Source organism: Streptomyces sp. NPDC027672, assembly GCF_055566335.1.
In genome coordinates, this window is sequence record NZ_JBVHSO010000004.1 from 170,811 (window position 1) to 286,153 (window position 115,343).

Sequence of the window (115,343 nt, forward strand, 5' to 3'; positions counted from 1 at the left end):
CATCACCGGCAAGCCGTTCATCTTCGCGGTCGGCGCCGACCTCAAGGGCGTCGAGCTGCTGAAGGAGCACGAGCACGCGCTCGCCATCGGCAAGGGCGGCCACGAGGTCTTCAAGCGCCTGTCGAAGCTGGCCGTGCCGACCTTCGCGTACTACAACGGCGCGGCCATGGGCGGCGGCGTCGAGGTCGGCCTGCACTGCTCCTACCGGACCGTCTCCAAGGCGATCCCGGCGTTCTCGCTGCCCGAGGTCTTCCTCGGCCTGGTGCCCGGCTGGGGCGGCTGCACCCTGCTGCCGAACCTGATCGGCGCCGACAAGGCCGTCTCGGTCATCATCGAGAACTCGCTGAACCAGAACAAGCAGCTCAAGGGCCAGCAGGTCTTCGACCTGGGCATCGCCGACGCCATCTTCGAGGGCGCCGACTTCCTGGAGCAGTCGCTGCTGTGGACGGCCCGGGTCCTCAACGGCGACATCACGGTCGAGCGCCCGGTGATCGACCGCGGCGCTGCCTGGGACCAGGCCGTCGAGCGCGGCCGGTTCCTCGCCGACGGCAAGGTGCACGGCGCGGCCCCGGCCGCCTACCGCGCCCTGGACATCATCGCCGCCGCGAAGAACGAGGACCACCAGCAGGGCTTCGACGCCGAGGACCAGGCCCTCGCCGACCTGATCATGGGCGGCGAGCTGCGCGCCGGCATCTACGCCTTCAACCTCGTCCAGAAGCGCGGCAAGCGGCCCGCCGGCGCCCCGGACAAGAGCCTGGCGCGTCCCGTCACCAAGGTGGGCGTGGTCGGCGCGGGCCTGATGGCCTCGCAGCTCGCCCTGCTCTTCCTGCGGCGCCTGGAGGTGCCGGTCGTGCTGACCGACATCGACCAGGAGCGCGTCGACAAGGGTGTGGGCTACGTCCACGCCGAGATCGACAAGCTGCTCGGCAAGGGCCGGATCAACCAGGACAAGGCCAACCGCCTCAAGGCGCTGGTGACCGGTGTCCTGGACAAGGCGGAGGGCTTCTCCGACGCGGACTTCGTCATCGAGGCCGTGTTCGAGGAGATCGGTGTCAAGCAGCAGGTGTTCGCGGAGGTCGAGGCGGTCGCCCCGGCGCACGCGATCCTCGCCACCAACACCTCCTCGCTGTCCGTGTCGGAGATGGCCTCGAAGCTGAAGCACCCCGAGCGGGTCGTCGGCTTCCACTTCTTCAACCCGGTCGCGGTGCTGCCGCTGCTGGAGATCGTGCGCGGCGAGCAGACGGACGACGCCTCGCTCGCGACCGCGTTCGCCGTCGCCAAGAAGCTGAAGAAGACCGCGGTGCTGGTCAAGGACGCCCCGGCGTTCGTCGTGAACCGCATCCTGACCCGCTTCATGGGCGAGATCCAGAACGTCATCGACGAGGGCACCCCGGTCGAGGTCGCCGAGAAGGCCGTCGAGCCGCTCGGTCTGCCGATGTCCCCGCTGGTGCTGCTGGAGCTGGTCGGCCCGGCGATCGGCCTGCACGTCTCCGAGACGCTGCACGGCGCGTTCCCGGACCGCTTCACGGTCTCCCCGAACCTCAAGGCGGTCGTGGAGGCGGGCAAGCGCGGCTTCTACGTCTACGACAGCGGCAAGCCGGAGCTGGACCCGGAGGTCGCCGCGCTGCTGAAGCAGGGCGACAGCGTGCTGACCCAGGAGCAGGTCCGCGCCCGGGTCCTGGACGCGGTGGCGCAGGAGATCGGGCTCATGCTCGACGAGGGCGTCGTCGCCGAGGCCCAGGACATCGACCTGTGCCTGATCACGGGCGCCGGCTGGCCCTTCCACCTGGGCGGCATCACGCCGTACCTGGACCGCGAGGGCGTCTCGGAGCGCGTGAACGGCAAGAAGTTCCTCGCCCCGGGCGTGGCGAGCATCCCGGTGTGACACCGGTGACCGTGTGAGGTGTGGGGCCCCCGCCGCGGCGGGGGCCCTTCGCGTTCCTCACACCGGCCGCCACGCCTCCAGGGCCAGTCCTGGTTCGTCCTTGCGCCGGGTGACCAGCAGGTGCCCGGTCGACGGGGACAGCGTCGCCGCCACCACGCGGTCCGTCTCGTCCTTCGTCAGCGACACCAGGGCGTCCAGCGGGAGTTCGGGGCCGGACTCGGTCCACCAGGCGCCCGCCGACTCCTGCTCGGTCGGGTAGGCGGCGAAGGCGACCCGGCGGCTCGCCGTCCGCTGGGCGAGCAGCGTGCAGTCGTAGCCGTCCAGGTCGCAGCGGACCGCCGCGACCGGGCCGGGGCCCGCCGCGGGCAGCAGCGTGACCGGCTTGCCGCCCGGCCGCCAGGCGCACAGGCCGTCGTCGGTGCCGGTGTAGAAGACGGTCGTGCTGTCCGGGGAGGTGGCCAGGGCGTGCAGGGTGCCGGGGCGCACCGCGGTCTCCAGGGTGTCCTGGAGCACGGGCACGGCGCCCGGTGCCTCCTGGCGCCAGTACAGCAGGCCCTGGGGCACCGCCGCGTACAGCTCCACCGTGCCGGACTCGGCGGTGACGGCGGCCAGTCCGTCCTGGACCTCACGGCCCTTCAGGTCCCGCCAGGGGCCCCAGCCGCCCTTCTCCTTCTGCCCGGCCATGCTCACGCCGCCGCCCCTGTTGCGGACGAACACATGGGCGCGGCCCTGCGCGTCGACGGCGACCGCGGGCGTCCCGGTGCGTTCGCCGCTCTTGTTGGGGTGGCCGATCGGGTGCCAGTCCAGGGCCGCGAGGTGCGCGCGGAAGTGCGTGGAGTGCACCAGCCCGGCTTCGCCCTTGACGGTAGGCCGCCAGGAGACCAGGTGGGCATAGCCGTCGGCGCCCTGGCCGACCGCCAGGACGGGGTGCAGCCGCTGCTCGCCGCCCACCCGGCGGGCGGCGGCGAAGGGGCCGCCCGGGCCGCGCTCCGCCCGGCACAGGACGGCTTCGCCCGAGAGCTGGTAGACACTGAGCCGGCCGTCGCGGCCGCGGAGGAGCCAGTCGCCGTTCACCGGTTCACTTTAAGCCGCCCGGCATCCTCCCCGGGGCCCGGGCCCCGGCCGTGGGACCCTTGGCCCATGACCTCTCCCCGGCCCGCTGTGCCCTCCCCCGCCGCGCCGCTCGTCATCGTGGACGGCGCGAACGTCGTCGGGTCGCGGCCCGACGGCTGGTGGCGGGACCGCAGGGGCGCGGCCGAGCGGCTGCGGGACCGGCTGGCGAGCGACGGCCTGCCCGGGCGTCCGGGGCCGGTGGAGATCGTGCTCGTGGTGGAGGGCGCGGCCCGGGGCGTGGCGTCGGTGCCGGGCGTGCGGGTGGAGCCGGCGCCGGGCAGCGGCGACGACCGGATCGTGGAGCTGGCCGCCGAGAGCGCCGGCCGGCCCCGCCTGGTGGTGACCGCCGACCGGGAGCTGCGGCGCCGGGTGACGGAGCTGGGCGCGGACGTCGCCGGCCCCCGCACCGTCCTCGGCTGAACCAGGCCCGCTACGGCCGCGGCAGCCGGGCGTACAGCACCGCGCCGTCCACCCGGCCCGCCTCCGTGTAGCCCGCCGCGAGCAGGCGGCGCAGGGTGGGCAGGCGGCCGGGCGCGTACGGCAGGCCCCGGGAGTCGTCGACGACCAGGGCGGGGGCGTGCGCGGTCATCTCCCGGCGGAAGACGGGCCAGGCGCCGGCGACGGCGTACTTCTCGCCGACCCGGGGGCCGTCCCGGCCGCCGCTGTAGTTGGTGAGCAGGCCCGCGGTCAGGTAGCGGGTGGCGGGGGTGCGGCCGGCCAGCCAGTACGTCTCCGGGTGTATGCCCCACACGAGGACCCGGTCGCCGGGTGCCGTGCGGTGTGCGAGGGCCGCCGCCAGCCGCTCGGCGTGGGCGAGTTCGGGCCGCGGGGCGAGGAGGCCCCAGCCGATGAAGAAGGCGCAGGCGCAGCCGGAGGTGAGGACGGCGGCCCGGCGCCGCTCGTCCGGCAGGACGTGCAGCGCGGCGGTGGCCAGCAGGGCGAGCGGCGGGATGAGCTGGAGGTAGTAGTGGCCGAAGAAGTGGCAGCCGAGGACCACGGCGACGGCCGAGGAGGCCAGCCACAGCCACGGCCACAGCCCGGCCGCCACGGCGCGGGCGTCGTCGCGCAGGGCCCGTGCGAGGGGCGCGAGCAGTCCCGCCGAGGCCGCCGCGAGGATCGCGGTGTTGGCCAGGGCGCGGCCCGCGGCGTGGAGTCCGGAGCCGGTGACGGAGGCGTAGGCGGCGGAGCCGGTGACCGTCCAGAACAGGAAGCCGGCCGGGTCCGTCAGCAGGGCCGCGCCGAGCACGGGCGCGGCCAGCCCGGCCGCGAGCCGGGGCAGGCCCGCGCGGGTGCCGCCGCGCTGGTGCAGCAGCCAGAGCACGGGCGGCAGCACCGCGCCGCCGGTCTGCTTGGTGAGGAACGCGGCGGCGACGGCGGCTCCGGCCGCGCCCCAGCGCCCGCGGTCCGCGCACCACACGGCGGCGGCCGTCCAGGGCAGCATGAACACCTCGAAGGTGGCGGCCTGCGCGTCCTCCGGGTTGAGCCCGACCGACACCAGCAGGTACAGCACCCCGGCGGTGCGTCCGGCCCGGTCGCCCCAGCGGCGGCGGGCCAGCGAGGCCAGCAGGACGGCGGTGAGGAGCTGGGCGAGGACGGCGAGGACGCGCAGCGGGGTCAGCGAGCCGGAGCCGCACAGCGCGAACGCGGCCTGGTACAGCCAGGGCAGCAGCGGCGGCTTGCGGTCCACCACCGTGTCGTAGAGCTGTCCGCCGTGGGCCAGGAGCCCGGCCTGTACGGCGAGGTAGCCCTCGTCCGGGTTCCACAGCGGCCGGACGAAGGAGGGCAGCCGGGTGACGCAGGCCAGGACCGCCAGGAGGGGCACGAGCCGCGTCCAGTACGCCGTACGGGTGACCGCGGTCCGGGCGGGGGCGAGCGGGACGGCGAGCATGGTCAGCACGCTATCCGGCCCCGCGCCGCTTCCCGGGAAGGGACATACGGGGCGGGGAGTGTCGGGCGCGCAGGATGCGGGCGCGGGTTACCGGGCCGTTCCGGCGGGCGGTCGCGGGTTCTCGCCGGCCGCGGCCCGCTCGCGCTCGGCGAGACGGCTGTGTGTGCGGCCGTAGAAGAAGTACACGACGAAACCGATCACCATCCAGATCGCGAACCGCAGCCAGGTCTCCGCGGGCAGGTTCAGCATCAGCCACAGCGAGGCGAGCACCGACAGGATGGGGACCAGCGGCACCAGCGGGGTGCGGAAGGCGCGGGGCAGGTCGGGGCGGCTGCGGCGCAGGATGATCACGCTGATCGCGACGACGATGAAGGCGAAGAGGGTGCCGATGTTGACCAGCTCGGCCAGTTCGCTGAGGCTGGTGAAGCCCGCCACGACCGCGATGACCAGGCCGAGCAGGATGGTCGACCGGTAGGGGGTGCGGAACCGCGGGTGGGTGTGGGAGAAGAACCGGGGCAGCAGCCCGTCGCGGCTCATGGCGAAGAAGACCCGGGACTGGCCGAGCAGCAGGATCATGCACACGGTGGTCAGGCCGATCGCGGCGCCGAAGCTGATCAGGCCCGCGTACCACGGGTGCCCGGTGGACTTGAAGGCGTCGGCGAGCGGTGCGTTCACGGACAGCGCGCTGTACTTCTGCATGCCGGTCACGACGATCGACACCGCCACGTACAGGGCGGTGCAGATGATGAGGGAGCCGAGGATGCCGCGCGGGACGTCGCGCTGCGGGTTGCGGGTCTCCTCGGCGGCGGTGGCGACGACGTCGAAGCCGATGAAGGCGAAGAACACCACGGAGGCCGCGGTGAAGACGCCCATGACGCCGAAGTGCGAGGGCGCCCAGCCGAACATGAGCTGGATCAGCGGCGCCTTGAGGTTCCCGCCGGCCGCGGCGGACTGCGCCTTCGGGATGAACGGGTGGTAGTTGGCGCCGCGGACGAAGAAGGCACCCGCGATGATGACGACGAGCACCACGGCCACCTTGACGGCGACGACCACCGAGGTGACCCGCGCGGAGAGCTTCATGCCGACGACGAGGATGGCGGTGAGCACCAGCACGAGGGCCGCGGCGAGGATGTCGAAGCCGAAGCCGCTGGCACCGTCCCGGCCGGCGAGCGCCTGGGGAAGCTGCCAGCCGGCGTTGTCCAGCAGCGAGTGGATGTAGCCGGACCAGCCGACGGCGACCACCGCCGTGCCCAGCGCCAGTTCCAGGACGAGGTCCCAGCCGATGATCCAGGCGGGGAGTTCGCCCAGCGAGGCGTAGGAGAAGGTGTACGCGGAGCCGGCCACGGGGACCGTGGAGGCGAACTCGGCGTAGCACAGGGCCGCCAGCGCGCAGACCACGCCGGCCACGACGAAGGACAGGGAGACGGCGGGACCGGCGGTGTTCTTCGCCGCCGTGCCGGTGAGGACGAAGATGCCGGTGCCGATGATGACGCCGACGCCGAAGACGGTCAGGTCCAGGGCCGTCAGGGACTTCCGGAGCGCGTGCTCGGGTTCCTCGGTGTCCTGGATGGACTGCTCGACGTTCTTCGTCCGGAAGAGCGCGTTGCCCACGTGCCCACCTCCCACGCTTGTCGTCCTCGACGTGATCGAGAGGACCGGGAGCGGTATGGCCCGGCACAGGCAGGTTCACGCACACGGGCCGGTTCCGCCACCCGGGAAGGCGGCGGGACCGGCCCGTGGGGCGCGCGGGTCAGTCGCGGGCGGACTCCACCGGGTCCACCGCGTCGGCGCTGCCGTCGAGCCGGGCGACCAGCCCGGTGACCTGGCGGGCGATGTCGGGCGCGGTCAGCCCGATCTCGGTGAGCACCTCGGCGCGGGAGGCGTGGTCGAGGAAGCGCGGCGGGATGCCGAAGTCGCGCAGCGGCACGTCCACGCCCGCGTCCCTGAGGGCCTGGGCGATCGCGGAGCCGACACCGCCGACGCGGCCGTTGTCCTCGACCGTGACGACGACCCGGTGCCGCTCGGCCAACGGGGCGAGGGCCTCGTCGACGGGCTTGACCCAGCGCGGGTCGACCACGGTGGTGGAGATGCCCTGCTTCTCCAGCAGCCCGGCGATCTCCAGGCACATCGGGGCGAGCGCGCCGACGGAGACCAGCAGCACGTCCGGACGGGCGGTGCCGGGCTCGCGCAGGACGTCCATGCCGCCGACCCGGCCCACGGCGGGTACGGCGGGACCGACGGCGCCCTTGGAGAAGCGGACCACGGTCGGCGCGTCGTCCACGGCGACGGCCTCGCGCAACTGGGCCCGCACCTGGTCGGCGTCGCGCGGCGCGGCGAGCCGCAGGCCGGGCACCACCTGGAGGATCGACATGTCCCACATGCCGTTGTGCGAGGCGCCGTCGGTGCCGGTGACACCGGCCCGGTCCAGTACGAAGGTCACCCCGCACCGGTGCAGGGCCACGTCCATGAGGACCTGGTCGAAGGCGCGGTTGAGGAAGGTGGCGTACACGGCGAAGACCGGGTGCAGGCCGCCGTAGGCGAGGCCCGCCGCCGAGACGGCGCCGTGCTGCTCGGCGATCCCGACGTCGTAGACCCGTTCGGGGAAGCGCTTGGCGAACTTGTCCAGACCGACCGGCTGGAGCATGGCGGCGGTGATCGCGACGATGTCCTCGCGCTCCTCGCCGAGCCGGACCATCTCCTCGCCGAAGACCGAGGTCCAGTCGGCGCCGGAGGAGGCGATCGGCAGTCCGGTGTCCGGGTGGATCTTGCCGACGGCGTGGAACCGGTCGGCCTCGTCCTGGAGGGCGGGCTGGTAGCCGCGGCCCTTCTCGGTCAGGCAGTGCACGATGACCGGGCCGCCGAACCGCTTGGCCCGGGTCAGCGCCGACTCCAGCGCCTCGATGTCGTGGCCGTCGATCGGGCCGACGTACTTCAGGCCCAGGTCCTCGAACATGCCCTGCGGGGCGATGAAGTCCTTCAGGCCCTTCTTGGCGCCGTGCAGCGTCTCGTACAGCGGCTTGCCGACGACCGGGGTGCGGTCGAGGATGTCCTTGGTGCGGGCCAGGAAGCGTTCGTAGCCGTCGGTGGTGCGCAGGGTCGCCAGATGGTTGGCGAGACCGCCGATGGTCGGGGCGTAGGAACGCTCGTTGTCGTTGACGACGATGACGAGCGGGCGGTCCTTGGCCTCGGCGATGTTGTTCAGCGCCTCCCAGGCCATGCCGCCGGTCAGCGCGCCGTCGCCGATCACGGCGACGACGTGGCTGTCCCGCCGGCGCAGCTCGTTGGCCTTGGCGATGCCGTCGGCCCAGCCGAGCACGGTCGAGGCGTGGCTGTTCTCGATGACGTCGTGCTCGGACTCGGCGCGCGCCGGGTAGCCCGACAGGCCGCCCTTCATCTTCAGCCGGGAGAAGTCCTGCCGGCCGGTGAGCAGCTTGTGCACGTAGGACTGGTGGCCGGTGTCCCACAGCACTTTGTCCTTCGGCGATTCGAAGACGCGGTGCAGGGCGATGGTCAGCTCCACCACACCGAGGTTCGGGCCGAGGTGGCCGCCGGTCTTGGAGACAGCGTCGACGAGGAAGGTCCGGATCTCCCCGGCCAGCTGGTCCAGCTCCTCCAGGCTGAGCCGGTCCAGATCGCGCGGTCCCCTGATGCGGGTCAGCAGCGGCACCCGTGCCTCCTTGCAGTAGAGCTGATCGAGCTGTTGCCGGGCTCGCCCGAGTCTAATGTTCCGGTCCGCGGGCGCATGACAGTGCCCGGAGCCGCCGGGCCCCGGGCACTGTGAGATACCACGCCCCCGCGGGGGCGGGAGGGTTACGCGCGGCCCGCCGTCTTCTGCGTCTTGCGCGTGATGGAGTCGATCACGACCGTGGTCAGCAGCACCGCCGCGGTGATCATGTACTTCACCGGCTCGGCGATGGACTGGAGCTGGAGGCCGTACTGGATGGAGACGATCACCAGCACACCGAGCAGCGCGTTCCAGGTCCGGCCCCGGCCGCCGAAGAGCGAGGTGCCGCCGATCACGGCCGCGGCGATCGCGTTCATCAGCAGGTCGCCGGTGCCCGCGCTCTGGTTCGCCGAGGCGATCTTGGAGGCCAGGAACAGGCCGCCGATCGCCGCGAACCCGCCGGAGACCGCGAAGACGGAGATCCGCACCGCGGTCACGTTGATGCCGGCGCGCCGGGAGGCCTCGACGCTGCCGCCGAGCGCGAAGACCTTGCGCCCGTAGGTGGTGCGCCGCAGCAGGAAGTCCGACCCGACCAGGAACACCAGGAAGACCACGGTGGCCAGCGGCAGGCCCTTGTACTGGTTGTACATGTAGGCCGCGGCGAAGGCGACCACGGCCAGCAGGGCCGTCCGCAGCGCGGTGTCGCCGAGCGGCCGGGCCGGGATGCCCGCGGCCTCCCGGCGCCGGTTGCCGAGGAAGGAGGTGAGGAAGAACACCGCGACCACGACCACGGCGAGGCCGTAGGCGGCCGCGACGTCGGAGAAGTAGTACGTGGTCAGCTTGGCGACCAGTCCGTCGCCGTCGAGGTTGATCGTGCCGTCCTCGCCGAGCACCTTCAGCATGAAGCCGAGCCAGAACAGCAGGCCGGCCAGCGTGACGGCGAAGGCGGGCGCGCCGAGGACCGCGAAGAAGAAGCCGTGCAGCGCGCCGATGGCGACACCGGCGACCACGGCGAGCAGGACGGCCGCCCACTCGGGCCAGCCCTGGTTGACCGCGAGGACGGCCATGAGGGCGCTGGCCGCGCCGCTGACCGAGCCGACCGACAGGTCGATCTCGCCGAGCAGCAGCACGAAGACGATGCCGACCGAGATCATGCCCGTGCCGACCATCGTGATCGTCACGTCGTTGATGTTCTGCGCGGACAGGAAGTTCGAGTTCAGCACCTGGAAGATCACGCAGATGATCGCCAGGCCCACGATGACGGGCAGCGAGCCCAGCTCGCCGGCCTTCATCTTGCGCTTGAACTCGTGCCAGTAGCCGAGCAGTCCCTCTTCCTGCACCAGCAGGCGCGGGTCGACGGCGGTCACCGCGGCGGCCGCGGCCTCGGGGTTCTCGACCGCGTCCCCGTCCTGCGGGGCCGTCTTGCCGGGGTTCTCTGAGGTCTTGTCGATGCTCACTGGGAAGCCTCCCCGTTCGCGCTGGACGTGCGCGCGGCACGGCGGGTCACGGCGTTGTCGGTGGCGCCGGTGATGGCGGAGATGATCTCCTCCTGGGAGGTCGTCTTGACCTCGAAGACGCCGTTGTTGCGGCCGAGGCGCAGGACGGCGACCTTGTCGGCCACCGCCTTGACGTCGGCCATGTTGTGGCTGATGAGGATGACGGCGTGGCCGCGCTCGCGCAGCCGCTCGACGAGGTCGAGCACCTGGGCGGTCTGCTCCACGCCGAGGGCGGCGGTGGGCTCGTCCAGGATGACCAGCTTGGGCTCGCCGAGCATGGAGCGGGCGATGGCCACGGTCTGGCGCTGGCCGCCGGAGAGCGAGGCGATCGGGATGCGGACGCTCGGGATGCGGATCGACAGCGTGGTGAGCAGCTCGCGGGCGCGGCGCTCCATCTCGACCTCGTCCAGGACGCCCCACTTCCTCAGCTCACGGCCGAGGAAGAGGTTGCCGACGACGTCGATGTTGTCGCACAGCGCGAGGTCCTGGTAGACCGTCGCGATGCCCAGCGCCTGGGCGTCGTGCGGCTTGCTGATCGAGACGGGCTTGCCGTCCCATTCGATGGCGCCCTCGTCGATGGGGTGGACGCCGGCGATCGTCTTGACCAGCGTGGACTTTCCGGCGCCGTTGTCGCCGACCAGGGCGACCACCTCACCGGCGTGGATCTCGAGCTCTACGTCGGTGAGCGCCTGGACGGCACCGAATCGCTTGGAGACCCCGCGCAACGCCAGCACGGGCGTAGCGGACACGTGAACCATCTCCTTCGCCGCCTGACCCGGCGGGAGGTTGTGCGATGAGTTGGGGGGGTTCCGTCCGGCGCCCCGGGCCGAGCTTGCGGGGCTGTCCGATGCGCCGGGGCGCCGGAGGGAGTAAGGGTGCGGCCGGCCGTCGGCGCGGCGGGCGTTCACGGGGTGGACGCCCGCGGCCGGAAGGGGCCGGGTACCGCTGGCCCGCGCGGGCCTGGCCCGGTGACGGGCGGCCCTGGCGCGGTCGTTCGTCCGGGCCGGCGGCCGGCCCGGGGTGCCGCTACTTGTTCAGGCCCAGCTTGTCGCAGGCGGCCTTGTACTTGCCGGCGCAGATCTCGTCGAGGGTGTAGATGCCGTCCTTGACGACGGTGTCCTTGATGTTGTCCTGGGTGAGGGACACGACCGGGACCAGCACGCTCGGGACGTCCTTGGCGCTGGTGCTGGAGACCTTGTCCTTGGCGATGGAGTCCAGGCTCTCGCCCTTGGCCAGCGCGACGGCCATCTGCGCGGCGGTCTCCGCCTCCTGCGGGTACGACTTGTACACGCTCATGTACTGGTCGCCGGTGACGATGCGCTGCACACCGGCGAGTTCGGCGTCCTGGCCGGTGACCGGGATGTCCAGGCCCGCGGCCTTGAGGGCGGTGATGATGGCGCCGGCCATGGTGTCGTTGGCGGAGTAGACGCCCACGATGTTCTTCTTGCCGACGGCGGAGATCGCCGCCTCCATCTCGGAGTTGGCGTTGTCCGGCGCCCACTCCTTGGTGTCGTACTCCTTGGCGACGGTGACCTTGCCGTCGAGGACGGAGTGCGCGCCGTCCTTGAACTGCTTGGCGTTGGGGTCGGTCACCGAGCCGTTGATCATGACGATCTTGGAGGACTTGGTGGCCTTGCCGCCCAGCGCCTTCAGCAGCGCCTGGCCCTGGGTCTTGCCGACCTCGACGTTGTCGAAGGAGGTGTAGGCGCTGATCGGTCCCTCGGCCAGCCGGTCGTAGGCGACGACCTTGATGCCCTGGTCCACGGCCTTCTTGACCGAGTTCTGGATGGCCTTGGCGTCCACCGGGTCGATGATCAGCACATCCACCTTGTTGGTGATCATGGTGTCGACCTGCTGGGCCTGGAGGTTCGCGTCCTGGCGGGCGTTGTTGTACTCGACCTTGGCCTTGCCGTTGGTCAGCTCGCCGACCTTCTTCTCGATCATCGGCCGGTCGAACTTCTCGTACCGCGCGGTCTTGTTCTCCGGCAGGAGCAGACCGACCTTGATGTCGTCGCCCTTCTTGGCCGACGTGGAGGAAGAGTCGTCGTTGCCCTTCGACTCCTTGGCGCTGCCACAGGCCGCGAGCGAGACGGCCATCGCACCGGCGGCAACGGCAACGGCGGCACGACGCATACGTGCGTTCACTTGAGAAACCTCCCTGACGAGGCCGCGACGTTGCGGCCGAGGTGGCTGGAAGTCAACTCGGCCACACGTGCGACGTCAAGAAGTAAATCCTTAACGAGATGGCAACGGTGCCATCCGTTCTCTAAGTGAAGGCAGGGGCCGCCGCGGGCATCGCGCCCTCCAGCAGGGTGGAATCGCCCATCTCGTTCAGGGCCAGGGCGAGCGCGCCCAGCACCTCCGCGCGTCCGCCAAGTGCCCCGGGGAGTACGGACAGTTGGCGCGCGGCGCTGGGGATGGCGTAACGGCCGACGGACTCCCTGATCGGTCCGAGCACCAGCTCGCCGGCCTCGGCGAGATCGCCGCCGAGGACCACCCGGCTCGGGTTCAGCAGATTGCAGAGATTGGCCACCCCGCTGCCGATGTGCCGGCCGACGTCGGCGATCACCCGTCGGCAGCCCGGGTCGCCGTCCCGGGCCAGCCGGACGACGCCCTCCATGGTCAGACCGGGGCCGTGGCTGGGCTGGAGCAGCGGGAGCACGTAGCGCGCCGCCGCGAAGGTCTCCAGGCAGCCGCGGTTGCCGCAGCGGCAGACCGGGCCGGACTCGTCCAGCGTGATGTGCCCGATCTCCCCGGCCGTGCCGCCCGGGCCGCGGTAGATCGTGCCGTCGATCACCAGACCGGCGCCGACACCGCTGGCGACCTTGATGTACGCCAGGTCGCGCACGCCCTTGCCGCTGCCCCAGACCAGCTCGCCCAGGGCGCCGAGGTTGGCGTCGTTGTCCACGTGCACGGGCACACCGAGCCGCTCGCGCAGTTCCTCGGCGGGCTTGGTGCCGCCCCAGCCGGGCAGGATCGCGGTGGATCCGAGGGTCCCGGACTCCACGTCGATCGGGCCCGGCACGCCGAGTCCCACGCCGGCCACCTTGCCCCGGTCCACGCCCGTGGCCGCGATCAGCCGGCTGACCAGCCGCTCGGCCCGGTCGAAGCCCTGGTCGGCGGAGGCGTCGACGTCCAGCGGCTCGGCCTCCTCGGCCAGCACCTGATGGGCGAGGTTGCCGACCGCGACGCGCAGATGCGTGTGCCCGAAGTCCACCCCGATCACGATGCCGGCGTCACCGCTGAGGCTGACGCTGCGGGCCCGCCGCCCGCCCGCCGAGGTGGGCGTGACCTCGACGGTTCCCCCGTCCTTCAGCTCCCGCACGATATTGGAGACGGTCGCGGCGGACAGACCGGTCGTCCGCGCGATCTCCGCCTGCGTGAGGGAACCGGCCAGGCGCACGGCCCGGACGACCCGCTCCAGGTTGGCCCGGTGCAGTGACGACTGCGACCCTGGAGTCTCCACGACGACCTCCTGAGCGCGGGGCCGCTTCGGCGAGGCCCCGTGTATGTCCAACTAGTGAACTCTAAGCTGAGCCGTTCGGGGCGACTCCCGTCAAGAGGTTGAACCGTTTCCGGGTACACGCTCCGGACATGCGCACGCCGCCTCCGTGACCGGAAGCGGCGTGCGCGCGGGCGGTCGCGCAGCGTGTCACTTCAGCGTGGCAGAGGTCAGACCCGCCTGCACCTGGCGCTGGAAGGACAGGTAGACCACGAGCATCGGCAGCATGGCGATCGTCACACCGGCGAACAGAACGGGCAGGTCGGTGGCGTATCCCTGCTGCTGTTGGAGCTGGATCAGGCCCTGGGTGAGGACGTACCGCTCGGGGTCGGAGCCGCTCTGCGGCTGCATCAGGACGGTGGGCAGGATGAACTGGTTCCACTGACCCAGTGTGTTGAAGATCCCCACGCTGACGAGTCCGGGTTTCGCCATCGGCAGCATCACCTGGAAGAAGGTCCGGGTGTGCGAGGCGCCGTCCAGGACGGCCGCCTCGAAGACCGCCGTGGGCAGGGTCCGGAAGAAGGCGTGCATGAAGAAGACCGTGAACGGCATCGAGTAGGCGATGTAGACCAGGACCAGACCCTGGTAGGTGTTCAGCAGGTCCAGCCGCTTGACCATGAAGAACAGCGGCACCAGGGCCAGGAACACCGGGAACATCGCGCCGGCCACGAAGAAGTAGTACAGCAGCCGGTTGCCCGCGAAGCGGTACCGGGCCAGCACATACGCGGCCATCGACCCGAACAGCATGGTCAGCGGCACGGAGAAGACCAGGACGATCACGGTGTTCAGGAAGTAGCCGCCGATGCCCTTGTCCCAGGCGCGTCCGAAGACGCCGAGGGACCAGTGTTCCGGCCAGCCGAAGGCCGAGCCGCCGATCTGGGCGTCGGTCTTGAAGGAGCTGAGCACCAGCCACAGCAGCGGCAGCACGATCAGCAGGGCCCACAGGGCGAGGAAGCCGTGCGAGAAGACGTTCAGGACCAGGCCCTCGCCGCGGCGGTCGCCGGGGCGGACGGGAACCCCGGCCGCGGGCCGCCCGGCGGGGGCGGGGGCGGTCTCCTTGATGGGTGCGCTCATCGTCGGCACTCCGCTCAGAACTCGATGCGCTCGCGGCGGGTGGCGCGGAGCGTGACCACGGACAGGACCAGGGTGAGCAGCAGCATGATCACGCCCATGGCGCAGGCGTAACCGCTCTTGCCGTAGTAGAGGAAGTTCCGCATCATCACCGTCGACATCACGTCGCTGTCGTGGTCGGGGCCGCCGCCGTAGGCGCCCATGTTCTGGGTCATCGAGGAGACCAGGACGAACATGTCCATGGCGACGATGCCGAGGTAGACCCAGGCCGTCTGCACGGTGTCCCACAGCAGCGGCAGGGTGATGCGGAAGAAGGACTGGTGGCGGCCGGCCCCGTCGATCAGGGCCGCCTCGTAGATGTCCCGCGGGATGGACTGCATGGCGGCCGAGAACAGCACCAGGTAGAAGCCGACGCCGTGCCAGACCACGACCAGCATCAGCGCCCACAGCACCATGTTCGGCTCGTTGAGCCACTCCACCGGGTCGTCGGCGCCGACCAGGCCCAGCTTGATCAGGAAGCCGTTGAGCAGACCGCCGCCGTCACTGCGGTAGACCGCGTTGAACAGCACGGCGAGGATCGCCAGCGACAGCACCTGCGGGAAGAAGTAGACGATCTTGTAGAACGTCGACCCGGCGACTCCGCGCACCCCGCCGGCCCGGCCGCGTCCGCCCGCGTTCAGCATGAAGGCGAAGAACAGGGCGAGCAGGATGGTGATCACCGGGATGAAGACCAGGAACAGGATGTTGTGCCAGATCGCCTTCAGGAAGACATCGTCCTGGAGGAGTGTCCGGTAATTGTCCAGACCGACGAAGCGGAAGGTCTGCGACTGCCCCTTCCAGTCCGTCAGGGAATAGCCGAACGTCTGGATGTACGGCCAGATCACGAAGATCACATAAAGCGCCACGGGAACGAGGAGGAACCCCGCGACGAACCGGTACTGCCCTTTGCGCATGACGTATTTCCCGACCTGTCATCCAGTGCCCCGCGGGGGTACGCGGCGGTGCACCCCGTACCCCCGCGGCGGCGGGCGGACCTAATCCCGGTGGTTCTTCTTGGACGCGGGGTCCTTGGCCTGCTTGTCGACCGCCGCCTGACAGCGCTTCAGCCACTCCTTGGGCTGGATGCGCCGGGACATCAGCTCGTTGGACGCGGCCTCGAGGGCGGTGCCCATCTCGCCGTACCACTCGGTGTACAGGTAGCGGAAGGTGTCGCCGCCGGCGGCCTTGGACGCCTCCACCGTGGACTGGGTGCCCGGGCGCAGCCGGACGCCCGGGTCGACGCCGTCCTTGAGGATGGTGAGCGAGTTGGCCTGCTTGGCGAAGAGCGTCGACCACTCCTTGGACAGCATGCGCCGCATGAACTCCTTGGCCGCGGGCAGGTTGCCGGCCTTCGCCGGGATGATGAAGGGCTCGCCCGAGCCGGCCCGGATCGCCTGGAACGGCAGCTTGCTGCCGGGCAGCACCGGCATGGGCAGGAACTTCATGTCGAAGTCCGCGGGCGTCTGCTTCAGCTGCTCGTTCTCCAGCCAGGAGCCGGAGGTGATGAAGGCGGCCTTGTACTGGTTCCAGCGGGTCTGCGACTCGGTGTGGGTCAGGCCGTTCGTGCCGGGCATCAGATAGCCCCGCTCGACCACCTCGTAGATCGCCTCGATGGCCGCCTCGGCCGCCTCGGAGCCGACGAACGCCTTGGGATCGAGGTTGTCGATGGCCTTCATGGCGTCCAGACCGCCCTTCTTGGCGATCAGGTCCATGATGGCGACGTTGATGTAGTACGGGTACTTGCCCTGGTGGGCCAGCCCGCCGATGCCCTGGGACTTGGCGTCCTTGCAGACGGCGAGGAAGTCGTCCCAGGTCTTGGGCTCCTCCCAGCCCTTCTCCCGGAACAGCTTGCCCGAGTACCACAGGCCCCAGACGGTGTAGACGTAGTTCAGCGCGACGACCTTGCCCTCCTGGAGGCCCGGGTCGAGCGTGCCGGGGATCAGGGTGTCGCGGACCTTCTTGGCGGGGTCGTCCACGGAGGGCGCGTCCAGCACCTCGGCCAGGTCCAGCAACTGGCCGTTCTTGTACAGGACGTCGACCTTGATCTGCTGGGCGCCGGAGTCGTCCACGATGTCCGGCGGGTTGCCCGCGTTGAAGCGCGGCTGCAGCTTGCCGGTGATCTCCTGGGTGCCGGTGTGGGTGGCGGTGATGCCCAGCTTGGTGCCGAAGTCGGCCTCCCATGCCTTGGCGTAGTCGTCGCCGTAGCCGCCCTTGAAGACGACGACGTCCAGCTTGCCGCCCTTCTTGGCACCGAAGGGGTTGTCCTTGGACGTCTTGCCCTTGGTGTCGCCCTCGCCGGCGTCACCGTCCCCGCCACCGCTGGCACACGCGGACAGGAAGCTCATCGCCGGCACGGCGGCCAGGCCGAGCGCGGCGGACCGCTTGATCAGCGCGCGGCGGCCGACACCCGTCGCCTCCGGGTGGCCGGCACGGTGGTTCCCGTCGGAAGTGGATCCCATGCTCAAGTCCTCGCCTTCTCCAGGACTCAGGCGGTGAACCGGATCCTCCCGGCACCGCGGTCGGGTCGTGCAGGGTCGTACGGGAAATGCCGACAGGTATAGTCCACTTGACGTCGGCGGACAAGATCGAATGCAAGGTTCCCGATCGGTCTTTTCCGAGTTGAGACCTCCCGGAAATATGCGCCCGCACCACGCGCCGTGCCGGAGAAATCCCCGTCACGACTCCCTGAATGCCACAGGCAACGCCCTTGACACCACCGGTTACTTGACCACCTACTGGTGACTGCGCCCGTAACTGACAACGTTGTCCGACAGGGTGCGGGAGGGGAAATCCGTAGATGCAGCGGAGAACTCGGCACAGGTGGGGTCCGGCGGCCGTCCTCACGGCCGCCTTCGTCATGGCCGTCGGCGCGCAGGGCGCGGCGGTCGCCCTGCCGGCCAAGGCCGCGGTGGCCGACCGGGAGTTCGCGTCCTCGTTCGAGGCGGGCGAGCCGGCGCCGGACTGGCTGAACACCGTCGACACCGGCCCGGACGGCGCCAAGCGGGCCGCGGGGGTCGACGGCGGCTACAGCACCGGCATCCCGGGCAACGTCACCGACCACGTCACCGACGTCCGCACGAGCGGCGAGAACACGGGCGCCGGTGAGGTCGGGGAGAACCTGGCCGACGGCGAGCCCGGCACCAAGTGGCTCACCTTCGCGCCCACCGGCTGGGCGGAGTTCGACCTCGACCAGCCCGTCCGGGTGGCGACGTACGCGCTTACCTCGGCCAACGACTACGCCGAACGCGACCCCGCGGCCTGGACCCTGAAGGGCTCCGCCGACGGCACGGACTGGAAGACGCTCGACACCCGCTCCGGCGAGAACTTCCCCGAGCGGTTCCGGACCCGGTCCTACGACCTGGCCGAACCGGCCGAGTACCGGCACTTCCGGCTGGAGGTGACGCGCAACAACGGCGCCCCGGACCTCCTCCAGCTCGCCGACGTGCAGTTCGCCACCGCCGGCGACGGCGGGCCGGTGCCGCGGGACATGCTGACCCTGGTCGACAAGGGCCCGAACGGCTCCCCGACCGCCAAGGCGCGGGCCGGGTTCACCGGACGGCGCGCGCTGCGCTACGCCGGCCGGCACACCGCGGACGGCCGCGCCTACTCGTCCAACAAGGTGTTCGACGTCAACGTGCGGGTCGGCCGCGACACCGCGCTGTCGTACCGGATCTTCCCGTCGATGGCCGACGGCGACCGCGACTACGACGCCACCTACGCCTCCGTCGACCTGGCCTTCACGGACGGCACCTACCTGAGCGGCCTGGGCGCGCTCGACCAGCACGGCTTCCCGCTGTCACCCCGCGGACAGGGCGACTCCAAGGCGCTGTACGTCAACCAGTGGAACAACGTGTCCGCGCGGATCGGCGCGGTGGCGGCCGGCAAGACCGTCGACCGGATCCTGGTGGCCTACGACTCGCCGGACGGCCCGGCGAAGTTCCGCGGCTGGCTCGACGACGTGTCCCTGCGGCCCGAGCCGCCCGAGAAGCCGAAGGCGCATCTCGCGGACTACGCGCTGACCACCCGCGGCACCCACTCCAGCGGCAGCTTCTCGCGCGGCAACACCTTCCCGGCCACGGCCCTGCCGCACGGCTTCAACTTCTGGACGCCGGTGACCAACGCCTCCTCGCTGAGCTGGCTGTACGAATACGCACGTGCGAACGACGCCGGCAACCGGCCGACGATCCAGGCCTTCAGCGCGAGCCACGAGCCGAGCCCCTGGATGGGCGACCGGCAGACCTTCCAGGTGATGCCGTCGGCCGCGTCCGGCACCCCGGACACCGGCCGCGAGGCGCGCGCGCTGGCCTTCCGGCACGAGAACGAGACCGCCCGGCCGTACTACTACGGCGTACGGTTCGACAACGGCCTCCGGGCCGAGATGGCCCCGACCGACCACGCGGCCGTCCTGCGCTTCACCTATCCCGGCGACGACGCGAGCGTGCTGTTCGACAACGTCACCGAGCAGGCCGGCCTGACCCTCGACCGGGAGCACGGGACCGTCACCGGCTACTCGGACGTGAAGTCGGGCCTGTCCACGGGCGCCACCCGGCTGTTCGTGTACGGCGAGTTCGACAAGCCGGTGACGGACGCCGGGTCCAACGGGGTGAAGGGCTATCTGCGCTTCGCCGCCGGCGCCGACCGCACCGTCACGCTGCGCCTGGCCACCTCGCTGATCGGTGTCGGACAGGCGGCGGAGAACCTGCGCCGGGAGATCCCGGACGGCACGTCCTTCGGCACGGTCAGGGACCGCGCCCGGCAAACCTGGGACGCGCTGCTGGGCAAGGTCGAGGTGGAGGGCGCGACCCCGGACCAACTGACCACCCTCTACTCGGGCCTGTACCGGCTGTACCTGTACCCCAACTCCGGCTTCGAGCGGGTCGACGACGAGGACCGGTACGCCTCCCCGTTCTCCCCGATGCCGGGCCCGGACACCCCGACGCACACCGGCGCGAAGATCGTCGACGGCAAGGTGTACGTCAACAACGGGTTCTGGGACACCTACCGGACCACCTGGCCGGCGTACTCGTTCCTGACGCCGTCCCGGGCGGGCGAGCTGGTCGACGGGTTCGTGCAGCAGTACAAGGACGGCGGCTGGACCTCCCGCTGGTCCTCGCCCGGCTACGCCGACCTGATGACCGGCACCTCCTCGGACGTGGCGTTCGCGGACGCCTACGTCAAGGGCGTGCGCTTCGACGCGGAGGCGGCGTACGAGGCGGCCGTGAAGAACGCGACCGTCGTGCCGCCGGCCCCGGGCGTGGGCCGCAAGGGCATGGCCACCTCGCCCTTCCTCGGCTACACCGCCACCGACACCCACGAGGGCCTGTCCTGGGCGATGGAGGGCTACGTCAACGACTACGGCATCGCCAGGATGGGCGAGGCGCTGTACGCGAAGACGGGCGAGAAGCGCTACCGGGAGGAGTCGGCGTACTTCCGCAACCGGGCCCGGGACTACGTGAAGCTGTTCGACACCAGGGCGGGCTTCTTCCAGGGCCGGGACGCGGACGGCGCGTGGCGCGTGGACTCCGCCGCGTACGACCCGCGGGTGTGGGGCTACGACTACACCGAGACCAACGGCTGGGGCTACGCCTTCTCCGTCCCGCAGGACAGCCGGGGCCTGGCCAACCTGTACGGCGGCCGGGAGGGCCTCGCGGACAAGCTGGACGCGTACTTCGCCACCCCCGAGACGGCCTCCCCCGACTACGTGGGTTCCTACGGCGGTGTCATCCACGAGATGACCGAGGCACGGGACGTCCGGATGGGCATGTACGGCCACTCCAACCAGGTCGCGCACCACGTCCTGTACATGTACGACGCGGCCGGCCAGCCCTGGAAGACGCAGGCGTACGTGCGTCAGGCGCTGGCCAGGCTCTACACCGGCAGCGAGATCGGGCAGGGCTACCACGGCGACGAGGACAACGGCGAGCAGTCGGCCTGGTACCTGTTCTCCGCGCTCGGCTTCTACCCGCTGGTGATGGGCGGCGGCGAGTACGCCATCGGCTCGCCGCTGTTCAAGAAGGCGACCGTGCACCTGGAGAACGGCCGGGACCTGGTGGTGCGGGCGCCGGGCAACAGCGCGCGGAACGTCTACGTGCAGGGCGTGCGGTTCGACGGCCGGCCCTGGACGTCGACCGCGCTCCCCCACGCGCTGCTGGCCCGGGGCGGGGTGCTGGACTTCGCCATGGGCCCGGAGCCGTCGGCCTGGGGCTCGGGCGAGGACGCGGCACCGGTCTCCCTCACCCGGGACGACAAGGTGCCGGCCCCGCGCGAGGACGTGGTGCGGGGAGCCGGCGCGCTGTCCGACGACACCTCGGCCACGAGCGCCACGCTCACCTCGGCCGACCTGCCGGTCGGGGGTGCCGTACGGCCGCTGCAGTACACGCTGACCTCGGGCGCCGACCACGCGAGGGCGCCGGCCGGCTGGACCCTCCAGGGCTCGGCCGACGGCACGGTCTGGCGGACCCTGGACCACCGCTCGGGCGAGACGTTCGCCTGGGACCGGCAGACCCGTGCCTTCGGTATCGCCGCGCCGGGCACGTACACCCGGTTCCGCCTGGTCCTGGACGGCGAGTCGACGCTGGCGGAGGTGGAGCTGCTGGCCTGACGCCGCGGACGCGCCGTGTCCGCCGTATGGCCGAGCGGGGCCGACCGGGGTTTGCGGCGGCGGGGTGACGAGGACAGCGTGGGAGCACGGCCGCGCGCAGCGGCCCCGCGGGACGGCCGGTCCGGCCGGCCGGTCCGGCGGGCCGCCGCCGCACCGCGCACGCTTCGTCCGCGCGCCCCACGGCGCGGCCGACCGACAGGAGGTACCCCCGGTGCTGACCGTATCGCCTCCAGGGCCCGCCCGGCCGGACGCCCTCACGGCCCCCGCGCCCGCCGAACCGGACAGTCCCGCGCTCCAGGGTCCCGAGGTGCGGGACGTGACGCTCGACGGCGGGAACGGGGTGCGGCTGTCGGGGCTGCTCGCCGAGCCCCCCGGCGGGCGGGCGCCCCGGGCCGTGGTGGTCGCGCTGCACGGCAGCGGCATCCGCGCCGGCTACTTCGACAACCGGGCGCGGCCCGGGCTGTCGCTGCTGGACCTGGGCGCCCGGCTCGGCTACACCGTGCTCGCGCCCGACCGTCCCGGCTACGGCGCTTCGGCCGCCGTGCTCCCCGACGGGCAGGACCTGGCCGGGCAGACCGCCACGCTGGGCGCGGCGCTGGCCGACTTCGCCGGGCGGCGGCCGGTGGGCGCCGGGTTCTTCCTGCTCGCCCACTCCGCCGGCGGCAGGCTCGCGCTGTCCACCGCCGCGACCGGATCGCCGCCGGCCCCGCTGATCGGGCTGGACATCTCCGGTCTGGGCAGCGTCTTCGCGGTGGAGGAGGACGAGCTGCCCGGCGCCGGTGCGCCCGGGGCGTGGCGCCGGCACTGGGGGGCGCTGCGGCTGTATCCGCCGGTGGCCTTCCGGCTGGGCCGGCGGCTGGTGGCCCCGGTGCCCGTCGTGGAGGCCGGCGAGACCCTGCTGTGGCCCGGGACGTACCCGGTGCTGGCGGCCCGGGTGCGGGTGCCGGTGCGGTTCACCTTCGCCGAGCAGGAGGAGTGGTGGCGCAGCGACGAGGAGGCGGTGCGCGCGCTGCTGGCACCGCTCGCCGCACCGCGCGCGGTGGTGGACCGGCTCCCCGACGCCGGCCACAACATCAGCCTCGGCTGGGCCGCCCGCACCTACCACCTGCGAGCCCTGGCCTTCCTGGAGGAATGCCTGCTGACCCGAGAAGCGGCACCACCCGGCCGCCCGGCGGGTGCCTGACCACCGCCCGGGCCGCACCTCACTGACCCGGCGGGCCGGGCGGGGTCCGTCGGACGCGTGGTGGTCCGGGGGCCGGTGGGCTCAGTCGGGGAGCAGGACTATCTTTCCGCGGCCGTGGCCGGTGTCCAGTTCTCGGTGTGCTTCGGCGGCCCGGGCCAGTGGGAGGGCCTTGCGGATGTGGACGGTGAGCGTGCCGTCGGCGACCAGCGCGGCCAGCTCCGCGAGCCGCCGCGCCGAGCGCCGGCTGCGGAGCCACCGCACGCCCAGTTCCGCGCAGGCGTCGTAGGCGAAGACCGTGCCCACCCGGTTCCTGTCCCCGACGAGTCCGGCCGCCACCCGCAGGCCCTCCGCGCTCGCCGTGTCCAGGGCCGCGGCCACGCCCTCGGGCGCCGCCGCGCGGACCCGGCCGGCCAGACCCGCGCCGTAGGCGACCGGGACGGCGCCCAGTTCCCGCAGGTAGGCGTGGTTCTCCTCGCGGGCGGTGCCGATCACCTTGGCGCCCCGGGCCGCCGCGAGCTGGACGGCGAGGGTGCCGACACCGCCCGCGGCGCCGTTGACCAGCACGGTCTCGCCCGCGGTGACGCCGAGGTCCTCCAGCGCGGTGTGGGCGGTCTGGCCGGAGGCGGACAGGCAGCCGGCCACCTCCCACGACAGCGCGGGAGGCTTGGGGACGATCTGGTCGGCGGGGGCGACGACGTACTCGGCGTAGGTGAGCTGCGTGCGGTAGCCCAGGACCTCGTCACCGGGCGAGAAGCCGGTCACGCCGGCGCCGAGCGCGTCCACCACACCGGCGAAGTCGCCGCCGGTGACGTGCGGGAAGGCGAGGGTGAAACCGGGCGGGCTCCAGCCCTGGCGCACCGCGCAGTCGGTGGGCTGGGCACCGGCCGCCTTCACCCGCACCCGCACCTCTCCCGGGCCCGGTTCGGGCGTGGGCAGCTCCATCAGCTCCAGGACCTCGGGACCGCCGAACGCGCGGAACGCGACAGCCTTCATCACTCGACCTCTCCTGTCGGTACGACCACGGAGCGAACGTAGAAGCTCAAGTCCGCTTGAGGTCAAGCGCCGTCCGCGGGCGGGGACGCGCGGCGCGCGCGGGAGATCACCCGGTCCGGGGCGGCCCGTCCGCCCCGAAGGACGGCGGCGGGTTGTCCACGCCCCAGTCCCGGAGCGGGGTGGCGGACAGGGTGTAGTCGAGCCGGCCGCCGTCGCGGACGAAGGACGCGGGCAGCCAGGGGCGGTCGCCGGGACGGCCGTCCACCCGCAGGGACCGGACGTACGGCGCCCCGGCCGCCGCTCCGGCGGCGTGCACCACGATGTCGTTGCCCCGCGGCCGGCTGATCTCGGTCCGCTCGAACAGCGGTGAGGCGAGGACCAGTTCGGCCCGGGACGGCACCTGCGGGTACATGCCGAGCGCGGCGAAGACGTACCAGGCGGACAGCGCGCCCAGGTCGTCGTTGCCCGGGATGCCCTCGGGCCGGGCGGACCACAGCCGCCGTACCGCCGCGCGGACCGTCTCCTGCGTCCGGTACGGCGCGCCCGCGTACGCGTACAGGTACGGGACGTTGATCGACGGCTCGTTGGCCAGCTCGGCCTTGGTGCCGCCGCTGCCGGTGAGGGCCCAGCCGCCGTCGGCGTCGTGGAAGAAGTCGTCCAGCCGGGCGAGCGCCCGGTCCCGGCCGCCCATCGCCGCGAACAGGCCCGCGGGATCGTGCGGGACCATCCAGGTGTACTGCGCGGCCGTGCCCTCGACGAACCCGTCCCCGGTGTCCGGGGTGAAGCCCGGGACCCAGCCGCCGTCGGCCCGGCGGTCGGCGATGTAACCGCCGTCCGGGCCGGCCGCGGGGTTGAAGTTGTTCCGCCACCACTGGGCGCGGCGGGCGAACACGGCCGCCGTCCGCCGCTCCCCGGCCGCGTCGGCGAGCCGGGAGAGCGCGAAGTCCGCGGTGGACATCTCCAGGGTCTCGGCGGCGCCGGCCCAGGCGTGGGAGACGGACGGCATGTAGTGCAGCCCGAGGTACCGGTCCAGGGAGGGCCGCTGACCCACCGACAGCACCGGCCGGCCCGCCGCGGACAGGTCGCCCGGGGTGGGGACGGTGGCCGCGCGCACCAGGGAGCGCAGCGCCCCCGCCAGGTCGAAGCGGGTGCCGCCGAAGGCGTGGATGCCGGCGAGCGCGGCCGGCGAGGGGTCGCCGTTCATGACGTGGGTGCCGCTCGCGCCGTGCAGCCAGCGGTCCCAGACGCCGCCGTTCTGCCGGGCGAGTTCGTACAGCGACTGCGCGATGTCCGAGCCCGTGTCCGGGTCCAGCAGCGTCAGCAACTGCACCTGGTCGCGGTAGACGTCCCAGCCGGAGAAGGTGCCGTACTGGGCCCGGTGGCCGGTGCCCACGGTGTGCACCCGGCCGTCGGCGCCCCGGTAGCGGCGGTCGGCGTCGCTGATGACGTTCGGGTGCAGCAGCGCGTGGTAGAGCGCGGTGTAGAAGACGGTGCGCTCGGCCTCGGTGCCGCCGCCGACCCTGACGGCCGCGAGGCGCTCCCGCCAGGCCCGGCGGGCCGCGTCCCGGACCGCGCCGAAGGACCGGTCCGGCGGGTTCTCGGCGGCCAGGTTGGCCGCGGCGGCCTCGCGGCTGACATAGGAGATGCCCACCTTCACGTGCACCGGTCCGGCGCCGGGCGCGAACCGCACGTAGCCGCCCGCGCCCTTTCCGGCGACCGGCCACCCGCCGTGCGCGAAGCCGCCGGTGCCGCCGGAGGCTGTCCGCGAGCCGGGCTCCAGCCTGCCGTCGTGCCAGGTGCCGACGGCGGCGAAGGCGCGGTCGAAGCGGGCGGTGAAGTGCAGGGTGTAGTAGGCGCGCCGGCCCTCGGGGTCGAGGTGGCCGCAGAAGTTCCCGGAGGTGACCGAGCCGGAGACCGTCCGGGCGGCCGGGTCGATCGTGACCGTCGAATCCGCCGAGCCGGTCTCGGAGTTGGCGGTGCGCACCAGCAGGGACGCGGGTTTGCCGGGCGGGAAGCCGAAGCGCGCCGAGCCGGTGCGCGCGGTGGCGGTGAGGTCGGCGGTGACACCGGAGGCGAGGCGCACCCGGTAGCGGCCGGGCTCGGCCCGCTCGTCGGCGTGGCGGAAGCCGGACGCGTAGACGGCGTCCCGGGTGTCGCTCGCCGGGGAGGAGGTGACCTCGCCGGCGTACGGGAAGAACGGGATGTCACCGCTGCCGCCCGCGCAGCCGGTGCCGGACAGGTGGGTGAGGCTGAAGCCGCGGACGCGGGTGGCGTCATACTGGTAGCCGCCCGGGGCGGCGGTCCTCGTCGCGTCGCCGCGGGTGTTCTCCGGGCTCCAGGAGAGCATGCCGGACGGCACGACGGCGCCCGGGAAGACGTCGCCGCCGCCGCGGGTGCCGATGAGCGGGTCGACGTACGGCGTCGGGTCCTCGACAAGACCGGGGAGGGCGGCCGCGGGCGCGGGGACGGAGCCGCCGGCGGCCGCGAGGAGCACGGCCAGCAGCAGGGACAGGGGGCGCAGACGCATGGCGCGGTCCTTCTCGGGACGGACGGGTCGCGCACCAGGGGTCGCACCAGCCGCGGGGACGATAGCGTGCGCCACCAGTAGCACACGGGACCGTCCGCACTCCGGGAGGCGCACGCCGGGTTCACCCGGTCGGCCCAGCCAACCGGGTTGACTGCGCTCGCGGTTGAGGCGGTAAAGTCACGTAACGAACGTTATGACAACGATGTCGCCATCGGCGGGCGCACCAGCGGCGCCACCCGAGGCCATCCCCTCCGGGCAGGCTTCCCACCCCCTCACCTGCCCGGCTCGCGGACCCGGTGCCCTCGGCCACCGGGTCCGCCCTGAGCTATGGGAAGGGGAGTCGTCCACCGCGCGGCCCGGCGGTCCGCCTCAATCCATGAACGAGCCGTTGTCGGTGCGTTGGCCGATGGGCCTGCAGACCGCGGCGATGCGTGCGCTCGGCACATGGGGGCTCCCCGGGACGGGCGGTCGGCGGTGTCGGACCGGGCGGACGTCCGGAACAGGCAAAGGAGGGTGTCCCGTACGGGACAGACAGGACAAGCGTCGCGGGATTGACTTCCAGCCAACCACCCGATGAACGAGCCAGGGAGTCCGTTCCATGCCTGAGCAGCCGAAGAACGAGTTCTGGAAGAACCTCAAGCCGATCGAGAACTCGTTCAAGCCGGACGCGCTGCCGGAGGTCTACCTCTCCGACGTCGCCACCGACGACGACCGCTACTACGCGCCCTTCACCGACACCGTCAGCTCCCGTCCGCTGTGGATCAACGTGAAGGACAACACGTGGTCCGACATCCTGCGGGCCAAGGAGGCGGGTCTGGTCAACCGCCACTACCACCCGCACGAGGTGTTCGCGTACACCATCTCCGGCAAGTGGGGCTACCTGGAGCGGCCCTGGACGGCCTGCGCCGGTGACTTCGTGTACGAGGCTCCGGGCGAGGGCCACACCCTGGTCGCGTACGAGAGCGAGCAGCCGATGAAGGCGCTCTTCATCGTCAAGGGCCCGCTCATCTGGCTGGACGAGAACGGCGAGCCCACCGGGTTCTTCGACGTGCACGACTACATCGAGATGTGCCGCCGTCACTACGACGAGGTCGGCATCGGTGCCGCCTACGTCGACTCCCTGTTCCGCTGACCGGCAGCGTCCGGAACCCGACACGAGGTCGCCATGACCAGAACCCCTTCCCGGTCCGGCGCCGCGGCGCCGGACCCGGTGGCGGCACCCGGGGACGCCGAGGCCCGCCGCTACGAACACCGCCTGCTGCTCGTCCTCTTCGCGGCCTTCGGCTTCGTCTTCTTCGACCGCCAGGCGCTGACCTTCCTCGCCCCGTTCATCTCCGACGACTTCCACCTCTCGCACACGGCCCTGGGCGTCCTGTCCGGTGTGCTGGCGCTCACGTGGGCACTGTCGGGGCTGGTCTGCGGCAGGCTGGCGGACCGGTACGGCCGCCGCCCGGTCCTGATCGCCGCCGTCGTGCTGTTCTCCTGCTTCTCCGCGGTGGGCGGTCTGATGACCGGCTTCGCCGGTCTGCTGATCGCCAGGGCCCTGATGGGCCTGGCGGAGGGCGCGGTCCTGCCGCTGGCGCAGTCGCTGATGGTGGAGGCCTCGCGGGAGCACCGGCGGGGCCTGAACATGGGCCTGCTCCAGGGGTCGTCGGCGGGGCTGCTGGGCGGCATCGTCGCCCCGCTGGTCGTGGTCTGGATCGCCGAGCACCACACCTGGCGGACGGCGTTCCTGGTGACCATCGTCCCCGGGCTGCTGATCGCCGTGTGGATCGCGCGGTCGGTGCGCGAGCGCCCGCCCGTACGGGTGTTCCCCGACGTTTCGGACGCCACCGCTCGGGAGGACGCGGCGCCCCCGCTGCGCGAGGTGCTGCGGGAAGTGCTGGCGCACCGCAACATCGTGCTGTGCGCCCTGGCGGCCTGCTTCTACCTGACCTGGTTCACCGTCATCATCACCTTCACGCCCACCTACCTGGAGGACGAGAAGGGCTTCTCCCCCAGCACGATGAGCCACGTCATGACCTGCTTCGGCGTGGCCTGGATGCTGTGGGGCTTCCTGACCCCGGCGGTGTCCGACCGGATCGGCCGGCGGGGCGCGCTCATCGCCTTCACCGTCGTGGCAGCGCTGTGCCCGCTGGCCGTGGTGTACGTCGACGACCCGGTGCTGCTCGGCGGCGTCGTGGTGCTCTCGTACACCGGTCTGGGCTGCTTCACGCTGATCATGGCGACCATTCCCGCCGAGTCCGTGCCGCGACGGACGCTGACCGTCGCCCTCGGCCTGGTCATGGGCGTCGGTGAGCTGGCCGGCGGGTTCATCGGCCCCCTGGTCGCCGGGCTGGCCTCGGACGTCTGGGGCCTGGACGCGGCGATGTTCATCTCCTGCGGCGGCGCCGTCGCCGTGGTCCTGCTCGCGCTGGGGCTGCGGGAGACCGCCCCCGCGGTGCTGCGCCGCAGGGGCGCCGACGCCGGGCCCGCACACGACGCCACACCGGTTGCCGCCTCGGAGGGTGCGCTATGAAGGCCGCGGTCTGGTACGGAGCGCGCGATGTACGCGTCACCGAGCGGGAGGTGACCCCGCCGGGCCCGGACGAGGTGCTGCTGTCGGTGGCGTACTGCGGGATCTGCGGCAGCGACCTGCACGAGTACACCGACGGCCCGCACTCGGTGCCGGTCGACCAGGCCCACCCGGCCTCGGGCGTCCGCGCCCCACTCGTCCTCGGGCACGAGTTCTGCGGCACGGTCACCGCCGTGGGCTCGGCCGTGCACGGGCTGGCGGCGGGTGACCGCGTCGCGGTCGAACCGCACTACCGCTGCGGCGCCTGTCCGCGCTGTCTGGCGGGCGAGTACAACATCTGCCGCCACTTCGGCTTCGCCGGGCTGATGGGCCACGGCGGGCTGGCCGAGTACGCCACGGTGCCCTCGTACATGGCGCACCGGCTGCCCGACGAGGTGCCGCTGGAGCAGGCGGCCCTCTTCGAACCGGCCTCGGTCGCGCTGCACGCGCTGCGGCGCGGCGGGGACGCCGGCAGCGTGGCCGTCGTGGGTCTGGGCCCGGTCGGACTGCTGACCGTGCTGCTCGCCGCCTGGCGGGGAGTCCGGCGGATCGTCGCCTCCGACGTCGACCCGGCCCGGCTCGGCCTCGCGGCGCGCCTCGGCGCGACCGAGGTGGTGGACGCCCGGGAGGCGGACGCGGGGCTCCGGGTGCGTGCCGCCTGCGGCGGTGAGGGCGCCGACGTGGCCTTCGAGGTGGCCGGCTCCCAGGCGGCCCTGGACACCTGCCTGGCGGCGACCCGCCGCGGCGGGCGGACGGTGCTGGTGGGGCTGGGGCGCCGCGTCAGCTTCGACTCCTCCGCGCTGGTGGACAACGAGCACTCGATCACGGCGAGTGTCGGCTACCGGGACACCTACCCGGAGCTGATCCGGATGGTCGGGACGGAGGGCCTGGACCTCCGCCCCGTGGTGACGTCCGTCATCGCCCTCGACGACGTGGTGCGCGAGGGGTTCTCGTCGCTGCTGGACGGCGGCGACCAGATCAAGATCCTGGTGTCGCCCTCGGCCCCGCCCTCGGCCCGACCCCCGGTCTCGTCCTCGGCTTCGGCCTCCGAGGAGCACGCCCCGGCGGCCCCGGCGCACGCCGGACGGGAAGGAGGCAGCCGATGACCACCGGCGCACCGACCGGCCCCGGTACCGGGCCCGTACCGCCCGCCACGGGCGCCGCCCCCGCCGCCACCACCGCCGCGCCGTCCGGCCCCGTACCGCCGGGGACCGGGCCGTCCGGCAGCACGCCCTTCCCCGGGCCCGTGCCCGGCAGCGCCCCGCCGTTCCCCGGCCCCGGTGCCTTCGCGGGCCGCACCGCGCTGGTCACCGGCGGCACCTCGGGCATCGGGGCCGCCACCGCCGAGCTGCTGGCGGAGCTGGGCGCGCAGGTGTACGCCCTGGGCCTGCCGCCCGCGCCCGGCGGCGAACCGCCCCGGCACGAGCGGGTGCGCGTCATCGAACAGGACGTGACCGACCGGGAGGGGCTGGCCCTCCGTATCGCGGAGACCGGCACCCTGGACCACTTGGTGGTCTGCGCGGGCATGAGCGCGGACCGCGCCGAGTACGACCCCGCGACCTGGGACCGCGTGCTGGCGGTCAACCTGGGCGCGGCGATGACGGCGTGCGAGGCGGCCCGGCCGCTGCTGGCCCGCCGGGGCGGCTCCGTCGTCACCGTCTCGTCCATGTTCGCGCTGTTCGGCAGCCGGGACCGGCCCGCCTACAGCGCCAGCAAGGGCGGCGTCTCCCAGCTCACCCGGTCCCTGGCGGCCGAGTACGCGTCCGACGGCATCCGGGTGAACGCGGTGGCGCCGGGCTTCGTCGTCACCCCGCTGGCGCGCGGCGTGCTCGACGACCCGGCGGCGGCCGGTGCCGTGCTCGCCCGGGTCCCGATGGGGCGCCTCGGGCTGCCCCGGGAGGTCGCCTCGGTCATCGCGTTCCTGTGCGGCCCGGCGGCTGCCTATGTCAACGGAGCGGTGATCCCCGTCGACGGCGGCTACTCGGCGGTCTGAGACCCGCCCCCTGGCCGGTCCGGCCCCGCGCCCGCACCCGCCCCGCACGCACCCACACCTGCACCTGCACCTGCACCTGCACCCGCCCAACGGCCCACGCGGCTCTCCCCCGCCCGCCCGCGCAGCTCCCCCACCTGCCCCGCCCTGTCACTCCCCCGTCCGACGGCCCGCCCCGGTTCTCCGGAGCGGGCCATCGGACAGGGGGTCCGCCTTCGGGTCGTGACCGGAGCCGCGTCACCCAGTAACCTTCGCTGACGGCAGCGCGCGGGCACCCCGGCCGGGTCCGGTCCCGGCGGAACCGCTCCGGCGGGGCCGGCTCCGAAGGCGCACCGCGACGCGCAGGACACTGGCTCACCTCAGCAAGGAGGCCGAGTTGACCGGACACCCCGCCACCGTGTTCTCCCGAGTGTCGACACGGTCGGTCGACCAGGCGGACCGCGTCGGTCTCTGGGAGGACTACAACCGGCAGGCCCTGGTCGGCCTGACCTGTTCCCCGTACTCCGACGACGGGCTGCTGGCCACCCAGACCAACGCCAGCCTCGGCAGCCTGCGCCTGGCCGACATCGCCGGGAACGAGCACGTCATCGAGCGCAACGCGCGGCTGTGCCGGGAGACGCCCAAGGACTCCGTCTTCGCGACCCTGCTGGTCTCGGGGCAGGCGGTGTTCTTCCACAGCGGCGGCTGCCTCAGCATCGGCGCGGGCGACCTGGTGCTGTACGACACCCGCCGCTCCTACCTGCTCGGTTTCCCCACCACCATGCGCCAGCTCCTGGTGGACATCCCCCGGGAGGTCTTCGCCGAGCGCTGCCTGTCCGCCGGACTTCCGGCACCGCTGGTCTTCGGGCGGCGCTCGCCGGCCGACGCCCCGGCGGTGCGGGCCCTGGAGTCCGTGCTGTCCGGCTGGTTCGCCCAGCGGGAGCCCGGCGACGTGGCGGGCACCGAGGGCACCGTGCTGGGCCTGGTGCGTTCGCTCGCGGCGTCCCGGGTGGGAGGCGGACGGCCCGGGGACGACCAGGGCGCCCGGCTGCTGCTCGCCAAGGAGTACATCGACCAGCACCTGTCCGACCCCCGGCTGTGCGCGGAGCACGTCGCCGACGCGGTGGGCGTCTCCACCCGGCAGTTGAGCCGCGTCTTCCGGCAGGCCGGGCTCAGCCCCTCCCGCCACATCCTCGAAAGCCGTCTGACGCGGGCCCACGAGCAGCTCACCGACCCCGGCTCGACGCAGCTCACGGTGGCCGACATCGCCCATGTGTGGGGCTTCGCCAGCCAGTCGCACTTCACCCGCGTCTTCCGCGAACGGTACGGACGCACCCCGGGCGAGCTGCGTCCGGCCGCCCCCGGCCGCCCGGACTGACCACCGCGCCGGCGAGCGGGCGGCCGGTGCGGGCCGGCGGCCGCCATAGGTTCCGGCCCGGCGCGACGGAGCTGTGGAACCCTCGCCCGCTCCTGCGGCCGAGGCGCCCCTCGCGGAGCAGTCGGACGAGGCCGCCCGCGCGCAGACCGCCCGCGCCCCCGCCGTCGTACCTCGCGGGCGTCCACATACGCCCCTGTGGTGTCCATCTCGTGGACGGGCCATAGCCACCCGGAAAACACCGGTGCTACAAATGGCGCATGTCGGACGCATATGCGCGATTCAGGCGCCTCGCCTGGCGGACCGTGAGCGGCAAGAGCCCGCGCAGCGTCGCCGGGCAGGTCTTCCTGCTCCAGGTGGCGCTGGTGGTGCTCCTCGTGCTCTGCGCCGTGATCGCCCTCGTCCTGCAGTCCCGGCGGGACACCACCGCCGAGGCCAGGCGCCGCTCCATAGCCGTGGCCCAGACCTTCGCCCACGGGCCGGGCCTGGTCGAGGCGCTGCGGACACCCGACCCGACCCAGGTCCTCCAGCCGCTGACCGAGGCGGGACGCAAGGCCGCGGGCGTCGACTTCATCGTGGTCATGAACACCCACGGCATCCGCTACACGCATCCGCTGCCCGGCAAGATCGGCCAGCGGTTCGTGGGCACCATAGAGCCGTCGCTGGCCGGCCAGGTGTACACCGAGAGCGTGCACGGTCCGCTGGGCCACGAGGTGCAGGCGATCGTGCCCGTCGACGACGGCCACGGCAAGGTCGTCGCGCTCGTCTCGGCCGGCATGAAGGTCAAGAACGTCACCAGCGCCCTGGACCGCCAGCTCCCGATCATCCTCGTCGCCGGCGGCGGCGCGCTCGTGGTGTCGACCGGCGGTACGGCCCTGGTGGGCCGCCGGCTGCGGCGGCAGACCCACAGCCTGGCCCCGGACGAGATGTCGCGGATGTACGAGCACCACGACACCGTCCTGCACTCGGTGCGGGAGGGCGTGCTCATCATCGGCGCCGACGGCCGGCTGCTGCTCGTCAACGACGAGGCGCGGCGGCTGCTGGACCTGCCCGCCGACGCCGAGGGCCGCACGGTGCGGGAGCTGCCGGACCTGGAACCGGCCACGGCGGAGCTGCTCGGCTCCGGCCGCCCGGCCAGTGACGAGGTGCATCTCGCCAAGGGCCGGCTGCTCGCGGTCAACCAGCGCTCCACCGACCGCGCGGGACACCCCGGAGGGACCGTCGTCACCCTGCGGGACTCCACCGAACTCCAGGCGGTGTCCGGCCGGGCGGAGGCCGCGCGGGAGCGGCTGGAGCTGCTGTACGACGCGGGCCTGCGCATCGGCGGCACCCTGGACGTGGTCCGCACGGCCGACGAGCTGGCGCGGATCGCCGTCCCGCGGTTCGCCGACTTCGTCACCGTCGACCTGGCCGACGCCGTGCTGGACGGCGAGGAACCGGGGCGGGCGGCGACGGGGATGCGGCGGGTCGCGGTGAGCGGCGTCGAGGACGACTCCCCGCTCTACGAGCAGGGCCGGCTGATCGACTTCCTGCCCTCCACCCCGCAGGCCCGCGGTTACGGCGCCGGGCGCGCGGAGCTGGTGACCGACCTGGCGGCGGCCGAGGGCTGGCTCGCGCAGGACCCCGAGCGCACCCGGCGCATCCTGGACTACGGCATCCACTCCCTGATCGCCGCGCCGATCCGGGCCCGTGGCACGGTGCTGGGCCTGGCGAACTTCTGGCGGGCGCGGCGGGAGCCGTTCGACGCGGAGGAGCTGACCCTCGCCGAGGAGCTGGTGGCCCGGGCCGCCGTCAGCATCGACAACGCCCGCCGCTACACCCGCGAGCACACCGTCGCGGTCACCCTCCAGCGCAGCCTGCTGCCGCGGGCGCTGCCCGCGCAGAGCGCCCTCGACGTCGCCTACCGCTATCTGCCGGCGCGGTCCGGGGTGAGCGGGGACTGGTTCGACGTGATCCCGCTGCCGGGCAGCCGGGTGGCGCTGGTCGTCGGGGACGTGGTGGGGCACGGACTGCACGCGGCGGCGACGATGGGCCGGCTGCGGACCGCGGTGCACAACTTCTCCACGCTCGACCTGCCGCCGGACGAACTGCTCCAGCACCTGGACGACCTGGTGGGACGGATCGACCAGGACGAGGCGAGCCTGGGGACGGCCGGGCAGATCGTGGGCGCCAGTTGTCTGTACGCGGTCTACGACCCGGTGACGCGGCGCTGTGTCATGGCCCGGGCCGGGCATCCGGCGCCCGCGCTGGTCGGCCCGGACGGCACGGTGACCTTCCCCGAGCTGCCCGCCGGGCCTCCGCTGGGCCTGGGCGGCATGCCGTTCCGGACGGCGGAGCTGGAGCTGGCCGAGGGCAGCCAGGTGGTGCTGTACACCGACGGGCTGATCGAGGACCGCAGGCGGGACCTGGACGAGGGCATGGAGCTGCTGCGCCGGGCGCTTGCGGACCGGCCCGGCCGGTCGCCGGAGGAGAGCTGCCGGGCGGTGCTGGAGCAGCTCCTGCCCGAGCGGCCCGGCGACGACGTGGCCCTGCTCGTCGCGCGCACCCGGGCGCTGCCGGCCGACCGGGTCGCCGACTGGGACGTCCCGCGCGATCCGGCCGCCGTGTCCGGGATGCGCGAGGCCGTCGGCGCCCGGCTGGCGCAGTGGGGCCTGGCCGAGCTGGGCTTCGGCATGGAACTCGTGCTCAGCGAGCTGATCACCAACGCCATCCGCTACGGTTCCGACCCGGTCCGGGTGCGGCTGATCTACGACCGCACGCTGGTCTGCGAGGTCGCCGACGGCAGCAGCACCTCCCCGCACCTGCGGTACGCGGCGACGACCGACGAGGGCGGCCGGGGCCTGTTCCTGGTCTCCCGGCTGGCCGAGCGCTGGGGCACCCGGTACACCCCGGACGGCAAGGTGATCTGGGCCGAGCTGGCGCTGCCGGACGGGGAGACGCCCGCCGGCTGACCGCGCCGGCCCGGCACGGCGGGGGCGCGCCCCGCGCCGTAGCGGCCGGATACGGCGACGGGCCGCCGGCCGGGTACGGCGACGGGCCGCGCCCCCTCCTCGGGGACGCGGCCCGCCGGCCGTGGGATCGCGCCGTCTACGCGCGGATCACTACTTGCGGATCAGGCTGCGCAGCACGTACTGCATGATGCCGCCGTTGCGGTAGTAGTCGGCCTCACCGGGGGTGTCGATGCGGACGACCGCGTCGAACTCGACACCGGTGTCGGTGGTGACCTTGACCGTGCGCGGGGTACGGCCCTCGTTCAGCTCGGTGACGCCGGAGACGGAGAAGGTCTCCTCGCCGGTCAGACCGAGGGACTCGGCGGTGTCACCCTCCGGGAACTGCAGCGGCAGGACGCCCATGCCGATGAGGTTCGAGCGGTGGATGCGCTCGTAGGACTCGGCGATGACGGCCTTGACGCCGAGCAGCGCGGTGCCCTTGGCCGCCCAGTCACGGGACGAACCGGAGCCGTACTCCTTGCCGGCCAGGACGACCAGCGGGATGCCGGCGGCCTGGTAGTTCTGCGAGGCGTCGTAGATGAAGGAGACCGGGCCGCCATCCTGCGTGAAGTCGCGGGTGTAGCCGCCCTCCGTGCCCGGCGCGATCTGGTTGCGCAGGCGGATGTTGGCGAACGTGCCGCGGATCATGACCTCGTGGTTGCCACGGCGGGAGCCGTAGGAGTTGAAGTCACGACGCTCCACACCGTGCTCGGTGAGGTACTTGCCGGCCGGGGTGTCGGCCTTGATGGCGCCGGCCGGGGAGATGTGGTCGGTGGTGACCGAGTCGCCCAGCTTGGCCAGGACGCGGGCGCCGGAGATGTCCGAGACCGGGGTGGTCTCCATCGTCATGCCCTCGAAGTACGGGGGCTTGCGCACGTAGGTGGACTGCGGGTCCCACTCGAAGGTGTTGCCGGTCGGGACCGGCAGGGACTGCCACTGGGCGTCGCCGGCGAAGACGTCGCTGTAGGACTTGGCGAACATGTCCTCGCCGATGGCGCTGGCGACGACCTCGTTGACCTCGGCCTCGGAGGGCCAGATGTCCTTGAGGAAGACCGGGTTGCCGTCCTGGTCGGTGCCCAGGGCGTCCCGGGTGATGTCGACCTTCATGGAGCCCGCGAGGGCGTACGCGACGACCAGCGGCGGGGACGCCAGGTAGTTCATCTTGACGTCGGGGTTGATACGGCCCTCGAAGTTCCGGTTGCCGGAGAGGACCGAGGTGACCGCGAGGTCGTGGTCGTTGACGGCCTTGGAGACCTCCTCCGGCAGCGGGCCGGAGTTGCCGATGCAGGTGGTGCAGCCGTAGCCGACGAGGTTGAAGCCGACCTTGTCCAGGTACGGCGTCAGGCCCGCCTTCTCGAAGTAGTCGGTGACGACCTTCGAACCCGGGGCGAGGGTGGTCTTGACCCACGGCTTGCGGGTCAGGCCCTTCTCGACCGCCTTCTTGGCGACCAGGGCGGCGGCGACCATGACGTACGGGTTGGAGGTGTTGGTGCAGGAGGTGATGGCCGCGACCGTCACCGCGCCGTGGTCCAGCTCGTAGGTGGTGCCGTCGGGGGCGGTCACCTGCACCGGGTGGGACGGGACGGCGCCGGTGCCCTGGCCGTGCTGCGGGGCGCCGGCCCCGTTGTCCTGGTGACCGTAGGCCGGGGCGTCGGAGGCCGGGAAGGACTCGTCGCTCGCCTCGTCCACCGGGGAGGCGGCCGTGCCCTGCTGCGTGACGGGCACCTCGACGTAGTTGAGGACGTCCTTGGCGAACTGCTGGGCGGCCTCGGCGAGGACGATGCGGTCCTGCGGGCGCTTCGGGCCGGCGATGGAGGGGACGACCGTGGAGAGGTCCAGCTCCAGCTTCTCGGAGAAGTCGGGCTCGGCCTGCGGGTCCAGCCAGAGGCCCTGCTCCTTGGCGTACGCCTCGACCAGCGCGACCTGCTGCTCGCTGCGGCCGGTCAGGCGCAGGTAGTTCAGGGTCTCGCCGTCGATCGGGAAGATCGCGGCGGTGGAGCCGAACTCCGGCGACATGTTGCCGATGGTGGCGCGGTTGGCCAGGGAGGTGGCGGACACGCCCTCGCCGTAGAACTCGACGAACTTTCCGACCACACCGTGCTTGCGGAGCATCTCGGTGATGGTGAGCACCAGGTCGGTGGCGGTGGTGCCGGGCCGCAGCTCACCGGTGAGCTTGAAGCCGACGACGCGCGGGATGAGCATGGAGACCGGCTGGCCGAGCATGGCGGCCTCGGCCTCGATGCCGCCGACGCCCCAGCCGAGGACGCCGAGGCCGTTGACCATGGTGGTGTGCGAGTCGGTGCCGACCAGGGTGTCGGGGTAGGCCTTGCCGTCGCGGACCATGACGACCCGGGCCAGGTGCTCGATGTTCACCTGGTGGACGATGCCGGTGCCCGGCGGGACGACCTTGAACTCGTCGAAGGCGGTCTGGCCCCAGCGCAGGAACTGGTAGCGCTCCCTGTTGCGGCCGTACTCCAGCTCGACGTTCTGCTGGAAGGCGTCGTTCGTGCCGAACTTGTCGGCGATGACGGAGTGGTCGATGACCAGCTCGGCCGGGGCCAGCGGATTGATCTTCGCCGGGTCGCCGCCCAGCTCCTTCACGGCCTCGCGCATGGTGGCGAGGTCCACGACGCAGGGGACGCCGGTGAAGTCCTGCATGATCACGCGGGCCGGCGTGAACTGGATCTCCTGGGCCGGCTGGGCCTGGGAGTCCCAGCCGCCGAGGGCGCGGATGTGGTCGGCGGTGATGTTCGCGCCGTCCTCCGTGCGGAGCAGGTTCTCCAGCAGGACCTTGAGGCTGTACGGCAGCCGGGCCGAGCCCTCCACCTTGTCCAGCCGGAAGATCTCGTACGACTCGTCGCCCACCTGCAGCGTGCTGCGGGCGTCGAAGCTGTTCGCCGACACGACAGTCTCCTTCATTGATGTGCGCGTACCACCGTCAATCGTGCCGCCACCCCGGCTCGGACGAACCAGTAAGGTCAGGCTAAGTCAGGCGTGCCTTACCAGTGTGGCGACCACGGTGCGCCTCGGCAGATATCTCGATGTCGAGATAACAGTAGTACATGGGCGCGGCGAGGTCATGTCCGCACGCGCGGACACCGGACGGCCGGGCCGGACATTCTCCCGCTTGGTGGCATATGCCCGATCTTCCGGCCGCGCGGACAGGCTCCACGCCCGGCGGGGTTGACGGCCCGTCACCGCACTAGCCCGAACGGACCCCCCGAGAGGGCGCCATCTCATATCTGAGATAGCCTCACCCTCATGTCAGACGACTACCTCGTACGCATCGGCAAGCTCATCCGTGACGCCCGGCAACACCGGGGCTGGACGCAGGCGCAGCTCGCGGAGGCGCTCGGCACCAGCCAGAGCGCGGTCAACCGCATCGAGCGCGGCAACCAGAACATCAGCCTTGAGATGATCGCCCGAATCGGTGAAGCGCTGGACAGCGAGATCGTGTCGCTGGGCTACGCGGGTCCGATGCATCTGCGCGTGGTCGGCGGCCGCCGTCTGTCCGGCGCCATCGACGTCAAGACCAGCAAGAACGCCTGCGTGGCCCTGCTGTGCGCCTCGCTGCTGAACAAGGGCCGCACGGTGCTGCGCCGGGTGGCACGCATCGAGGAGGTGTACCGCCTGCTGGAGGTGCTCAACTCCATCGGCGTGCGCACCCGCTGGATCAACGACGGCGTCGACCTGGAACTCGTCCCGCCGGCCGAGCTGGAGATGGCGGCGATCGACGCGGAGGCCGCCGTGCGCACCCGCTCGATCATCATGTTCTTCGGCCCGCTGCTGCACCGCATGGACCACTTCAAGCTGCCGTACGCCGGCGGCTGCGACCTCGGCACCCGGACCATCGAACCGCACATGATCGCCCTGCGCCGGTTCGGGCTCGACATCGCGGCCACCGAGGGCCAGTACCACGCCCAGGTGGACCGCTCGGTCCGCCCCGACCGCCCGATCGTGCTGACCGAGCGCGGCGACACCGTGACCGAGAACGCGCTGCTGGCCGCCGCCCGCCACGACGGCGTCACGGTCATCCGCAACGCCTCCTCCAACTACATGGTCCAGGACCTGTGCTTCTTCCTGGAGGCGCTGGGCGTCAAGGTGGAGGGCATCGGCACCACCACGCTCACCGTGCACGGCGTGCCGAACATCGACGTCGACGTCGACTACTCCCCCTCCGAGGACCCGGTCGAGGCGATGAGCCTGCTGGCCGCCGCCGTGGTCACCGAGTCGGAGCTGACGGTGCGCCGGGTGCCGATCGAGTTCCTGGAGATCGAGCTGGCGGTCCTGGAGGAGATGGGCCTCGACCACGACCGCTCGCCCGAGTACTGCGCCGACAACGGCCGCACCCGCCTGGTCGACCTCACGGTCCGCCCCTCCAAGCTGGAGGCGCCGATCGACAAGATCCACCCGATGCCGTTCCCCGGCCTGAACATCGACAACGTCCCGTTCTTCGCGGCGATCGCGGCCACCGCGCAGGGCAAGACCCTCATCCACGACTGGGTCTACGACAACCGCGCGATCTACCTGACCGACCTCAACCGCCTCGGCGGCCGGCTCCAGCTCCTGGACCCGCACCGGGTGCTGGTCGAGGGCCCGACCCGCTGGCGCGCGGCCGAGATGATGTGCCCGCCGGCCCTGCGCCCCGCGGTGGTCGTCCTCCTGGCGATGATGGCGGCCGAGGGCACGTCCGTGCTCCGCAACGTCTACGTCATCAACCGCGGCTACGAGGACCTGGCCGAACGCCTGAACTCGATCGGCGCGCAGATCGAGATCTTCCGGGACATCTGAGATACGGCGGCCGCCGCAGCCCCTCTGACCTGTGCCGACGCGGGCTGAGAGGGGGTGCGGCGGCACTGCCCGCGCGGGGCAGAACATGTGAGCCCTGGGCCGTCTCAGCAGCGGTCACTGAAACAGCGGCCCGCGGCCCGGGCGGTGTTGCCCGTGCCAGACGCGTGCCGGATCGTGCGGGAACAAAGGAACGCACGGCCTGATTCAGGCGGAACCCAGCAAGGAAGTGATCGCCGACAGCGCCCAGAGCAGTGCCAGGGCTCCCAGGACCAGAGAGATCGCACCGTAAACCCAGATGTTCATATGTCTGTCGTGGGCGACCAGGATGATCCGTTCCGGATCCTCCGGCCGATACAGAAGCTCCACCCTGTCGCCCTCTGACAGTGGACTGCGCAACGCGTGCGCTCCGCCATCGCCGACGACCTCCCGGCCGCCAGGGAGCGCGTAACGGACCTGGGGGTACAACTGGGCGTCCCCGTCCCCATCCGTCGATTCCCAGATGCCGACGACAATGCCCGTAGTCCGGATGCCGCGCCGACGAACTCCGTGAACTCGCCGGGCTTCGCGCCCCATCGCCACGCTGGCGACGGCGAACACCACAGCGAGCAGCGTCCACACCGTGAAGTCCCCCACACAAGAACCCTAGCCTCGATCTCGGTGGGCCCTCTTGCTTTCCGGAGCTGATGCCGGGTAGGCCGGTGGCCCGGCTGCCGCGTCGGGTGGGCGCCGGATTCCGCTGCCCGGGGCGGGTGATGCTGTCGCAGGGACGGTGGGTTGCTGGTCAGCCGGGGTCGGGCAGGAGCGCGAGCCGTTCCAGGGAGCGGTGATCTCGTCGGTCCAGGGTCGGTGCCGGGCGAGGCGGAGAATCCTGCGCCGACCGGTGGTGACGAGCTGGCCGGCTGCGGAGAACAGGCGGAACTGCACGCGACGCGGTTCCCAGAGCCTCGCCCGGCCAGTCAGGCGCGCATGGGCATCCAGGCCAGCAGCTCGAGCGCGATCTGGCCGATCTCCATCCAGACCCGGTTCCGGGCGGTGTCGTGCACGAACAGCCAAGAGGGCTTGAGTAAGACGCTGTTTGGGGTGGTCGGTCCGTCGGTCAGAGTTCCTCATCGTCGGTGGGTTCCGGTGCGCGGATGTATGCGAGATCAAGTACGTACCGCTCGGTGACCGGGCTGTTTTCCCAGGCGGCAGGGATCGCTTGCTCGGTGGGGTCGTCTCTGAGCTGTGCGAGGGTCGTCTCGTAGTAGTCAGCGGTCGCCTGGCGATTGCTCCACCAGACGATGCCTTCATAGACGCCTGGGCGGGGCAGCCGCATCTCGCCCGCGGGGCCGAGACCGACTTGGTTGACGACGAGGATGCCGGTCTCTGATGTGAGGCTGATGCCCATCTGGCCCTCGGCGTCGGCAGGTGGAGCGGGAGGGGTGTCCCACAGGCGGATGGAGACCTCGACGTCGATATCGGGCTGGAGGCTGCGCAGGTACAGGTGGTAGCCGTTGCCGGCTACCACCTGTCTGCGGGCAGCAGCCATGGCATCGTCGTCACCGAGGTAGGCGTCCGCGTCATAGACCTCCACGACGCGCCGCCCCGGAGTGGCCTTGCAGGTGTATTCGGCCAGGAGTGCCATGTGCTGCCGTCTTTCAGCCGAGCGTTGCCCCGTGACTGCTGGTCGCATCGTGCCGGGTCATGCCCACCGGTGTCAGCCGAAGAGGAGGTCGACGTCCTTGTCGATGCAGAGCTGCAGGACGACCACCAGCTTGCGGGTGTCGTCTATGTGTCGTTGGAGCAGTGGGCCGGTGCTTCCGTCCTGAGGCTGGTCGGTGGCCTCCCGCAGGCGGGGCAGGATTTCGGCGCATTGGGCCGGTGTGAGGTCGGGGCCGTCATCATCGGGATGGTTGAGGAGTGGCGCGAGAGTGGTGGAGACGTCGTTCCATTGGCGTTGTCCGCCGAAGCCGTGCATCTCGTCCAGCGCGAGCCCCTCGGCCTGCGCCCGGTGTAGGACCAGGAGACGTCCGGGCTGCTGGTGTCACCGTCTCCTGGGAACAGAACGAGCCCCACATGTCCTCCTCGTTGACCGAGCACACAGGATCGGCCTCAGGGAAGGGCACCGGCAACTGAAATGCTCTCGCTGTGGCTGGTGCGATCACGGCGTCGGAGTCGTCCCGGGATGGCCCCGTGCGCCGGGCTGAGCCCTCGGCAGTTCGGCAAGCTGGTCACCATGCTGCGGCGCGAAGGCGCCGACCCCGTTCGCAAAGGCCGGCCCTGGAGTGTGCCGTTGGAGGACCGAGTGTTGCTGGTCGCCGGGTACTGGGCGCGTCCGGTGGGTGCCGTCGGTCCGGGCCGGCGGTGGGTTTGGTGTCGGGCGGGGTCATGACGGCACCGGTGGGCGTTGGTGTGAGGTGTTCGGCGGGGACGCTCAGTCGGTGGGGGCGTCGCCGAGTGCCCTGGCCACCTCGGTCACATCGGCGTATTCGCCGCTCTCCGGCAGCTTGCGCACCGCCGCCAGCAGGGGGGCCGGCGCGTGGTGCGCTGCGCGCGTGTGCGACGGAACCGCCGGCGGCCGGGTGCGGCCGGCGACCGCGCCGGCGGTCGTGATCATCGTCCGCGGGCGGTGATCACGACCGCCGGGTGAAGACGGCACACCGCGCCCGCCGCGGCGCGGGCGGCGGGTGCGGACCCGCTCCACTCGGGTAACACTCGGGCAAGCGGGCTCCTGCGGCGCTCCGTACGGCTCCGGTTACTCGTTCTGGAAGACCGCCTTCTGCACGTCGTTGGGGCCGTCGAACGCGTCCTCGGGTGCGTCGGCGATCTTCTGGACGAGGGTGTCGTCCGCGCCGTTGTCCTTGGCGAGCGCGATGAGGTCGTCGCGGCGGGCCGGGTAGTCGGCACCCTTGAGCGCCTTCTGCAGGTCGATCGGACTGATACTCGCCATGGCGGTCTCCTTGCTGTCGTGATGACGTGCTCGGCCGGATCCGTCGCGCCGGGTCACCGGCACGTACATCGTGACCAAGCACCCCACACCGCGCACGTCGACGCAGCGGCCGAGGGTGTCGCCAGCGGCCGGGCAGCAAGGCGCACCCTGCGTGTCCGGGCCGGGCGTGGGCACTCAAAGGTCATGGAGATGCCGACCTCGCCCCTGATCGACCGTTCCCTGCCGGCTCTCGTCCAGGGCTATGCCTGGCTGCCCGGCCTGCTGCGCGACCGCCCCGACGGCGTGGCGCGCACCCGGGTGATGGGCAAGCCCGCGCTCGTCGTGCGCGGGCCGGAAGCGGTGCGTTTCTTCTACGACGAGCACCACGTGGGCCGCGGCGGCGCCCTGCCCGAGCCCGTGCTCAGTACCCTGTTCGGCCACGACGCCGTCCACACCCTCGACGGTGGCGCCCACCGCGCCCGCAAGGAGTTCTTCCTTCCGCTGCTGCACCCCGACCGGATCACCGGCCTCGTCGAGCAGGTGACCGCCGCGTGGGACGAGGCGGTACGGGAGTGGAGCGGCGCCGAGCAGGTCGTCCTGTTCGACGCGGCCGCCCTGGTGCTCACCCGCGGTGTGTGCCGCTGGGCGGGCGTGCCGCTCGACGGAGGCAGCGCGGAGGAGGAGCAGCTCGCCCGCGACCTGATCGCCATGGTCGACGGCTTCGCCACCGCAGGGCCACGGCACTGGCGTGCGCGGCGCGCCCGGAGCCGTCAGGAGCAGCGCTTCGCCCGGCTGGTCGAGGACGTGCGCTCCGGCCGGACCGCCGCCCCCGACGGATCGGTGCTCGCCGCTGTGTGCGAGCACCGCGAGGGCGGCGAGCCGCTGCACCCGCACACGGCCGCCGTCGAGCTGCTGAACGTCGTCCGTCCCACCGTCGCGGTCAGCTGGTTCGTCGCCTACTCGGCGCACGCGCTGCATCTTCAGCCGAACCAGCGCGAGCGGCTCCGCCGCGGTGACACGGCCTACACGGCCGCGTTCGTGCACGAGGTGCGCCGCTTCTACCCGTTCGCGCCGTTCCTCGGCGGCCTCGCCGTCCGCGACCTGTCCTGGCGCGGCCTGTCGGTGCCGGCCGGCGGGATGGTGCTGCTCGACGTCTTCGGCCAGAACCACGACGAGAAGCTGTGGGGCGACCCGTACGTCTTCCGCCCGGAGCGGTTCCTGGAGCACGCGGTCGAGCGGGACGAGCTGATCCCGCAGGGCGGTGGTGAGCCGCGCACCGGTCACCGCTGCCCCGGGGAGGGCCTCACCATCGGGCTGCTCGAAGCCCTCGCGCTCCGCCTGGCCGCTCTCGACTGCGCCGTCCCCGACCAGGACCTCAGGATCTCCCTGCGGCGCATCCCGGCGCGGGTGCGCAGCGGCTTCGTCGTACGGGAGGTGCGGGTGCCGAGCGCGCGCATGCTCACGACCGTGTGAACCCACCCCCTGTCCGCCCCGCCCCGCCCCGTCCGCCGGGCGGGGCGGGCCTCCTAGACAGCCGGGCGCTACGGCGACGCAGGCGCCCCCCGCCTCAATCCCGCTGCTCGGAAGCGTCGGCCCCCGGTTCCCCGGTGCCCGGTTCCGCCAGCCGCCGGTGGGCCGCCGCCTTGACCGCGTCGGGCAGCACCTTCCCGGCCAGGCCCTGCGCCTTGGTCTTCAGCGACCCGGTCACGGCCTTGGTCTCGCCCTTCACGATCGCCTCGTACGCCTGCTCGGCCACCTGCGCGGGATCGTCCTTCTTCATCGTGCCCATGCGGGTGTCGTCCGCCATGCCCGCCCGGCGGAAGAAGTCCGTGTCCGTGGGGCCCGGCATGAAGGCGGTGACCGTCACACCCGTGTCCTTCACCTCCTCCGCCAGGGCCTCGGCGAAGGACTGCACGAACGCCTTGGAGGCGTTGTACACCGGCTGGAAGGAACCGGGCATCGTCGAGGCGACGGACGAGGTGAAGGCCAGCCGGCCCGCGCCGCGCGTCACCATGGCCCGCAGCAGCGTCTTGGCCAGCCGTACCGTCGCGGTGACATTGAGGTCGATGACCTCCTGGTCGTCGGCGAGGTCGGTGTCCACGAAGGCACCGCCCCGGCCCACCCCCGCGTTGAGGACGGCGGTGTCGACCGTCAGGCCGTCGAGCGCGTCCAGCAGCCGGAACCGTCCCTCGGCGGCGCGGAGATCGGCCCGCACCGCGCGGACCTCCGCGCCCGTCTCCCGAAGTTCCCGGGCGGCGGACTCCAGCCGGTCGTCCTCGGCGTTCACCACGAGGTCGTAGCCGTGCAGCGCGAACTGCCGGGCCAGCTCGTGGCCGATTCCGCTGGACGCACCGGTGATCAAGGCGAGTGGCCGTGTGTCAGTCATGGCGAACGGGTAACCGCCGCGCCCTGTGCCACGCCTCGGCGGGGCGCTCAGGGCGTGAGGTCTTCCTGGTCCGGGTCACGCCATTCGGCGAGCAGGACGGTGGCGTCGTCCTCGACGTGCCCGTCGTGGTGGCCGAGTACGGCGTGCATCAGCCGCCGCAGCGTCTCGTGGACGGTGAGACAGTCGGCGTGGTGGCGCACGAGGTACTCGGCGAAGCGCTCCAGGCCGAACTGCCGGCGCTGCGCGTCGCGGGCCTCGACGACGCCGTCCGTGTAGAGGACGAGCCGGTCACCGGGTTGCAGTTGCTCGTGGCAGACGGTCACGGGCAGTTTCAGGCCGACGCCCATGGGTCCGGCCGGCGGGCACACCAGCTCGTGGGACCAGCGTCCTGCCCGTACGAGCACCGGCAGGGGATGGCCCCGGTTGATCCAGGTGAGCCGGCCGCTCTTCATGTCCAGGTCGGCGAGGATGCCGGTGACGTAGCGCGTGGTGCCGAACTGCTCGATGAGGGTGTCCTCCACCGCCTGGGAGACGGCGACGAGGCCGGCGCCCTGGCGGCGGGCGTTGCGGCAGGCGGCGACCGCCATGTTCGCGGTCAGGCCCGCCCGTGCGTCGTGTCCCATCGCGTCGAACACGGATAGGTGCAGCACGCCGTCGGCCACCGCGTAGTCGAAGGCGTCCCCGCCGACGTCGTAGGCGGGCTCCGACAGCGCGGCGACGGTGGTGGCGCGGCCGGCGAACGCCGAGGGCGGGGTCAGGTGCCACTGCATCTCGGCGCTGACGCTCATCGGGGCCGTCCGCACCAGCCGGGCGTAGGAGTCGCTGAAGGCCCGCTTGCTCAGCACGAGCAGAGCGACCATCGACGCCACCTCGCGCAACGCGTCCCGGGTCGTCCCGTCGTCCCGTTCGGTGTCCGCCCGCAGCACGCCGAGGCGTTCCACGCCGTCGGTGATGGGCAGCCACCACCGGCAGCGCTGCCGCCCGCCGTCGCGGTCCGGCTCGGCCACCAGGTCGACCCGCTGGAACGCGAGTCCCGCCGGGGTGGAGTCGACGGCCAGTTCCGCGCCGCCCGCGCCGGCGTCCAGGCCGCCGCCGGTGACCTCCCGCAGCACCTTGCCCTGGAGGTCGGCGAGGAAGAACGACACCTCGTGCAGGCCCACCGCTTCCAGGCGGTCGGCCACCATCCGCGGCAGCTCCTCCAGCGTCCCCACATGGCTGGCCATCATGAGGTCGGTCAGTGCGCGCCCCACCTCTGCCGGACCACTCACCTGTCAGGTCTCCCCTCGGCTCCACGTCCCGGCGGCCGCCGGCCGGACGGCAGACCTACCGTCTGCCCAGCGCGGCAGACCTACCGTCTACCCAGCACGGCGCGCCTTGCGCGCGCCACCGCGCGGCGGGCGCGGGGTCCGGCAGCCGCGCGGTGGCGCGCGGCCGGTGGTCGCCCGCGGTCACCCGCCGCCGGAGCGCCGGTGCCAACCGGTTCCGGGAGGAGCGGCGGCTTTCCGCCTGGGTCGCACCGGTACGGGTACTCGTGTCGTGATCGCGCACCGGAAGAAGCGACGTGCGGAGGTGTCGGCGATGCGGACCAGGCCCTTGCGGATGCTCGGAGCGGTGACCTTCGTCTACGGGATCGCGACGGCGTACCGTCCGGGATTGCTCGCCCGTCCCACGGGGCTGGTGGACGCGCACGGCGACGTCGCCCGGCACACCGCGACGGTGCTGCGCCCGCTGGCCTGGCGTGATGCCGCCACCGGTCTGGCGATGGTCCTCGCCCCGCAGGGCCCGGCGCTCGTCACGGCCTCCGCCGTGCGCATCGCCTCGGACGTCGGTGACGCCGTCCTCTTCGGCGCCGCGCTCCCCGGCCGGCTGCGCCGGGCCGGGGCGGTCGTCAGCGCTCTGGGCTGGGCCGCTCTGACGGCGGCGAGCCTTGTCGCCGCGCCCGAGGAGCCGGTGCGGCCGGGCGACTGAGCGGCCGCCGCGCCGGCCGGGTGCCGGACGGTTCCGCGGCGGGCGACTGAGCGGCTGCCGCACCGGCCGCGCGGCGGACAGCCCCCGCGGCACTCCCGCGCCGCCTGCCGGACCCGGCGCCGGCCTGCCGGGACGCATGACCGGCCTCGTGCCCTCACTCCGGTCCTGAAGCGACACCTCACTCCGGTCCTGAAGTGAAACCACTCTCCGGTCCTGAAGCGAGAAGTGAAACCACCCTCCGGTCCGAAGCGACACCACTCTCCGGTCCTGAAGCGAAACCACCCCGTCCAGCGAAACCACTCCGTGCAGGAGCGAAACCACTCCGTTCAGCGGTGCCTCCGTGGTGACGTCCCGCATCCGTGGCCCGCCGAACGAGTGAACCCGCGCGTGCCCCGGCCCGCCCGGAACGCCCGGGACACGGTGCCGGAGCCGCTTTCCGGTGCGCGGGAGGGCCCGCGTTGAGTGGCAGGGTGCCGTCCGGCTGGCGAGACTGAAATCGGCGGTTCGCGATCGAAGTGGATCCAGCCGGGCATTGGCGATCCACATGTCTTCAGGAGATGGAATGGTGGAGCAGTCCTCCGAGGTCCCCATATCCGGGCCGGACGAACCCGCCGTCACCATGAGCGAGACCGGTCCGGACCGAGGGGAGACCGAAAGGAAACTCGCGGCGGCACTGGCCGAACTCGTGGAGGCCGACCATGTTCCGGCCGACAGCCACTTCTTCACCGATCTGGGTGCCAATTCCCTGGTCATGGCGCAGTTCTGCGCCCGGCTGAGGAAAATCCCGGAGCTGCCTTCGCCCTCCATACGGGACATCTACCGGCATCCCACGATCCGGGGTCTCGCGGCGGCGCTCGCGCCGGTCGGGCCCGTCACCAGCGGTCCGGACGGGCCGCCCGCGGAGCCGGCGGCCGTCGCGACGGCCGCGGTGCCCCGGGCCGGCGCGTCGGCGCACCGGCTGTGCGGAGCTTTCCAGCTACTGGCCTTCCTGGTCTACTCGCTGGTCTCCGGGTATGTCACGGCCGGCGGGTACGAGTGGATCTCCCGGGGTTCCGGACTGGGCGACGTCTATCTGCGTTCCCTGCTGTTCGGCGGCATAGGATTCCTCACGCTGTGCGCCTTCCCGGTCGTCGCGAAATGGGTGCTCATCGGCCGCTGGAAACCACGTGAGTTCCCCGTCTGGGGAATGACGTACCTGCGTTTCTGGCTCGTCAAGGTGCTGCTGCACGCGAATCCGATGGTGTTTCTCGCCGGCACTCCGCTGTATGTGCTGTATCTGCGGGCCCTCGGTGCGCGGATCGGAAAGGGCGTCACGATCCTTTCCCGGTCGGTGCCGGTCTGCACCGACCTGCTGACGATCGGCGCCGGGACGGTGATCCGCAAGGACTCCTTCTTCCTGGGCTACCGCGCCCACGCGGGCCGTATCCAGACCGGCCGCGTCTCGCTCGGCCGGGACGCGTTCGTCGGTGAGAAGACCGTCCTGGACATCGACACCGCGCTGGGCGACGGCGCCCAGCTAGGCCACTCCTCCGCGCTGCACCGCGGCCAGAGCGTCCCGGACGGCGAGCGCTGGCACGGCTCCCCGGCGGAGCCCGGCCGCGTCGACTACGTACGGGTCCCGCCGGCCGGGTGCGGCACGCTGCGCCGGGCCTGGTTCGGCACGCTCACGCTGCTGCAACTGCTCTTCCTGTACATACCGCTCGCCGTCGGCGGGCTGTACATGCTCTTCACCGAGGTGCCGGCGATCGGCAAGCGGCTCGATCCGCAGACGGCCGCGCTGACCCGGGCCGAGCTGATCCCCGACGCGCTGGCCGTCTCGCTCACCGTGTTCTGCGGGTTTCTCGTCCTGGGACTCTTCGCCCTGTACACGGTCCCGCGGCTGCTGAGCCGGGTGGTCAGGCCCGGCCGGGTCTATCCGCTCTACGGCTTCCACTACACGCTGCACCGCGCGACGGCCCGGATGACCAACGTGAAGTTCTTCGCCTGGCTGTTCGGCGACAGCTCGTACATCGTGCACTACCTGCGCGGACTCGGCTACGACCTGTCGCAGGTCGAGCAGACCGGCTCCAACTTCGGCACCGAGGTGCAGCACGAGACGCCGTTCCTGGTCACCGTCGGCAGCGGCACGATGGTGGCCGACGGACTGTCGGTGGTGAACGCCGAGTACTCGGCCACGTCCTTCCGGCTGTCCCCGGTGACGATCGGGCCGCGCAACTTCCTCGGCAACAACATCGCCTACCCGGCGGGCGGCCGCACCGGGGACAACTGCCTGCTGGCGACGAAGGTAATGGTGCCGCTGGACGGCGAGGTGCGCCAGGGGGTGGGACTGCTCGGCTCGCCGTGCTTCGAGATCCCCCGCTCGGTGGACCGCGACGCCCGGTTCGACCATCTGCGCACGGGCGAGGAACTGCGCCGCCACCTGGGCGCGAAGAACCGCTACAACCTGCTGTCGATGACGTGGATGCTGTTCGTGCGCTGGCTGCACGTGTTCCTGCTGACGCTGTTCGCGCTCGTCTCCGTGGACCTGTACGGCGTGCTCGGCCATGTGGTGATCGCCGGCTATCTCGCGCTGACGCTGCTGTTCTCCACCGCGTACTACGTCCTGGTGGAGCGCTTCATGACCTCCTTCCGCCCGCTGCGGCCCCAGTTGTGCTCCATCTACGACCGCACGTTCTGGCTGCACGAGCGCCTGTGGAAGGTGCCGGTGCAGTACCTGAACCTCTTCAACGGGACCCCGTTCAAGAGCCTGGTGTGGCGGCTGCTGGGCGTGCGCATGGGCCGCCGGGTGTTCGACGACGGCTGCTTCGTCACCGAACGGACCCTGGCCGCCGTCGGCGACGAGACCACCCTCAACGCCGGCAGCAAGATCCAGTGCCACTCGCAGGAGGACGGCACCTTCAAGTCCGACGGCATCACGCTCGGTGCCCGCTGCACGCTGGGCGTCGGCGCCCATGTGCACTACGGCGTGACCATGGGCGACGGCTCCGAGCTGGCGCCCGACTCCTTCCTCATGAAGGGCGAGGAAGTCCCGGCGGGCGCGCGGTGGGGCGGCAACCCGGCCGTGGACATGCCGGAGACCGGCGGCCGGGCCGCCGGCGCGGGCCGCGCCCCGCACACGACCGACGCCGCTGCGGCTGTCACCAGGTGAGGAAGGCCATCCGATGGGAACGCGCGTGGAAACCGACCGGGAGTTCTGGAGCCGTGTGCTGACCGCGGGCGGCGCGACCACCATGCCGCGCTGGGCGCGGGAGCCGGTGCCGGGCACGCTGGAGCAGGAGGTGCGGGTCCCGGACGACGTGACCACCGCGGTACGCGCCGTGGTGCGCCGGTCGGGACTGCCGCTGAGCGCGCTGCTGCTGGCGGTGCACGCCAAGGTGCTGGCCGCGCTCTGCGGCGAGCAGGAGGTGGTGACGGGCTACACCGCCGGTGTGCGCGGCGAGCCGCTGCCGTGCCGGCTGACCGTGCCGCCGGGCTCCTGGCGGGCGCTGGTGTCGGCCGCCGAGCGCGCCGAGGCGGCGGTGCTGGCCCACCGGGAGTTCCCGGTGGCCGGGCTGCGCCGGGAGCTGGGCCTGACCGAGCCGCCGTACGAGGTGGTGTTCGGACCGCTGGGCGCCGAGGAGGCGTACGGCGACGACGGTGTGCTCCAGGTGCGCTGGTCCGACCGGGGCGGGCGGCTGGTGCTGCGCCTGCGGTACCGCACGGACGTGCTGGACGCCGACGCGGCGGAGCGGATCGGCGGCTACCACCTGCGGGCGCTGGCGCTGCTGGCGGCCGGTCCGGACGCCGGGCACGCCCAGCAGAGCCTGCTGTCGGCCGCGGAGGTGCGCGAGCAACTGGAGGGGCTGGCCGGGGCGGACCGGCCGCTGCCGGACGTGCGCGCCCACGAGCTGTTCGAGCGGCGGGTCCGGGAGTGTCCGGACGCGGTGGCCGCGGTGCACGGCGGCCGCGCGTGGACGTACGCGGAGCTGAACGCGCGCGCCAACCGGCTGGCGCGGGCGCTGCTGGCGCGCGGGCTGGGCCGGGAGGACGTGGTCGCCGTCGTCGCCGAACGCGGTCTCGACTGGCTGGCGGCGACGCTGGCGGTGTTCAAGGCGGGCGGTGTCTACCTGCCGGTCGAGCCGCACTTCCCGGCCGGCCGGATCGCGGCCATGCTGACGCGGGCGGACTGCCGGCTGGTGCTCACCGAGTCGGACGGCACCGGGAGCCTGGACGAGGCGCTGGCCGGTGTGCCGGGAGCACGGAAGCTGCCGGTGGAGACGGCGTACGCGGAGCCGCACGCGGACACCGACCCCGGGGTGCCGGTCGACGCCGGCCAGTTGGCCTACATCTACTTCACCTCCGGCTCCACCGGCGAGCCGAAGGGCGCGATGTGCGAGCACGCGGGTCTGCTCAACCATCTGTACGCCAAGATCGGCGACCTGGGCATCGGCGAGGGCACGGTGGTGGCGCAGACGGCGCCGCAGTGCTTCGACATCTCGCTGTGGCAACTGCTGTCCGCGCTGCTGACCGGCGGGCGGACGCTGCTGGTCGGCCAGGACGTGATCGTGGACGTGGAGCGGTTCGTGGACACGCTGGTGCGCGGCCGGGTCGCCGTGGCCCAGGTGGTGCCCTCCTATCTGGAGGTCGTGGTCGCGTACCTGGAGCAGCATCCCCGCGCGCTGCCGGACCTGCGGTGCGTGTCGGTGACCGGTGAGGCGCTGAAGCGGGAGCTGACGCAGCGCTGGTTCGCGCTCCAGCCGGACATCGGGCTGCTCAACGCCTACGGGCTGACCGAGACCTCCGACGACACCAACCACGAGCTGCTGACCGATGTGCCCGAGCGGGTGCTGCTGGGCCGGGCGGTGCCCAACGTGCGCGTGTACGTCGTGGACGAGCAGTTGTCGCTGGTGCCCCTGGGCGCCCCCGGCCTGATCGCGTTCTCCGGTGTCTGCGTGGGCCGCGGGTACGTCAACGATCCCGAGCGGACCCGCGAGTGCTACCGCACGGACCCCTACCGGCCCGGTGAGCGGCTGTACGTGGGCGGCGACCGGGGCCGCTGGCACCCCGGCGGCCGGCTGGAGTTCCTCGGCCGCCGGGACAACCAGGTCAAGATCCGCGGCTTCCGCATCGAGATCGGCGAGATCGAGAACACCCTGCTGCGGGTGGCCGGGGTACGTGACGGCGCGGTGGTCGTGGCCGAGCTGGGCGGCGGGAACAAGCACCTGATCGCCTTCCACACCGGGCGGCGCGTCGCGCCGGAGACACTGCGCGAGGCGCTGGCGGCGGCGCTGCCCGGCTACATGGTCCCGTCGGCCTTCCACTGGCGGGAGAGCCTGCCGCTGACCGCCAACGGCAAGACCGACCGCAAGGCGCTGACCGCGTGGGCGCAGCAGGAGGCGCGGGCCGGACAGCCCGTCGCCGCCGGGACGGGCGGCGCGGAGCGGGACGCGCTCGGTCCGGCCGAACGCCGGCTCGCGGCGGCCTGGGCGCAGGTGCTGGGCGTGCCCGAGGAACGGATCGGCCGCACGGACCACTTCTTCGACTGCGGCGGTACCTCGCTGTCGGCCGTCCGGCTGAGCGTGGCGCTGGACCGCGCGGTGTCGCTGAAGGACATCACCCGGCACCCGGTCCTGGCCGATCTGGCCGCCGTGCTCGACGGCGCCGGCCGGCGGCGCCCGGAGCTGCTCCAGACCCTGTCGGACCCGGACGGCGCCGCGGGCTGCGCGCTGGTGTGCTTCCCGTACGCGGGCGGCAACGCGGTCAACTACCGGCCGCTGGCGGACGCGCTGGCCGGCAGCGGTGTGGCGGTGCTCGCGGCGGACCTGCCCGGTCACGACCTGGCGGCCCACCGGGAGCCGTTCGCGTCGATCGCGGACGTGGCCGGACAGGTCACCGAGGAGATCACGGCGCGCGGGCTGGACCAGGTCATGCTGTGGGGCCACTCCTCGGGCGCCGCGCCGGCCCTGGAGACGGCCCGCCGGCTCCAGGAGCGGGGCGTGCGGGTGACCCGGGTCTTCCTCGGCGCGCAACTGCTCGGCACCGCCGACGAGCGCGGCGCCGCCCTCGCCGCGCTGACCGCCGGCGGCGACGCGGAGATCGCGGCGCGGCTGGCCGAGGACAGCGGCTACCCGGAGCTGGCCGAGCTGAACGAGCGGCACGCCGAGCACATCGGCGCCGCCTACCGGCACGACTGCGTGGCCGCACACCGCTATCTGCTGGCGGCCCTGGCCTCCCCGCCGCCGGTGCGGCTGTCCGCGCCGGTGACGGTGGTGGTCGCCGCCGACGACCCGCACACCGCCGGCTACACCGAACGCCACCGGGACTGGCTGCTGCTGGCCGAGCGGGTCGAGCTGCACGAACTGGCCGACGGCGGCCACTACTTCCCACGCACCCGCCCGGCCGGCGCGGCGCGGGCCGTGCTGAGCGCGGCCGTGCCCCTGGCCTCCACCTGAAAGGCCCGTGCCACCACCCGACGGGCGACCGGAAAGGAAACCGAGATGCCGTCCTCATCCCTGGCAGCACCGCTCGACGTGGAGCTGCGGCCGGACAGACCAGCGATGCTGCGCGTCGCTTCGCCAGGCGACGCCGCGAGCTGGGCGGCCGAGCACCGGGAGGCGGTGCGTGCCCAGGTCACCGAGCACGGGGCGCTGCTGGTGCGCGGCCTCGGCCTGGCCCGGACGGAGCAGGCCGGCGCCGTCTTCACCACCCTGGCGGGCCCGCTCATGCCGGAGACGGAGGCGTTCGCCCCGCGCGAGGCGCACGGCGGGGGGCTGTACTCCGCCACACCCTGGCCGGCCAACCAGCCGATGTGCATGCACCACGAGCTGAGCTACCGGCTGGAGGTGCCCGGCCTGATGCTGTTCGCGTGCCTGACCCCGCCCGAGGAGGGCGGCGCGACGGCGGTCGCCGACGCCGAGGAGGTCCTGCGGGCCCTGCCCGCCGGCCTGACGGAGCGCTTCGAGCGGGAGGGCTGGCTGCTGACCCGCAGCTACAACGACGAGATCGGGGCGTCCCTGGCCGAGTCGTTCGGCACCGACGACCGCGCCGCGGTCGAGCGCTACTGCCGCGCCCACGCCATCGACTTCGCCTGGCAGGCCGACGGCTCGCTGCGCACCGAACAGCGCCGCCGTGCGGTCGTGCGGCACCCGCTCACCGGCCGGCGCTGCTGGTTCAACCAGATCGCCTTCCTGAACGAGTGGACGCTCGCCCCGGAGATCCGCGAGTACCTGGTGGACGAGTACGGCCCGGACGGCCTGCCGTTCAACACCCGCTACGGCGACGGCGGCCCGATCGGCGAGGACGTCGTCGAGCTGCTGAACGGCACCTACGAGGAGCACACCCGGCGCGAGCCCTGGCAAGCCGGTGACCTGCTGCTGGTGGACAACATCCGCACCGCGCACAGCCGGGAGCCCTTCACCGGCGAACGGCTGGTGGTGGTCGGCATGGCCGAGCCCACCCGCCCGGCCGACGGCTCCCCCGCCCAGGAGGTGAGCGGACGATGACCGATCTGCTGCCCCGGACCGGCCGGGCGGACCGGTCCGGCCCGCCCGCCGCGCCGTCCTTCGCGGTGATCTCCGGCGAACAGGTGACGAAGGCGCTGGAAGGGGCCGAGAAACAGCTCGTGGAGCTGGTCGAGGAGACGTACCGGCTGCACGGCGCCGGGGACTCGGTGAACCCGCCGTCGTACTTCCTGCGCTTCCCCGACCGTCCCACCGCCCGGATCATCGCGCTGCCGGCGTCCATCGGCGGGTCCCTCCGGGTGGACGGCCTGAAGTGGATCTCCAGTTTCCCGGAGAACGTGGCCTCCGGGCTGCCCCGGGCCTCCGCGGTACTCATCCTCAACGACCACGACACGGGCTATCCGTTCGCCTGCCTGGAGAGTTCCGTGATCAGCGCAACCCGGACCGCCGCGTCCGCCGCGCTGGCCGCGGACCGGCTCAGCCGCGGGCGGCCCCGGCCCACCCGGGTCGGGTTCTGCGGCACGGGCCTGATCGCCCGGTACATCCACACCTTCCTGGCCCGCACCGGCTGGACCTTCGAGGCGATCGGCGTGCACGACGTGTCCGCCGCCAGCACCGGGGGTTTCTGCGGCTACCTGCGGCAGAGCGGGGCCACCGAACCGGTCACCGTCCACGACAGCGCGGAGGCGCTGATCCGCTCCAGCGACCTGGTGGTGTTCGCCACCGTCGCCGGCCGGCCGCACGTCGGCGACCCGGACTGGTTCGGCCACAACCCGCTGGTGCTGCACGTGTCGCTGCGCGACCTCGCCCCGGAGGTCCTGCTCGCCTCGGCCAACTTCGTGGACGACGTCGAGCACTGCCTGAAGGCGGACACCTCCCCGCACCTGGCCGAACAGCTCACCGGGAACCGCGACTTCCTCGACGGCACCCTCGACGACGTGCTCCAGGGCCGCATCGCGCCGCCCCGGGACCGGCCGGTGGTCTTCTCGCCGTTCGGTCTGGGCGTGCTGGACCTGGCCGTCGGCAGTTACGTCTACGACCGGGTGGCCCGGGCCGGACAGCTCCGCGTCATCGACGACTTCTTCCACGACCTGCGCCGGTACGGCTGAGGCAGATGCCCTCAGCCCTGGCACCAGGAGGCCCGCCGTGCCCGTGATCACCGCTCCCCACGCCTTCAACGAAGGAAGCCTCTTCGTCGATCTGGAGTCGATATTCGGATACCGCCTCTACCTCAAGTGCGAGGGCTTCAACTTCGCCGGCTCCATCAAGCTGAAGGCCGCGAACGAGATGGTGGAGAGCGCCGAGCGGGACGGAACCCTGACGCCGGATTCCATCCTCGTGGAGTCCTCCTCCGGGAACCTGGGCGTCGCGCTCAGCATGATCGCCGCGAGCAAGGGCCACCGGTTCCTGTGCGTGACCGACCCCCGGTGCAACCTGTCGACCAAGCTGCTGATGGAGGCCCTGGGCGGCCATGTGCACGTGGTGACCGACCAGGACTCCAACGGCGGTTTCCTCGGCACCCGGCTGGAGTACGTCCGCTCGCTGTGCGCGTCGGACGACCGGTACGTGTGGCTCAGCCAGTACACCAACGCCGGGAACTGGCGGGCGCACTACCGCACCACCGCGCCGGAGATCGCCGCCCAGTTCCCGCAGCTCGACGTGCTGTTCGTCGGGACCGGCACCGCCGGCACCCTGATGGGCTGCGCCCGCTACTTCCGCGAGTGGCACCGGCCGGTGCGGATCGTCGCCGTGGACAGCATGGGCTCGGTGGCCTTCGGCGGCAAACCCGGCCGCCGGATGATCCCCGGCCTGGGCATGAGCATGCGCCCGCCGCTGCTCGACGAGTCGTACGTCGACGAGGTGATCCGGGTGGAGGAGGCGGACACCATCCGCACCTGCCACCGCCTGGCCCGGCGCGGCTACCTCTTCGGCGGCTCCACGGGGACGGTGGTCAGCGCGGCGACGGACTGGCTGGCCCGGCAGGACGCGCGCGGGCTGACCGCGGTGGCCATCGCCCCCGACCTCGGCGAGCGCTACCTGGACACCGTGTACCAGACCAACTGGCTCCAGGACCTCTACGGCGACCGGCTGCTCGACGCGGCCGGGCCGGCCGCCACCGTCTGGGACGAGGAGCCGGCCCCGCGGACCCGGCAGGCGCGCCGGCGCCGGACGTAGCGCTCAGGTCTCGGCGAGCGCGGTGGTCCGCGACCGCCAGGGGATCCAGAACGCGGTCGCCGTGACGACCAGGGCGCAGGCCGCCACGGTGGCCATGCCCAGGGTGAGGTTCGCCGCGCTCGCCACGAAGCCGATCAGGGCCGGACCGCCCAGCAGGCCGGTGGTGCCCATCGCGGCGACCAGGGCGAGCGCGTCCGAGCCGCGTCCGGCCGCCGCCACGTACACGCACGGGGTGACGGCGGCCGCGCCGAGGCCGACGCAGGCGAAGCCGAGCAGCGTGGGCACCACTCCCCCGGCGAGCAGCGCGAGGGCCAGTCCGGCGGCGGCCACCGCGCTGCCGGTGCGCACCACGCGTCCGTCGCCCCAGCGGGTGCGCCAGCGGTCCGCGCACACCCGGGCCAGCAGCATCATCACGGAGACGACCGCGATGCCGAGCGGGGCGACGCTCGCCGGCGCCTTGACGACGTCCTTCATGTACAGCGTCGACCAGTCGTTCATCGCGCCCTCGGTGACCGTGCCGAAGACCATGGCGCAGCCCATCAGCAGGGTCGTGCCGGAGGGCAGGCCGCGCCGGGCGCGCCGCTTCGGCCCGGCCGCGGCGGCGGCGGAGTCCGGCTGCGGCTCCGGGGCCGGCAGCAGGCCCGGACGGGCGCCGCCGAGCAGGAGCAGCAGCAAGGCCCCGGCGACCGCGAAGTGGACCGCGACGGAAGCGGTCAGCGCGGTGACGCCGGAGGCCAGCAGGGCGGCGGCGAGCAGACCGGCGCTGAAGGTGGCGTGCAACTGGGACATGGCGGTCCGGTCGTACGTCTTCTCCAGGGCGGCGCCCTGCGCGTTCATGGCGACGTTGAGGCAGCCGACCGCGACACCGTCGGCGCACACCGCGAGCAGCGCCAGCGGGTAGTCGGGTACGACGGACAGGGCGGCCAGTACGGCGATCAGGGCCGCGGCGGAGACCAGGGACAGCAGCCGCGAGCCGAGCCGCCGCATCAGCACGGCGACCAGCGGGAAGGAGGCCGCCGCGCCGGCACCGCAGGCCATCAGCAGCAGCCCCACCTCGCCGGCGCCCAGGTCCAGCCGGGTCTTCAGCGCGGGCAGCCGGGCGATCCAGGTGCCGTACTGGAAGCCGAGGAAGCAGAACAGCGCCGCGATCGACCACTTGGCGCGCGGGAAGGACGGTGCGGGCATCACACGGCCTCCCGGGCCTGCCGGGGGCGGGGCACGGCGGGCACCCGGGCGGACATGTAGACGGCGTCGGGGCCGTAGTCGGGCGGGACCGGGGTCGCGGGGTGGGCGTGGTAGCCGTTGGCCCGCCAGAACGGCTCCTTGCCGGCGACGGCGACCAGCGAGATGGTGGCGAAGCCGCGGACGCCGGCGGTCTCGGTCAGCCGGCGCACCAGCCGGGTGCCGAGCCCGCGGCGCCGCAGCGGCGCGCTGACGACCAGGTCGTGCAGGTGGAGGTTGGCGCAGTCGTGGTCGGCCGGGTCCGGGCGGGTCAGGTCGGGGCAGCGGAACCGGGGGTAGGGCAGGGCGAGGACGTAGCCGGCGAGCCGGCCGTCGAGGTCGAGGACGAGACAGGTGCCGGCCGGGCCGCGGGCCCGGGAGCGCAGCAGTTCCTCGCCCTCGGCGAGGGAGAGGTCCGCGTACGCCTCGCTCTCCAGGGCGGCCAGCCGCGGCCAGTCGGCCTCGGTGACGGCCCGGATGGGGTCGCTCATGTCAGTGGGGTCCTTCCGGGCCGCGTACGCACACGCACGGCAGCGGGCTGATGCCGTTGAAGCCCTGGGTCGTGTAACTGGTGGCGTAGGCGCCGGCGGACAGGATCCAGACCGGGTCGCCGGAGGCCAGGGACCGGGGTACGCGCACCGGGTGCCGGCCGCCGCCGTAGGCGTCGTCGCTGTCGCAGGTGGGGCCCGCGACGATGGCCGGGACGTGCTCCTCGGTCTCCCGTCCGGGGAAGACCATCGGGTGGGTGACCTGGTCCATCTCGTACAGTCCGTTGAACTTGCCCGCGCTCAGGTACAGCCAGCGGGCGAGGCTGCCGTCCGGCCGGGTGCGCTCGGTCAGCCGGAGCACGTGCGCCCGGACCGCGCCGTGGTCGGCGACCAGGTGCCGTCCCGGTTCCAGTACGAAGCCGAGCGGGGCCGCGGCCAGGCCGGCCAGGCGTTCCATGCCCTCGCGGAGCACGGTGAGGATCTTGTCCAGCGGCGGGTCGAGCGGGTCGCCGCGCCGGTCGAGGTAGCCGAGCGCGGGCAGCCCGCCGCCGAGGTTGACGTGGTCCGGTGCGATCCCGAGCCCGGCCAGCGTCTCCAGCACCCCGGCGAGCGAGTCCAGGGCCTGCTGCCAGGCCTCGGTGGTCATCTGCTGGGAGCCGACGTGCAGGGACAGCCCGGCCGGGACGAGACCGGCCGCGCGGGCCGTCGTCAGGATGCGCACGGCGTCGTCCGGGGAGCAGCCGAACTTGCGGTCCAGGCCCCACAGGGCGCCCTGGCCGCTGGTGGCCAGCCGGCAGAACACGCGGGCGCCGGGGGCGTGTACGGCGATCGCGGTGACGTCCTCGACGCTGTCGGTGGCGAAGTCGCGGATGCCCAGGCGGTGGGCCTCGGCGATGTCCTGGTCGGACTTGGCGGTGTTGCCGTAGTGGACGCGGTCGGGCCGGGCGCCGGCCCGCAGGGCCTGGGTGATCTCGGCGGGGCTCGCCGCGTCGAAGCCGGCGCCGCGGGCGGCGAGGCAGCGCAGGACGTCGTCGACCGGGCAGGCCTTGACGGCGAAGCGGAGGGTGGCGCCGGGGAGTTCGCGCAGGAGGGTGTCGTACTGCCGCTCGATGCCGGTGAGGTCGTACAGGACGCGGTCGGTGTCGGCGGCGGCGAGGGCCGCGGCGAGGGCGCCGGGCCGCCGGGGGGCGCTCATCGCCGGGCCGTCTCGACGAGGGCGGGCCAGGCCTGCGTCAGGGTGGCGAAGGCGTCGATGTCCTGCTCCGCCCGGTCCAGCAGCTCCTGGCGTTCCACCGCGAGCCGGTCGGCGAACGCCGTGTAGCGGCCGCCCAGTTTGCGGTAGGCCGTGTCCACCCGGTCCAGGCGCCAGACGTTCTCGTCGCGGGGCAGTGCGGTGCTCTCGCGCAGGAGTTCCACGATCCGCTCGGGGCGGACCCGCTGCCCGCCGTCCAGCAGGCCGGCGCCCTCGGCCGCCATCCGGTCGTAGACGTGGTGGAAGTAGAGCATCGACAGCAGGAACTTCACGAAGCGGCGCTGGTAGGCCGGGAAGCCGGTGTCGGTGCGGCGTTCGGGCGTGTGGAAGTTCTCGATGTGGCGGTTGTGGAGGATGCCGGGCAGGCCCGCGTCGTGGACGAGGTGGAGGAGGAAGTAGTCGCTGCCGATGGTGTCGGTGGCGGGCGGGAGCGGGACCCGTTCGTAGACCGCCCGGTCGAAGGCGACGTTGCACATGTCGACCCGCATCGGGTCGACCAGGGTGAGGGTGGCGTGGTCGCCGGTGAACGGGGCGAGGCCCGCGCCCGTGAAGGACTCCTCCACCAGTTCCCGCTTGCGGTCCTCGGGCCAGTCGCCGGGCGCCCAGAGGCTGACGACGTCGTGGTAGACGGTCTCGTCCAGCCGGCGTATCTCGGCTATGTCCACGGAGAGTTCGCCGATGAAGGAGGCGCCGGCCAGGGAGACGGGGCGGTGGGCCAGGGCCGGGTCGAGGTCGGTGCGGGTGCCGGCGGCCGTGGCGTCGGCGGCGGGCCGGCCGAGCCAGGGCAGCTCGTGGTGGACCGGGAACACCGGCTGTCCGGCGTGGAGTTGGTAGGTGCTGTCGGAGTCCCTGCGGTGCACCGAGTCGCAGCCGAGGGCGGCGGCCAGCAGGAAGGCGCGGTTGGTGCAGGCGCCGTAGGAGACGGCGGACGGCAGCATGAGGCGCAGCAGCCGGTCCGGTCCGGGCAGGCCCGCCTCGCGGATGACGCGGCCGAGCAGGTCCCGCTGGGCCTCCTCGTCGAGGTGGTGGACCCGCACGCCGGGCTCCGCGGGCAGGGCGGCGACCGTGCGGGCGTGCGCGGCCCGGTCGGCGGGGCCGGCGGAGTCGAGGACGAGCAGCTCGACCTCGGCGCCGAAGGTCCGTACGGCGTAGGCGGCTTCGGCGTGCAGGGCGGTGATGGCGGCCGGGCAGGCCCGGTTGGTGGGCAGGGTGAGGCAGACGCGGTTCACCGGTCCCCTTCCCCTTCCGCGGCGGCCCAGGAGTCCAGGCCGAGCAGCTTGCGGCCCAGGGCGTTCAGTTCGGCGGGGCCGTAGCGCCGGGCTTCCGGTTCCCGGGCGTCGCCGAGCAGGGTGGCGTTCCAGTCGGGGGTGGCGAGGGTGCGCCAGGAGTGCACACGCGAGTCGCGCAGCGCAGTGTGCTCCTCCAGCGCGGGCATCATCGACAGGTACTGGACGGCCCGGACAGCGTTGTCGGAGCGGTTGGGCGCCACACCGTGGGCGAGCAGCCCGTTGAAGATCAGCAGGTCGCCGGCCTGGAGGTCGGGGCGGACCACCGGGAACTCGGCGCGGTCGGCGGCGGGCCGGACGGGGTCGCGGCCGGGCGGCTGGGCGAGGCGCCACTCCTCGAAGCGGCGGAAGAGCTCGGGCGCGCACTGGAAGCCGCCGAGTTCGGGGCGGGTGTCGGTGAGCGCGATGATGCCCTGGACGCGCTGCGGCAGCACGGCGAGGGTGCTGTCGACGTCCCAGTGCAGCTCGATGTCGAAGCCCTCGTCGGTGGGTTCGATCAGGGAGCGGGAACGGGTGCGGACGTTGGGCGGGTTGAGGTTGAGCCGGTCCAGGGTGACCCACAGCTCCGGGCTGTCCCAGACGTCCACGAAGGCGTCGTAGACCCGTCGGCTCTGCCGGCTGTCCCACAGGAGCTGGTGGTGGTACGCCTCGACGAAGCCGTAGATGTACAGGTGCCGGTCGAGTTCGGAGCGGAACTCCGGCTCCTCGTACCAGGTGTCGGGGCGGTCCGGGTCGAGTCCCTGGAACCGCCAGGCGAAGTCGAGGAGTTGTTTGGCCTCGCCGGGGGTGATGGCCTCGCGTACGACGACGTAGCCGTAGGTCTGCCAGAAGGCGAAGTCTTCCTCGGACAGCACGCGCAGCGGCTCGGTCTTGACGAGGTCGCGCAGTGGGGTCGGGGCGAGGTAGGTCTCGGCGTCGGCGCTGAAGTAGGGGCGGCCGGTCGCCGCGCGGTGGAGGTAGGGGGCGGGGTGGTGCATGTGTTCACTCCGGTGTGGTCGGTACGGCGACACCTTGGAAGGACGTGAGACATGTGCCGGTGGCATGCGTCGGAGCGCGCCGAAGGGGCCACCGGGTTCCCGGTACGCAGGAGAAAAGGGGCCGCCCGCGCGAAGGGGCGGGCGGCCGGGCGGGCGGGTCAGCCGGCGAGGACGGCCTCGGCCGCGGCCACGCCGCAGACACGGGCGGCGCCGTAGGTGGCGATGTGCAGGGCGCCGCGCGGCGGGGCCTGCGGCAGGCCCATCTCGACCACGACGGTGTCGGGCCGGGCGGTGAGCAGGGTGTCGAGCGCGGCGCGCATCCAGTCGTGCCGGTGCGCGTCGCGGACCACGGCGACGATCCGGCGTCCGCCGGACGCGGCGAGCACGGCGTCGCCGGCGCCGTCGCCGGTGAACGCGCCGGCGCCGGTGCCGGGCAGCCGCCGCTTGAGTTCGTCGGCGACGCCCCACGGGGTCTGGTCGCCGACGGCGATGTTCGGCTCCGGGTTGAACTGGGCGACGAACACCGGTGCGGTGACCGGTGCGGGGCCGCCCGCGCGGGTCACGGTCAGGGCGCGGCGGGCCGCGACGAGGCCGATCTCCGGTTCGGGCGTGGTCTTCCCGGCGTCGCCGCGGGACGCGGCGGTCCAGGCGGCCAGGTCGCGTACCCGGGCCGCGGCGTCGGCCAGCCGCTCCGCGGGCAGTTCACCGGAGCGCACGGCGGCGACGAGCGCGTCCCGCAGGCCGAGCACGGTGGCCTCGTCGCACAGTCCGCCGCCCACGCAGATGGCGTCGGCGCCGGCCGCGATGGCGAGGACCACTCCGTGCTCCAGGCCGTAGGTGCCGGAGATGGCGCGCATCTCCATGCCGTCGGTGACGATCAGGCCCTGGTAGCCGAGTTCGCCGCGCAGCAGCTCGGTGAGGATCCGCCGGGACAGGGTGCCCGGGCGCTCCGGGTCGAGGGCGGGCACCAGGATGTGGGCGCTCATGACGGCCCGGGTGCCGGCGGCGATGGCCGCGCGGAACGGGGGCAGTTCGCGTGCGTAGAGCGTGTCGGCGTCGACGTCGATGCGGGGTACGGCGTGGTGGGAGTCGACGTTGGTGTCGCCGTGGCCGGGGAAGTGCTTGGTGCAGGCGGCGACGCCGGTGGACTGCAGGCCCTCGACCCAGGCGGCGGTGTGCCGGGCGACCAGGTCGGGGGCGGTGCCGAAGGAGCGGACGCCGATGACCGGGTTGTCGGGGTTGGCGTTGACGTCGGCGGAGGGCGCCCAGTCGAAGTTGACGCCGCAGGCGGCCAGGCGGCGGCCCAGCTCGCGGGAGACGGCCCGGGTGAGGTCGGGGTCGTCGACGGCGCCGAGGGCGTGGTTGCCGGGGAAGGAGGAGCCGGTGCGCACGTCGAGCCGGGTGACGTCGCCGCTCTCCTCGTCGATGGCGACCAGCAGGTCGTCGCGTTCGGCGCGCAACTGCGCGGTGAGCGCGGTGACCTGCTCCTCGCTGACGACGTTGCGGCCGAACAGGGCGACGGAGGCGAGGCCCTCGCCGATGCGGCGGCGGACCCAGTCGGGCGCGGTGGTGCCGTCGAACCCCGGTTGCAGCACCGCGAGGGCGTCCCGGGCGAGGGTGTCGCCGGGGGCGTCCGACGCGGTGGTGGCGATGGTGGTCATCGGGGCGTCATCCCTTCACGGCGCCGTCGGTCAGACCGCTGACAGCCTTGCGTTGCAGGAAGATGAAGAGGATCAGGATGGGCAGCGCGAACAGGGACGAGGCGGCCATGGTGGCGCCCCAGTCGTCGCCGAACGCGGTCTGGAACTGCGACAGCCACAGCGGCAGGGTCTGCTTCTCGGCGTCCTTGTTCAGGATCAGCACGAGCGGGAACTCGTTCCAGGCGGTGACGAAGCCGAACAGCGAGGTCGCCATCAGACCGGGCGCGAGCAGCGGGAAGATCACCTTGACGAAGGCCTGGAGGCGGGTGCAGCCGTCGATCATCGCCGACTCCTCCAGCTCCTTGGGCACGGCGGCGACGTAGCCGCGCAGCGTCAGGATCGTCAGCGGGAGCACCATCACCGTGTAGAAGGCGGTGAGCGGGATGAGGCTGTCCAGCATGTCGTTGTCGCGGACGAGCATGTAGATGGCGATGATCATGACCTCCCAGGGGGCCATCTGCGCCAGCATGAACGTCACGATGAGACCGCGCCGGCCCTTGAACCGCATCCGCGCCAGCGCGAAGGCCGCGAACAGGGCGATGACGAGCGAGAGGAGGACCGACAGGACGGTGACGGTGACCGAGTTGAGGACCAGGGTCCAGAAGTTCTCGGCGTCGACCGCCTTCTTGAAGTGGGTGAAGGTCGCGTTGACCGGGAACCACACCGGGTCGTCGGCGATGATGTCGCCGGTCGGCTTGAAGGCCGTGGCGAACATCCAGTAGACGGGGAACGCGAAGCCGGCGAAGAGGACGACGGCGGTCGCGTTGGGCCAGATGCGGCCGAAGAGCGAGCGCTTCACAGCTCGTCCTCCTCTTGCTTGAGCACCATGCGCAGGTAGTACGAGGTGATGGCGAGCAGGACCAGGATGGTGAGGAAGGAGATGGCCGCGCCGAGTCCGAAGTGCTGGTTGCCGACGCCCTCGACGTAGGCGTAGATCGGCAGGGTCTCGGTCAGGTGGTCGGGGCCGCCCTCGTTCATCGCGAAGATCTGTGCGAAGGCCTTGAACACCCAGATGACCTGGAGGAACGTCGTGGCGTACAGGAACGGCCGCAGGAAGGGCAGGGTCACCGAGGTGAAGCTCTTCCAGGAGCCGGCGCCGTCCAGGGAGGCGGCCTCGTACAGTTCGCGCGGGATCGTGGTGGTGGCCGCGTAGAGGTTGATCGCCACGAAGGGTATGGACTGCCAGACGATGAGCAGGGTGACCACGGCGAAGGTGGAGAACTGGGTCTGGAGCCAGTTGTGGTCGGCCATGGAGTGCCAGCCCAGCTTGTCCAGCACCCAGTTGACGACGCCGAAGCGCTGGGCGAACAGCCACTGGTAGACGGTGGTGGCCGCGACGACCGGCATGGCCCAGGCGAGGACGAGGCCGACCATGAGCAGCAGCCGCATCTTCGGGCCGAGCCGGGCCAGCAGCAGGCCGGTCAGGGTGCCGAGCGCCATGATCAGGACGACGTTGACGGCGGTGAAGACGACGGAGCGCTCGACGACGTGCCAGAACTCCGTGGAGGTCAGCACCTCCCGGTAGTTGTCGACACCGTTCCACTCGGTGAGGTGCTGGATGAGCTGCCGCGGGTTGAGGTTCTGGAACGACAGCATGCCGTTCTTGACCAGCGGCCAGCCGAGCAGCACCAGGGTGGCCAGCAGCGCGGGCAGCAGGAGCAGGTAGGGGGTGGCGGCGCGGCGCCGGGACGGGTCCGCGGGGGTCCGGTTGTCGCCTCGCGGCGGGACCGGCACCCCGGCGTTGCGGACAACGGGCTCCCCGGCCGTGCCCGTGCCTTGGGTCTGCACTGACATCAGTTGCCATCTCTTCCGTGGCCGTACGAAACCACGGCCGTGCGCGCGCACGGCGCATGGGTGGGCCGGGGACGCCCCGTCGTGGCGTCCCCGGCGCGGGTCTAGTTCTGCTGGGCCAGGCGCTTGTTGATCTCGTCCTCGACCTGCTTGGCGGCGTCCGCCGGGGACTTACCGTTCAGCACGGCCGTCATGTAGGACTTGATCGGGTTCGGGTTGTTCTCCACCGCGCCCCACTCGGGGATCAGCGGGGTGGTGCCGCCGACGGCGGCGCCGGGAGCGGACGCCTCGGCGAAGGCGTTGCCCTTGAGGTTGCTCTCCAGCGACTTCTTGTTCGGGATGACGCCGTTGAGCTTGGCCAGCTCGCCCTCGTACTGGTCGGACAGGGCGATCTTCAGGAACTCCTTGGCCAGTTCCTTCTTCTTGCTGCCCTCGGCGACGGCGAGGTTGGAGCCGCCGAGGAAGACGCCTTCGGGCTTGTCCGCGGTCTCGCCCGGGAGGGTGAAGTAGCCGAGGTCCTTCTCGATGGCCTTGTTGGCGGTGACGGCCGTGCCGGCCTCCCAGCCCAGGCCGATGAAGGCGCCGGTCTTGCCCTTGGCGAAGACCTCGGCCTGCTGCGGGGTGGCCTCGTCCTTGTCCTTGGGGGCCTTGGAGAAGGAGGCGTACTTCTTGTAGATCTCCATGGCCTTGGCGACCTTGGGGTCGGCGAGGTTGGAGACGTACTTGTCGCCTTCCTTCTTCACCAGGTCGGCGCCCTGGCCGATGGTCAGACCGTCGAAGAAGTACCAGTTCTGGCCGGGCAGGTACAGCGGCTCGGCGTCTGTCTTCTTGTCGATCGCCGCCAGGTCCTGGAAGAACTCGTCCCGGGTCTTCGGGGTGTCCTTGATACCGGCCTTGGCCCAGATCTTCTTGTTGTAGATGACCGTACGGCTGACGAAGTACCAGGGAGCGGCGTACTGCTTGCCGTCGTAGACGGAGGACTGCGAGACCGACGGCGTCCAGTCGGCGCCGATCTCCTGCTTCAGGTCGCTCAGGTCGGCGAGGCCGCCGGTGACCGCGTAGGCCGGGGTCTGGGTGTTGCCGACCTCCAGCACGTCCGGCGGGTTGGACTCGGAGAGGGCGGTGGTGATCTTCTGCTGGATCCCGTCCCACTTCTGCGTCTCGAACTTCAGCTTCGCGCCGGTCTTCTTCTCGAAGGCGGCCGTCACGTCCTTGACCCACTGGTCCGGCGTGGAGCCGTCCATCGCCCAGACCGTGAGCGTCTGGCCCTTGAAGCTGTCCGGCCCGGCGTTCTTGCCGCTGTCGTCGTCGCCCCCGCCGCACGCCGACACGGAGACCATCATGCCCGCGATCGCGATCGCGGCCGCAAGATTGCGCTTCACGCCACCCTCCTCAGGGATGCCACTAACCCCCCACGCCCTCGGCGGTGACCTGCATACGACGCTGTTGCACGTAGGGCTCGGGACCTGGCCACTAATGGTGTAGACCAGTACGGTGGAGCTTGGCCTAGACCTTTTGGAGTGTCAAGGGTGGTTCGGGATGCCGGTCCCGGCCGTTACGAGAAAGTCACCGGAGCGCGTCCGTCCGCGTTCCGTCCGTTTCGCCCGGACCGTTCATTTGGACTAGACCATACGGGAGTTGGTCGCTATAACGGGAGCCCATCGACACAGCCGGGAAGGCAGGCATGACCACCGACGTGAGCAGCGCCCAGCCGCACGGAAGGGCGACCGGCCGCACCGCGCGCGTGCCGAAGTACTACCGGATCAAACAGCAGCTCCTCTCGATGGCCGAGGCGCTGCAACCCGGTTCGGCCATGCCCGCCGAACGGCTGCTCGCCGTGCGGTTCGACACCTCGCGGACCACCGTCCGGCAGGCGCTGCAGGAACTCGTCGGCGAGGGCCGGCTGGACCGGATCCAGGGCAAGGGCACCTTCGTCGCCCAGCCCAAGCTGTACCGCACGCTCCAGCTCACCTCGCACACCGAGGACATGCGCGCCCAGGGCCTCACCCCGGCCTCGCAGATGCTGGACATCGCGGAGGTGCCCGCGGACGAGAAGCTGGCGGGCCTGCTGGACATCGGGCTCGGCGAGCGGGTGCTGCGCATCGAGCGGCTGCGGCTGGCCAGCGGCGACCCGATGGCGATCGAGACGACCCACCTGTCCGTGCGGCGCTTCCCCGGGCTGCGCCGCTCGCTGGCCACCTGCCCGTCGCTGTACACCGCGCTCGCGGAGGTGTACGGCGTCCATCTCGCCGAGGCCGACGAGACCATCGAGACCTCGCTGTCGACACCGCGCGAGGCCCAGTTGCTCGCCACCGATGTCGGCATGCCGATGCTGCTGCTGTCCCGGCACTCGCGGGACGCGCAGGGCACCCCGGTGGAGTGGGTGCGCTCGGTCTACCGCGGCTCCCGCTACAAGTTCGTCGCCGCCCTGCACCGGCCGGGCGCCCCGGTGATCCGGCGCAGGACGGCTCCCCCGGACCGGGACGCGCTCGGCCTCACCTGACCCGGCACACGCCCCGGACGGAGACGCCGGGACGGCCGGTACCGCGCCGGCCGGTGCGGGGACGGCCGGTGCCGGCGGGCCACCGTCACCCCTGGGTCAGGGTGATGTCCTGGTCGGTCAGGGCGTGGAAGGACGGCAGCAGCAGGAAGCCCGAGGGGCGCAGCTCCATGAGGGTGGCCTGCACCCGCGCCGGTCCCGCCGCCGGCGCCTCGGTCGAGATCTTCCCGGAGTTCTGCCAGCGGTGCTCGGCGCCGTCGCACTGGGCGAGACCGCCGCCGATGCCGTGCCGCACACGGGCGTCGCCCTGGCTGAGCGAGGAGCTGACGAACACCGGCCCGGTGCCGCCGGCGCAGCGGTAGCTGCCGGACAGGGTCACCGTGCCGTCGGGCGAGATCCGGCCGACGGGGTCGACGGTGACGAGTTCGGCGGGGTCGGCGGCGGCCGGGACGGCGGCGGCGCACAGCAGCGCCGCGGCACCGAGGGCCGCGGCGAGGACGGGCCGGCTTACGCGCATGGAGTACCTCCCTGTTCAGGGGTTCGGGGGTTTCCACTGGTACCGGGCGGCCGGACCGGCGGGCGTGACCGTCACCCCATCGGTGGCGCGTCATTCCACCGGCCGCCGGGTGCGCGGCTCCGTGGACGCGTTGCGCGGAAGGTGTGGACGCGCTGCCAACACGGACGGACCGCGGCCCGGCATGATCGAAGGCGCACCACCGACGGGTGCACCACCCGGCCCGGTCCGGCGGCCCGCGGGGCGACCGCGCCTTCGGGCCCGGCCCGGCCCGCGCCGTCCGGGCGGCGTGCCGCAACGGGGGTACGGGCGGACCGGGTGCCCGCACGGCACCGGTCCGCCCGTCGGCACATCCGCGTCCGGTCAGTCCGGCGCACGCAGCGCCTCGCCGCGGTACTCCCTGGGCGGGACGCCGTGGGCGGCGCGGAAGGCGCGGCTGAAGTCGGAGGGGCGGGTGAATCCCCAGCGGGCGGCGATGTCCTGGACCGGGGTGGCGCGGTGCGCGGGGTCGGCCAGGTCCGCGCGGGCGCCCGCCAGCCGGGCGGCGCGTATGTGGGCTGCGACCGTCGTGCCCTGGGACGACCACTGCCGGAACACGCGGTGCAACTGGCTGAGGGAGACGTGGTGGGCGGCGGCGATCACGGGCGGGGTCAGGTCCGGGTCGTGCAGACGCTGCTGGATGAAGGCCTCGACGCGCCGTACGAGGGCCTGCTCCCGGGTCTCGGGCGGCAGGGCGGCCTCCGTGTCCGAGGCGGAGGCGAGGAAGACCGAGACCAGGTCGAGGACGGCCGTGCCCAGGCGGGCCGCGTCGCGCGGGCGGAGGGTGTCGGCCTGCCGCTCCAGGGAGCCGAGGAAGTCGGCCAGCACAGCCCCCATGCCCTGCCGGCCGGACAGCGCGCGCCCCAGCAGCTCCCGCACCTGCCGGGGCGGCACCGGGAGCAGCGCCTTGGGGAAGTCCACCGCCACCCCGCGCTGCGGTGCCGCCTCCGCGTCGGCGCACCGCAGGTCGTACGGCTGTGAGCTGTCGACCAGGTGCAGGTCGCGCGGGCCGAAGGTGTCGCCCGGGCCGGTCAGGTCCAGCCCCATCCGCCCGCTGACCAGCAGCGTCAGGTGGTACAGCTCGGGGTCGTCGCGGCGGATCATGCGCGGGCTGCGCCGGAACCGCGCGGGCAGGAACGAAGCGGGCCATACGGTGACCGGTCCCAGCTCCATGAAGCGGCACTCGGCCCAGTAGTCGGCGACGTGCGCGCTGAGCATGTCACTGGCCCGGGTCCGGCCGACCATGTCGCGCCAGTAGGCGAACCTCTCCCCAGCCGGTACGTCGTCGGTGCGGTGGACTGTCCCGATCATCTGTTCCCCGTGTCGTTCCCGGGCCTTGTAGCCGGGCATCCTCGCACGTCCCGGCCGGCCGGGGGGAGCCGTGGGGCGCGGTCAGGGCAGCACGGCGAATCCGTCCAGTTCCACCAGCGCCCGCTCGTCCCACAGCCGTACCACCTGGACCACGGCCATCGCCGGATAGTCGCGGCCCGCCGCCTGCCGCCAGATCCCGCCCAGCCGGCGCGCGTGGGCGCGGTAGGCGGCGACGTCCGTGGTGTAGACGGTGACCCGGGCCAGGTCGGCGGGCGTGCCGCCGGCCGCGCCGAGGGCGGTGAGGAGGTTGCCGAGGGCCTTCTCGAACTGCTCGGGCAGGGTGTCCCCGGTGAGCGTGCCGTCGGCGCCGAGCGCGGTCTGTCCGGCGAGGAACACCACGCGGGAGCCGGTCGCGACGACGGCGTGCGTAAAGCCCGTGGGCGGGGACAGGCCGGGCGGGTTGACGCGTTCGGCCGTCATCGGTCCTCCTCGCGGGCGGCGGCGTACAGCTCCTTGGCGATGATGCTCCGCTGCACCTCGCTGGCGCCCTCGTAGATGCGGGGCGCGCGCACCTCGCGGTAGAGGTGTTCGAGGAGGTGGCCGCGGCACAGAGCGCGGGCGCCGTGCAGTTGGACGGCGGTGTCGACGACGTACTGCGCGGTCTCGGTGGCGAGCAGTTTGGCCATCGCCGCGCGCCGGGGCACGTCGGCGGCGCCCGCGTCGTAGGCCGCGGCCGCCGCGTACACCATGAGCCGGGCCGCCTCGGTGCGCAGGGCCATCTCGGCGACCTGGTGGGACACGGCCTGCAAGGCGCTCAGCGGTCCGCCGAACGCCTCGCGCCGGCGGGTGTGCGCGAGGGTGGCCTCCAGCGCGGCCTGGGCCATGCCGACCGCGAACGCGCCGACGCTGGGCCGGAAGAGGTTGAGGGTGCCCATGGCGACGGCGAAGCCGCGGTCCGGCGCGCCGAGCAGGTCGGCGGCGGTGACGGGCACGGCGTCGAAGTCGAGCGCGCCGACGGGGTGCGGCGCGAGCATCTCCAGCGGCCGGCCGGTGAGCCCGGGCCGGCCGGCGGGCACGAGGAAGGCGGTCACACCGCGTGCTCCGGCGCCGGGTGTGGTGCGGGCGAAGACGGTGTAGAAGTCGGCCTCGGGCGCGTTGGAGATCCAGCACTTGGCGCCGGTGAGCCGCCAGCCGGCGCCGTCGGGTTCGGCGGCGAGGGCGAGGGCCGCCGCGTCCGAGCCGGCGCCGGGCTCGCTCAGCGCGAAGGCGGCGACCGCGCTGCCGTCGGCGACCCGGGGCAGCCAGCGCTCCCGCTGGGCCTCGGTGCCGTGGGTGTGCACCGGGTGGGCGCCCAGGCCCTGGAGGGCGAGGGCGGTCTCGGCCTCGGTGCAGGACCGGGCGAGGGACTCGCGCATCAGGCACAGGTCGAGCGCACCGGAGGTGAACAGCCGGCCGAGCAGACCGAGTTGGCCGAGTTCGGCGAGGAGCGGCCGGTTGACGCGGCCGGGCCGGCCCCGGCCGGCCAGCGGGCGCAGCCGCTCGGCGGCCAGCGCGCGCAGCTCGGCGCACCACGCGGTCTGCTCCGGTGCGAGTGCGAAAGCGGACACGACCGGTCCTCCCTCCGGGTCGCCCTGCGCGGCGGGTTCCTCGTGCCCTTCCCGCTCACCACCCGAGGCTATCGCGTGCCGTTGACTGCCGTCACCAACGCGATACGCTCGGGGTGCGAGCCCACCACGCAGCCCGTCCGGACAGCCGTCTGGGACCTCTGTCACGGCAAGGGGGCGCCACCGTCATGCATCCCTCGGCCCATGTCGACACGTTCGCGCGCGACCACCTGCCCCCGCCGCACGAGTGGCCCGAGCTGCTGTTCGACCTGCCCGGACTGCGCTATCCCGCCCGGCTGAACTGCGCCGCCGAGCTGCTGGACCAGGCCGGCGCGGACCGCCCGGTGTTCCGCGTCCCGGCCGGCCCCGCCTGGACCTACGGCGAGCTGCGCGCCCGCGTCGACCGGATCGCGCACGTGCTCACCGGCCCGCTGGGCGTCGTCCCGGGCAACCGGGTGCTGCTGCGCGGCCCCACCACGCCCTGGCTCGCCGCCTGCTGGCTGGCGGTGCTGAAGGCGGGCGCGATCGCGGTCACCGTGCTGGCCCGGCAGCGCCCGCACGAACTGGCGGCCGTGTGCGCGATCGCCCGCGTCGGGCACGCGCTGTGCGACGTCCGGTCGGTGGACGACCTGGCGAGGGCCGCGGTGCCGGGGCTGCGCGTCACGACGTACGGCGGCGCCGGCCCCGACGACCTGCTGCGCCGCCCGGCGCCCGCCGCGCCCTACCCGGCGGTGGACACCGCGGCCGACGACGTCGCCCTGATCGCGTTCACCTCCGGCACCACGGGCCGCCCGAAAGGGTGCGCGCACTTCCACCGGGACGTGCTGGCCACGGCCGACACGTTCTCCCGGCACGTGCTGCGCCCGCACCGGGACGACGTGTTCGCCGGCAGTCCCCCGCTGGGGTTCACCTTCGGTCTCGGCGGACTGGTGATCTTCCCGATGCGGGCCGGGGCCAGCAGCCTGCTGCTCGAACAGGCGGGGCCGCGGCACCTGCTGCCCGCCATCGCCGCGCACCGCGTCTCCGTCCTGTTCACCGCGCCGACCGCCTACCGCGCCATGCTGGAGCGGCTGGACGGCCACGACGTGTCGTCCCTCAGACGCTGCGTGTCGGCCGGCGAACACCTGCCCGCCGCCGTCTGGCGGGCCTGGCACGAGCGCACGGGCCTGCGCCTCGTCAACGGCATCGGCGCCACCGAGCTGCTGCACATCTTCCTCGCCGCCGCCGACGAGCACACGCGGCCGGGCAGCACCGGCGTACCGGTGCCGGGCTGGCAGGCACGCGTGCAGGACGCCGGCGGCAGGCCCGTGCCCGACGGCGAGCCGGGACTGCTGGCCGTGCGTGGCCCGGTCGGCTGCCGCTATCTGGCCGACCCCCGGCAGCGGGAGTACGTCCGGGACGGCTGGAACATCACCGGCGACACCTGCGTCCGCGACGCCGACGGCTCCTTCCGCTATGTGGCGCGTGCCGACGACATGATCGTCTCGGCCGGCTACAACATCGCGGGGCCGGAGGTGGAGGAGGCGCTGCTGCGCCATCCCGACGTGGCCGAGGCCGCGGTCGTCGGCCGGCCCGACGAGGCCCGCGGCCAGGTCGCCGTGGCCTATACGGTGCTGCGTCCCGGGGCCCGGCGCGACGCGGAGGCGCTGCGCGCGTTCCTGCTCGCGGAACTGGCGCCCTACAAGTGTCCCCGCGCGTTCGTCTTCCTCGACGCCCTGCCCCGCACGGCCACCGGCAAGGTCCAGCGGTTCCGCCTGCGTACCCGAAGTGACCAGCAGTGATGCCGACGAACTAAAATGATCAACGTGTCCGAGCAGCACGCCCCCAGGTCCCTCATCGTCACGCTCTACGGCGCGTACGGCCGCTTCCTGCCCGGCCCGGTGCCCGTCGCCGAGCTGATCCGGCTGCTGGCCGCGGTCGGCGTGGACGCGCCCTCCGTGCGCTCCTCGGTGTCCCGGCTCAAACGGCGCGGTCTGCTGCTGCCGGCCCGCACGGAGTCCGGCGCGGCCGGGTACGGGCTGTCCGCCGAGGCGCGCCAGTTGCTGGACGACGGCGACCGGCGGGTCTACGCGGGCACGCCGGTGGCGGACGAGGGCTGGGTGCTCGCGGTGTTCTCGGTGCCCGAGTCGGAGCGGCAGAAGCGGCACGTGCTGCGCTCCCGGCTGGCCGGCCTCGGCTTCGGCACCGCGGCCCCCGGGGTGTGGATCGCCCCGGCCCGGCTGCACGAGGAGGCGGAGCACACCCTGCGCCGGCTGCGGCTCGATCCGTACGTGGACTTCTTCCGCGGTGAGCACCTGGGCTTCGCGCCCACGGTCGAGGCGGTGGCCCGCTGGTGGGACCTGAGCGCGATCGCCAAGGAGCACGAGCGGTTCCTGGACGCGCACGCGCCGGTGCTGCACGCCTGGGCGGGCCGTGCCGACACCCCGGCCGAGGACGCCTACCGCGACTACCTCCTGGCCCTGGACTCCTGGCGCCATCTGCCGTACACCGACCCGGGTCTGCCCACCCGGCTGCTCCCGGCCGACTGGCCGGGCGTCCGCTCGGCGGAGGTCTTCCGCGGTCTGCACGCACGGCTGCGGGACGCGGGAGCGCGGTTCGCGGGGCTGTGACGCCCCTGCCGCGGCCGCGTCTTCAGTCCGCGCTCTCCCGGACTTCCGCTGCACCGCCGAGGGTGAGCCGGGGTCTGGGGGCCTCGGTCCGTCCGGTGCGCGGGGGCCGGCTGCCCGCCCGGTACGGCGCAGGCCAGAGCGCTCCGGGGCCGGTGTAGCCCTGTTCGGCCGCCGCATGCAGGGTCCAGTGCGGGTCGTACAGGTGCGGCCGGGCCAGCGCGCACAGATCGGCGCGGCCGGCGAGGATCAGCGAGTTGACGTCGTCCCAGGAGGAGATGGCGCCGACCGCGATCACCGGGACGCCGGCCTCGTGCCGGATCCGGTCGGCGAACGGCGTCTGGTACGACCTGCCGAACTCCGGGCGCTCCCCGGCCACCACCTGCCCGGTGGACACGTCGATGGCGTCGGCGCCGTGCGCGGCGAAGGCGCGGGCGATCCCGACGGCGTCCTCGGCGCTCGTCCCGCCCGCCGCCCAGTCGGTGGCCGAGATCCGGACGGTCATCGGCCGCTCGGCCGGCCACACCGCGCGTACGGCGTCGAAGACCTCCAACGGGAACCGCAGCCGCCGCTCCGGTGAACCGCCGTAGGAGTCGATGCGCAGGTTGGTGAGCGGGGAGAGGAAGCCGGAGAGCAGATAGCCGTGGGCGCAGTGCAGTTCGAGCAGGTCGAAGCCGGCCCGGGCGGCCCGCCAGGCGGCCGCGGCGAACTGCTCGCGGATGTCGGTGAGCTGGGCGCGGGACAGCTCGCGCGGCGTCTGGCCGCCCGGCCGGTACGGCAGCGGGGAGGCGGCGACGACCGGCCAGTTGCCGGTGGGCAGCGGCTCGTCCATCCCCTCCCACATCGGCCGGGTGGAGCCCTTGCGCCCGGAGTGCCCGAGCTGCACGCCGATCGCGGTGCCCGGTGCGTGGCGGTGCACGAAGTCGGTGACGCGCCGCCACGCCGTGGCCTGCCGGCCGGTGTAGAGGCCGGTGCAGCCGGGGGTGATCCGGCCCTCCTCGCTGACGCACACCATCTCGGTCAGCACCAGGCCGGCCCCGCCGAGGGCGCGGGCGCCCAGGTGGACGAGGTGGAAGTCGCCGGGGACGCCGTCGGTGGCGGAGTACATGTCCATCGGGGACACGACGACCCGGTTGCGCAGGGTCAGACCGCGCAGCCGGTACGGGGTGAACATCGGCGGGGTGCCGGGCGGGCAGCCGAACTCGCGCTCGACGGCCTCGGTGAAGCGGGCGTCGCGCAGCCGCAGGTTGCCGTGGGTGACGCGGCGGCTGCGGGTGAGCAGGTTGAAGGCGAACCGGCGCGGCGGCTGGCCCAGGTACAGCCGCAGGTCCTCGAACCACTCCAGGCTGGCCCGGGCGGCCCGCTGGGTGGAGGCGACGACGGGCTGCCGTTCCGTCTCGTAGGCCGCGAGCGCCGCCGGCGGGTCCGGGTGCTCCTCCAGGCAGGCGGCGAGGGCGAGGGCGTCCTCGACGGCCAGCTTGGTGCCGGAGCCGATGGAGAAGTGGGCGGTGTGGGCGGCGTCGCCGAGGAGGACGACGTTGCCGTGCGACCAGCGCTCGTTGACGACCGTGCGGAAGGTGGTCCAGGCGGAGCCGTCGGAGCGCAGCGGGCGTCCGCCGAGGGCGTCGGCGAACACCTTGGCGCAGCGTTCGACGGACTCCCGCGGGCCGGCCTCGGCGTATCCGGCGGCCCGCCAGACCTCCTCGCGCATCTCGATGACGACGGTGGAGGCGTCCGCCGCGTACGGGTAGCCGTGCAACTGCATCACGCCGTGTCCGGTCTCGGCGATCTCGAAGCGGAAGGCGTCGAAGGCGAAGTCGGCGGCGAGCCAGATGTAGCGGCAGCGGTGCGCGGTCACCCGGGGCCGGAACTCCCCGGCGAGGCTCGCGCGGGTGGCGCTGTGGACGCCGTCGGCGGCGATGACGAGGTCGTACTCCCGCGCGAGCCGGCCGGCCGGCGGTGCCTCGGTGCCGAACCGCAGCTCCACGCCCAGTGCTCGGCAGCGCTCGTGCAGGACGCGCAGCAACCGGTGCCGGCCCAGCGCGGCGAAGCCGTGGCCGCCGGAGCGGTGCCGTACGCCCCGGTGCACGACGTCGATGTCGTCCCAGCGCACGAAGTGCCGGCGCAGGGCCTCGTGGACGACGGGGTCGGCGTGTTCGATGCCGCCGAGGGTCTCGTCGGAGAGGACCACGCCGAAGCCGAAGGTCTGGTCGGGGGCGTTGCGCTCCCAGACGGTGACCTCCCGGGTGGGACCCAGCCGTTTCAGCAGGGCGGCGGCGTAGAGCCCGCCGGGGCCGCCGCCGATGACCGCCACGCGCACTCCGGCTCACCTCCCCCGCCACTTCGGAGGCCGCTTCTCGGTGAAGGCCGCGTGGAACTCGGCGTAGTCCTCGCCGTTCATCAGCAGGGCCTGGGTGGAGGCGTCCAGTTCGACCGAGGCGGCGAGCGGCATGTCCAGCTCGGCCGTGAGCAGGGCCTTGGTCTGGGCGTGGGCGAGGGCCGGGCCGTCGGCCAGGCGGCGGGCCAGGGTGTGGGCGGCCGCGTCCGCGCCTCCCTCCTCCGTCAGCGCGCTGATCAGCCCGATGCGCTCGGCCTCGGGCGCCCGGACCGGGTCGCCGAGCAGGAGCAGGCGGGTGGCGTGGCCGAGGCCGACGACCCGGGGCAGCAGATAGGCCGCGCCCATGTCGCCGCCGGACAGGCCGACCCGGGTGAAGAGGAAGGCGAAGCGGGCGGAGGGATCCGCGACGCGGAAGTCGGCCGCGAGGGCGAGTACCGCGCCGGCGCCGGCCGCGACGCCGTGCACCGCGGCGACCACCGGGAACGGGCACTCGCGGATCCCCCGCACAACCTGTCCGGTCATCCGGTTGAAGTCGAGGAGCTGGGCGGTGTCCATGGCCAGGGTGGCGCCGATGATCTCGTCCACGTCCCCGCCGGAGCAGAAGCCGCGGCCCTCGCCGGCCAGCACCAGCGCCCGCACCGACCGCTCGCGGGACAGTTCGGCGAGCAGGTCGCGCAGGTCGGCGTAGGCGCCGAAGGTGAGGGCGTTGAGCCGGTCGGGGCGGGCGAGGGTGACGGTGGCGACGCCGTCGGTGCACCGCACCCGCAGGTGCTTCCAGTGGGCGGTGCGGGCGGCCGAGCCGGTGAAGGGACTCATGACGTGCGGCCTCCTCGGGCGGTGGTGCCGTACGTTGCTCCCGTCGAAGTTATCACCCATCCGTGACTGTCGTCACGACCACGCGACATACGGACCGGGGGCCGTCCGGCCGGGCCCGCGGGACGGCGCCCGGCTGCGGCCCGGCGCCGCGGGACCCGTACCATGCCTGGAGTCGAAAAGCAGGACCGCCTGCTGCACGAACGGACCCGCCTTGTACGAACGCCCCGCCGAATCGGCCTCCTGGCGCATCGCGCTGCCGCACACCGCGGCGGCGGTGCCCGTGGCGCGTGCCCTGGTGCGCTCGGCGCTGACCGACGTGGAGCACGTGGCCGACCCGGACACGGCGGAGCTGCTGACCGCGGAGCTGGTGGCGAACGCGGTGGAGCACACCGCCGGGCGCGGCCCGATCGAGCTGGTGGTGGAGCTGGCGCCGAGCGGCTGCCGAGTGGAGGTGCACGACCCGGACCCGGCGCCGCCCGGCCAGCTCACCCGGCCGGTACTGGAGGAGCCCGACGTGTGGCAGGAGGGCGGGCGCGGGCTGCTGCTGATCCGCGCCCTCAGCTCGTCCTGCGGTCACCGCCCCACCGCGTCGGGCAAGGCGGTGTGGTTCAGACTGCCTGTGGTTCCCGCTCAGCGGCGGCGGCCGGCGTGACCTTGGCGGCGGACCGGGCCAGCGTGGAGTGCCGGCGGCCGTAGCCGCCGTAGACCGCCAGGCCCACCGCGAGGAACACGGCGAACTGGAGCCAGGTCCGCCAGCCCGTCTCGTACATCAGGTACGCGCAGAAGGCGACGCCGAGCAGCGGGGCCACCGGGTACAGCGGCACCCGGAAGCTGCGCTCCAGGCCCGGTTCGCGGCGGCGCAGGGCGATCACCGTGATGTTGACGGCGGCCATGATGGCGAGGGTGCCGATGGTGCACAGGTTCATCACGGCGTCGAGGGAGGCGAAGGCCGCCGGGAGCGCGAAGACGAGCGCGACGATCAGCGTGCCGGCGACCGGCGTGGACGTCCTCGGGGAGACCTTCTCGAAGACGCGCGGGACGAGGCCGTCGCGGGACATCGACATCAGGATGCGGGTCTGGCCGTACATCACGGCGAGGACCACCGAGGCGATGGCGACGACCGCGCCGAAGGCGATGACACCGCCGCCGACGGCGGAGCCGGTGACCTCGTTGACGACGTAGGAGAGCGCGGCGGGACGGCCGGCGACCCGGTCGCCGCCGACGGCGCCGATCGCGGCGAGCGCGACCGCGCAGTACAGCAGGGTGACCAGGCCCATACAGACGAGGATCGCGACGGGGATGTGCCGGCGCGGGTTCTTCGCCTCCTCGCCCGCGGTGGTGATCGCGTCGAAGCCGATGTACGAGAAGAACGCCGCGGTGGTGCCCGCGCCGATGCCGCCGAGGCCGGCCGGGGAGAACGGGGTGAGGTTGCCGTGCTTGAAGGCGCTGTAGCCGATGGCGCAGAAGGCGAGCAGGACCGCCAGCTTCACCGCGGCCATGGCGGCCGTCGCCCGGGCGCTCTCCCGCACCCCGCGCACCAGCAGGACGGAGGCCAGGGCGATGACGATCACGGCCGGCAGGTTGACGACACCGCCCCCGCCGGGGCCCGCGGACAGCACGGCCGGGAGCTGCCGGCCGGTGAGGCTGTGCAGCAGCTCGTTGACGTACTCGCTCCAGCCGACCGCGACGGCGGAGATCGAGACGCCGTACTCCAGCAGCAGGCACCAGCCGACGAGGAAGGCGGTGGACTCGCCGAGCCCGGCGTAGGCGAAGGAGTACGAGGAGCCGGAGACCGGGATCGCACCGCCCAGCTCCGCGAACGAGAACGCGGTGAAGACGCAGGTCAGAGCGGCGAGGACGAAGGAGACGACGACGGCCGGGCCGGCCTGGGCGACCGAGTCGGACAGGCCGACGAAGATGCCGGTGCCGACGATGGCGCCGACGCCGAAGCAGATGAGCTGGAAGAGGCCCATGGTGCGCTTCAGACCGTGTCCTTCGCGGTCGGCGCCGGATTCGGCGACGAGCAGGTGCGGGGACTTGATGCGGGGAGCGGGCATGCGGGTGGTGCTCGTTTCTGGTGGTGCGGGCGGCCGTCGTGGGGCCGCGGCGACGGCACCGGAAGGGGTGGTTCCGGGCCGCCGGTCAGGATAAGGCCTGGTGAGGCGGGTCAGGCAAGGCTTTCCCGGGCGAGTGTGGCCACCAGCACCGCCTTGATGGTGTGCAGCCGGTTCTCGGCCTCGTCGAAGACGACGGAGTGGGCGGACTCGAAGACCTCGTCCGTCACCTCCAGCGAGCGCAGCCCGTGCGAGGCGTGGATCTGCTGCCCGACCGCGGTGCCGAGGTCGTGGAAGGCCGGCAGGCAGTGCAGGAACTTCACGTCCGGGTTGCCGGTGGCGCGCAGCACGTCCATGGTCACCGCGTACGGCGCGAGGGCGGTGATCCGCTCGTCCCAGACCTCCTTGGGCTCGCCCATGGAGACCCAGACGTCGGTGGCGACGAAGTCGGCGCCCGAGACGCCCTCGGCGACGTCCTCGGTGAGGGTGATCCGGGCACCGCTCGCGGCGGCGAGTTCCTGGGCGCGGTCCAGGATCTCCTGGGCGGGCCAGTAGGACTTCGGGGCGACGATCCGGACGTCCATGCCGAGCAGGGCGCCGGTGACGAGGTAGGAGTTGCCCATGTTGAAGCGGGCGTCGCCGAGGTAGGCGAAGGCGATCTGGCGCAGCGGCTTGGCGCTGTGCTCGGTCATGGTGAGCACGTCGGCGAGCATCTGGGTGGGGTGCCAGTCGTCGGTGAGGCCGTTGTAGACGGGCACGCCGGCGTACGCGGCCAGCTCCTCGACCTTGGCCTGGCTGTCGCCCCGGTACTCGATGCCGTCGAACATCCGGCCCAGCACCCGGGCGGTGTCCCGCACCGACTCCTTGTGCCCGATCTGGGAGCCGGACGGGTCCAGGTAGGTGGTGTGGGCGCCCTGGTCCGCGGCGGCGACCTCGAACGCGCAGCGGGTGCGCGTCGAGGTCTTCTCGAAGATCAGGGCGATGTTGCGCCCGCGCAGGTACTGGGTCTCGGCCCCGGCCTTCTTCGCGGCCTTCAGCTCGGCGGCCAGCTCGATCAGGCCGCGGAACTCCGCCTCGGTGAAGTCCAGCTCCTTGAGGAAGTGGCGGCCGGCGAGGGCGGTCGGGACTGTCGCCATGGGGGCGCTCCAGGGGTATGACTACAGGGACGATGGAAGTCTATACGACTCTTCACATTTCTATACAGGATCGCGTTCCACCGGACAGCTCATGCAGCGGGGACCTCCCCGGCCCCGGCCCAGCTCGCTGCCCGGGATCTCTATCACCTCGATGCCCTGCCGGCGCAGGTGCGTGTTGGTGGTGGCGTTCCGCTCGTAGGCGACGACGACGCCGGGCTCCACGGCGAGCACGTTGCAGCCGTCGTCCCACTGCTCGCGTTCGGCGGCGTGCACGTCCTGCGTCGCGGTCAGCACCCGGATCTCGCCGAGGCCGAGCGCGGCGGCGATCGCCCGGTGCATGTGCTCCGGCGGGTGGTCGGTGACCTTCAGCTCCTGGGCGCCGACGCCCGGCTCGATGGTGTACGAGCGGAGCATGCCGAGACCGGCGTACTGGGTGAAGGTGCCGGCGCCGACCATCGTCATCACCGTGTCCAGGTGCATGAAGGCGCGCCGCTTGGGCATGTCGAGCGCGACGATCGTGCGCGCGGAGCCGGCCGCGAACAGCTTGTGCGCCAGCATCTCCACCGCCTGCGGGGTGGTGCGCTCGCTCATGCCGATCAGCACGGCGCCGTGGCCGATCACCAGGACGTCCCCGCCCTCGATGGTGGACGGGTAGTCCGCCTGGCCCTCGGACCAGACGTGGAAGGTCTCGGCGCGGAACAGCGGGTGGTGGCGGTAGATCGCCTCGAAGTGGACGGTCTCGCGCTGCCGGGCGGGCCAGCGCATGGCGTTGATGGAGACGCCGTCGTAGATCCACGCCGAGGTGTCGCGGGTGAACAGGTGGTTGGGCAGCGGGCGCAGCAGGAAGTCGTCCAGCTCCATGACGTGGAAGCGGACGGAGGCCGGTTCCGCGTGGGCGTCCAGGAACTCCCGCTTGGTCATGCCGCCGACCAGCGCCTCGGCCAGCTCGCCCGGGGGCATCCGGTCGAAGGCGTCCCGCAGATGGCCGGTGGCGAGCGGGCCGTACTCCTTCTCGTCGAAGACCCGGTCCAGGACGAGCGCCCGGGCCTCGGGCAGCGCCAGGGTCTCGGCGAGCAGGTCCCCGAAGAGGTGCACGGCGACCCCGCGGTCGCGCAGCACGTCGGCGAACCCGTCGTGCTCGGCGCGCGCCCGGCGCACCCAGAGCACGTCGTCGAAGAGCAGGGCGTCCTTGTTGCTGGGGGTGAGCCTCTTCAGTTCGAGATCGGGCCGGTGCAGGATGACCCGGCGCAGCCGCCCGGCCTCGGAGTCGACATGGAATCCCATGCCTCCATCCTGACCACCGAACCCCCGCTTCACCCCCTGCCCGGCCGTTTCCACGCCACGCACACCGAAAGCGGGCCGGCACATGGCACGGGCGGGCGCCGGACGCGGGCTCGGCTCGCGACGCACGGCACCGGCCGGCGCCGGATGCGCGGGCGGCAGGGTCACCGCCCAGCCGCTGGCCAGGACCAGGCGTCCGGCGGCGAGGAGGGGGGCCGCCGGAAGTCGCCGGGGCGGCCCACGCCCGGGATACGGCACGCCGGGCCGGGGACGGGGCGCTCGGCCTCGCCGCCGAGCCGAGCACAGCGCACCCGGTGCGCAGCGCCACCGGCGCCGGGCCCGGGGCGGCCCGGAGCGGCCCCCCGCCCGCGGCGGGAAGCGCGGTGGCCGAAGCGGCCGGCGTCTGCGGCGAGGAGCGGGGCGGCCCGGCCGCCGGGCCGGGCGTGCGTTCGAAATGCGGTCGGGGCGCGCGTCCGGGGCGCAACCGGGCCGCACGGCCCCGGGTATGGCCGGGCGTGCGGCCCGAACACGACTGGACCGGTGGCCCGGATACGGCCAGAACTCGTGACCCGAACGTGGCCGGACCCATGACCCGAACGTGGCCGGGCCCGGGCCCGAACGTGGCCGGACCCGTGACCCGGACGTGGCCGGACCCGTGACCCGAACATGGCCGGACCCATGGCCCGGACGTGGCCGGGCCCGTGTCGTCAGGTTTTGTCGGTGATGATTTCGTGGGCGTGGGTGACTGCCTGGTGGTAGGCCGTCCGGCGGGCCTCCAGTGCCTTCCTGTGGCCGGTGATGACGGACTTCTGCGCGCGGCTCTCCAGGGCGTGCACGGTCTGGATGTAGTCGGTGTCCAGCTTGCAGCGGGCGTCGGCGGAGGCGGTCTTCTTCTCCTTGGCCGACGGTTTGCCGGTGCCGAACCAGTCGGTGTCGACGGACGCCTCGTCCGGGTCGGGATAGCGGAAGCCCTTGTCCTTCATGCAGTCCGACCAGGCGCGGTCGGCCTTCTTCCAGGCGGCGTCCTTCTTCGCCCGCTGGCGCGCGTCGGACCACAGGTACATGGCGAGCGTGTAGGGGCCGGTGAGCCGCGTACCGTCGATCTTGACGGCTTCCAGTTCGGCGTCGAAGAGCTGCCGGGTCGCCTCGCCCGTGCAGCCGCCCCGGGGAATGGCGTGGCCGTGCGCCTGGTGGCTCTCGCCGGCCTCGAACACCCCGGTGAGGGCCGTGTACTGGTCGGCCGGCCACTCCATGGGCTGCTCCGCGGAGTCCTCCTCGCGCCGGTTGTGATAGCCGTACTCGGCCGCCAGGTCCGGGTCGTCCACCCCGTACGGCGTGTCGTCGCCGACCTTGCCGCGGCCGGAGACGGTGCCCTGCCGCACCGGGTAGGTCGACTCGACGGTCCGCACGTCGAGCGACCGGAAGCCGGTGAACCCGAGCCGGACCATGCACTGCCGGGCCAGGATCCACTGCGCCGTACTGACGGCCTTGCCGTCCCCGGAGGCCGGATCCGGCAGATAGGCCTGGAGCGGGAACGACTTCATGGTGTTGAGGCCGCGGGCCGTGTCGTCGGCGTCGTCGTCGCCGCCGACGATCTGGCAGGCCGACACGGCGAACAGGCCGGTCAGCACGAGAGGGAGGAGTTTACGCACCGGGTCATATGATCAGCCCTCGACCGGCCACGCTGTGACGGAGCCCACAATTCCGTTACGGGGCACGCACAGGACGGCCATGTGATCTCCGTTATGGCCGCCGGGAGCCGGTACTGATGGACTGACCCCACGTCAACTGACCACTGACAGAGGGGGAACCATGACCAACGGCCAGGGAATCCGGGTACGCGGGAGAGCCGCCGTCGCCGTGACGGCCGGTGCCGTGCTGGGCGCGGGGGCCCTCGCGGCCGTCCCCGCCCAGGCGGCGCCCGCCGCACAGGCACCCGCAGCGCAGAAGCCCGCCACGCAGAAGCCCGTCGCGGTGCCGCAGGTGTCGGCCCAGGGCGCGTACGCCATGAACGCCGCCGGCGGCAAGCAGCTCTTCGGCAAGGCGCCGGACGGCCGGCTGCGCACCGGCTCCACCACGAAGATCATGACGGCGCTCGTGGTGCTGTCACAGCGGAAGGTGGACCTCGGGAAGAAGGTGAAGATCAAGAAGGAGTACACGGACTACGTCATCGACCCGGCGACCGGCCAGCAGCGCTACTCCAGCGCCAACCTGATCCTCGGCGACTCGATGCCGGTCGGCGACCTGCTGTACGGCCTGCTGCTCCCGTCCGGCTGCGACGCGGCCTACGCGCTGGCCGACACCTACGGCACCGGTACGACGACGGCCCAGCGGACCAAGTCCTTCATCGCCAAGATGAACAGCAAGGCGCGTGAACTGGGCCTGGCCAACACGCACTTCGACTCCTTCGACGGAGTGTCCAACGGGAAGAACCACTCCTCGCCGCGTGATCTGGCCAAGCTGGCGGGGGCCGCGCTGAAGAACAAGACGTTCAAGAAGGTCGTCGGCACGAAGGTCTACGCCGACATGAAGTCGTACCGCCCCGCGGGCGGGACGCACGCCATGAACCCGTGGAACAACTCCAACAAGCTCCTCGCCACCTACCGGGGCGCGTTCGGCGTGAAGACCGGCTCCGGGCCCGAGGCGAAGTTCTGTCTGGTGTTCGCGGCCACCCGCGGCTCCAAGACCGTCGTCGGCACCGTCCTCGCGGCCTCCTCGGCGGACGAGCGGTTCAAGGACGCGACGAAGATCCTCGACTACGGCTTCACCCGCATCCGGTAAGACCCGTCCGCACCGCCCGGCCGCGGCGGGGCGCGCCGGGACCCGCCAGCCGGGTCCCGGCGTCCGTGGGCGGCGGCCCCGCCGGTTACCGCAGCTGGGACTGCACCTGGGACGAGATCAGTTCCAGGTGGTCCAGGTCGCCGAGGTCCAGGATCTGGAGGTAGATCCGCCGGGAGCCGATGGCGGCGTACCGGCCGATCTTGTCGACGACCTCGGCCGGGGAGCCGGCCAGTCCGTTGGCCTTCAGCTCGTCCACCTCGCGGCCGATCGCGGCGGCGCGGCGGGCCACCTCCTGGTCGTCCTTGCCGACGCAGACGACGAGGGCGTTGGAGTACGTCAGGCTGTCGGCCTCGCGCCCCGCCTCCGCCGCCGCGGCCCGCACCCGGCCGAACTGCCGCTCGCTGTCCTCGACCGAGGCGAACGGGATGTTGAACTCGTCGGCGTACTGCGCGGCGAGCCGCGGGGTGCGGGTCGCGCCGTGACCGCCGATGAGCACGGGGACCTTCTGCTGGGCGGGCTTGGGCAGCGCCGGCGATCCGGTGAGGTCGTAGTACGCGCCGTGGAAGTCGAAGGTCTTGCCCGCCTCGGTGGCCCACAGCCCGGTGACGATCGCGAGCTGCTCCTCCAGCCGGGCGAACTTCTCCTTCGGGAACGGGATGCCGTACGCCTTGTGCTCCTCCTCGAACCAGCCCGCGCCGAGACCCAGCTCGACCCGGCCGCCGGACATCTGGTCGACCTGGGCGACCTGGATGGCGAGCACACCGGGGAGGCGGAAGGTGCCGGCGGTCATGAGCGTGCCGAGACGGATGCGCTTGGTCTCGCGGGCCAGGCCGGCGAGCGTGATCCAGGCGTCCGTGGGGCCGGGCAGGCCGTCGACGCTGCCCATGCGCAGATAGTGGTCCGAACGGAAGAAGGCGTCGAAGCCGAGGTCCTCGGTGGCCTTGGCCACGGTGAGCAGGGTGTCGTACGTGGCCCCTTGCTGGGGCTCGGTGAAGATTCGAAGGTCCATACACCTATCCTGCACGGCGTCGGCCGCGGCAACCGCGCGGGGACCGTCCGGCGGGGCCGTCTCCGGACGGGTGAAAACCGGCCGGTCCGTGCCCGGACGCCGGTCAGGAGTTCCGCGCCCGCTCCGGCGCCACTCGTCCCGCCGCGGCGGACCCGGCCGCCGGTCATACGCCGGACGGGCTGCCCTGGGTGTCCTGGCTGTCCTGGGTGTCCGGCGATAAGAGTTCCTCCCGGGCCGCCAGTTTGCGCAGCATCTCGCGGACGCGGTCGCGGGACTCGTCGGCGGCGTCGATGGCCTCCATGCACTGCCAGTACGTCGCCTCGTCGGCGGCGCCGCTGGCCATGCCGACCAGGGATATGCCGACCTCGCCGAGCAGCCCGCCGAGGCAGAGCAGCGTCTCGCGGGCGTCGGCCAGTTCGGTGAGCTGGGCGGCGCGCAGGTCGCCGGGGTCGAGTTCGGGTGGGTCCAGGACGCCGCAGCCCCGGCCCGCCAGCTCCGTCAGCCCGAGGGCCTCGCCGCGCAGCTCCGGCGGGCCGGAGACCGCGAGGCGGCTGCCGATCGCCTGGGCCAGGGCCTGCGCCTGCCAGACCTCCGCCATCATCTCCCCGGTGTCGGTGCCGCGCGCCAGGGCCCGCCTGCTCGCGAGGATGAGCCGTACCGCATCCATCCGGTGCCCCCGTCCCTCCGCCGCGCCCTGTCGCACGGCCCTTGGTGACTCTCTGGTTGTCCACTACCCAGAGTGAAGGCGGTTGAGGCGAAAAGCTAGAGGAAGACGGAAAATGTGGACAACAATTCGGAGTCGGCAGGAGATTCGAGTACGGAGAGTGATAACGGAATCTACGACTCCGGCTGTTGCTCCTCCGGTTCCGCGGCCTCCGCGGCCCCGGTGCCCGGTACCGGGAAGCGGTGTTCGTTGCGGTCGATCTTCGCGGCCAGCGCGGTCAGCGGGTCGATGCCGAGGACGTCGCAGAGCTGGAGGAGATAGGCGAGCACGTCGGCGACCTCGTCCGTGACGCGGTGCGCCGTGCCGGGGTCGTCCATCACCCGCGCGGACTCCTCCGGCGTCAGCCACTGGAAGATCTCGACCAGTTCGGATGCCTCCACCGACAGGGCGGCGACGAGGTTCTTGGGCGTGTGGTACGGCTGCCAGTTCCGCGCGGCGGCGAATTCCGCCAGTCTGCGCTGGAGCCGGGCCAGGTCGGGGTGTTCCGTCACGTGTCCAGGTGTACCACCGTGACACCCGGGACCCCGGCGGCCCATGAGGCGTCGTGCACCGCGGCCACGCAGCGGATGTGCCCGCGCTCGCCCATCCGGGCGGCCGTGCGCAGCAGTTCGGCGCGCTGGACGGGATCCAGGCCCCGGTCGAAGCCGTCGGCGAGGACGGTGAGGGTGCGCAGGGCGTCCGGCACCTCGCCCGGGGCGTCCATGTCCAGCACGCCGGGCCCGGTCAGCAGGACCAGGGTGAGGGCGAGATAGCGCAGTTCGCCGTCGCCGAGCCGGGCGATCTCGGTGCGCGGGCCGTCGCCGCGGTCGAGCAACGCCCGTACCGTGCCGTCCGTCCCGGGCTCGGCCACCAGGTCGGCCACCCGGCCGGCGCAGCCCGCGCGCAGCGCCTCGACCAGCCGGCCGTGCCGGCGGGCGCACTCCGCGCGGGTGCGCCACAGCACGTCGGCGAGGTTGTCGCAGCCGGGCAGCAGCCGGCCCGAACCGGTGGGCACCGGGACGCGCATGTGCTCGGGGCGCGGATCGCACGGGAAGACGGAGCGCAGGGCGACGACCATCTGCTCGGCGGCGGCGAGCACATGGCGCTGCCCGTCGGTCTTGCCGGCCACGCGCAGCGGCAGCAGGGCGGTGCCCAGGCGGTCGTCGGGGAGCGGGGCGCGGGTCACCGGGGCGGAACCGGCGGTGTGCCAGGCGGCCTGGACGGTACGGCGCCCGGGGTCGCGCAGCGCGGTCTCCAGCAGGACGACTCCGCGCGCGCTCAGCCGCTCGCCGACGATCCGCAGCTCCGGTTCGGCCTGTACGGCGAGGTCGAGCCGGACCGGGCCCTCGGCGCCGTCGGCCGTGCAGCCGATCCGGAAGCCCCGGCGTCCCCCGGCGTCCGGGCGCGCCCGCTCCGGGACACGGGCGGCCGGGTCCGGGAACGCCTCGGCCAGCGGGGCTCCGCCGCCGAGCCGGGCCAGCGCCTCGTAGGCGGCGAGCGCGGAGGTCTTGCCGGCCCCGCTGCGCCCGGCGAACAGGGTGACCGGCCCGAGCGGGAACACGGCACCCCGGTGCCCGGCGAAGGCCGACAGCCGCAGCTCGGTGATCCGCGAACGGAGATCGACGGACGGACGGGAGGACGCGGGGAGGGCCCCGACGGACACATCGGCCGGGAGCGGCTCTTCAGACACATCGGCCGCGAACGGCTCGGCGGACACATCGGCCGGGAGGGTCCCGGCGGACACGTCGGCCGCGAACGGCTCGGCGGACACGTCGGCCGCGAACGGCTCGGCGGGCACGTCGGCCGGGAGCGGCTCGGCGAACAGGGAGGGCACGGAGGGCACGGCCATGTGCGGACCGTAGAACTCCGCCGCCACGCCGAACCGTTTCCCCGTCGAAGCGTTCCCACGATCGAGCGACACCCACGGCGCGGCGCCGGGGACGCGGCGCCGGGGGTGGGTTGCGCGGGGGCGCGGGGCGCGGTTCCTCCCGGAGCCAGGGTGCCGCGGTGGCGGGGGCGCGGGACGCGGGGCCAGAGGCCACGCTGCCGGCGGCGCGGCGCCAGGGGCCGTAGTCCCGGAGCCACGGTGCCAGAGGCACGGGGCGCGGGGCCAGAGGCCACGGTGGCGGGGGCGCGGCGCCAGGGGCCGTAGTCCTGGAGCCACGGTGCCAGAGGCGCGGTGTGCGGGGCGCGGTGCCGGAGACCACGATGCCGGGTGCGCGGAAGCGTAGTGCCAGGGGCCGTAGTCCCGGAGCCACGGCGCCGGAGGCCACGGTCCCGGAACCGCGGCGCCGGAAGCCACGATGCCGCAGTCCCGGGGCCACGGTGCCAGGGGCCGCGGTCCCGGAGCCACAGTGCCGGAGGCCGCAGTGCGAGGGGTCGCGGCACCAAGGCCGCGGTGCCGGGGGCTCGGTGTCGGTCGGAACTGCGGTGCCAGCGGCCTCGGTCCCGAACCGCGGTGCCAGGGCGCGCCGCCGGGGCGCGGTGCCAGAAGCGCGGCGCCGGGGCCACGGCGCCGGAGCACACTGCCGGGGCGCGGCGCCAGGGGCCACGGCGCCTGGGGCCTCGGTCCAGAGGCAGGGCGCCGGGGCGCGGTCCCGGGGCGCGGTGCCAGGGGCCTCGGTCCCGTAGCCGCGGCGCCAGGGGGCCGAGGAGGCCGGGTCGTTGCCCGGGGGTCAGGTGCCGGTGATGCCTGCGCTTTCCATCAGGCCGCTGACCTCCGTGCCCGGTGGGGTGAGGAGGAAGACGTTGCGGTCCACGCGGTGCATGCCGCTGCCCAGCCCGAAGACCACGCCCGTGCTGAAGTCGAGGACGCGCTTGGCGACGTCGCCCTCCGCGCTGGACAGGTCCAGCAGCACCGGCACTCCGGCCATCAGGGTCTCGGCGACCTCGCGGGCGTCCGCGAAGACGTTGACCCGCAGGACCACGAACCGGCGCCGGGTCTCGGTCTCGGCATCCGGCAGCGAGCGGTGGCTCACCGCGGACGGCCAGGAGTCCCGGCCCCGCAGCGGCACGACCTGGGCGAGCCCTTCCCACTGTTCATCGGTGACGTCGTAACGGCTCACCGGCTCCCCCCGACCTGACTCGCACTGAATCGTTGCACCAGCCAATTCTTACGCCAAGTCACCCGTTCGGCCCAACAACGACACGGTGGGCGATCGGCCCGGCCCGGCCTTACTGGTCATCGTTCGGGGGATATGGGCAGGAGAGTCCGGTTCCCCACCCCGTCCCGGCCGCCCGGGCCGGTATGAGCGGCGCAGGTCACGACCGCAAGAAGAGAAACCTCACAGCCCGCGTTCCATCCCGCTTTCAGCCCCCTGCCCTAGCATCCGAGCCATGACGGTCCTGCCTGACGACGGGCTCTCACTGGCCGCCGAGTTCCCTGACCCGACACACGAGCAGTGGCAACGCCTGGTCGAGGGCGTGCTGCGCAGGTCAGGCAGGGAACTTTCCGGCGAGGCAGCCGAGGACGCCCTGTCCACGACGCTGGAGGACGGGCTGCGCACCCGCCCCCTGTACACCGCGCGCGACAGCGCGCCCGACCCCGGCCTGCCGGGCTTCGCCCCGTTCGTGCGGGGCAGCCGCCCGGAGGGCACCGGCGCGAGCGGCTGGGACGTGCGCCCGCGGCACACGGCCCTCGCCGGCGGCTCGGCGGACGCCGTGCTCGCCGACCTGGAGAACGGCGGCACCTCCCTCTGGCTGGTGCTGGGCGAGGGCGGCATCCCGGTCGCCGACCTGGACCGCGCCCTCGACGGTGTCTACCTCGACCTCGCGCCGGTCGTTCTGGACGCGGGCCGCGACACCGGGCGGGCCGCCGAGGCCCTGCTGCGGCTGTACGCGGACAGGGGCACCGGCGCGGAGGCCGTACGCGGCAACCTGGGCGGCGACCCGCTCGGGTACGAGGCCCGCACCGGCACCGCGCTGGACTTCGCGCCGTACGCCGCGCTGGCCGCGCGCTGCGCCGAGGGCTACCCGGGGCTGCGCGCGCTGACCGTGGACGCGCTGCCGTACCACGAGGCGGGCGGCTCGGCCGCGCAGGAACTGGGTGCCTCGCTGGCCACCGGCGTGGCCTATCTGCGGGAGCTGACCGAGGCCGGGCTCGGCGTCGAACAGGCCGCCGCCCAACTGGAGTTCCGCTACGCGGCCACCGCCGACCAGTTCCTGACCATCGCCAAGCTGCGCGCGGCGCGCCGGCTGTGGGCGCGGGTCGCCGAGGTGTGCGGGGCGCCGGGCGCGCAGCCGCAGCACGCGGTGACCTCGCCGGTGATGATGACCCGCCGCGACCCGTGGGTGAACATGCTCCGCACGACGGTCGCGGCCCTGGCCGCCGGGGTGGGCGGCGCCGACGCGGTGACCGTGCTGCCGTTCGACCACGCGCTGGGGCTGCCCGACGCGTTCGCCCGGCGGATCGCGCGCAACACCTCCTCCATCCTGATCGAGGAGTCGCATCTGGCCCGGGTCGTCGACCCGGCGGGCGGCTCCTGGTACGTCGAGCGGCTGACCGACGAACTCGCCGGGGCCGCCTGGGAGTTCTTCCGGTCCATCGAGCGCGACGGCGGGCAGGCGGCCGTACTGCGCTCCGGGCGGCTGCGCACCGACCTGGCCACGACCTGGGCGGCGCGGTCCAAGAAGCTGGCCAGCCGGCGCGAACCGGTCACCGGCGTCAGCGAGTTCCCGCTGCTGGCCGAGAAGCCGGTGGAGCGGGCGCCCGCGCCCGAGCCGCCGTCCGGCGGGCTGCCGCGGGTGCGCCGCGACGAGGCGTACGAGGACCTGCGCGCCCGTTCCGACGCCCATCTGGCGAAGACCGGCGCCCGGCCCCGGATCTACCTGGCGACGATCGGTTCGCCGGCCGAGTACACCGCGCGGGCCTCGTTCGCCGCCAACCTCTTCCAGGCCGGCGGCATCGAGCCGGTCACCGAGGGCGGCTTCGCGGACAGCGGCGCCACCGAGGCCGTGCTGTGCTCCAGCGACGCGCGCTACGCCGAGGAGGCCGGACAGGCGGCCGAGGCGCTGCGCGCGGCCGGTGCCCGGCACGTGTTCCTCGCGGGCCGGGGCGACCACCCCGGCGTCGACGCCTACGTCTTCGCGGGCTGTGACGCCGTGGACGTCCTGTCCGCGACCCTCGACCGCATGGGAGTGTCCTGATGGGAATCCCCGACTTCTCCGGCATCGAGCTGGGAACCCCGGTCGCCGACGGCACCGACGACGAGTGGCGGGCGGCGCGCGAGCGCGCCACCGGCGGCGCGGAGCCGCTGTGGGAGACCCCGGAGGGCATCGGGGTCAAGCCGCTGTACACCGGCCGTGACCTGGAGGGCCTGGACTTCCTGGGCACCTACCCGGGCATCGCGCCGTATCTGCGCGGCCCGTACCCGACGATGTACGTCAACCAGCCCTGGACCATCCGGCAGTACGCGGGCTTCTCCACCGCCGAGGAGTCCAACGCGTTCTACCGGCGCAACCTGGCGGCCGGCCAGAAGGGCCTGTCGGTCGCCTTCGACCTGCCCACGCACCGGGGTTACGACAGTGACCACCCGCGGGTGACCGGCGACGTGGGCATGGCGGGCGTGGCCATCGACTCGATCTACGACATGCGGCAGCTGTTCGACGGCATCCCGCTGGACCGGATGAGCGTGTCGATGACGATGAACGGCGCCGTGCTGCCGGTGCTGGCGCTGTACATCGTGGCGGCGGAGGAGCAGGGCGTCGCGCCCGAGAAGCTGGCCGGGACCATCCAGAACGACATCCTCAAGGAGTTCATGGTCCGCAACACCTACATCTATCCGCCGAAGCCGTCGATGCGGATCATCTCCGACATCTTCGCGTACACCTCGCAGCGGATGCCCCGCTACAACTCCATCTCCATCTCCGGCTACCACATCCAGGAGGCGGGCGCGACGGCCGACCTGGAGCTGGCGTACACGCTCGCGGACGGCGTGGAGTACCTGCGCGCGGGCCGCGCGGCCGGGCTGGACGTGGACGCGTTCGCGCCCCGGCTGTCCTTCTTCTGGGCGATCGGCATGAACTTCTTCATGGAGATCGCCAAGCTGCGGGCGGCGCGCCTGCTGTGGGCGAAGCTGGTCAGGCAGTTCGACCCGCAGAACGCCAAGTCGCTGTCGCTGCGCACGCATTCGCAGACCTCGGGCTGGTCGCTGACCGCGCAGGACGTCTTCAACAACGTCACGCGCACCTGTGTGGAGGCGATGGCGGCCACCCAGGGCCACACCCAGTCGCTGCACACCAACGCGCTCGACGAGGCGCTGGCACTGCCGACCGACTTCTCCGCGCGGATCGCCCGCAACACCCAGTTGCTCATCCAGCAGGAGTCCGGCACCACCCGGGTCATCGACCCGTGGGGCGGCAGCGCGTATGTGGAGCGGCTGACGTACGACCTCGCCCGCAAGGCGTGGGCGCACATCGAGGAGGTCGAGCGGGCGGGCGGCATGGCGCAGGCCATCGACGCCGGCATCCCCAAGCTGCGCGTGGAGGAGGCGGCGGCCCGCACCCAGGCCCGCATCGACTCCGGCCGCCAGCCGGTGATCGGCGTGAACAAGTACCGGGTGGACAGCGACGAGCAGATCGAGGTCCTCAAGGTCGACAACTCCTCGGTGCGCGCCCAGCAGATCGAGAAGCTGCGGCGGCTGCGCGCGGAGCGGGACGAGACCGCCTGCCGGGACGCGCTGGACGCGCTGACCCGGGCGGCCGACGGCACGGACAACCTGCTGGAGCTGGCCGTGCGCGCGGCCCGCGCCAAGGCGACGGTCGGTGAGATCTCCGACGCCCTGGAGAAGGTGTACGGGCGGCACGCCGGGCAGATCCGTACGATCTCCGGTGTGTACCGCAACGAGGCAGGCCAGTCGGAGTCGGTGGACCGCACCCGGGCCCTGGTGGACGCGTTCGAGGAGGCCGAGGGGCGCCGGCCGCGCATCCTGGTCGCCAAGATGGGCCAGGACGGCCACGACCGGGGCCAGAAGGTGATCGCGACGGCCTTCGCCGACCTCGGTTTCGACGTCGACGTCGGCCCGCTGTTCCAGACGCCCGACGAGGTCGCCCGACAGGCGGTCGAGGCGGACGTGCACGTGGTCGGGGTGTCGTCGCTGGCCGCCGGACACCTCACGCTCGTCCCGGCGCTGCGCGAGAAGCTGGCCGAGGAGGGCCGCGAGGACATCATGGTCGTGGTCGGCGGTGTGATCCCGCCGCAGGACGTGCCGACGCTGCGGGAGATGGGCGCGGCGGAGGTGTTCCTGCCCGGGACGGTGATCCCGGACGCGGCCCACGACCTGGTACGGCGGCTGGCGGCCGACCTCGGCCACGAGCTGTAGCGCCGATGGCAGCGATCGATCTCGACACGTACGTCAAAGGTGTGCTCGACGGGCGGCGGGCCCTGGTGGCCCGTGCCATCACGCTCGTCGAGTCCACCCGGCCGCAGCACCGGGAGCTGGCGCAGCGGTTGCTCACCGAGCTGCTGCCGCACAGCGGCCGGGCGCGGCGGGTCGGGGTGAGCGGGGTGCCCGGTGTCGGCAAGTCGACGTTCATCGACGCGTTCGGCACGATGCTGACCGCGCTGGGCCACCGGGTCGCGGTGCTCGCCGTCGACCCGTCCTCGACCCGCACGGGCGGCTCCATCCTGGGCGACAAGACGAGGATGGAGCGCCTCGCGGTCGACCCGGCGGCCTTCGTGCGCCCCTCCCCCAGCGCGGGCACGCTGGGCGGGGTCGCCAAGGCCACCCGGGAGTCGATCGTGGTGATGGAGGCGGCGGGCTACGACGTGATCCTCGTGGAGACCGTCGGCGTCGGCCAGTCGGAGACGGCGGTCGCCGGCATGGTCGACTCCTTCCTGCTGCTCACCCTCGCCCGCACCGGCGACCAGTTGCAGGGCATCAAGAAGGGCGTCCTGGAGCTGGCCGACGTGATCGCCGTCAACAAGGCGGACGGTCCGCACGAACGCGACGCGCGGGCCGCGGCCCGGGAACTGGCGGGCGCGCTGCGGCTGATGCACGGCACGGACGCCTTCTGGACCCCGCCGGTGCTGCACTGCTCCGCCCGGGAGGCGGCCGGTCTGGACACCGTGTGGGAGCGGCTGGAGCAGCACCGCACGCTGCTGGACGCCACCGGGCGGCTGGCCGCCAAGCGCCGGGACCAGCAGGTCGGCTGGACCTGGGCGATGGTCCGCGACGAACTGCTGGGCCGGCTGCACGCGGACCCGGCGGTGCGCGCGGCCGCTCCCGAACTGGAACGGCAGGTGCGGGAGGGCCGGTTGACGGCGACCCTGGCCGCGGAACGGATCCTGGCGGCCTTCGAGACCCGCCCGGGCACGCCGTCCGGGAGCTGAACGAGGAGAGCGGACGCCCGCCCGGCGCCTCCGCGGCCCGCCGGCGGGCGTCCGCCGCTACGGCCCTCAGCCCTGGGCCGCGATCAGCTCCCGGTACCAGTGGTAGCTGTCCTTCGGCAGGCGCCGCTGGGTGGCGTAGTCGACGTACACGAGGCCGAAGCGCTTGCTGTAGCCGTACGCCCACTCGAAGTTGTCCAGCAGGGACCACACGTAGTAGCCGCGGACGTCGACGCCGTCCGCCAGCGCGGCGGCGACGGACCGGAGGTGGCCGTCCAGGTAGGAGATCCGGTCGGTGTCGCGGACGGTGCCGTCGGGCTCCGGCAGGTCGTGCTCGGCGGAGCCGTTCTCGGTGATGTGGACCGGCGGCAGCGCGTCCCCGTAGCGCTCCTTCAGGCCGGCGAGCAGGTCGCGCAGGGTGTGCGGGGCGACCGGCCAGTCCATGGCCGTGTGCCTGGCCTGCGGCATGCCGATGCCCTCGAAGCGGTTGTCGTCCGCCTGCCGGGTGAGCGGGTCCGGGTCCCGGTACGGCGCGTCCCGGACGACGGAGGGCGTGTAGTAGTTGATGCCGAGGAAGTCCAGCGGCGCGGAGATGACGTCCAGGTCGCCGGCGCGGCGGAACGACCGGTCGTGGAGCAGCTCCGCCCAGGTGTCGTCCTCGGAGTCCGGGTAGCGGCCCTTGAGCAGGGGCTCGGTCCAGATCAGGTTGCGCTGGGTCTCCGCCCGCAGGGCCGCCGCCACGTCCCGGGGCTCGCTCGTGGCGGGGACGACGCGGTCGAGGTTGAGCGCGATCCCCGCCTCCCGGACCCCCGCGTCGCGCAGCACCGGCAGCGCCAGTCCGTGGCCGAGCAGCAGGTGGTGCGCGGCGGCGAGCGCGGGTGTCCCCTCGCGGGCGCCCGGCGCGTGCAGGCCGTTCGCGTAGCCCAGGAAGGCGCTGCACCAGGGCTCGTTGAGGGTGATCCACCGCGGTACCCGGTCGGCCAGGGTGTCGGCGACCAGCCGCGTGTAGTCGGCGAACCGGTAGGCGGTGTCGCGGTGGCGCCAGCCGCCCTTGTCCTCCAGCTCCTGGGGCAGGTCCCAGTGGTAGAGGGTGACGGCGGGCTCGATGCCGGCCTCCAGCAGGCCGTCGACCAGACGGTCGTAGAAGTCCAGTCCCGCCTTGTTGCCCGAGCCCGCGCCCGTGGGCTGCACGCGCGCCCAGCTCACGGAGAACCGGTAGGAGCCGACGCCCAGTTCCTTCAGCAGGGCGATGTCCTCGCGGTAGCGGTGGTAGTGGCCGCACGCCACGTCACCGGTGTCGCCCCCGACGACGGCGCCGGGGCGCCGCGCGAACGTGTCCCAGATGGAGGCGCCGCGGCCGTCCTCGTCCGCCGCGCCCTCGATCTGGAAGGCGGCGGTGGCCGCACCGAAGACGAACCCGGGCGGGAAGGAAGGGAAGTCGCTCACGAGGATGCCTGCCTCCTGGTCGCTTACGGTACAGCCAGGATCCTGAAGAACTAAACCGGTTCTGTAAAGGTAGTAGCCTCTTCTCACCGCGCAATTTACTAAACGAAGACTTAAGGGACCTCGCTCGCTGGACAACGTTGTCAGGCGCCGGGCAGAGTGTCCGCCCCGGGATGGCGATCCCGGTCCGCTCAAGGAAGGGCTGATGTGATGGTCGTGTACGGAGCACTCGACATCGGTGGCACCAAGATCGCTGGAGCGCTCGTGGACCCGGAGGGCCGGCTGGTCGTCCGGGCGCATCGCCCCACCCCGGCGCGCGAACCGGCCGAGACGCTGATGGCGGCCGTCACCGCCGTGCTGGACGAGCTGTCCGCGCATCCCGCCTGGGCGGCCCTGACGTGTCTCGGCATCGCGAGCGCGGGCCCGGTCGACACGGCCGCCGGCACCGTGAGCCCGGTCAACATCCCGGGCTGGCGCGGCTTCCCGCTGGTCGAGCGGATCCGCTCGCACCCCCGGGTGCCCGCCCTCGCGCCCGTGACGCTGATCGGGGACGCCGTCGCCATGACGGCGGCCGAACACTGGCTGGGCGCCGCCCGGGGTGTGGACAACGCGCTGTGCATGGTCGTCTCCACGGGCGTCGGCGGCGGACTGGTCCTGGACGGGCGGCTGCACGCCGGACGCTCGGGGAACGCCGGGCACATCGGGCACATCTCGGTCGACCTGAACGGCCCGGCGTGCCCGTGCGGCGCCCGGGGCTGCGTGGAGGGCATGGCCAGCGGGACGGCCATCGCCGCCCACGCCCTGGCCTCCGGCTGGACACCGCCCGCGGGGACCGCCGCGACGGCGGCGGACGTGGCCGCCGCCGCCCGGCGGGGCGACCGGATCGCCCGGGCGGCGTACGAGCGGGCCGCGCAGGCGCTGGCGGCGGGGATCGCCGCGACGGCCGCGCTCGTCGAACTCGACCTCGTCGTCATCGGCGGCGGCGTGGCACAGGCCGGCGACACGCTGTTCGGCCCGCTGCGCCGCAGGATGGCGGAGTACGCGGTCCTGGACTTCGCCCGCGACCTGCCGATCGTGCCGGCCGTCCTGGCCCTGGATGCGGGCCTGGTCGGCGCCGCCGCGGCGGCCTCCGCGCTGTCGATGGGGGGCGCGGCGGGCGCGGGCGCCGCGACTGTCGTCGGTGCGGGAGCGGGCGCCGGTGCCGCGTCCGTCCTGGATGCGGGACCGGGGGCCGGTGCCGCACCTGCCGTCGGTGCCGCTTCGGCCGGCGGTGGCCCATCGGCTGTCGGCGGAGTGACCGCCGGTGGCGCGGGGACGGCGCGCGGTACGGCTGGTGTGCGGTGAGCGGACGCGGTACGTCCCGCCCGCGGCGGCAGCCCGGGGAAGGGCCGCCGTCGGGTCAGCGGGCACGGTTCGACCCACAGCGGTGAGCGCCTGCGGTACGGCCGGTGTGCGGCATCCGCACGCGGTACGCCCGGTGTGCGGCGACAGCCCACGGTAGCGGGCGCGGTATCCCCACCGGCGCGAGTGTCCGTCGCGCGGTGCCACCAGCTCTCCGGACGGGACGACCGTCGAGCTGTCGTACGGCACGGCCCGCCGCCTGGCCCCCCGGCCTACGGCGCACGGGTACGGCCACCGTGCCCGGTGACCGCGGCACGCTGACGGACGGGATGACCGGCCGCCCTGGCCCTACGAGGCGGCCCGCCCCGCCCGACCGTTAGGCCACACGCGCCCGCAGGGGACGACCGCCGGTCCTCTCGAAGGGGACGGCCGCGCGGCCCCCGCCGCCACCCCGCCGGACGGCACCCGGCCCAACCCGCGGGCGCCCCCGACGACCCTCCCCGGAACGGACACCACCCCACCCGACCCCACCCGACCCCACCCCTCTCTGCCCCTTCCTCCCTCCCCCCTCCCCCACCGACTTCCCCTCCGAAAGGACCCCCCATGGACCGTCTCACCAACACCGTCCGGCCCTATACCTGGGGCTCGATCACCGCGCTGCCCGCCCTCATGGGGCTTCCGCCGGACGGCTCGCCGCAGGCCGAGATGTGGATGGGCGCGCATCCCGCCGCGCCCTCCCGAGTGGAGCGCGCCGGAAGGCAACTGGGGCTCGACCGGGTCATCGGCGCCGATCCGGCGGGCGAGTTGGGCGACGGCCTCGTGCGGCGCTTCGGGCCGCGGCTGCCGTTCCTGCTCAAACTGCTGGCCGCCGACGCCCCGTTGTCCCTCCAGGTGCATCCCGACGCGGAGCAGGCTGCCGCCGGCTTCGCGCGGGAGAACGCCGAGGGCATCCCGCTCGACGCCCCGCACCGCACCTACCGGGACGCCCAGCACAAGCCGGAGATGATCGTCGCGCTCACCCCGTTCACGGGTCTGTGCGGGTTCCGGCCGCCGCGCGAGAGCGCCGAGCTGCTGGACGGCCTCGGGGTGGACCGGCTGGCCCCGTACGCCGCCACGCTCCGCTCGGCCCCGGAGGAGACGGCGCTGCGGGAGGTCTTCTCCGCCTTCCTCTCCCTCGGCTCCGACGCGCCGGACCTGCCGGCCGAGATAGGCGGCGCGCTGGCGGCGGCGGCGCGGCGGCCCGGGCCGTACCGGGAGGTCTACGAGGTGTACGACGTGATCGCCCGGGCGCATCCGGGTGATCCGGGTGTGCCGGCGGCCCTGCTGCTCCGGCAGGTCCGGCTGGCGCCCGGCGAGGCGCTGTTCCTCGGGGCGGGCGTACCGCACGCCTATCTGGAGGGTCTGGGGGTGGAGGTGATGGCGGCCTCGGACAACGTGCTGCGCTGCGGGCTGACGAGCAAGCACGTGGACGTGCCCGAGCTGCTGCGCGTCCTGCGCTTCAGCGCGCCGCCGACGCCGGTGACGCGTCCGGTGCGCGGGGAGGGCGGCGAAGAGGTGTACCCGGCTCCCGTCGACGACTTCCGGCTGTCCCGTCTCGTGGTGGACGGACCGGGCGGGCCGGAAAGCGTGCACGCGTTGCCGGGTGCGCGGCCGCAGATCCTGGTCTGCACCGAGGGCACGGTCCGGCTCGCCGGCGCCGCCGGGGACGAGGTCGTGCTCACGCCGGGCGGCTCCGTCTATGTGCCGGCCGGCGAGGAGATCACGGCCTCGGGTGCGGGCACGGTGTTCCGGGCCACCACGGCCGTATAGCGACAACCGGCCCGGTACTCCCGTATAACGACAACTGAACCGGCACTAAACTTAACCGGTTTGGTCCGGGTGGTTGTCTCCTCAAGAAGTCTCGTTCTAGCCTCTCTCCCAGCCGCCGACCGAGGCATTGCCGCGCATTCCCCACCTGACGCGACGTCAATCTGCGCTTCGGCGGTGACGTGTCGTCCCGCTGCCCGGTGTGAGCCGCATTCCGACGCCCGGGCAGCGGGATCACCAGACCGGCTCGCGTGCATTCCTCTCCGGCGCACGCGCCACCATCTTGGGAGCACAGATGAGAAAGAGACTGGCCACCGCGGCGGGAGCGCTGCTGGCCCTGGCCGCCTCGGTACTGGCCGCGGCACCGGCCGCGCAGGCGGGCGCGCAGGCCACGCCGGGCTTCCACGTCGCCGACGGGCGGCTGCTGGACGCGAACGGCGGGGACTTCGTGCTGCGCGGTGTGAACCACGCGCACGCCTGGTACCCCGACCGGACGGCGCAGGCCCTGAAGGACGTCAAGGCGCTGGGCGCCAACTCCGTGCGCGTGGTGCTCGCCACCGGCGACCGCTGGACCAAGAACGACACCGCCGACGTCGCGGCCGTCGTCGCGCAGTGCAAGCAGAACCGGCTCGTCTGCGTCCTGGAGGCGCACGACACCACCGGCTACGGCGAGCAGGCCGGCGCCGTCTCCCTCTCCCGCGCCGTCGACTACTGGACCAGCGTGAAGTCCGCGGTGCAGGGCCAGGAGAAGTACGTCATCCTCAACATCGGAAACGAGCCGTACGGCAATACCGGGTACGCCTCGTGGACGGCCGACACCAAGAACGCCATCGCGCGGATGCGGGCGGCGGGCTTCACGCACACGCTCATGGTCGACGCCCCGAACTGGGGCCAGGACTGGTCCTTCACCATGCGGGACCACGCGGCCGAGGTATTCGCCTCGGACTCCGCGAAGAACACGGTGTTCTCGATCCACATGTACGGCGTCTTCAACACCGCCGACAAGGTGAAGGAATACCTGAACCGGTTCACTTCACAGCATCTGCCGATCGTCGTCGGTGAATTCGGCAATATGCACTCGGACGGCGACCCGGACGAGGACGCGATCATGTCCACCGCGCGCCAGCTCGGCGTGGGCTACCTCGGCTGGTCGTGGAGCGGCAACGGCGGCGGGGTGGAGTACCTGGACATGGCGACCGGCTTCGACGCCTCCCGGCTCACCGCCTGGGGACAGCGGATCTTCTCCGGTGCCGACGGCATCAAGCAGACCGCCAAGGAGGCCGGCGTCTTCTCCGGCACCGGGCCGGCCACCGGGAGCTGCGCGGTCGGTTACCGCATCAGCGACTGGGGCAACTCGTTCAACGCGGACGTCACCATCCGCAACACCGGCGCGGCGGACGTCAAGGGCTGGCAGCTCGCCTTCGCCTTCCCGGGCGGACAGCAGCTCGGCTCGGCCTGGAACGCCAAGGCCGTCCAGCAGGGCACCCAGGTCCAGGCCGGCAACGAGTCCTGGAACGAGACCATCCCGGCCGGCGGCACCGTGAGCTTCGGCTTCAACGGCTCCTCCACCGGCACCAACGGCGTACCGGCCGCCTTCACCCTCAACGGCGCCGCCTGCGCGAAGAGCTGACCGGGTTCCATGGCACCGCGAGAGGGCCGCGTCCGGTGCGGACGCGGCCCTCTCCTGCATGCACCGCCTCCGAAGCCGCCCCCGGCGCCGGCGCGGTGGAGCCGCGCGGTGTCAGCGACGGTGTCGGCGCCTGGTGGCCGCCGGTGTGCGTGCCGTCGATCACGTCGAACAGCACGCGCGTCACCTCGGCGCCGAAGTGGTGCACGTCGTGGCTCATGGCCGACATCGTGGGGTGGGTGATCCGGCAGAGCTGGGAGTCGTCCCACGCCAGCAGCGACAGGTCGTCGGGGACGGTGAAGCCCATCTCCGCGGCGACGCCCGCCCCGGCGACCGCCATGATGTCGTTGTCGTAGACGATCGCGGTGGGCCGGTCGCCGGCGAGCAGCAGGCTGCGGGTGGCGCGGGCGCCCTCCTTCTCGTCGAAGCCCGTGGCGATCTGCCGCGCCTCCTCCAGGCCCAGCTCCCGGACCGTGTCGGCGAAGGAGCGGGCCCGGATGGCGCTGTGCCCGAGTTCGGCGGGGCCGCCGACGCGGGCGATGCGCCGGTGGCCGAGGGCCGCCAGATAGCGGACGGCCTCGGCGACCGCGGAGGCGTCGTCCGTCCACACGGCCGGGAAGGGCCCCGTCAGGGAGGGATGGCCGACGGCGACCACGGGCAGGCCGAGCCCGCGCAGGGCGGGCACCCGCGGGTCGTCCTCGCGGAAGTCGACCAGGATCGCGCCGGCGATCATCCGGCCGCGCCACCACTCCTTGTAGACCGCGACCTCCTCGTCGGTGTCGCGCACCAGGCGCAGCAGCAGCGAGCAGGACCGCTCCACGAGGACGCTCTCGATCCCGGAGACGAAGTCCATGTAGAACGGTTCGAGTCCGAGCAGCCGGGCGGGCCGGCACAGGGCCAGCCCGATGATGTCGACCCGCCGGCTGGACAGGCTGCGCGCGGTGGCGCTGGGGGCCCAGCCCAGCTCCCGGGCCACCGCGAAGATCCGCTCGCGGGTGGCCTGGGAGACACCGGGCTTGTGGTTGAAGGCGAGCGAGACCGCCCCCTTGGACACGCCCGCCCGGGCCGCGACGTCCTTGATGGTGACCCGCTGGTCGGATTCGCTCACACCACGTCCACGCAGAACAGGGCGGCCCGGACGGCGTCGACGGTGACGGGGCCGCAGCCGTGGACCGTAATGCGCGCCTGTTCGCCGGGCAGCAGGGTCTGCCGGCCGCTGTCACAGGCGGCGTCCGGGCCGAGCCGGTCGGGCTGGAGCAGGAGGTCCCTGACGAGAGTATGTGCGCTCACCACGACGTCGACTCTATCCCCCCGGCCGGGCACGGGCTCCAGCGTGACGTCGTAGCGGGGCCGGGGGCAGGCGAAGTCCTTGTCGGCGACCGGGACGTGCAGGGCGCGCAGGGCCGTTCCGGGTCCCGGCCCGTCCGCGCCGGAGGGTTCCGCCGCGTCGGCGACCAGGAACTCCTTCGCGGACCGCGGGTCCGGCAGCAGCCGTTCGGGCACCGCGGTCCGGGCGACGGAGCGCGGCTCGGCGCTCACCTGGAGGACGGCCTCGGCGACGGTGGTGCCGTCGGTCCGCATCCGCCGCAGCGTCACCGCCGTACGCCAGGGCGCCGCCGACTGGTTGACCGCGGCGAGCACCGGTCCGTCCGCGGCGGGCCGGAGGGTGAGGAGGCGGTCGGCGTAGAGGCGGCGCAGCTCGTGGTAGAGCGGCTTGGGGCGGCCGTCGCCGTCGACGGCGGACCAGGAGGTGACCGGCCAGCAGTCGTTGAGCTGCCAGACGATCGTGCCCGCGCACACCGGCCAGTGCGAGCGCCAGTGCTCGACGCCGGCCGCGACCGCGCGGGCCTGGACGAGCTGGGTCAGATAGTGCCAGCGGTCGAAGTCGTCCTCGGGCAGCGGCAGATGGCGGGCGACACCGCGGTTCAGCTTGCCGTTGCCGTCCTCGGCCTTCTGGTGGTGGAGCATGCCCGGGGAGTCGGGCGCGAGCCGCTCGCCGGGCAGCGCGCGGCGCAAGGTGGCCAGCGCGGGCGGTGCCTGCCAGCCGAACTCGGCGACGAACCGGGGCACGCTCTCCAGGTAGTCGGCGTAGTCCCGGCGGTTCCACGCCTCCCACGAGTGGTGGGTGCCGTGCGCGGGGTCGTTGGGGTGGTGGTCCCAGGAGCCGGACCAGGGGCTGCCGGCGGCGTAGGGGCGGGTGGGGTCGAGTTCGGCGACGATCCGGGGCAGCAGGCCCAGGTAGTAGCCCTCGCCCCAGGAGTCGCCGGCGAGCGGGGCCTCCCAGTCCCAGTCCCGGAAGCCCCACAGGTTCTCGTTGTTGCCGTTCCACAGCACGAGCGACGGGTGCGGCATGAGCCGGACGACGTTGTCCCGCGCCTCGGCCTCCACCTCCGAGCGCAGCGGCTGTTCCTCCGGATAGGCGGCGCAGGCGAAGAGGAAGTCCTGCCAGACCATGAGGCCCAGTTCGTCGCAGGCGTCGTAGAAGGCGTCGTCCTCGTAGATGCCGCCGCCCCAGACCCGCACCAGGTCGACGTTGGCCTCGGCGGCCTGGGTGAGCCGGGTGCGGTAGCGCTCGGGGGTGACTCGGGAGGGGAAGGCGTCGTCGGGGATCCAGTTGACGCCCCGGGCGAAGACGCGCACGCCGTTGACGACGAAGGTGAAACCGGTGCCGTGCTCGTCGGCCGAGCGGTCCACCTCGACCGTGCGGAAGCCGATCCGGCGCTGCCAGGTGTCGAGCGGGCCGCCCTCCTCGTCGCTCAGGGCGACGGCGAGGTCGTAGAGGGGCTGGTCGCCGTAGCCGCGCGGCCACCACAGGCGCGCGTCGGGCACCTCCAGGCGCAGCACCGCCTCGTCACCGGTGAGGACGGTCTCGGCGCGGGCCCCGGCCACCTCGGCGGTCACCCGCAGGGCGCGGTCCCGCCCCCGCGCGGTGCGCTCCAGCTCCAGCCGTACCTCGACCCGGCCGGTCGTGCCGTCCACGGTGACCAGGGGCCGGACCCGGGCGAGGCGCGCGGTGGACCAGTGCTCCAGCCGGGCCGGCCGCCAGATGCCCGCCGTCACCAGCGTCGGGCCCCAGTCCCAGCCGAAGCTGCACGCCATCTTGCGGATGTACTGCGAGGGTTCGGGATAGACGTTGGGCCGCTCCCCCGTCGCCGCGCGGACGGCCGCGGCCTCGTCGTAGGCGGAGGCGAAGCGGACCTCCAGCGCACCGGTGCGTCCGGTGACGTCGAACCGGTAGCGGCGGTGCATGTTGCGGGTGGTGCCCAGGGGCCGGCCGTCCAGGGTGAGGGAGGCGGCCGTGTCGAGCCCGTCGAAGACGAGGTCGGTGCGTTCGTGGCCGCTGTCGTGGCCGAGGTGCCGGACGTAGCTCCAGGCCCGGCGGCCCACCCAGGCGACCTCGGTCTCGTTGCGGCCGAGGAAGGGGTCCGGGATGACCCCGGCCGCCAGCAGGTCCGTGTGGACGCAGCCCGGCACCCGGGCCGTGAGCAGTTCCTCCCCGTGGCGCAGGCTCCAGCCCTCGGTGAGCTGGGTGACGTCCTTCATGGTGCGGCTCCAATCGCCTGACTCAGGCCGGTCGAGGGACAACGGCGCACAACCTAACGCCCTGATCAACGCACTGTCCATAAACCGGTCTAGCTACGAGACCGTAGGTCGCCGAGCGGAAACCCGCATTCCACAGGACTGGTCACCCATCGACGGTAACGATTAGGCATCGCGGTCGAAACTTGAGCTTTACCGGTTAACCAGAGGCTGACATAGTGCCGACATCCCACTCGCAGAGCTGAGCCGCGACCCTGAAGGAGCTGGGCACATGGACAAGAGGAAGGCGCTCACGGGAGCGCTTCTGGCCGTCACGGTCCTCACCGCCGCCGGATGCGCCGGGGGAGGGACGGTCTCCGGTGAGACGGCGAAGGCACCGGCCGACCCCTCCGACGCCTCCGGCACCATCAAGGTCCTCACCCACCGCACCGACCTCGTCCAGAACGGGACGATGGCCCGGTACGCCGCCGAGTTCAACAAGACCTACCCCAAGGTGAAGGTGAAGTTCGAGGCCCTCACCGACTACGAGGGCGAGGTCAAGATCCGGCTGAACACCGAGGACTACGGCGACGTCCTGATGATCCCGGCCGCCGTCGCCAAGAACGACTACCCGAAGTTCTTCGCCCCGCTGGGCACCGCGAGGGAGCTGGGCGGCACCTACCGCTTCAGCGACAAGACCGAGGTCGGCGGCAAGGTCTACGGCATCGCCCAGTTCGGCACGGCCAACGGCTTCCTCTACAACAAGGCCGTCTGGAAGAAGGCCGGCATCCGCGCGTGGCCGGCCACCCCGCAGGAGTTCCTCGCGGACCTGAAGGCCGTCAAGGCCAAGACCGGGGCCGTGCCGTACTACACGAACTTCAAGGACGGCTGGCCGCTGACCGCCTGGAGCAACGACATCGGCTCGGTCACCTGCGACGCCCAGGCCAACGACAAGCTGGCCGGACCGGTCTCGCCGTGGCGCAAGGGCGGCGAGCTGCACACCATCGACTCCCTGCTCTACGACATCGTCAAGGGCGGCCTGGCGGAGAAGGACCCCAGCACCACCAACTGGGAGGCGTCCAAGGGCCTGATCGCCCAGGGCAAGGTGGCCACCATGCAGTTGGGCTCCTGGGCCGTCAACCAGATGCGCGACGCGGCGAAGAAGGCGGGCGCGAACCCGGACGACATCGGCTTCATGCCGTTCCCGGTCCAGAAGGACGGCAAGTTCTGCGCCGTCCTCGCCTCCGACTACCAGCAGGCGGTCAACGTCCACTCCTCGCACAAGGAGGCCGCCCGCGCCTGGATCGACTGGTTCACCCAGAAGTCGGGCTACTCGGCGACGGAGGGTGCCGTCCCGGCCCTGAAGTCCGCTCCCATGCCGGGCACGCTCAAGGACTATGTTGACAACGATGTCACCTTCCAGGAGCGCTCGGAGGCGAAGACCGGCGAGGTCAACACCATCGACAACGCCGCGGAGATCGGCCTGAACAAGCCCGACTACCGCCAGAAGCTGGTGGACCTCGCCCGCGGCGCGCAGAAGGGCAGCCTGGACGACTTCTTCGCGGACCTCGACAAGCGGTGGGACGACGCGGCCCGGTCCGCCGGTTCCTGACCGGCGCCGGCGTCCGTCCCGTACCGACCGAAGCCAGGCGGGCGGGCGGCGGCTTCGCGGCAGCGGGCGGGACGGCCCCGGCGGCTTCCCGCGCGGCGGACGGGATCACCGTCGGCGCCGGACCCGGCGGACGGGGACGGCACCGGCGGCGGCCGGGTCCGCGGCGGACAGCGGCGGCGCCCGTTCCCCGCCGCCGCGCACCGCCACCGGTGCCCGCTCCCCCGCGCCGTACGAGGCCGCCCGCCGCTGCCGGCGCACCGCACCGCCGGTGCCGCCGCCCGTCGTACCGCCGTGAAGATGAAAGGCCCCCGATATGACCGAGACGACCCGAACGGCACCCGCGAAGGTGCCGCGTGCCGCCGCACCACCCCGCCAGACACCCGGCCCGGACGGCGGCCGGGGCGGACGGGTGCTGCGCCGGCTCACCCCGTGGCTCTTCCTGGCCGTCCCGCTGGCCCTGCTGGTCACGTTCACCTACGTGCCCGTGGGCAACATGATCTACTACAGCTTCACCGACTGGGACGGCGTCAGCCCCGACCGGAACTTCACCGGGCTCGACAACTACGAGCAGATCTTCACCCGGCCCGAGCTGTTCCGGGTGTTCTTCGTCAGCTTCTACTACCTCGCCGCCTCGGCCGTGCAGATCGTGATCGCGCTGTACTTCGCCACGGTGCTCAGCTTCGACCTGCGCTTCCGCAACCTGTTCAAAGGGATCCTGTTCTTCCCCTACCTGATCAACGGCGTGGCGATCGGCTTCGTATTTCTGTACTTCTTCCAGGACGGCGGCACGCTGGACTCGGTCCTGTCCTGGTTCGGCGCCGGCTCCGACCACGCCTGGCTCGGCGACCCGGCCTCGGCGAACACCTCGCTGGCGGGTGTCTCCGTCTGGCGTTTCACGGGGCTGAACTTCGTGCTGTTCCTCGGCGCGATCCAGTCGATCCCCGGCGAACTCTACGAGGCGGCCCAGCTCGACGGGGCCTCGCGCTGGCAGCAGTTCCGGCACATCATCGCCCCGAGCATCCGCCCCGTGGTCAGCCTCAGCGTCATCCTGGCGATCTCCGGGTCCCTGTCGGTGTTCGAGATCCCGTACATCATGACCACCGGTGCGACCGGCACCACGACCTTCGTCATCCAGACCGTCAAGCTGGCCTTCCAGTTCAACAAGACCGGCCTGGCCTCGGCCGCCGCCGTCGTCCTCCTCCTGATCATCCTGGTGATCACCTGGATCCAGCGCCGCCTCGTGCCCGACGAGAAGGTGGACCTCGTATGACCACGCCCCTGCCCGCCCGGCGCCGCCGCCTGTCCCCGGCCCTGACCTATCTGACGCTGGTCCTGGCGTCGCTGGTCGTCCTGGTGCCGCTCGTCGTCGTCTTCCTGACCTCCCTGAAGACCTCGAAGGAGGTCACCGACGGCGGTGCGCTGTCGCTGCCGCACGACTGGCTCAACTTCCACAACTACGCGACGGCCTTCCACGACGGCAAGATGCTGTCCGCCTTCTTCAACACCACCGTCATCCTGCTGTTCTCGATCACCGGCACGGTGCTCATCGGCTCGATGACCGCGTACGCCATCGACCGGTTCGACTTCCGGGCGAAGAAGCCGGTCATGGCGCTGTTCCTGATCGCCACCCTGGTGCCGGGAGTCACCACCCAGGTGGCGACCTTCCAGGTGGTCAACAGCTTCGGGCTGTTCAACAGCCTGTGGGCGCCGATCCTGCTCTACATGGGGACGGACATCGTCTCGATCTACATCTTCCTTCAGTTCATCCGGGGCATCCCCGTCTCGCTCGACGAGGCCGCGCGCCTGGACGGCGCGAACTCCTTCACCATCTACTGGAAGATCATCCTGCCGCTGCTGAAGCCGGCCATCGCGACGGTCGTGATCATCAAGGGGATCACCGTCTACAACGACTTCTACATCCCCTTCCTGTACATGCCCTCGGAGGACCTGGGCACCATCTCCACCGCGCTGTTCCGCTTCAAGGGCCCGTTCGGCGCGCACTGGGAGGACATCTCGGCCGGCACGATCCTGGTGATCGTCCCGACCCTCGTCGTCTTCCTCTTCCTCCAGCGCTACATCTACAACGGCTTCGCGCAGGGCGCGACCAAGTGACGGACGTGCCGTCAGGACGCGACCCGCCGGCAGACCTCGTCGACCAGCTCGCCGGCCGCGTCCAGCGCGGTGCCCAGGGTGTCCGGGCCCGTGCCGAGCGCGGCGAACACGGCGTGGGCCCGGACGGCGAACCCGGGCGGAGCGGACGGCAGTTCCCCCGCGGCCCGCACCGCGCCCTTCTCGTTCAGCACCCAGCGCCGGCCGTGGGCGTGCAGGGCGTGCGCGAGCAGCCCCACCGCGCGGAAGAGGCAGCCGGCGACATAGAAGGTGTCGCCGCGCGCCGCCCCCTTGCGGGCGCTCGCCAGGATGAACGGAGCCTCCCAGCGCGCCTGGGCGATCAGGGCCTCGCGCAGCGGTTCCGGATAGCGGCGCGTCTCGCGCCGCAGGGCCGTCAGCTCGCCGCCGGGGTCCGCGAGGACCTGCCCGAGGGCGACCTCGCCGGCGTACGCGTGTGAGTACACGCCCAGCGGGTGACCGGGCTGCGTGCCGACCTCGAAGCGTCCCGCGCGGCAGTCCGCCCAGACCCGGCGCACCCGGTCCAGGTCCCGGTAGATCCAGTCGACACGGTGGCCGTCGACGGTCAGCCACGCCCCGCCGTCCACCCACGGCCCCCAGCCGCCCGGTTCGGTGACCTCGACCGGCGCACCGGTCAGCTCGGCCGCCAGGCGCCGCAGGGCGGCGGTGTCCAGGGGCGGCCGGTAGTACAGGCCGAGGTCGTAGTCGGAGCCGGGACCATGGGTGCCGCTCGCCCGGCTGCCGCCCAGGGCGACCGCGACGACTCCGTCGATGTCCGCCAGCCGCCCGGCGATCTCCCGCAGACGTTCCATGCCCGGCAGCCTGCCCGAGCGCGGCACCGTCCGCGACCCGTTTACCGGCGGCCTGCCCGAACGCGGCACCGTCCGCGACCCGTTTCCCGGCGGCCTGCCCGAACGCGGCACCGTCCGCGGCGCGTTTACCGGCGGCCTGCCCGAGCGCGGCACCGTCCGCGACCCGTTTTCCGGCGGCCGGTCCGGGTGCGGGCACCGCACGCCGGTGCGTACTTGACATAATCAGCCGGTTTTCCATCTCGTTTCCGGCCAACCTGGCCTGCCCCCGGCGCGGGACGCTAACGCCCCCCGCGGCACGGCCGCCCGGCGGGCACACGCCGTACGGCAGGGCCGGGAGCGCTCCTCGCCGCCATCGGGCCGGACGGCTCCGCCACACACGCCGACGCGGTGTTTTCCGGTCGGTGTGAACATCCTGTGGAGCAGCGGGCGACGCGGCCCATAAGGTTGACGCGTAGCAGCCATGGCCGAGCGGTCCGGGAGCCGGCGGCCGCGGTCAAGGGCTTCCAGCTACCCCCCACCGAGGCGGAACACCATGACCATCCGGGTACTCATCTGCGACGAACTGCCCGTCATAGGGAACGGCTTGAGAACGCTGCTCGACGCCGTAGCGGACATCGACGTGATCGGCACCACCGACAGCGGTGTGGAGGCCCTCGTGCTGGTCCGCACCAAGCGGCCCGATGTCGTGGTCACCGATCTGAGCCTGCGCACCATGTCCGGTCTGGAGCTGATCCGCCGGCTCGGCAAGGAAGTCGCCGCGCCCCACATCGTCGTGTTCACCGGGTCCGACACCGACCAGACGGTGAGCGACGTGCTGCACGCCGGCGCGAGCTGCCTGCTCGGCAAGGACGCGAGCCCGCAGGAGCTGGTCACCGCCGTCCGGGCCGCGGCCGCCGGCCGGACCATGCTCGCCCCGGACATCGCCCACCGCCTGGTCACCTGGTTCCGCGAACAGCCCGCGGCCCGGCAGTCGCGGGCCTACCCGGAGGTCACCGAACTGACCCCGCGGGAGAAGGAGATCACGCGGATGGTGGCCCGGGGCATGTCCACCGAGGAGGTGGCCCGCGAGCTGACCATCGGCGTGGCCACCGTGCGCACCCACCTGTACCGGGTGCGCACCAAACTCGGTGTCCGCGACCGCGCCCAGCTCGTCTCCCTGGCCTACCGGTCCGGGCTCATCCACTCCGCCGCCGGGGCCGCCGGCGAGGCGCGGACCGGACCGCGCGAGGACGTGTACGCCGGCTGATCTCACCGGGGGCCCGGCACCGCCCCGGCCGGAAGTCCGGTGCCGTCGCCGGTGCCGTCGTCGTCACCGCCGCGCCGGGCCAGGTCGAGACGGGCGGCGCCGGCCTGCCGCCACAGCGCGGCCGGTGCGCCGTACCGGCCGGACTCCGCAGCGGCCAGCCGGAAGTAGCGGTGCAGTCCGAGTTCCGCGGTCATCGCCCGTACGCCGCAGCTCTGCATGCACACCCGCACCACGTCGCGCGCGGTCTCGGCGGCCATCGCCAGCGCCACCACCGGGGCGGTGCCGGTCCCTTCGGGCGCGTTGTCGACCAGCCACGCCCCCCGGTACACCGCCGCCCTGGTCGCGCGCACCGCCACCATGGCGCGCGCCAGCGGGAAGGCCACCGCGGGCAGGTCGCGCAGCCTGGTGTCGAACTGCCGCCGGACGCCGGCGTAGCGGACCGCGGCCTGGTGCGCGCCGTCGGCGATGCCCAGCAGATAGGCGGCCTGCCGCAGCCGGGCCCGGGCCAGCGCGCCGGTGGGCGAGTCGTCCAGCTTCGCGACCACGTCCGCCGCGGTGACCGGCGTGGCCTCGAACCGGACGACCGGCGGCCAGCAGGTGTCGTCCACGCTGCGGCCGGGCGCGCCGGACGGCACCGCGAACAGCACCGGCTCGCCGTCGGTCCGGGCGGCCACCAGGAGGGTGCCGGGCGCGGGGTCGTCGGCCGTGGCGGTGCCGGTCAGCTCCCAGCCGCCCGCTCGCGGTGCCGCGGTGATCCCGGCGCCGGCCGGCAGCGCCTCCAGTCCCGCCAGCGCCGCGTCCGCCGGGCCGCCCGTGTCGGCGGCCAGCGCGCCGGCCCGGTAGGAGTTCCCGCGTGCCGCGTAGCCGAGTTCCTCGCTGACGAGCACCCCGGCCGTCAGGCCGAGGTCCAGGCCGCCGACGGCGGCGGGCCGTTCGAAGTCGGCCGCGCCCAGGGCGTCGAGGACCGTCCGCGTGGGGCCGAGGGCTCCGTCGGTCACCGGCGCGCCGTGCACCCCGGGCGGGGCGGGGACGCCGGCGAGGGCCGTGCGCAACGCCTTGCGCACCTGGACGTGGAGCGGATCGGGGGTGAGGTCCATGTCAGCGCTTCTCCTGTCCGAGGTTGTCGAACGAGGCGGCCATGATCTGGAGCATCACCTCGGAGGTTCCCGCCGACAGCGTGAGGCCGGGCGCCTCCCGGCGGGCGGAGTCCAGGATGACGGCCGCCCGGGTGCGGCCGGCCCGCTGCGCGGCGTCCGGGATGTCCGCGGCCCACGCGGCGATGTCCTGGGCGAGTTCGCTGCTGTGGTACTTGGCGACGGCGGCCGCGACCGGGTCGACCCGGTCGGCGGCGAGCCCGGTGAGCACCTCCCAGGCCAGGGCGTGGTCGGCGGTCAGCGCGCCGTCCCAGCGGCCGATCCGTTCGAGGTGGGCGTCGTGCGGCGCGTCCGGCTCGCGGTCGAGCAGCGCCTCCAGCGCGGCCTGGAGCCAGTACTCCGCCTTGAGGTGGTAGTCGAGGCCGGTGCGTTCGATGGCCAGGGCCTGGTCGAGCAGCGGCCAGCCCTGGTCGCGCGCGCCGAGGAGGTCGTCGCCGGACACCCGCACCGCGTCGAGGTCGACCCGGTGGAACTGCTCGTCACCGATGCCGGGCAGCACCGACACGGTCACGCCGGGGGCTTTCAGGTCGACCATGAACAGGCTGATCCCCTGGTACTTGCCGGCGCCCGGCGTCGTCCGGGCCGCGCACAGCCCGAGGTCGGCGAAGCGGGTCTTGAGGCTGAACACCTTGGTCCCGGTGATGCGGTAGCCGTCGCCGTCCGGTTCGGCCACGGTGCTCAGCGCGCCGAGGTCCGATCCCGCGTCCGGCTCGGTGTAGAGCACGGACGCGAAACGCTCCCCGCGGGCCAGCGCGGGCAGGTGCCGCCGCTGCTGCTCGGGGCTGCCCGCCATCAGCAGGAACTGGCCGACGATCTGGATGGTGTTGACGTGCAGCGTGTCCGGCACGCCGGCGCGCACCAGTTCCTCGGCGACGATCGCGGCGTCGGTGAGCGGGCGGCCCGCTCCGCCGAACTCCTCGGGCCAGTGCACCGCGAGCAGTCCCCGTTCGCCGAGCAGCCGGTACAGCGGCCGCTGGTCCGGCTCCACACCGGCCGCGGGCACGGCCCCGGCCACCGCCGCGCGGACCTCGGCGGAGCGCAGCGCCTGTCGCACCCGAGCCCGGAACCGCTGTTGTTCCTCGGTGAATCCGTACCGCATGGAGGTCTCCTCAGGAGGCGAGCGTCTGTTCGATCGCGGTGACGATCCGGCCGAGCGCCGGTTCCGTGAACAGGGTGTAGTGGTCGCCGGGCAGGTCGCCGGTGTGGAACGGGCCCGTGCACACCGCCCGCCACCGCTCGGCGAAGACGGGGGCGTGGGCGGCGGTGGCCAGCAGGGTCACCGGACCGCCGTAGGGACCCGGCGGGTGGTACGCCTCCAGCGCCAGCGCGCAGAACCGGAAGACGGCGTAGCGGTCGGCCAACTCCTCGTCGGTGAGGCCGGGTTCGACGCCGAGCGAGGTCAGTGTCTCGCGCAGGCCGGCCTCGCCGGCCCGCGGGTCGTCCAGTACGGCGCGCACCTCCGGGCCGTCCCGGCCCGCCAGCCGGGCGACATCGTGCACGAACCGCCGCCGTACCGTCGGCTCGTCCAGCGGCACGTCGTCCTCCGCGTAGGAGGCGTCCAGCAGCACCACCGGCGGCCGGCGGCCGGTGTCCCGCTCCAGTTGCCGGGCGGTCTCGAAGGCGAGCACACCGCCGTAGGACCAGCCGGCCAGGCAGGAGGACTCGGGCAGGCCGGCCGCGGTCAGGGCCCGCGCGATCCGGGCGGCGGTCGCCGTCAGCCCGTCCCCGGGAGGCAGCGCGGTGTCCTCGGGGTCGGCGGCGAACCCGGCCACGCCGATGCCCTCGCGCAACGCCCTGACCAGCGGGACGTAGCAGAACAGCGCGCCGCCCGAGGGGTGCAGCAGGACGACCCGGGCCGGGCCGGGCGGCCGCATGGACACCGGTGTCCGGCCGGCCGCCGCCTCGGCCTTGCGGCGGTCCGCCAGCAGGCGTTCGAGCAGCGCCTTGCGCGGTCCGGTCAGCCGGTCCGCCCGGTCTCCCGGCGCGGGGTTCACGAGCGCTCCCCCAGACCCTCGATCATCCGGGCGGCCTCCTCGTCGGACAGGTTCTCCAGCAGGTCGAGCAGTTCGTCCTCGCCGAGCCGCGCGGCGCTCGCGGTGTCGACGGCGGTGGCCAGGTGCGCGACGGTGGGCGAGGTGAAGAAGTCGGAGAGGGCGATCTCCACCCCGAACCTGCGGTTGATCGCCGACATCAACTGGGCGGCCTGGAGGCTGTTGCCGCCCGCCTGGAAGAAGTCGTCGTGCACGCCGAGCCGGTCGCTGCGCAGCAGCGGCGCGAGCACCTCGCGCAGCAGTACCCGTTCGGTCGCGGTACGCGGCTCGCCGCCCGCCCGGTCGCCGGCCGCCGCCGGGTCGGGCGCGGGCAGCCGGCGCCAGTCGACCTTGCCGCTGCTGGTGAGCGGGAGTTCGGGCAGGCAGACGAAGTACGACGGGATCATGTACGAGGGCAGGAGCGTGCCGAGCCGCTCGCGCACCGCCGGCACCTGCTCCCCGCTCACCCCGGTCACATAGCCGACCAGGTGCTTGTCGCCGGCGTCGTCGGTCCACGGCCGTACGGTGGCCTGGCCGACGCCGGGCACGGCGGCCAGCGCCGCTTCCACCTCGCCCAGTTCGATCCGCAGGCCGCGGATCTTGACCTGCTGGTCGAGCCGGCCGAGGAAGACCAGCCGTCCGTCCGGCAGCCGCTTGACCAGGTCCCCGGTCCGGTACAGCCGCCCGCCGGGCGCGGTGCCGAACGGGTCGGTGACGAACTTCTCCGCGGTCAGTTCGGGCCGGCCCAGGTAGCCGCGCGCCAGTCCGGCGCCGCCGATGACCAGTTCGCCCGGCACGCCGACCGGCACCTGGCGCAGGTCGCGGTCCAGTACGTGCGCGACGTGGTTGGTCATGGGCAGGCCGATCGGCGGCGAGGTGTCCCAGGTGCCGGCGCACTCCTCGACGATCATCGTCACCGTGCACTCGGTCGGGCCGTAGCCGTTGAACAGCCGCCGGCCCGGGTTCCACCGGTTCACCAGTTCGCCGCTGAACGCCTCGCCGCCGACGAACGCGATGCGCAGCGCGGTGAACTTCTCCGGGGCCAGCAACGGCATCACGGTCGGCGGCAGGTCGACGACGGTGACGCCGGCGCGTTCCAGCAGCGACTGGAGCCGGTCCACGGAGAGCCGTTCGTCCTCGGTGGCCAGGCACAGGCGGGCGCCGGTCAGCAGCGCGGAGAACGTCTCGAACACGGAGACGTCGAAGGTGATCGACGCGAAGCCGAGCACCCGGTCGGCGGGGGTCAGGCCGAACAGCTCCCGGGTGGAGTCGATGAAGTTGACGACCCCGCGGTGTTCGAGGAGGACTCCCTTGGGCCGGCCGGTGCTGCCGGAGGTGTAGATGATGTAGGCGACGTCGCCGGGCCCGGCCGCGAGCGGCGGGTCGCCGGCGGGCATCGCCTCAAGCCGCGTGCGGACCTCGTCCAGCGTGACGACGGGCGCGGCGACCTCGCTCAGCGCCCCGGCGGCCCCGGCGTGCGCGACCACCGCGTGCAGCCCGGCGTCGGCGGTGATCTCCGCGACCCGGGCGGGCGGGTGCGCCGGGTCGAGCGGCACATAGGCCGCGCCGGTCTTGAGCACCGCGAGCACCGCCGTCGGCAGGTCCGCGTTCCGGCGCAGGCACAGGCCGATCCGGGTGCCCGGGCCTGCGCCGTGCTCGCGCAGCAGGGCGGCGAGCCGGTTGGCGCGGGCGTTGAGTTCGGCGTACGTGGTCTCGGTGTCCGCGACGACGACGGCCACGCTGTCCGGGGCCTGCCGCACGCGGGCCTCGAACTCGGCGACGACGGTGGTCTCGCGCATCGGCCGCACCGGTCCCACGGCGACCTCGGCGAGGAACGCCATGTCCGCCGGGCTCAGCATGTCCGCGGCGGAGAGCGGGGCGTCGGGGCCGGCGGTCAGGCCGCGCAGCAGCGTGTCGTAGTGCCGGGCGAACCGGGCGATGCTCTCGGCGTCGAACAGCCGGGTGTTGTACTCGATGTCCAGCAGCCCGTCGGCGCCGGGAGCGGCCGGTTCCGTCAGGTGCCAGCTCATGTCGAACCGGGAGGTGTCGGTGCGGGCGGTCTCGGGCGAGGCCACCAGGTCGGGCAGGTCGGGAAGGCCGGGCTCGGGCGCCGCGTCGCGCAGGGCGAAGAGGATCTGGAAGAGCGGTGAGCGGGACGGGTCGCGGGCCGCGTCCACCGCGTCGGCCAGCCGGTGCAGCGGCAGGCCGGCGTGCGCGTGCGCGTCCGCCGTCACGCGCTTGACCCGCCGGACCAGTTCGCGGAAGGCCGGGTCGCCGGACACGTCCGCGCGCAGCACCGTCAGGCCGGTGAAGCGGCCGATCAGCGCGGACACGGACGCGGGCCGTCCGGCGCCGTCCGGGGCGCCGATCACCAGG

General features: G+C 72.8%; 84 protein-coding genes and 5 pseudogenes (2 of these 89 cut by a window edge). 35 read left to right on the top strand and 54 right to left on the bottom strand.

All coding sequences use genetic code 11. From position 1 onward, the window contains the following. On the top strand, positions 1–1,885 hold the 3' portion of the coding sequence (locus tag ACZ4SV_RS12015) for a 3-hydroxyacyl-CoA dehydrogenase NAD-binding domain-containing protein (RefSeq protein ID WP_468003614.1). It extends 245 nt beyond the left edge of the window; the window shows 1,885 of its 2,130 coding nt (coding positions 246–2,130); its start codon lies beyond the left edge, outside the window; the stop codon is at positions 1,883–1,885. Between the two features lie 57 nt (positions 1,886–1,942). Here ACZ4SV_RS12015 and ACZ4SV_RS12020 read toward each other — a convergent pair whose 3' ends face one another. Further along, positions 1,943–2,959 carry a PLL family lectin gene (locus ACZ4SV_RS12020; protein ID WP_468003616.1) on the bottom strand — a complete coding sequence of 339 codons (1,017 nt, stop codon included), beginning with the start codon at positions 2,957–2,959 and terminating at the stop codon, positions 1,943–1,945. Positions 2,960–3,025: 66 nt separating this feature from the next. Here ACZ4SV_RS12020 and ACZ4SV_RS12025 point away from each other — a divergent pair, with 66 nt between their 5' ends. Further along, a complete protein-coding gene (locus ACZ4SV_RS12025; RefSeq protein WP_468003618.1) occupies positions 3,026–3,418 on the top strand; it encodes a PIN domain-containing protein in 393 nt (130 codons plus the stop codon). Positions 3,419–3,428: 10 nt separating this feature from the next. Here ACZ4SV_RS12025 and ACZ4SV_RS12030 read toward each other — a convergent pair whose 3' ends face one another. The 10 genes from ACZ4SV_RS12030 to ngcE all read right to left on the bottom strand — a co-directional run bounded on the left by ACZ4SV_RS12030 (position 3,429) and on the right by ngcE (position 17,117). After that, positions 3,429–4,886, bottom strand: a complete 1,458-nt coding sequence (locus ACZ4SV_RS12030) for an ArnT family glycosyltransferase (protein ID WP_468003620.1) — start codon at positions 4,884–4,886, stop codon at positions 3,429–3,431. 87 nt (positions 4,887–4,973) lie between these two features. Then, on the bottom strand, positions 4,974–6,497 hold the full coding sequence (locus tag ACZ4SV_RS12035; protein WP_397948054.1) for an amino acid permease: 1,524 nt from the start codon (positions 6,495–6,497) through the stop codon (positions 4,974–4,976). A gap of 139 nt (positions 6,498–6,636) precedes the next feature. After that, positions 6,637–8,553 (bottom strand): 1-deoxy-D-xylulose-5-phosphate synthase, encoded by a 1,917-nt coding sequence (gene dxs / locus ACZ4SV_RS12040; protein ID WP_468003623.1) that lies wholly within the window; start codon positions 8,551–8,553, stop codon positions 6,637–6,639. A gap of 143 nt (positions 8,554–8,696) precedes the next feature. Then, positions 8,697–10,007: a sugar ABC transporter permease gene (locus ACZ4SV_RS12045; protein WP_468003625.1), complete on the bottom strand. Its 1,311-nt coding sequence runs from the start codon at positions 10,005–10,007 to the stop codon at positions 8,697–8,699. After that, positions 10,004–10,804: an ATP-binding cassette domain-containing protein gene (locus tag ACZ4SV_RS12050; RefSeq protein ID WP_365871084.1), complete on the bottom strand. Its 801-nt coding sequence runs from the start codon at positions 10,802–10,804 to the stop codon at positions 10,004–10,006. Before ACZ4SV_RS12050 ends, ACZ4SV_RS12045 begins: the two co-directional genes overlap by 4 nt. A gap of 268 nt (positions 10,805–11,072) precedes the next feature. After that, positions 11,073–12,179 carry a substrate-binding domain-containing protein gene (locus ACZ4SV_RS12055; protein WP_468004137.1) on the bottom strand — a complete coding sequence of 369 codons (1,107 nt, stop codon included), beginning with the start codon at positions 12,177–12,179 and terminating at the stop codon, positions 11,073–11,075. Positions 12,180–12,312: 133 nt separating this feature from the next. After that, positions 12,313–13,512: an ROK family transcriptional regulator gene (locus ACZ4SV_RS12060; protein WP_365871082.1), complete on the bottom strand. Its 1,200-nt coding sequence runs from the start codon at positions 13,510–13,512 to the stop codon at positions 12,313–12,315. A 186-nt stretch (positions 13,513–13,698) separates the two neighbouring features. Beyond that, the gene (locus tag ACZ4SV_RS12065) at positions 13,699–14,622 is read right to left on the bottom strand and encodes a carbohydrate ABC transporter permease (protein ID WP_365871080.1); all 924 of its coding nucleotides are present in this window, start codon (positions 14,620–14,622) and stop codon (positions 13,699–13,701) included. 14 nt (positions 14,623–14,636) lie between these two features. After that, on the bottom strand, positions 14,637–15,572 hold the full coding sequence (locus ACZ4SV_RS12070; RefSeq protein WP_365871077.1) for a carbohydrate ABC transporter permease: 936 nt from the start codon (positions 15,570–15,572) through the stop codon (positions 14,637–14,639). Between the two features lie 81 nt (positions 15,573–15,653). Continuing rightward, a complete protein-coding gene (gene ngcE, locus ACZ4SV_RS12075; RefSeq protein ID WP_365871075.1) occupies positions 15,654–17,117 on the bottom strand; it encodes an N-acetylglucosamine/diacetylchitobiose ABC transporter substrate-binding protein in 1,464 nt (487 codons plus the stop codon). Between the two features lie 338 nt (positions 17,118–17,455). Here ngcE and ACZ4SV_RS12080 point away from each other — a divergent pair, with 338 nt between their 5' ends. Both ACZ4SV_RS12080 and ACZ4SV_RS12085 read left to right on the top strand, forming a co-directional pair. Next, complete coding sequence (locus ACZ4SV_RS12080; protein WP_468003629.1) at positions 17,456–21,259, top strand: GH92 family glycosyl hydrolase; 3,804 nt, start codon at positions 17,456–17,458, stop codon at positions 21,257–21,259. 307 nt (positions 21,260–21,566) lie between these two features. Then, positions 21,567–22,442, top strand: a complete 876-nt coding sequence (locus ACZ4SV_RS12085) for an alpha/beta hydrolase (protein ID WP_468004139.1) — start codon at positions 21,567–21,569, stop codon at positions 22,440–22,442. Between the two features lie 81 nt (positions 22,443–22,523). Here ACZ4SV_RS12085 and ACZ4SV_RS12090 read toward each other — a convergent pair whose 3' ends face one another. Then, complete coding sequence (locus ACZ4SV_RS12090; RefSeq protein ID WP_468003631.1) at positions 22,524–23,435, bottom strand: NADP-dependent oxidoreductase; 912 nt, start codon at positions 23,433–23,435, stop codon at positions 22,524–22,526. A gap of 136 nt (positions 23,436–23,571) precedes the next feature. Next, a pseudogene (locus ACZ4SV_RS12095) lies at positions 23,572–25,962 on the bottom strand (GH92 family glycosyl hydrolase); the annotation flags it as partial. 598 nt (positions 25,963–26,560) lie between these two features. On the opposite strand from ACZ4SV_RS12095, the gene ACZ4SV_RS12100 reads away from it, so the two are divergent. From ACZ4SV_RS12100 to ACZ4SV_RS12125, 6 genes are all read left to right on the top strand, one after another. Continuing rightward, positions 26,561–27,094: a 2,4'-dihydroxyacetophenone dioxygenase family protein gene (locus ACZ4SV_RS12100; RefSeq protein WP_468003633.1), complete on the top strand. Its 534-nt coding sequence runs from the start codon at positions 26,561–26,563 to the stop codon at positions 27,092–27,094. Between the two features lie 33 nt (positions 27,095–27,127). Beyond that, a complete protein-coding gene (locus tag ACZ4SV_RS12105) occupies positions 27,128–28,480 on the top strand; it encodes an MFS transporter (protein WP_468003635.1) in 1,353 nt (450 codons plus the stop codon). Beyond that, on the top strand, positions 28,477–29,622 hold the full coding sequence (locus ACZ4SV_RS12110; RefSeq protein WP_468003637.1) for a 2,3-butanediol dehydrogenase: 1,146 nt from the start codon (positions 28,477–28,479) through the stop codon (positions 29,620–29,622). The genes ACZ4SV_RS12105 and ACZ4SV_RS12110 overlap by 4 nt, the downstream gene beginning before the upstream one ends. Further along, positions 29,619–30,509, top strand: a complete 891-nt coding sequence (locus tag ACZ4SV_RS12115; RefSeq protein ID WP_468003638.1) for an SDR family NAD(P)-dependent oxidoreductase — start codon at positions 29,619–29,621, stop codon at positions 30,507–30,509. Before ACZ4SV_RS12110 ends, ACZ4SV_RS12115 begins: the two co-directional genes overlap by 4 nt. 373 nt (positions 30,510–30,882) lie before the next feature. Continuing rightward, complete coding sequence (locus tag ACZ4SV_RS12120; RefSeq protein ID WP_468003639.1) at positions 30,883–31,863, top strand: helix-turn-helix domain-containing protein; 981 nt, start codon at positions 30,883–30,885, stop codon at positions 31,861–31,863. Between the two features lie 257 nt (positions 31,864–32,120). Continuing rightward, complete coding sequence (locus ACZ4SV_RS12125; protein ID WP_468003641.1) at positions 32,121–34,811, top strand: SpoIIE family protein phosphatase; 2,691 nt, start codon at positions 32,121–32,123, stop codon at positions 34,809–34,811. A 150-nt stretch (positions 34,812–34,961) separates the two neighbouring features. Here ACZ4SV_RS12125 and ACZ4SV_RS12130 read toward each other — a convergent pair whose 3' ends face one another. Further along, on the bottom strand, positions 34,962–37,754 hold the full coding sequence (locus ACZ4SV_RS12130; protein ID WP_365871047.1) for an aconitate hydratase: 2,793 nt from the start codon (positions 37,752–37,754) through the stop codon (positions 34,962–34,964). A gap of 357 nt (positions 37,755–38,111) precedes the next feature. Between ACZ4SV_RS12130 and ACZ4SV_RS12135 the strand changes: the two genes are divergently transcribed. Continuing rightward, entirely contained in the window at positions 38,112–39,641 is a 1,530-nt protein-coding gene (locus ACZ4SV_RS12135) for a helix-turn-helix domain-containing protein (RefSeq protein ID WP_365871045.1), read from the top strand. Positions 39,642–39,845: 204 nt separating this feature from the next. Here the strand turns inward: ACZ4SV_RS12135 and ACZ4SV_RS12140 are convergent, their stop codons facing one another. The 4 genes and pseudogenes from ACZ4SV_RS12140 to ACZ4SV_RS12155 all read right to left on the bottom strand — a co-directional run bounded on the left by ACZ4SV_RS12140 (position 39,846) and on the right by ACZ4SV_RS12155 (position 41,598). After that, on the bottom strand, positions 39,846–40,274 hold the full coding sequence (locus ACZ4SV_RS12140; protein WP_468003644.1) for a DUF3592 domain-containing protein: 429 nt from the start codon (positions 40,272–40,274) through the stop codon (positions 39,846–39,848). 148 nt (positions 40,275–40,422) lie between these two features. Next, positions 40,423–40,684 (bottom strand): annotated as a pseudogene (locus ACZ4SV_RS12145) (transposase); the annotation flags it as partial. A gap of 53 nt (positions 40,685–40,737) precedes the next feature. After that, complete coding sequence (locus tag ACZ4SV_RS12150) at positions 40,738–41,265, bottom strand: hypothetical protein (protein ID WP_468003646.1); 528 nt, start codon at positions 41,263–41,265, stop codon at positions 40,738–40,740. A gap of 72 nt (positions 41,266–41,337) precedes the next feature. Beyond that, complete coding sequence (locus ACZ4SV_RS12155; RefSeq protein WP_468003648.1) at positions 41,338–41,598, bottom strand: hypothetical protein; 261 nt, start codon at positions 41,596–41,598, stop codon at positions 41,338–41,340. A gap of 170 nt (positions 41,599–41,768) precedes the next feature. Here ACZ4SV_RS12155 and ACZ4SV_RS12160 point away from each other — a divergent pair. Further along, positions 41,769–41,949: pseudogene (locus tag ACZ4SV_RS12160) on the top strand (IS5/IS1182 family transposase); the annotation flags it as partial. 105 nt (positions 41,950–42,054) lie between these two features. Here the strand turns inward: ACZ4SV_RS12160 and ACZ4SV_RS12165 are convergent. Together ACZ4SV_RS12165 and ACZ4SV_RS12170 are read right to left on the bottom strand one after the other, a co-directional pair. Then, positions 42,055–42,237 (bottom strand): hypothetical protein, encoded by a 183-nt coding sequence (locus tag ACZ4SV_RS12165; protein WP_468003650.1) that lies wholly within the window; start codon positions 42,235–42,237, stop codon positions 42,055–42,057. 138 nt (positions 42,238–42,375) lie between these two features. Further along, positions 42,376–42,570 carry a DUF2795 domain-containing protein gene (locus ACZ4SV_RS12170; RefSeq protein ID WP_365883872.1) on the bottom strand — a complete coding sequence of 65 codons (195 nt, stop codon included), beginning with the start codon at positions 42,568–42,570 and terminating at the stop codon, positions 42,376–42,378. 189 nt (positions 42,571–42,759) lie between these two features. On the opposite strand from ACZ4SV_RS12170, the gene ACZ4SV_RS12175 reads away from it, so the two are divergent. Then, positions 42,760–44,022 (top strand): cytochrome P450, encoded by a 1,263-nt coding sequence (locus ACZ4SV_RS12175; RefSeq protein ID WP_468003652.1) that lies wholly within the window; start codon positions 42,760–42,762, stop codon positions 44,020–44,022. A gap of 94 nt (positions 44,023–44,116) precedes the next feature. Here the strand turns inward: ACZ4SV_RS12175 and ACZ4SV_RS12180 are convergent, their stop codons facing one another. Both ACZ4SV_RS12180 and ACZ4SV_RS12185 read right to left on the bottom strand, forming a co-directional pair. Next, the gene (locus tag ACZ4SV_RS12180) at positions 44,117–44,935 is read right to left on the bottom strand and encodes an SDR family NAD(P)-dependent oxidoreductase (RefSeq protein WP_468003654.1); all 819 of its coding nucleotides are present in this window, start codon (positions 44,933–44,935) and stop codon (positions 44,117–44,119) included. A 47-nt stretch (positions 44,936–44,982) separates the two neighbouring features. Then, entirely contained in the window at positions 44,983–46,203 is a 1,221-nt protein-coding gene (locus ACZ4SV_RS12185) for a PP2C family protein-serine/threonine phosphatase (RefSeq protein ID WP_468003656.1), read from the bottom strand. Positions 46,204–46,513: 310 nt separating this feature from the next. Between ACZ4SV_RS12185 and ACZ4SV_RS12190 the strand changes: the two genes are divergently transcribed. The 6 genes from ACZ4SV_RS12190 (at position 46,514) to sbnA (ending at position 56,517) form a co-directional block, all read left to right on the top strand. After that, positions 46,514–46,903 carry a hypothetical protein gene (locus ACZ4SV_RS12190; RefSeq protein WP_468003658.1) on the top strand — a complete coding sequence of 130 codons (390 nt, stop codon included), beginning with the start codon at positions 46,514–46,516 and terminating at the stop codon, positions 46,901–46,903. A 562-nt stretch (positions 46,904–47,465) separates the two neighbouring features. Continuing rightward, positions 47,466–50,051 (top strand): Pls/PosA family non-ribosomal peptide synthetase, encoded by a 2,586-nt coding sequence (locus tag ACZ4SV_RS12195; protein ID WP_468003660.1) that lies wholly within the window; start codon positions 47,466–47,468, stop codon positions 50,049–50,051. Positions 50,052–50,064: 13 nt separating this feature from the next. After that, on the top strand, positions 50,065–53,334 hold the full coding sequence (locus ACZ4SV_RS12200; RefSeq protein WP_468003662.1) for a non-ribosomal peptide synthetase: 3,270 nt from the start codon (positions 50,065–50,067) through the stop codon (positions 53,332–53,334). Positions 53,335–53,379: 45 nt separating this feature from the next. Continuing rightward, the gene (locus ACZ4SV_RS12205) at positions 53,380–54,384 is read left to right on the top strand and encodes a TauD/TfdA family dioxygenase (RefSeq protein ID WP_468003664.1); all 1,005 of its coding nucleotides are present in this window, start codon (positions 53,380–53,382) and stop codon (positions 54,382–54,384) included. After that, on the top strand, positions 54,381–55,451 hold the full coding sequence (gene sbnB, locus ACZ4SV_RS12210; protein WP_468003666.1) for a 2,3-diaminopropionate biosynthesis protein SbnB: 1,071 nt from the start codon (positions 54,381–54,383) through the stop codon (positions 55,449–55,451). Before ACZ4SV_RS12205 ends, sbnB begins: the two co-directional genes overlap by 4 nt. A 37-nt stretch (positions 55,452–55,488) precedes the next feature. Continuing rightward, positions 55,489–56,517, top strand: coding sequence for a 2,3-diaminopropionate biosynthesis protein SbnA (gene sbnA, locus ACZ4SV_RS12215; protein WP_468003668.1), 1,029 nt, complete (start codon positions 55,489–55,491; stop codon positions 56,515–56,517). Between the two features lie 3 nt (positions 56,518–56,520). Here sbnA and ACZ4SV_RS12220 read toward each other — a convergent pair whose 3' ends face one another. From ACZ4SV_RS12220 to ACZ4SV_RS12260, 9 genes and pseudogenes are all read right to left on the bottom strand, one after another. Then, the gene (locus ACZ4SV_RS12220; RefSeq protein ID WP_468004141.1) at positions 56,521–57,831 is read right to left on the bottom strand and encodes an MFS transporter; all 1,311 of its coding nucleotides are present in this window, start codon (positions 57,829–57,831) and stop codon (positions 56,521–56,523) included. After that, positions 57,723–58,229, bottom strand: a pseudogene (locus tag ACZ4SV_RS12225) (GNAT family N-acetyltransferase); the annotation flags it as partial. The pseudogene ACZ4SV_RS12225 and the gene ACZ4SV_RS12220, both read right to left, overlap by 109 nt. Before the next feature lies 1 nt (position 58,230). Next, the gene (locus ACZ4SV_RS12230; RefSeq protein WP_468003670.1) at positions 58,231–59,421 is read right to left on the bottom strand and encodes a type III PLP-dependent enzyme; all 1,191 of its coding nucleotides are present in this window, start codon (positions 59,419–59,421) and stop codon (positions 58,231–58,233) included. Continuing rightward, positions 59,418–60,707: a DUF6271 family protein gene (locus tag ACZ4SV_RS12235; RefSeq protein WP_468003672.1), complete on the bottom strand. Its 1,290-nt coding sequence runs from the start codon at positions 60,705–60,707 to the stop codon at positions 59,418–59,420. Before ACZ4SV_RS12235 ends, ACZ4SV_RS12230 begins: the two co-directional genes overlap by 4 nt. Next, positions 60,704–61,741 carry a phytanoyl-CoA dioxygenase family protein gene (locus ACZ4SV_RS12240; protein WP_468003674.1) on the bottom strand — a complete coding sequence of 346 codons (1,038 nt, stop codon included), beginning with the start codon at positions 61,739–61,741 and terminating at the stop codon, positions 60,704–60,706. Before ACZ4SV_RS12240 ends, ACZ4SV_RS12235 begins: the two co-directional genes overlap by 4 nt. Positions 61,742–61,899: 158 nt before the next feature. Continuing rightward, entirely contained in the window at positions 61,900–63,402 is a 1,503-nt protein-coding gene (locus ACZ4SV_RS12245) for a glycoside hydrolase family 3 protein (protein WP_468003676.1), read from the bottom strand. Between the two features lie 7 nt (positions 63,403–63,409). Further along, positions 63,410–64,240 (bottom strand): carbohydrate ABC transporter permease, encoded by an 831-nt coding sequence (locus tag ACZ4SV_RS12250; protein WP_365881019.1) that lies wholly within the window; start codon positions 64,238–64,240, stop codon positions 63,410–63,412. Beyond that, a complete protein-coding gene (locus ACZ4SV_RS12255; RefSeq protein WP_397969612.1) occupies positions 64,237–65,235 on the bottom strand; it encodes a carbohydrate ABC transporter permease in 999 nt (332 codons plus the stop codon). Before ACZ4SV_RS12255 ends, ACZ4SV_RS12250 begins: the two co-directional genes overlap by 4 nt. Positions 65,236–65,336: 101 nt before the next feature. Next, entirely contained in the window at positions 65,337–66,614 is a 1,278-nt protein-coding gene (locus ACZ4SV_RS12260) for an extracellular solute-binding protein (protein WP_468003679.1), read from the bottom strand. 302 nt (positions 66,615–66,916) lie between these two features. Here ACZ4SV_RS12260 and ACZ4SV_RS12265 point away from each other — a divergent pair, with 302 nt between their 5' ends. Continuing rightward, positions 66,917–67,735, top strand: a complete 819-nt coding sequence (locus tag ACZ4SV_RS12265; RefSeq protein WP_365884146.1) for a GntR family transcriptional regulator — start codon at positions 66,917–66,919, stop codon at positions 67,733–67,735. A gap of 85 nt (positions 67,736–67,820) precedes the next feature. On the opposite strand, the gene ACZ4SV_RS12270 is transcribed toward ACZ4SV_RS12265, so the two are convergent. The 4 genes from ACZ4SV_RS12270 to ACZ4SV_RS12285 form a co-directional block, all read right to left on the bottom strand. Further along, complete coding sequence (locus tag ACZ4SV_RS12270) at positions 67,821–68,249, bottom strand: DUF6299 family protein (RefSeq protein ID WP_468003682.1); 429 nt, start codon at positions 68,247–68,249, stop codon at positions 67,821–67,823. 360 nt (positions 68,250–68,609) lie between these two features. Then, on the bottom strand, positions 68,610–69,596 hold the full coding sequence (locus ACZ4SV_RS12275) for a helix-turn-helix domain-containing protein (RefSeq protein WP_468003684.1): 987 nt from the start codon (positions 69,594–69,596) through the stop codon (positions 68,610–68,612). Positions 69,597–69,677: 81 nt separating this feature from the next. Then, positions 69,678–70,076 (bottom strand): RidA family protein, encoded by a 399-nt coding sequence (locus ACZ4SV_RS12280; RefSeq protein ID WP_365884170.1) that lies wholly within the window; start codon positions 70,074–70,076, stop codon positions 69,678–69,680. Then, entirely contained in the window at positions 70,073–71,203 is a 1,131-nt protein-coding gene (locus ACZ4SV_RS12285; RefSeq protein WP_468003686.1) for an acyl-CoA dehydrogenase family protein, read from the bottom strand. Before ACZ4SV_RS12285 ends, ACZ4SV_RS12280 begins: the two co-directional genes overlap by 4 nt. A gap of 185 nt (positions 71,204–71,388) precedes the next feature. Here ACZ4SV_RS12285 and ACZ4SV_RS12290 point away from each other — a divergent pair, with 185 nt between their 5' ends. Next, positions 71,389–72,981 (top strand): AMP-binding protein, encoded by a 1,593-nt coding sequence (locus ACZ4SV_RS12290; protein ID WP_468003688.1) that lies wholly within the window; start codon positions 71,389–71,391, stop codon positions 72,979–72,981. A gap of 15 nt (positions 72,982–72,996) precedes the next feature. Next, positions 72,997–73,809, top strand: a complete 813-nt coding sequence (locus ACZ4SV_RS12295) for a PaaX family transcriptional regulator (RefSeq protein ID WP_468003690.1) — start codon at positions 72,997–72,999, stop codon at positions 73,807–73,809. A 22-nt stretch (positions 73,810–73,831) separates the two neighbouring features. Here the strand turns inward: ACZ4SV_RS12295 and ACZ4SV_RS12300 are convergent, their stop codons facing one another. After that, on the bottom strand, positions 73,832–76,126 hold the full coding sequence (locus tag ACZ4SV_RS12300; protein ID WP_468003692.1) for a bifunctional salicylyl-CoA 5-hydroxylase/oxidoreductase: 2,295 nt from the start codon (positions 76,124–76,126) through the stop codon (positions 73,832–73,834). 6 nt (positions 76,127–76,132) lie between these two features. Next, positions 76,133–76,960, bottom strand: a complete 828-nt coding sequence (locus ACZ4SV_RS12305) for an enoyl-CoA hydratase family protein (RefSeq protein ID WP_468003694.1) — start codon at positions 76,958–76,960, stop codon at positions 76,133–76,135. A 211-nt stretch (positions 76,961–77,171) separates the two neighbouring features. Here ACZ4SV_RS12305 and ACZ4SV_RS12310 point away from each other — a divergent pair, with 211 nt between their 5' ends. Beyond that, complete coding sequence (locus ACZ4SV_RS12310; protein ID WP_468003696.1) at positions 77,172–77,612, top strand: ATP-binding protein; 441 nt, start codon at positions 77,172–77,174, stop codon at positions 77,610–77,612. Here ACZ4SV_RS12310 and ACZ4SV_RS12315 read toward each other — a convergent pair. The 4 genes from ACZ4SV_RS12315 to ACZ4SV_RS12330 all read right to left on the bottom strand — a co-directional run bounded on the left by ACZ4SV_RS12315 (position 77,569) and on the right by ACZ4SV_RS12330 (position 83,083). Beyond that, positions 77,569–79,017, bottom strand: a complete 1,449-nt coding sequence (locus ACZ4SV_RS12315; protein WP_365880446.1) for an amino acid permease — start codon at positions 79,015–79,017, stop codon at positions 77,569–77,571. The genes ACZ4SV_RS12310 and ACZ4SV_RS12315 overlap by 44 nt on opposite strands. Before the next feature lie 110 nt (positions 79,018–79,127). Beyond that, on the bottom strand, positions 79,128–80,150 hold the full coding sequence (argF, locus tag ACZ4SV_RS12320) for an ornithine carbamoyltransferase (RefSeq protein ID WP_468003699.1): 1,023 nt from the start codon (positions 80,148–80,150) through the stop codon (positions 79,128–79,130). A gap of 60 nt (positions 80,151–80,210) precedes the next feature. Then, the gene (locus ACZ4SV_RS12325; RefSeq protein ID WP_397939218.1) at positions 80,211–81,434 is read right to left on the bottom strand and encodes an arginine deiminase; all 1,224 of its coding nucleotides are present in this window, start codon (positions 81,432–81,434) and stop codon (positions 80,211–80,213) included. A gap of 704 nt (positions 81,435–82,138) precedes the next feature. Next, a complete protein-coding gene (locus ACZ4SV_RS12330; RefSeq protein WP_468003701.1) occupies positions 82,139–83,083 on the bottom strand; it encodes a hypothetical protein in 945 nt (314 codons plus the stop codon). A gap of 160 nt (positions 83,084–83,243) precedes the next feature. Here ACZ4SV_RS12330 and ACZ4SV_RS12335 point away from each other — a divergent pair, with 160 nt between their 5' ends. After that, positions 83,244–84,212: a D-alanyl-D-alanine carboxypeptidase family protein gene (locus tag ACZ4SV_RS12335; RefSeq protein ID WP_468003703.1), complete on the top strand. Its 969-nt coding sequence runs from the start codon at positions 83,244–83,246 to the stop codon at positions 84,210–84,212. 85 nt (positions 84,213–84,297) lie between these two features. On the opposite strand, the gene ACZ4SV_RS12340 is transcribed toward ACZ4SV_RS12335, so the two are convergent. From ACZ4SV_RS12340 to ACZ4SV_RS12360, 5 genes are all read right to left on the bottom strand, one after another. Next, positions 84,298–85,221 (bottom strand): LLM class F420-dependent oxidoreductase, encoded by a 924-nt coding sequence (locus tag ACZ4SV_RS12340; protein WP_468003705.1) that lies wholly within the window; start codon positions 85,219–85,221, stop codon positions 84,298–84,300. Between the two features lie 163 nt (positions 85,222–85,384). Beyond that, the gene (locus ACZ4SV_RS12345; protein WP_365879052.1) at positions 85,385–85,888 is read right to left on the bottom strand and encodes a DUF6099 family protein; all 504 of its coding nucleotides are present in this window, start codon (positions 85,886–85,888) and stop codon (positions 85,385–85,387) included. 170 nt (positions 85,889–86,058) lie between these two features. Then, positions 86,059–86,436: a nucleotide pyrophosphohydrolase gene (locus tag ACZ4SV_RS12350; RefSeq protein ID WP_468003708.1), complete on the bottom strand. Its 378-nt coding sequence runs from the start codon at positions 86,434–86,436 to the stop codon at positions 86,059–86,061. Next, entirely contained in the window at positions 86,433–87,773 is a 1,341-nt protein-coding gene (locus ACZ4SV_RS12355; RefSeq protein ID WP_468003710.1) for an AAA family ATPase, read from the bottom strand. The genes ACZ4SV_RS12350 and ACZ4SV_RS12355 overlap by 4 nt, the downstream gene beginning before the upstream one ends. Before the next feature lie 826 nt (positions 87,774–88,599). Further along, positions 88,600–88,989, bottom strand: a complete 390-nt coding sequence (locus ACZ4SV_RS12360; protein WP_365879046.1) for a cell division protein SepF — start codon at positions 88,987–88,989, stop codon at positions 88,600–88,602. A gap of 271 nt (positions 88,990–89,260) precedes the next feature. Here ACZ4SV_RS12360 and ACZ4SV_RS12365 point away from each other — a divergent pair, with 271 nt between their 5' ends. The 3 genes from ACZ4SV_RS12365 to meaB are packed head-to-tail and all read left to right on the top strand — an operon-like array spanning position 89,261 to position 94,253. Next, entirely contained in the window at positions 89,261–91,069 is a 1,809-nt protein-coding gene (locus ACZ4SV_RS12365; protein ID WP_468003713.1) for a methylmalonyl-CoA mutase family protein, read from the top strand. Next, positions 91,069–93,243 carry a methylmalonyl-CoA mutase gene (gene scpA, locus ACZ4SV_RS12370; protein ID WP_468003715.1) on the top strand — a complete coding sequence of 725 codons (2,175 nt, stop codon included), beginning with the start codon at positions 91,069–91,071 and terminating at the stop codon, positions 93,241–93,243. The genes ACZ4SV_RS12365 and scpA overlap by 1 nt, the downstream gene beginning before the upstream one ends. Before the next feature lie 5 nt (positions 93,244–93,248). Beyond that, on the top strand, positions 93,249–94,253 hold the full coding sequence (meaB, locus tag ACZ4SV_RS12375) for a methylmalonyl Co-A mutase-associated GTPase MeaB (protein ID WP_468003717.1): 1,005 nt from the start codon (positions 93,249–93,251) through the stop codon (positions 94,251–94,253). A 66-nt stretch (positions 94,254–94,319) separates the two neighbouring features. Here meaB and ACZ4SV_RS12380 read toward each other — a convergent pair whose 3' ends face one another. Continuing rightward, positions 94,320–95,696: a GH1 family beta-glucosidase gene (locus ACZ4SV_RS12380; protein WP_468003719.1), complete on the bottom strand. Its 1,377-nt coding sequence runs from the start codon at positions 95,694–95,696 to the stop codon at positions 94,320–94,322. A gap of 207 nt (positions 95,697–95,903) precedes the next feature. Here ACZ4SV_RS12380 and ACZ4SV_RS12385 point away from each other — a divergent pair. From ACZ4SV_RS12385 to ACZ4SV_RS12395, 3 genes and pseudogenes are all read left to right on the top strand, one after another. After that, a pseudogene (locus tag ACZ4SV_RS12385) lies at positions 95,904–96,860 on the top strand (ROK family protein); the annotation flags it as partial. A gap of 777 nt (positions 96,861–97,637) precedes the next feature. Beyond that, positions 97,638–98,843, top strand: coding sequence for a mannose-6-phosphate isomerase, class I (gene manA, locus ACZ4SV_RS12390; protein ID WP_468003721.1), 1,206 nt, complete (start codon positions 97,638–97,640; stop codon positions 98,841–98,843). A 292-nt stretch (positions 98,844–99,135) separates the two neighbouring features. Further along, a complete protein-coding gene (locus ACZ4SV_RS12395) occupies positions 99,136–100,470 on the top strand; it encodes a cellulase family glycosylhydrolase (protein ID WP_468003723.1) in 1,335 nt (444 codons plus the stop codon). Here ACZ4SV_RS12395 and ACZ4SV_RS12400 read toward each other — a convergent pair. Beyond that, the gene (locus tag ACZ4SV_RS12400; protein WP_468003725.1) at positions 100,442–101,575 is read right to left on the bottom strand and encodes a LacI family DNA-binding transcriptional regulator; all 1,134 of its coding nucleotides are present in this window, start codon (positions 101,573–101,575) and stop codon (positions 100,442–100,444) included. The two genes, ACZ4SV_RS12395 and ACZ4SV_RS12400, sit on opposite strands and share 29 nt — an antisense overlap. Continuing rightward, positions 101,572–104,010, bottom strand: coding sequence for a glycoside hydrolase family 2 protein (locus ACZ4SV_RS12405; protein ID WP_468003727.1), 2,439 nt, complete (start codon positions 104,008–104,010; stop codon positions 101,572–101,574). The genes ACZ4SV_RS12400 and ACZ4SV_RS12405 overlap by 4 nt, the downstream gene beginning before the upstream one ends. Before the next feature lie 268 nt (positions 104,011–104,278). Between ACZ4SV_RS12405 and ACZ4SV_RS12410 the strand changes: the two genes are divergently transcribed. The 3 genes from ACZ4SV_RS12410 (at position 104,279) to ACZ4SV_RS12420 (ending at position 107,710) form a co-directional block, all read left to right on the top strand. Further along, positions 104,279–105,598, top strand: coding sequence for an ABC transporter substrate-binding protein (locus ACZ4SV_RS12410; protein ID WP_468003729.1), 1,320 nt, complete (start codon positions 104,279–104,281; stop codon positions 105,596–105,598). Between the two features lie 313 nt (positions 105,599–105,911). Next, entirely contained in the window at positions 105,912–106,868 is a 957-nt protein-coding gene (locus ACZ4SV_RS12415; protein WP_468003731.1) for a carbohydrate ABC transporter permease, read from the top strand. Beyond that, positions 106,865–107,710: a carbohydrate ABC transporter permease gene (locus ACZ4SV_RS12420; RefSeq protein WP_468003733.1), complete on the top strand. Its 846-nt coding sequence runs from the start codon at positions 106,865–106,867 to the stop codon at positions 107,708–107,710. The genes ACZ4SV_RS12415 and ACZ4SV_RS12420 overlap by 4 nt, the downstream gene beginning before the upstream one ends. An 11-nt stretch (positions 107,711–107,721) precedes the next feature. Here the strand turns inward: ACZ4SV_RS12420 and ACZ4SV_RS12425 are convergent, their stop codons facing one another. After that, positions 107,722–108,537 (bottom strand): nucleotidyltransferase domain-containing protein, encoded by an 816-nt coding sequence (locus ACZ4SV_RS12425; protein ID WP_468003735.1) that lies wholly within the window; start codon positions 108,535–108,537, stop codon positions 107,722–107,724. On the opposite strand from ACZ4SV_RS12425, the gene ACZ4SV_RS12430 reads away from it, so the two are divergent. Together ACZ4SV_RS12430 and ACZ4SV_RS12435 are read left to right on the top strand one after the other, a co-directional pair. Beyond that, the gene (locus ACZ4SV_RS12430) at positions 108,536–108,754 is read left to right on the top strand and encodes a hypothetical protein (RefSeq protein WP_468003737.1); all 219 of its coding nucleotides are present in this window, start codon (positions 108,536–108,538) and stop codon (positions 108,752–108,754) included. The two genes, ACZ4SV_RS12425 and ACZ4SV_RS12430, sit on opposite strands and share 2 nt — an antisense overlap. A 315-nt stretch (positions 108,755–109,069) precedes the next feature. Next, entirely contained in the window at positions 109,070–109,783 is a 714-nt protein-coding gene (locus tag ACZ4SV_RS12435) for a response regulator transcription factor (RefSeq protein ID WP_365941755.1), read from the top strand. Between the two features lie 2 nt (positions 109,784–109,785). On the opposite strand, the gene ACZ4SV_RS12440 is transcribed toward ACZ4SV_RS12435, so the two are convergent. The 4 genes in view from ACZ4SV_RS12440 to ACZ4SV_RS12455 are tightly spaced (at most 10 nt apart) and all read right to left on the bottom strand, a layout consistent with a single transcriptional unit that may run on beyond the window. Further along, positions 109,786–110,880, bottom strand: coding sequence for an acyl-CoA dehydrogenase family protein (locus ACZ4SV_RS12440; RefSeq protein ID WP_468003740.1), 1,095 nt, complete (start codon positions 110,878–110,880; stop codon positions 109,786–109,788). 1 nt (position 110,881) lies between these two features. Next, positions 110,882–112,036 (bottom strand): acyl-CoA dehydrogenase family protein, encoded by a 1,155-nt coding sequence (locus ACZ4SV_RS12445; protein ID WP_468003742.1) that lies wholly within the window; start codon positions 112,034–112,036, stop codon positions 110,882–110,884. Positions 112,037–112,046: 10 nt separating this feature from the next. Further along, positions 112,047–112,931 carry a thioesterase domain-containing protein gene (locus ACZ4SV_RS12450; RefSeq protein ID WP_468003744.1) on the bottom strand — a complete coding sequence of 295 codons (885 nt, stop codon included), beginning with the start codon at positions 112,929–112,931 and terminating at the stop codon, positions 112,047–112,049. After that, positions 112,928–115,343, bottom strand: partial view of a non-ribosomal peptide synthetase gene (locus ACZ4SV_RS12455; protein WP_468003747.1) — the 3' portion only. 926 nt of this gene lie beyond the right edge of the window; the window shows 2,416 of its 3,342 coding nt (coding positions 927–3,342); its start codon lies beyond the right edge, outside the window; the stop codon is at positions 112,928–112,930. The genes ACZ4SV_RS12450 and ACZ4SV_RS12455 overlap by 4 nt, the downstream gene beginning before the upstream one ends.

Bases quoted from the DNA above. Each gene is read 5' to 3' on its own strand.
- ACZ4SV_RS12025 (WP_468003618.1), top strand. From the start codon at position 3,026: ATGACCTCTCCCCGGCCCGCTGTGCCCTCCCCCGCCGCGCCGCTCGTC.
- ACZ4SV_RS12030 (WP_468003620.1), bottom strand. From the start codon at position 4,886: ATGCTCGCCGTCCCGCTCGCCCCCGCCCGGACCGCGGTCACCCGTACG.
- ACZ4SV_RS12050 (WP_365871084.1), bottom strand. From the start codon at position 10,804: ATGGTTCACGTGTCCGCTACGCCCGTGCTGGCGTTGCGCGGGGTCTCC.
- ACZ4SV_RS12055 (WP_468004137.1), bottom strand. From the start codon at position 12,179: ATGCGTCGTGCCGCCGTTGCCGTTGCCGCCGGTGCGATGGCCGTCTCG.
- ACZ4SV_RS12065 (WP_365871080.1), bottom strand. From the start codon at position 14,622: ATGAGCGCACCCATCAAGGAGACCGCCCCCGCCCCCGCCGGGCGGCCC.
- ACZ4SV_RS12070 (WP_365871077.1), bottom strand. From the start codon at position 15,572: ATGCGCAAAGGGCAGTACCGGTTCGTCGCGGGGTTCCTCCTCGTTCCC.
- ngcE (WP_365871075.1), bottom strand. From the start codon at position 17,117: ATGGGATCCACTTCCGACGGGAACCACCGTGCCGGCCACCCGGAGGCG.
- ACZ4SV_RS12080 (WP_468003629.1), top strand. From the start codon at position 17,456: ATGCAGCGGAGAACTCGGCACAGGTGGGGTCCGGCGGCCGTCCTCACG.
- ACZ4SV_RS12090 (WP_468003631.1), bottom strand. From the start codon at position 23,435: ATGAAGGCTGTCGCGTTCCGCGCGTTCGGCGGTCCCGAGGTCCTGGAG.
- ACZ4SV_RS12100 (WP_468003633.1), top strand. From the start codon at position 26,561: ATGCCTGAGCAGCCGAAGAACGAGTTCTGGAAGAACCTCAAGCCGATC.
- ACZ4SV_RS12105 (WP_468003635.1), top strand. From the start codon at position 27,128: ATGACCAGAACCCCTTCCCGGTCCGGCGCCGCGGCGCCGGACCCGGTG.
- ACZ4SV_RS12110 (WP_468003637.1), top strand. From the start codon at position 28,477: ATGAAGGCCGCGGTCTGGTACGGAGCGCGCGATGTACGCGTCACCGAG.
- ACZ4SV_RS12115 (WP_468003638.1), top strand. From the start codon at position 29,619: ATGACCACCGGCGCACCGACCGGCCCCGGTACCGGGCCCGTACCGCCC.
- ACZ4SV_RS12125 (WP_468003641.1), top strand. From the start codon at position 32,121: ATGTCGGACGCATATGCGCGATTCAGGCGCCTCGCCTGGCGGACCGTG.
- ACZ4SV_RS12135 (WP_365871045.1), top strand. From the start codon at position 38,112: ATGTCAGACGACTACCTCGTACGCATCGGCAAGCTCATCCGTGACGCC.
- ACZ4SV_RS12150 (WP_468003646.1), bottom strand. From the start codon at position 41,265: ATGGCACTCCTGGCCGAATACACCTGCAAGGCCACTCCGGGGCGGCGC.
- ACZ4SV_RS12155 (WP_468003648.1), bottom strand. From the start codon at position 41,598: ATGCACGGCTTCGGCGGACAACGCCAATGGAACGACGTCTCCACCACT.
- ACZ4SV_RS12165 (WP_468003650.1), bottom strand. From the start codon at position 42,237: ATGATCACGACCGCCGGCGCGGTCGCCGGCCGCACCCGGCCGCCGGCG.
- ACZ4SV_RS12170 (WP_365883872.1), bottom strand. From the start codon at position 42,570: ATGGCGAGTATCAGTCCGATCGACCTGCAGAAGGCGCTCAAGGGTGCC.
- ACZ4SV_RS12175 (WP_468003652.1), top strand. From the start codon at position 42,760: ATGCCGACCTCGCCCCTGATCGACCGTTCCCTGCCGGCTCTCGTCCAG.
- ACZ4SV_RS12180 (WP_468003654.1), bottom strand. From the start codon at position 44,935: ATGACTGACACACGGCCACTCGCCTTGATCACCGGTGCGTCCAGCGGA.
- ACZ4SV_RS12190 (WP_468003658.1), top strand. From the start codon at position 46,514: ATGCGGACCAGGCCCTTGCGGATGCTCGGAGCGGTGACCTTCGTCTAC.
- ACZ4SV_RS12195 (WP_468003660.1), top strand. From the start codon at position 47,466: ATGGTGGAGCAGTCCTCCGAGGTCCCCATATCCGGGCCGGACGAACCC.
- ACZ4SV_RS12200 (WP_468003662.1), top strand. From the start codon at position 50,065: ATGGGAACGCGCGTGGAAACCGACCGGGAGTTCTGGAGCCGTGTGCTG.
- ACZ4SV_RS12205 (WP_468003664.1), top strand. From the start codon at position 53,380: ATGCCGTCCTCATCCCTGGCAGCACCGCTCGACGTGGAGCTGCGGCCG.
- sbnB (WP_468003666.1), top strand. From the start codon at position 54,381: ATGACCGATCTGCTGCCCCGGACCGGCCGGGCGGACCGGTCCGGCCCG.
- ACZ4SV_RS12230 (WP_468003670.1), bottom strand. From the start codon at position 59,421: ATGAGCGCCCCCCGGCGGCCCGGCGCCCTCGCCGCGGCCCTCGCCGCC.
- ACZ4SV_RS12240 (WP_468003674.1), bottom strand. From the start codon at position 61,741: ATGCACCACCCCGCCCCCTACCTCCACCGCGCGGCGACCGGCCGCCCC.
- ACZ4SV_RS12245 (WP_468003676.1), bottom strand. From the start codon at position 63,402: ATGACCACCATCGCCACCACCGCGTCGGACGCCCCCGGCGACACCCTC.
- ACZ4SV_RS12255 (WP_397969612.1), bottom strand. From the start codon at position 65,235: ATGTCAGTGCAGACCCAAGGCACGGGCACGGCCGGGGAGCCCGTTGTC.
- ACZ4SV_RS12265 (WP_365884146.1), top strand. From the start codon at position 66,917: ATGACCACCGACGTGAGCAGCGCCCAGCCGCACGGAAGGGCGACCGGC.
- ACZ4SV_RS12270 (WP_468003682.1), bottom strand. From the start codon at position 68,249: ATGCGCGTAAGCCGGCCCGTCCTCGCCGCGGCCCTCGGTGCCGCGGCG.
- ACZ4SV_RS12275 (WP_468003684.1), bottom strand. From the start codon at position 69,596: ATGATCGGGACAGTCCACCGCACCGACGACGTACCGGCTGGGGAGAGG.
- ACZ4SV_RS12280 (WP_365884170.1), bottom strand. From the start codon at position 70,076: ATGACGGCCGAACGCGTCAACCCGCCCGGCCTGTCCCCGCCCACGGGC.
- ACZ4SV_RS12290 (WP_468003688.1), top strand. From the start codon at position 71,389: ATGCATCCCTCGGCCCATGTCGACACGTTCGCGCGCGACCACCTGCCC.
- ACZ4SV_RS12295 (WP_468003690.1), top strand. From the start codon at position 72,997: ATGATCAACGTGTCCGAGCAGCACGCCCCCAGGTCCCTCATCGTCACG.
- ACZ4SV_RS12305 (WP_468003694.1), bottom strand. From the start codon at position 76,960: ATGAGTCCCTTCACCGGCTCGGCCGCCCGCACCGCCCACTGGAAGCAC.
- ACZ4SV_RS12315 (WP_365880446.1), bottom strand. From the start codon at position 79,017: ATGCCCGCTCCCCGCATCAAGTCCCCGCACCTGCTCGTCGCCGAATCC.
- argF (WP_468003699.1), bottom strand. From the start codon at position 80,150: ATGGCGACAGTCCCGACCGCCCTCGCCGGCCGCCACTTCCTCAAGGAG.
- ACZ4SV_RS12325 (WP_397939218.1), bottom strand. From the start codon at position 81,434: ATGGGATTCCATGTCGACTCCGAGGCCGGGCGGCTGCGCCGGGTCATC.
- ACZ4SV_RS12335 (WP_468003703.1), top strand. From the start codon at position 83,244: ATGACCAACGGCCAGGGAATCCGGGTACGCGGGAGAGCCGCCGTCGCC.
- ACZ4SV_RS12340 (WP_468003705.1), bottom strand. From the start codon at position 85,221: ATGGACCTTCGAATCTTCACCGAGCCCCAGCAAGGGGCCACGTACGAC.
- ACZ4SV_RS12345 (WP_365879052.1), bottom strand. From the start codon at position 85,888: ATGGATGCGGTACGGCTCATCCTCGCGAGCAGGCGGGCCCTGGCGCGC.
- ACZ4SV_RS12355 (WP_468003710.1), bottom strand. From the start codon at position 87,773: ATGGCCGTGCCCTCCGTGCCCTCCCTGTTCGCCGAGCCGCTCCCGGCC.
- ACZ4SV_RS12365 (WP_468003713.1), top strand. From the start codon at position 89,261: ATGACGGTCCTGCCTGACGACGGGCTCTCACTGGCCGCCGAGTTCCCT.
- scpA (WP_468003715.1), top strand. From the start codon at position 91,069: ATGGGAATCCCCGACTTCTCCGGCATCGAGCTGGGAACCCCGGTCGCC.
- meaB (WP_468003717.1), top strand. From the start codon at position 93,249: ATGGCAGCGATCGATCTCGACACGTACGTCAAAGGTGTGCTCGACGGG.
- manA (WP_468003721.1), top strand. From the start codon at position 97,638: ATGGACCGTCTCACCAACACCGTCCGGCCCTATACCTGGGGCTCGATC.
- ACZ4SV_RS12395 (WP_468003723.1), top strand. From the start codon at position 99,136: ATGAGAAAGAGACTGGCCACCGCGGCGGGAGCGCTGCTGGCCCTGGCC.
- ACZ4SV_RS12405 (WP_468003727.1), bottom strand. From the start codon at position 104,010: ATGAAGGACGTCACCCAGCTCACCGAGGGCTGGAGCCTGCGCCACGGG.
- ACZ4SV_RS12410 (WP_468003729.1), top strand. From the start codon at position 104,279: ATGGACAAGAGGAAGGCGCTCACGGGAGCGCTTCTGGCCGTCACGGTC.
- ACZ4SV_RS12415 (WP_468003731.1), top strand. From the start codon at position 105,912: ATGACCGAGACGACCCGAACGGCACCCGCGAAGGTGCCGCGTGCCGCC.
- ACZ4SV_RS12420 (WP_468003733.1), top strand. From the start codon at position 106,865: ATGACCACGCCCCTGCCCGCCCGGCGCCGCCGCCTGTCCCCGGCCCTG.
- ACZ4SV_RS12430 (WP_468003737.1), top strand. From the start codon at position 108,536: ATGCCCGGCAGCCTGCCCGAGCGCGGCACCGTCCGCGACCCGTTTACC.
- ACZ4SV_RS12425 (WP_468003735.1), bottom strand. From the start codon at position 108,537: ATGGAACGTCTGCGGGAGATCGCCGGGCGGCTGGCGGACATCGACGGA.
- ACZ4SV_RS12435 (WP_365941755.1), top strand. From the start codon at position 109,070: ATGACCATCCGGGTACTCATCTGCGACGAACTGCCCGTCATAGGGAAC.
- ACZ4SV_RS12440 (WP_468003740.1), bottom strand. From the start codon at position 110,880: ATGGACCTCACCCCCGATCCGCTCCACGTCCAGGTGCGCAAGGCGTTG.
- ACZ4SV_RS12445 (WP_468003742.1), bottom strand. From the start codon at position 112,036: ATGCGGTACGGATTCACCGAGGAACAACAGCGGTTCCGGGCTCGGGTG.